This window comes from Fredinandcohnia onubensis (assembly GCF_002734215.1).
GTDB lineage: Bacteria > Bacillota > Bacilli > Bacillales > Bacillaceae_L > Ferdinandcohnia > Ferdinandcohnia onubensis.
Map to the genome: position 1 here is coordinate 230,687 of NZ_NSEB01000006.1, position 115,343 is coordinate 346,029.

A 115,343-nucleotide genomic window follows, 5' to 3' on the forward strand; every position below is an offset into this window, starting at 1 on the left:
AGTCGATGACTTTTATCATGTCCTTCTTTTGCAAATCACTTCACCTTCCCTTATTTATCGCTTGCGGCCAATTTTTTCTCAAGCATGCCAACTAAAATAGTAAATATCAAGACGAGAATTAAATAATAAATCGCAACGATAAGTAAATATGTCATATAATCAAAATTGTTAGAGCCCAATGTTGTTGATACATTAAAGAGTTCGTTTAAACCAATAAATGCGGCTAGTGATGAGTCCTTTAATCCAATAATAAATTGATTTCCAAGGGGTGGTATTGCTCTTCGGAACGCTTGAGGAAGGATAATTCTTCGCATCGTTAAAATTCTGCTCATTCCTAATGATTGTCCCGCTTCCATTTGACCATTATCAATGGATTGAATGGCTCCTCTAAAAATTTCTGCAATATATGCTCCATTATGGAATGCCAATCCTAGCGTTACGGACCAAAACATCGATATATCTAAAGCAGACAAACCAAAATAAAAGACAAAGATCTGAACGATTAAAGGGGTTCCTCTTACCAAATAAATATACAAATCTGCAATCTTGACGAGGATGGTTTTCCCTGAAATTTTAAAAAATGCAAAAAGCAAACCAATAAATACAGCGATGAAAATAGCAACGATTGTTACTTGTAATGTAAGAAACATCCCTTTCAAAAACACAGGATACGAATCAATCAACTGGTCTATGATATGACTAAATTCAGGCAATTACCTTCAACTCCTTATTCAAAAGTACTTATTAGAAAAAGAAACGAATGCGTAAGAAAGTCACATTCGTTTCTAAGATATTACCTATTCTTCTGGATTCGTTGTGATATCTTCTTTAAAGTATTTTTCACTAATTTTCTTTAGGGTTCCGTCTTCTCTTAATTTATCAAGTGCTTCATTTATTTTCTTCAATAGCTCTTCATTGTCCTTCGCCACTGCTACGGCCTGCTCACTTAAACCAAGAATATCTTTTCCTTCAATTTCAATACCGTTCCCAATTGCTTCTTTTCCCGTTAAAAAGTCAGTAATAACCGCATCATGCTTTCCGATTGCTAAAGCTTCCAATGCTGTAACATCACTGTCGTATTGAACGACGTTGTCAGTTACTTCTTGAGCTGTTTTTGCATAAGTAGAACCTTTTGAAACAGCAATTTCCAAGCCTTTCAGATCATCTAGGCTCACTACATCACTATCAGGTCTTACGAAGATCTGAGGTCCTGAATAGTAATAAGGTGTTGAAAAATTCACATGCTCTGCACGTTCATCTGTAATCGTGTGACTTGCAACAGCAGCATCAAAACGTCCTGTTTTCACACCCTCGACAATACTGTTAAATTTAAATCTTTTTTGATCGGGTTCTAAACCTAGCTCTTTTGCAATCGCCTCTGCTACTTCAATATCGAACCCAGTCATAACACCATCTCCATCTGTTACACTAAATGGATTGTATTCTCCAGATGAAGCAAACGTAAATTTTCCGTCCTCAACTAATTTCATCCCAGTTGAAGATGACTTTTCACTTCCACAAGCACTCAAAACACCAACAGTCAACATCAGAACTAAAAAAGAAACGAGTCTCCTTTTCACTTTTGTTTCCCCCTTTTTTTATTTCCACTAAAAATGGCTAACAAATTTCGCCTAGTAAAGTGTACCTAACATTTCTTCTATCTTATTAGGCCAATCCCTTGCTTATAACCGAATCGGTAAAATCGCCTTTATATCTCCCCAATTCTTCATAATTTCCTTCGTTTCGCCAAGCTTGGTTTTTACTCAGAAAAAAACAGCTAAGGCATATGCTTTAGCTGTTTTCATCGTTCATATATGATTGTAGGACGGTCCAGGCCTGTTCTTTTCCTAAACCTGTTTCTGATGAGAACTTGATGATTTGGTCACCAGGCTCAAGTTCTAATGTTTCGCGTACGACCTTTAGATGTTTATCCCATTTTCCTTTTGGAATTTTATCTGCCTTTGTTGCAATGACGACAACAGGGATTTCGTAATGTTTCGCAAAATTATACATTAGCACATCATCGTTGGTTGGAGGGTGACGTAAATCAACAATTAAAACAACTGCTTTAAGCTGTTCACGTGTTGTTAAATACTTCTCAATCATTTTCCCCCATGCCGCTCTTTCTGTTTTTGAAACCTTTGCATACCCGTATCCTGGAACATCAACAAAGTGTAATAATTCATTAATCAGGTAAAAGTTTAAGGTTTGCGTCTTTCCAGGCTTTGATGATGTACGTGCCAACGCTTTACGATTAATCATTTTATTAATAAACGAAGATTTTCCAACATTCGAACGTCCGGCCAGCGCAAATTCAGGAAGATCTCCTTCTGGGTATTGTTCTGGCTTTACAGCACTTATAACGATTTCTGCACTTGTAACTTTCATTTTTTCTCCTCTAATAACGCATGTTTTAATACTTCATCTAAATGTGAGACCGGAATAAATTCGACATCATCTCTTACACTGTCAGGAATGTCTTCAAGGTCTTTTTCATTTTCCTTTGGAAATAAAATCTTCGTTAATCCTGCACGATGTGCACTTAATGATTTTTCTTTTAAACCACCTATCGGGAGAACACGGCCTCTTAAGGTAATTTCACCTGTCATTCCAACTTCCTTACGAACAGCTCTGCCAGTTAAAGCAGATATAAGTGCCGTTGCGATCGTAATCCCAGCTGAAGGTCCATCCTTTGGAACGGCACCTTCTGGAACGTGAATATGGATATCATTTTTTTCATTAAAATCCGGATCAATTTTTAATTCTTGTGCTTTTGATCGAATATAACTAAAAGCAGCTTGAGCAGACTCCTTCATTACATCCCCTAGCTTACCAGTGAGGACAAGCTTTCCTTTACCAGGTGCTAGCGAAACTTCGATTGAAAGGGTGTCTCCGCCGAAAGCTGTATACGCTAGTCCAGTAGCAACTCCAACCTGGTCTTCAAGTTCTGCTTGGCCATAACGGAATATCGGCTTCCCTAAGAATTCAACTACATTTTTTTCAGTAATGACAACGCGTTTCTTTTCACCAGAAACAATAATCTTAGCCACCTTACGACAAATTTTCGCAATTTGACGCTCAAGACTACGGACTCCCGCTTCTCTTGTGTAATGACGAATTATATTTAAAAGAGCATCTTCTCTTATTTGCAATTTACCCTTTGTTAAACCATGCTCTTCAAGTTGTTTTGGCAATAAATGATCTTTGGCGATATGAACTTTTTCAAGCTCTGTATAACCAGCGATTGTAATAATTTCCATTCGGTCCCGGAGTGGTCCCGGAATGGTTGCCAAGTTATTAGCAGTAGCAATGAACATAACTTTCGATAAATCATAAGGCTCTTCAATAAAATGATCACTGAAGTTGAAGTTCTGCTCAGGGTCCAATACTTCAAGCATCGCTGCAGAAGGATCACCTCTAAAATCATTTGACATTTTATCAATTTCATCTAATAAAAAGACTGGATTGATTGTGCCGGCCTTTTTCATTCCTTGGATAATACGTCCTGGCATTGCACCTACATATGTTCTACGGTGCCCCCTGATTTCTGATTCATCACGAACACCACCAAGTGAAATTCGCACAAAATTTCTACCAAGAGATTTTGCCACTGATTTTGCTAACGAGGTTTTACCAACTCCCGGAGGTCCCGCTAAACATAGAATCGGCCCTTTTAAAGAGTTTGTTAATTGTTGAACAGCTAAATATTCAAGTACTCTTTCTTTTACCTTATCGAGCCCAAAATGGTCTTTTTCAAGGATTTCCTCTGCATGGTGAATATCTAGTCGATCTTCCGTTGCATTTGTCCACGGTAACGACAACAGCCATTCAATATAGTTCCGTATCACAGCGCTTTCTGCCGAAGTTTGTGGGATTTTTTCGTAACGGTCAAGTTCTTTCAAGGCGACTTTCTTGAAATGTTCAGGCATTCCTGCTGCTTCAATCTTATCCTTGAGTGTAGTGACCTCACCTGTTTTTCCCTCTTTATCTCCTAATTCCTTTTGAATGGCTTTCATTTGTTCACGAAGATAGTATTCCTTCTGAGTTCTTTCCATGGAACGCTTAACACGTTGACCAATTTTCTTTTCAAGGCTTAAGACTTCTTTTTCATTATTGATGATGGTAATGACCTTGTTCATTCGTGCACGAACATCAATCGTTTCAAGAATTTCTTGTTTTTCTTTTAGTTTGAGAGGGATATGGGAGGCAATGATATCTGCCATTCGACCTGGTTCCTCAATATCTGTAACAGACGTATATGTTTCAGTCGATATCTTTTTAGAAAGCTTTATGTACTGTTCGAAATACTCAAGCATCATTCGCATGAGTGCTTCTGATTCAACATCCTTTGTTTCGTCTTCCTCAAAGGTTTTTACTTTAACCGAATAATACGTATCGTTGTCATGGATTTCTTTTATTTCCGCGCGATGAAGTCCTTCAACCAATACACGTATTGTTCCATTTGGTAATTTAAGCATTTGTTTTACTTGCGTTAATGTTCCTATGTTATAAATATCATCCTCTGTAGGATCGTCAATAGCCACATCTTTTTGGGTTGTTAAAAAAATGATATGGTCTTCTACCATTGCTTTTTCCAATGCTTGCACTGATTTTTCACGGCCAACATCTAGATGCAAAACCATAGTTGGATAGACAAGCAATCCGCGAAGTGGTAAAAGAGGAACAATGATTTCTTTTTTTCTTGTCATTGCATACACCTCAAAATTGAATATAGTTCTTAAATGTAAATTTTATCTTATTTGATAGCTAGTGTCTATTTTGGAGGTTTTTTCATTTTATATTAAAGATGAAAAACATAAAAAGACTTCGACGTTCTTTTTATAGTATGTCGAAGTCTTTCTATTTTAAACTGTATTACATTTAGACAGATTCTGTTTTTGAAAAGTTAGTTGAAGCTGGAATGATTGATTGCTTGGATTGCTTTTGCCGTTCAGGAGTTTCAATCGCAATCTCAAAGACTTCCTCCAAATTGGTAACTGGAATAATTTCAATCCCCTCAATTTCCTTCAAGATCGATTGCATATTTTCTTGAGGAATGATGACCCTTTTCGCTCCAGCTTGTTTTGCTGCTTTAATTTTTGGTACGACTCCACCAATTGGTTTTACATTCCCATGAATGCTGATTTCACCTGTCATGGCAACTTTATGATCGACCGGGAACTTATGAATGGCTGAAAAGATACCAGTGGCCATCGCAATCCCTGCAGAAGGTCCATCAATCGGAATCCCCCCAGGGAAATTAACATGGATGTCGTAATCATGTGCAGGAACGCCCATTGAGCGAAGCACGGTAATGACATTTTCAATTGAGCCCTTCGCCATACTTTTTCTTCGAACTGACTTTCCACGGTCCCCAATGCTTTCTTCTTCAACAATACCAGTTATATTAATCGTGCCTTTATCTTTAGCAGGAATAACAGTAACCTCGATTTCTAATAACGCTCCGGTGTTTGGTCCATATACAGCTAAGCCATTAACAAGCCCCACCCTTGCACTTGGATATATCTTCTTATCATAGCGCGGTGTTAACTGACTTGAATGAAGCACCCACTCTATATCTTCATCCTTAATAAAATCGCGGTCCTCTGAAATTGCGATTCCAGCGGCGATTTGAACCATATTCACTACCTCACGTCCATTTCTAGCATAAGAGGCAAGTGTAGCAATTCCTTTTTCAGTCGCCTGCATTTTTACTTTATCAAGTGCTTTTCTTGTTACAATCGCTAATTCATCCTGATCTAAATCTCGGAAAAATACCTCTAAGCAACGCGAACGAATCGCTGGCGGTATTTCATTAGGGGTACGTGTTGTAGCACCAATCATTCGAAAATCAGCTGGTAACCCATTCTTAAAAATATCATGAATATGTGTAGGGATTTGTGTATTTTCTTCACTATAATAAGCACTTTCAAGAAATACTTTACGATCCTCTAAAACCTTTAACATTTTATTCATTTGAATGGGATGAAGCTCTCCAATTTCATCAATGAATAACACGCCTCCATGTGCATGTGTCACAGCCCCTGGTTTTGGCTGAGGAATACCCGCTTGACCCATTGCACCTGCTCCTTGATAAATCGGATCATGAACAGAGCCAATTAAAGGATCGGCTATTCCACGTTCATCAAATCGTGCAGTTGTCGCGTCTAATTCTACAAATACAGCTGATTGCTTAAAAGGAGATTTTGCATTCCGTTTTGCTTCCTCCATTACAAGACGTGCTGCCGCTGTTTTACCTACTCCAGGTGGTCCATAAATAATGACGTGCTGAGGATTTGGTCCACAAAGTGCTGCTTTTAAGGATTTGATTCCATCCTCTTGTCCAACAATATCTGAAAAACTAGTTGGTCTTACTCGCTCAGCTAGAGGTTCTGTTAAAGAAATGGACCTCATTTTACGGAGTTGTTCCATTTCTTTTCTAGACTCTTTATCTATAGATACCTTTTGAGTTCGCTGGTTTTTAAGGAGATTCCAAAAGTAAAGCCCGATGATCACTCCAAAAAATAGCTGTACGAATAAAACAATACCTGTCCAACTCATATTATTCCTCCTGCTCGCAAAGATAGACTACTATCTGCTATTATCTCCTGAGTAAAGGTGGAATAAACCAAATTTGACGGATTTTTGACTAGCCAATTCGTTATATTCATTACGTAACGTTTAAAAAGTCTTGTTAGATAATACCAATTTCATACAAATTATACAATTTCATCTAGTTATTTAGGACTATTTAAAAAAAGCTGATTATCTGTAAGATATATATTATGTATGGAAGGAGTGAAAATATGAAGAAAAGGTGGTTACTGGCTCTTATATCAGCATCTATTCTTATTTTCGGAGGATGTTCAGCAGAAAAAGAAAAGCAGCCAGTAGAAGAATCAAAAGAACAGAAAGTTAATAAAATGGAAAACGAAACAGCTCCAAACAAAAGTACTGAAACAAGTGCTCAGCTTGAAGAAATGGACTCGAAAAGTCTAAATATTGAAATGGATATTAAAGAAATAGAGAATATTCTCATCCCAGACACACTAGAAGGGTTTCAAGAGCAACCTCCGGGAATGTTCACATCTGATATTCCTTTTGAAGAAGAAACCAAGCAGGTTTGGGGAAATTTTGGACTTGGTAATTATGAGGAAGAGTTAACGAATAAACTTGCTGCATTTACTTCAAAATCAAAGGACCCCACAGATATTTTTAAAGCCCTACATTATTATCTAGGTAGCAATGCGTTTAATCGTTCAATATCTGAAATTAAAGACTACGGTGTTACATGGTATGAACCCTATCTTCCAGAGCCTGAGGAAATGCAAGGTGAATCAAAAGCAACGGATTCGGTTCCAAGCGAAGTTTATATATTACTTGATGCAAGTGGTAGTATGTATGGAAAAGTGGAGGGTGTACAAAAAATGTCTATTGCAAAGAAAGCGGCGAGTCGTTTTGCCGCAACAGTAGGACATGAAAAAGATATTTCACTGGTTGTCTATGGACACGCTGGGTCTAATAAAGAAAAAGATAAACAACTTTCTTGTTCAAAAATCGAGGATGTATATCCACTAAACACGTTTAATCCAGAGGCCTTTTCAAAAGCTGTAAATGCAGTCCAAGCAAGGGGCTGGACACCACTAGCAAGCGCAATAGATTTTGTACATAAAAAGACCGAAAACTCGGCCAATAATGTTACATTATACATCATTAGTGATGGCATCGAAACATGTGAAGGAGACCCCGTTGCAACAGCAAAAGCCTTTGCTAATCAGCACTCAAATGGAGCTGTAAATATTATCGGGTTCGATGTAGATGCCGAGGGTGAAAATCAACTTAAAGCAGTTGCATCTGCTGGCAATGGAGAATATATTTCCGCTAATACAATTGAAGAACTTGATCAATCTATTACTAAGAAATGGGTTCCTTCATTTCAAGAAATAATGAGTAAATCCAATTCTTTGCTAAAGCATTGGGGTCAAATGAATGAAGCCATGAGGGACCGAGAAAAATTAGCAAGCAATTTTTACTATGCTGCAACCAACGAAAGAAGTAGATTCATCTCCGCTATGCAAATCATGCTTTCTGAAAATATGATTTCACAAGATACTTATGATACTTTAATGAAAGCCGTGGATACAAAGTGGAATTTGAGCGCAGAACTGAAAAATGAATTAAGTACCGAAAATCGCGAACAAGCTGAAGCTGAACGTCAGCAAATTATCGAAAAAGTAAATAGTTGGACACAACGTATGAATGAATTACGAAATTCTCAATAAAAAAATCCCGAGCTACCTCGGGATTTTTTCTTATGCGGAGATTTCTGTGTTTTCAACAACCGTTCCATCATCCAATAGAAGCTTTGGTGATGTATTTTTTGATACAGTTTCCGCTGTGATGATACATTTCTTAATATCGTCTCTTGATGGAAGATCAAACATCACATCAAGCATAATACTTTCGATAATGGAGCGTAAACCACGTGCTCCTGTTTTACGTTCAATTGCCTTTTTCGCAATTTCCTTAAGAGCATCTTCTTCGAAATCCAACTCGACTTCATCTAGCTCAAGCATTTTTTGATATTGCTTAACTAAAGCATTTTTTGGTTTCGTTAGAATTTCTACCAACGCGTCCTCATCTAATGGTTCAAGGCTCGCAATAACTGGGAGACGGCCAATAAACTCAGGAATTAAGCCAAACTTTAGTAAGTCTTCTGGTAATGATCTAGAAAGTAGTGATTTTTGGTCTAATTCTTCTTCAACAACGTTAGATCCAAATCCAATTACTTTTTTACCAAGACGGCGCTTGATGATTTGTTCAATTCCATCAAAAGCTCCACCACAAATAAATAGGATATTTGAAGTGTCAATTTGAATAAATTCTTGATGAGGGTGCTTTCTTCCACCTTGTGGAGGTACACTTGCCACTGTTCCTTCAAGAATTTTTAATAGTGCTTGCTGTACACCTTCACCTGATACATCACGTGTAATTGACGGATTTTCAGATTTACGTGCAACTTTATCAATTTCATCGATATAAATAATACCTTTTTCAGCTTTCTCCACATCATAATCAGCCGCTTGAATAAGTTTTAGTAGAATATTTTCTACGTCTTCCCCAACATATCCAGCTTCTGTCAATGAAGTAGCATCCGCAATCGCAAATGGTACATTTAGAATACGAGCCAAAGTTTGCGCTAACAATGTCTTACCACTACCTGTTGGCCCAATCATACAAATATTACTTTTTGATAATTCAACATCGTCAATTTTGCTGTTTGAATTAATACGCTTATAGTGGTTATAAACAGCGACAGCTAATGACTTTTTCGCTGCATCTTGACCAATTACATATTCATCTAGGATTTCTCTTATTTCTTTTGGTTTAGGTACATCTTTAAATTCAACTTCTTCCTCTGTACCTAACTCCTCTTCTACGATCTCAGTACATAATTCAATACATTCATCGCATATATAAACGCCAGGACCTGCAACTAACTTTCGAACTTGATCTTGCGTTTTTCCGCAAAAAGAACACTTAAGTTGCCCTTTTTCATCATTAAATTTAAACATCATGTCACCCCTTATTTGTTTCTTTCTCTCTACAATAAGCCCCGTATCTATTGACATAGGCAATCTTGTTTGAACTTCGGCCTCTTTACCGTCAGTTCCATTATCTAATTATGTAATGCACATTGTACCATATTTCTTCCTCAGAATGGTAATAATAACTCTCGCGCTCATTATGTAAGTATGTGTGGTCTTAAAAAACAACTAGTGGAATATGTGCTGACTTCGCCCCTCCTTTTTCAGTGTTCCCATATTCTTTAGAATAAAACTACTACCAAATGCTTATTGTAAGGTAGTTCAAAAAGTGCGGTGAATATGACGCATCGATTTTCTGCGTTGGCTTGCTTCTCCGTTCCTCTCGTATTAACTGCATACGCTCCGGTACTCAAAGCTGCACCGCCTTGAAAATCTCGGTCCTCTTCATCCTCCTTTTTGAACAAGCATTCATATGTACAACTTTTTAGTTTTGGGTATAAAACAAGGCACGATCATATCGCGCCTTGATATTCCCTTATTTATTATTATGCAACACTTTTGCTATTTTCTACAAGAAAATCGATTGCTTTTCTAATTTTTAAATCTTCTGTAATTCCATCTAAGCCACCAAGCATTGACTTAATCTCATCAGTAGAAACACCGTACATTGTTGCCATATTTTCTAATTCTGCACTGATTTCCTCTTCTGACACTTCGATGTTTTCAGCTTTTGCGATTGCTTCTAATGTTAAGTTAACACGAACGCGCTTGCCAGCATCTTCTTTCATTTGTTCACGTAAAGCATTTTCATCTTGACCAGAGAATTGGAAGTATAGGTCAAGGTTCATGCCTTGCATTTGTAAACGTTGTTCAAATTCACGTAGCATGCGGTCTAATTCAGTATTAACCATTGCCTCTGGAATATCGATTTCAGCATTCTCTGATGCTTTTTCGATTAATGTATCTTTAAGGCTATTTTCAGCGTCACGCTTCTTAGTCTCTTCTAAACGAGTTCTAGTTTTAGCTTTTAATTCATCTAATGTTTCAACTTCATCGTCTACATCTTTTGCAAACTCATCATCAAGCTCAGGAAGTTCTTTTGCTTTGATTTCGTGAACTTTTACTTTGAAAGTTGCTGGCTTACCTGCTAGGTTTTCAGCATGGTATTCTTCAGGGAAATTAACTTCAACGTCTTTTTCTTCACCTGTAGCAATACCTACTAATTGTTCTTCAAATCCAGGAATGAATGAGCCTGAACCAATTTCTAATGAATAGTTCTCAGCCTTTCCACCTTCGAATGCTTCTCCATCAACGAAACCTTCGAAATCAATTACAACAGTGTCGCCATTTTCTACAGTACCTTCTTCTTTAACAACAAGTTCTGCATTGCGCTCTTGTAATTGTTTGATTTCTGCATCAACTTCTTCGTCAGTAACAGTATCTTCAAGTTTTTCAACTTCTAGACCTTTGTAGTCACCAAGTTTAACTTCTGGCTTAACAGTTACTTTTGCAGTGAAGATAAGGTTTTTACCTTTTTCGATTTGTTCAACGTCAACTTCTGGACGATCAACTGGCTCAATACCAGTTTCTTTAATTGCATTTTCATATGCATCTGGAAGAAGAATATCTAATGCATCTTGGTATAGTGATTCAACACCAAAACGCTTTTCGAACATTCCACGAGGCATTTTACCTTTACGGAATCCTGGTACGTTAACTTGCTTTACTACCTTTTTAAAAGCTTCGTCAAGTCCTTGGTTAAATGTTTCTGCGTCAACCTCTACAGTTAAGACACCTTGGTTTCCTTCTAATTTTTCAAACTTTGCGGACATAATTCTTTCCCTCCAACTATCTATTTACTAACTATTTTTTCCGATATGTAAATTTCATAACTATTACCATATGTCGGTAAACTAGCATTTTACAACCATTACATTATAACATAGAATAGGCACCTTTCAACATATAGAATATTTTTATATTGTTAGAAAGTTTAACCAACTAATCGAAATTATAATATCTTCTTTTACCATTTTTTTATTCTATATACGAAAAACTCTCTACCTTTTCTAGCTTATCTAGAGCATGTTTTAGTTCAAATAAACTTATCCCGTAGATTTGCTCTAGTGTTCGATTCTCAATCTCCATTCCGTGAAGTTCAGCACTATATAAATGGAGAGCGGCAGCATACGTCGATGGGTTCTCATCATCCAATGTAAAAGGATAAAGTACAAAAAGATGCTGAAGCCAAATCTCTTTTGCTGTTTCATATAGAGTCGGATTCTCATTTTGCAATTGTTCCTCTAAGATCGATAGAACCTCAATTGTAAATGAAGACATTGACGGGTCTATTAACTTTGAAGGGATAACTTTAATTGTTTCCCCAAGCTTCTCAACCTCTATCTCACGATCCACCTGATTCATTGCAAGCAACTGCAATATCATCGTTTTTACAACTGGATGTTTTTTAGGATTAGCTAAAAATGGAGCCAGCATATCAAGGTATTTCCGTATATTGAGTTCCTTCATGGATTGTATGGCCGCTATTTGATTCCCGATCATTTCCTCATTATATAAAACATGTTGAAGATGTTCCATAACATCCTGATTCGTGTTCTCAGCTTCTATTTCCACCTTATCATCTGAATAATGCATTCTTTTACTCAGTTCTAAGAGCTGAGTCAGATTGTCTAAATACTCAGGAGGAACTGAATCTTCATCAAGCACAGCCTCTATTGTTGTTTTTACTTCATTATATTGTCCGAGTTGGATGAGAACTGTTAAATAGATTTGAAGGACATGAAAATAGTCCCCAACATCTTCCTTCATCATAACTAAACAATTTTCTTTTGCTTGCTCTAATTCTCCTAGTTCAAAAAGACAGATGACAATCCCAAGCTCAATTTCATGATTGCCCTCTTCAAGTTCCTGTGCTTGTGATAATAATGTTAGAGCTTCTTTAAATTTTTTATTGGTTAATGCCTCAAGACCTTTGTCCATTAATCTTTCCTTTAGATGAGGAAAGGGAACAACTTTATCATGCTTCTTACCTTTAAACTTATTTTCCATAGAGTTTTTCCAACCCCAAACTCATTTTTCTACTTGAGTTATAAGTGTACCAATGAAAAAAAGAGAAAACAATAGTGGTACCATGGTAGGTTACAAAAAAAGAGACAAAGTCTGATGGACTTTGTCTACAATTATTAGTTCGCAGTTTTAACTTCGTACTCTTTAATTTGTTGTTCATAGGAAAGAGTCTTGTCAATCTCATCCCAACCATTGATCAACATTTCCTTCCAATAAGCATCAATTGTAAATTCCGTTTTGAAGCCTTTTGAATCGACGATTGTTTGTTCCTCTAATGAAATTGTGCATTGATAATCAGCGGAACTCGCTTCTTTTAAAAGGTACTCGATCACGCTTTTTTCTAATACGATTGGTAGAATACCGTTCTTCAAGCAGTTATTATAGAAAATATCTGCAAACGAAGGAGCTAGGATTGACTTAAATCCAAAGTCTTGTAATGCCCATGGAGCATGCTCACGAGAAGAGCCGCAACCAAAGTTTTCATTTACAACAAGAATAGTTGCACCTTCATTTTCTTTTCGATTTAATTCAAAATCTGGGTTTGGGCTTCCGTCAGCTTCAAAGCGCCAATCGAAAAAGGCATATTTTCCAAACCCGGTTCTTTCAATACTTTTTAAAAATTGTTTCGGAATGATTTGGTCTGTGTCCACATTGTTTCGATCCATTCCTGCAACTTTACCTTGATGTGTGATAAATGGTTCCATGATTATGCCTCCTCCCCAGCTGTTACCTTTTGAATTTTACGAACATCTACGAATTTACCATAAATAGCGGCAGCAGCTGCCATTGCCGGACTCACTAAGTGTGTACGAGCACCCTTACCTTGACGTCCTTCGAAGTTACGGTTTGATGTAGAAGCACATCTTTCACCAGCAGGAACTACGTCCGGGTTCATACTTAAACACATGCTGCATCCAGCATCACGCCATTCAAAGCCAGCGTCACGGAATACATCAGCAAGACCTTCTTTTTCCGCTTGAAGCTTCACTTGTTGAGAGCCTGGAACAACTAAAGCCCGTACATTAGGAGATACCTTTTGGCCACGGATAATTTCAGCCGCTTCACGTAAGTCACCAATTCGTGAATTTGTACATGATCCGATAAATACATGTTGAATTTCAACTTCATTAATCGGGGTTCCAGGAGCAAGCTCCATATATTCATAGGCACGTTGAGCAGACTTCTTATCAACTTCTTTCTCAAAATCCTCTGGATATGGAACTGTATCCTCAATCGTTATACTCATAGATGGGTTAGTACCCCATGTAACAGTAGGTAAGATTTCATCTGCATGAATTTCTAAAATTTTATCGAAAGAAGCTCCCTCATCAGTTGCAAGAGCTCTCCATCTTTCAACAGCTGCATCAAATTCAGCACCTGAAGGGCTATGCTTTCTTCCTTTAAGATAGGAGAATGTTGTTTCATCTGGACTAATTAAGCCAGCTTTCGCTCCGCCTTCAATTGACATATTACAAATGGTCATTCTCTCTTCCATTGACATGTCTCGAATTGCTTCACCTGTATATTCGATTACATGTCCTGTTCCAAAATCAATTCCAAACTTACGGATAATGGATAAAATAACGTCCTTTGCATATACACCAGGTGATAATGTTCCAACTACATTTACCTGCATGGTTTTAGGTTTTTGTTGCCATAATGTTTGAGTAGCAAGTACATGTTCTACCTCACTTGTCCCAATTCCAAACGCTAAAGCTCCAAATGCTCCATGTGTAGATGTATGGCTATCCCCACATACAATTGTTTTTCCTGGTTGTGTTAATCCAAGCTCAGGTCCAATAACGTGAACAATTCCTTGTTCAGGGCTATATAGATCTGCTAAAGGTACATTAAATTCCTTACAGTTTTTCTCCAATGCACTCATCTGTTTAGCGGCGATCTCATCCTTTGTTTGGAAGCGATCACTTGTAGTAGGTACGTTGTGATCCATTGTCGCAAATGTTAAATCAGGTCTTCTGACTTTTCTATTTTTTATACGTAAACCTTCAAAGGCTTGCGGAGAAGTTACTTCATGGACAAGATGTAGGTCAATGTATAGTAGGTTTGGTTTCCCCTCTTCATGATTGATAACGTGCTGATCCCATATTTTTTCAATAATCGTTTTAGGTGCCATTAGTATCTTCATCCTCCTTTTTCACTTTTTTTGAAAAGATAAGCTCGGTATATACCGAGCTATCAGTGGGTCTAGCTTTGCAATGGATAAATTTTATCTATGCATAGCAAGACATAATATTTGAAATCGCCCCGTCCTCAACTAAGGCCTCTTTAATCTTTTCCACCATTTCAGTTGTTGAAATTGCTTTTCCTTGTGGTTGAACGACATCTGCAGTGCGGTAACCAGCAGCTAAAACATCATCCACAGCTTTTTCTACTGCTTTAGCCTCTTCTTCTAATCCAAAAGATAAGCGTAAAAGCATAGCAGCGGATAATATGGTCGCAATTGGATTTGCAATGTCCTTACCAGCGATATCTGGTGCAGAACCATGAATTGGTTCAAAAAGACTCGGTCCATCCGTCGATAAACTTGCTGAAGGTAGCATGCCAAGTGATCCTGTTAACATGGATGCTTCATCACTTAAAATATCTCCAAACATATTCTCAGTAACGACTACATCAAATTGTCTAGGGTTTCGGATTAGCTGCATTGCTGCGTTATCCACTAGCATATGCTCTAATGTAACCTCTGGATAAGAAGCAGCAACTTCTTCAGCAACCTCACGCCACATTCTGCTAGATTCTAAGACATTCGCTTTGTCTACAGAAGTCACTTTCTTCTTTCTGGTCATAGCCATTTCAAATGCTTTTTCAATGATTCTCTTCATTTCAGAGCGTTTGTAGGAAAGAGTATCAACAGCTGCTTCTTCGCCATCTTCAATCTTTCTTCCACTTGGCTTTCCAAAGTAAAGTCCACCAGTTAGCTCTCTGACGATTACAAAATCAGCATTTTCAATCACTTCTTGTTTGAGTGGAGAAGCATCTAGTAAGCTATTAAAACAAGTTACCGGTCTTACATTAGCATACAAGTTTAAGGCTTTTCGAATTTGTAATAATCCTTTTTCAGGACGTAAATGTGGAGGGTTTGAATCCCACTTCGGACCCCCTACAGCCCCTAGCAATACAGCATCACTTTGTTTACATACTTCCAGTGTTTCCGCCGGAAGAGGAGTGCCTTCAGCGTCTATAGCTGAACCACCTATTAAAGCGTGTTGAAATGTAAACTCATGATTGTATTGTCCGGCGACTGCCTTCAACACTTCGATTGCCCCTTTAGTCACTTCTTTGCCAACGCCATCTCCACGAAGTACGGCAATACTCTTCTTCATATTGACTCCTCCTCTTATTTCTTATCTACACTGAAAATAGTAAATTTAAAAGTTTAAACTCCTACCTTTTCAAGTAGCTTCTTGTTCTTTTCAACTGTTAAAAGTCTGTTTACTGCATTCACATATGCTCGTGCAGAAGCTTCTAACACGTCTTGTGCAGAACCTCTTCCACTGCTTTCAACATTCTCATGTTTTACTTTTACAAATACCTCTGCAAGTGCGTCACGCCCTGCGCCGACAGATTGGATTCGGTAATCATCTAAGGTAATTGAAATACCGAAGCAACGTTCGAGTGTATTATAAAGTGCTTCAACACTTCCTGATCCTGTCGCAGCCTCTTGGATTTGGTTACCTTCACGATCTGTTAAGGTAATTGTTGCAGTAGGAATTTGGTTTGTACCGTATTGAACCTGCAAAGAAGTTAATTGATACATATCCTCTACATTTGCAACCTTCTCATCTACTAATAATGTGATTAAATCATCATCAGTAATTTCTTTCTTTTTATCTGCTAAATCTTTAAATAGCTTAAATACACGGTTAACTTCTTGGTCATCCAATGTGTAACCCAATTCTAAAATACGGTTGCGGAATGCGTGTCTACCTGAATGCTTTCCTAGTACCATTGAATTTGATTTCACCCCTACTAACTCTGGAGTGATAATTTCATAAGTCGTTTTTTCCTTTAACACACCATCTTGGTGAATACCTGATTCGTGTGCAAAAGCATTTCTCCCAATTACAGCTTTGTTCGGAGGAATAATCATACCTGTTAATTTACTTACTAAATCACTTGTACGCTTGATTTCATCCAACTTTAATCGAGTGTGTGCTTTGTAGAAGTCCTGACGAATATGGAGTGCAACTGCAACCTCTTCTAATGAAGCGTTACCGGCCCTTTCGCCAATTCCATTGATGGTTCCTTCTACTTGTAAAGCACCATGTTCAATTGCTGATAATGAATTTGAAACAGCCATTCCAAGGTCATCATGACAATGAGTAGATAGAATAACTTTATCAATATTCGGTACGTTCTCTAGTAAATAGGTAAACATTTTTCCGTATTCTTCTGGTGCTCCATATCCAACTGTATCTGGCAGGTTAATTACATTCGCTCCTGCATCAATGACTTCTTTTACGATTTTAGCTAAGAAATCTAATTCAGTGCGGCTTGCATCCTCTGCAGACCATTGGATGATTGGGAAGAATTTTGATGCATATTTTACACTCTCTACTGCTGATTGAATCACTTGATCCGGTGTCTGTTTAAGCTTATATTTTCTATGAATTGGGGATGTAGCAATAAAGGTGTGGAGACGAGGCTCCGCTCCACCCTTTAAAGCTTCCCAAGCACTATCGATATCACTTTTTACAGCTCTTGCTAAGCCCGTAACAGAAACATTTTTGATGGTTTCAGCAATTTGTTTAACTGACTGAAAATCACCTTCAGAGGCAGCTGGGAATCCGGCCTCCATGACATCCACATTGAGTCGTTCCAGTTGCTTAGCAATTTCAAGTTTTTCGTGTAAGTTTAAGTTTACTCCAGCAGACTGTTCTCCATCTCTTAATGTAGTGTCAAAAATATTAATTTTCCGCACTGGCACCCACCACTTCTTTCACTTGTCTTTGTTTTACGAAAGGCATCATTGCACGAAGTTTCTTACCTACTACTTCAATTTGGTGTTCAGCTTCAATTTTGTTAATAGCATTGAATTCTGGACGATTTGCTTGGTTTTCAAGGATCCAGCCTTTAGCAAACTTACCTGTTTGGATATCTTTTAGTACTTCTTTCATTTCTGCTTTTACACTGTCAGTTACGATACGTGGTCCAGTTACGAAATCTCCCCACTGAGCTGTGTCAGAAATTGAATATCTCATTCCAGCTAAACCTTCTTCATACATTAAATCAACGATCAGTTTTAATTCATGTAAACATTCGAAGTATGCAACTTCTGGTTGGTATCCAGCTTCCACTAATGTTTCGAATCCTGCTTTAACTAATGCAGAAGTTCCACCACATAATACTGCTTGCTCACCGAATAGGTCTGTTTCAGTTTCTTCTTTGAATGTAGTTTCTAGAACGCCCGCTCTAGCTGCTCCAATTCCTTTTGCATACGCAAGTGCAATTTCTTTTGCATTTCCAGATACGTCTTGCTCGATCGCGATTAGTGCCGGTACTCCAGCTCCTTCAGTAAATGTACGGCGTACTAGATGTCCTGGGCCTTTTGGAGCTACTAAGAAAACATCTACGAAGTTTGGTGGTACGATTTGGCTAAAGTGAATGTTAAAACCATGAGCAAATACTAATGCATTTCCTGGCTCTAATCCTGGTTCGATTTCTTCTTTATATACCTTTGGTTGATTTTCATCTGGAAGTAATACCATAATTACGTCCGCTTGCTCTGCAGCTTCTTTAACAGAATAAACTTGTAGTCCATCATTTTTTGCTTGCTCAAAAGATTTTCCTTGACGAAGACCAACAATTACATCAACGCCACTTTCTCGTAAGTTCAATGCATGTGCGTGTCCTTGTGAACCGTAACCAATGATCGCAACCTTTTTATTTTGTAAAACTGAATCATTTACATCTCCGTTATAATATACCTTTGTCATTTTAAAATCTCTCCCTTATTAGAATTAAGTTATATATGGTAATGTGATTAAACCCTTAAACAATAGAAATATTCTTTGGACTTGAAGCTGTTTTTTGGTTACCTCTTGTGAAAGCAGTTGTGCCTGTACGGGCAACTTCTTTAATACCGTATGGCTTTAAGAGGTCAATTAAAGCTTCAACTTTTTCTGATTCTCCTGTAACTTGGATAACCAGGCTTTCCTTACTTACATCTATAATGGATGCTCGGAAAGGATCTATTAAGCTATAAATCTCATTTCTATTTGATGGACTGGATGCTACTTTAATGAGAGCGAGCTCCCTAGCCACAATGGCTTGATTCGTAATATCCACGACCTTTATAACATCAATTTGTTTGTTTAGCTGTTTTGTAATTTGTTCGACAACCGTTTCTTCATCGAGATGAATCACAAATGTCATTCGTGAGAGTCCCTCTGTTTCGGAATGTCCCACTGTGATGCTTTCAATATTGTAGTGACGTTTTGTTAACAGGCCAGTGATTCGGTTAAGTACACCAGCGCGGTTATTTACTAGTAATGTGATGATTCTTTTCACAGCTTAACACCTACCATTTCATGATGACCCTTTCCTGAAGCTACCATTGGGTATACATTTTCGAAAGGCGTCACATTAAAGTCCATAAGAACTGGTCCCTCGTATTCAAGTGCTTCTTTTAACACTTGCTCTGCTTCTTGTTCATTTGTAGCTCTTAAACCTTTAATTCCATAAGCATCAGCTAGTTTCATAAAATCTGGCTGATTAGGAATCAAGGAATGTGAGTATCTCTCTTTATAGAAGAGTTGTTGCCATTGTCTAACCATTCCTAAAGCTTTGTTGTTAAGAATGATGATTTTGATTGGTAGATTTAATTCATGAATGACTGAAAGTTCTTGAGAAGTCATTTGGAATCCACCATCTCCTAATATAGCAACCACAGTTGAAGACTTTTCAGCTAACTGTGCACCAATACTTGATGGTAAGCCAAAGCCCATTGTTCCAAGTCCGCCTGATGTTACCCAACGATTTGGTTTTGTAAACTGATAGTATTGTGCAGCCCACATTTGATGCTGACCAACGTCAGTTGTAACAATTGCTTCCCCATCCGTATATTTATAAATAAGTTCTATCAATTTTTGTGGTTTTAGTTCATCTTCTGATGGTTTATAAACAAGTGGATACTCTTCTTTCCATCCAGCTAGTTTTTCTCTCCATTCTCCGGAATCACCAGGTTTACCATCTTGGTGAACTAGAGCTTTAAGAACCTCTTTTGCATCCCCTACCACAGGAATCTTAGTAGGTACGTTTTTCCCGATTTCAGCAGGATCAATATCAATATGTGCGACTATCGCATTTGGAGCAAAGTGTTCTAGGTTTCCAGTTACCCGGTCATCGAATCTGGCTCCAATACTGATTAATAGATCACATTCATGTAAAGCCATATTCGCTGAGTATGTTCCATGCATTCCTGCCATGCCTAGATATAAAGAATGATTAGCAGGGAATCCACCTAAACCTAAAAGGGTATGTGCTAATGGGATATTTTGTTGTTCAACATATTCTCTTAATTCGTCTGCTGCTTTTGCATGTATAACCCCAGCACCAGCAAGAACGACCGGTTTTTTCGCTTGACTAACTGCTTCAACTAGCTTACGAATTTGCAGATGATTTGGATGAATTGTCGGCTGATAACCTGGCAACTGAATTTCTTGATCATAATCAAATTCCGCTTCATTTGCTGTCATGTCTTTTGGAATATCAATTAATACAGGTCCTGGTCTTCCAGAAGTAGCAATATAAAATGCTTCTTTAATTATTTTTGGTAGGTCTTTAACATCCCTTACCTGGTAACTATGTTTTGTAATCGGCATTGTGATTCCAAGAACATCCGCTTCCTGGAAAGCATCTGATCCAATTACTGATGAAGCAACCTGACCTGTAAATACAACAAGTGGAATTGAATCAATCATCGCGTCTGCTAATCCCGTCACAATATTTGTTGCACCCGGTCCTGAAGTTGCAATGACGACACCTGGTTTTCCTGAAATTCTCGCATACCCTTCAGCTGCATGTATACCACCTTGTTCATGTCTAGTTAATACATGAAAAATTCCTGAGTCATATAAACTATCATAAATATTAAGTACAGCACCGCCAGGATATCCAAAAATGACTTCTACGTTTTCCCTTTTCAATGCTTCGATTAGCATTCGGGAACCATTCATTTTTGTAGAAGCTTTAGTTTGATCTTCCACTTTTGCATTTACGCCCATTTTTTCTTACATCCCTTCCTTATAGTAAATAAATTTCTCTAAAAAAAATAAAATGCCAATCCACCCACTAGACCAATTTCTTGGTCGAAGGGGTGAAAAGGCATTTATCACTTTCCACGGTACCACCCTTGTTCGCGATCTAAAAGACCACCTCAGGAACAACTTTTGTTGTTCATTTTGATAACGGGTGAGCTGTTACCAAACACCCGGTTAGCTCTACTACAAATGTTTCAAGCTAACACTCTGAGGTGAGTTCATCCAACGGGATAACACCGGCTTCCAGCATTACCGGCTCTCTGTTGATATCTTTACGTTAGACTACTTATCCTCTTCAACGTTTATGAATATTCAATATTTTCAAGTTACATTTCTATTAGCATTATGCCCAAGGTACCACTTTAATACCTAAAAACATAAACGCTTTACATGATTGAAAACTTAGGTTCAAAAAATAATCCAAATCCATGACCTTCCACCTTTTTAGTAAAAGGATGGGTTAGTTATGATAGGACTTTTCTAAGTTGCCAATTCACTTATTCATTTTCTTTTTTGGTAGAAAATATTTGATATTAGAGCCTATATTACGCCCATTTTTTATCGGAGTCAACACCATTTTAAAGAATTGTTAGATTATTTTGATTTGAAAAACTATCTGAATCCGCTTACAACTTAGAAATGACGCGGTTTTTAGAATTGAAAGAATTCGTTGAAATTTTTGTGACTGAAAATTATTGATTCAGATGTAGTATAGGTAGGAATCTTTCAAGATCAACCTTCAACAGCTGATCGGAGGATTACTAAAGTTTTTGTTCGTATTTGAGTCCATTGAACAAATAAAAAACACTTCAATTCATTTACATGAAAAGAAGTGTTTGTGTTTGATTATGTAAAATGACAATGCGACGGAATTAGCCTACGGGAGGTTACGAAAATCCTTAACAAAATGAACATTCTTTAGCTGATTATTCTTTGGATGATTTACTCTCAAGGTTAGCGATTTATTGAGGAACTTTGGGTCGAAATAGTAACACTCATCGGTGTTGGGACAATATACACAATAAACATCAATTTCTTGTTTGTTTGTTTCCTTGGTTACTATTCCCTTGCTATTACAGTATGATGATCGAAACCTAACTTCCAACACACCATTTTGATTCAATTCTCTATACTTTACTTGCACTCTTTTAAATTGATGGTTTTTATAAACAACCAAATCAAAAGGAGCATGTTCTGTATGTAGTGTTAAAATCATATATCCTTTTTCATACAAATCAACCTGAGCCTTTAAAACTCCTAAATCCCCTTTTTGTTTAGTATGGTGTTCCAAGTTATCACCCCCTTGGAGACGTACGTATGCTTCCCTTCGAAAAAATATCGAACATATATTCCCATCTCTACAGACAACTATACCATGTACTATTTTATTTAGCTATGCAAAAAACCTCTTATATCGAGAGTGTGAAGTCCTAATTCGGACTGTTTCTCTAACGATATAAGAGGTTGATATGACGTTAATTACGATTATGTAAAATGGCGTCCCAGGAGAGATTCGAACTCCCGACCGACGGCTTAGCTTACCACTATGACTTTCGCCACCAACAATTGTTGTTTGTAGTCTGGACTATATCTTCACCATTTCAGGTGCGACACGTGTAGTCTCTACGGAACCTCATGATAATCATTTGAAGATTATTTCTTTGGAGTTTCTACCATCAATTTACTTGATCATTCGAATCTCCTCAATCTCATACGAGACATAAGTTTCCTCGGTATTACCATCAGCTAAAAAACTGTTAAGGCTTCACCGATATAGTGTCGTCCACTCTATAAGTTCTTCTTTCCTTATAGAGGCTCCTATTTTCTTGAAGGCCGTTGCTCTATCCTGCTGAGCTACTGGGACATTTTAAATTTTTCCGCTAAGTTATTAGCGACATTTTTTATTATAGTCAGATAGGAATCAAATGTCAACACATTTTGAAGAAAAAATTTTAAAAGGGAGTATTTTTTACTCCCTACGCTATTGTATCATAAGTTTACCTTGGTTGATAACTCCTCAACAACATTTCCTTCACTATCGTAAAAAACAACATCAGCTTGATTATTATCAACCTCTACTATTACATAGGTTCTTTCCTTGCGCATTCTTGGCAAACGGAAACTACCTGGATTAATAAATAAAACATCATCAATTAATTCAGCCCCCGCAATATGTGAATGTCCGAAAAAAACAATAGATGCTCCGACTTCTCTAGCGCGATAGGATAGATTCATTAATGACATTTTTACATTATATAAATGACCATGTGTCATATATACCTTTAGCCCATTTAAAAGAACAATCATATCATTCGGGTAGTTAGAGTCAAAATCACAATTTCCTCTGACTACTGAAAATCCACTCATTTCTTCTGATTGAGATGACAACTCAGAATCCCCGAGATGCAGCATAAATTCAACATCATTCTTATGCCTCTCCTTAATGTCGAGTAATTCCTTTGTTAATCCATGACTGTCACTCAGAATTAATACCTTCATCTTTGAAACTCCTCACGATCTTTTAAAAGCTCGTCTAGCTTTCTAAGTGCATTCCCACGATGGCTAATAAGATTTTTCTCATCTTTTGATAATTCAGCCATTGTTTTACCCTTAACAGGCACAAAAAAGATTGGGTCATAGCCGAATCCATTTTCCCCAACAGGCATATCCGTAATAACACCCTCACAGGTTCCCTCTACAATTTCCGTTTTTTCTCCAGGAATTGCCAAAGCTAGTGCGCAATGGAATCTAGCCGTTCTTTTTTCATCGGGAACTCCTTTTAATTCTTCTAATACTTTATTAAGGTTATCCACATCATTTTTATGCTCACCAGCATATCTAGCTGAATAGACGCCAGGTCTGCCCTCTAGATAGTCAATTGCAAGTCCAGAATCATCTGCTATAACAGGTATGTGGAGCTTTTTAGCAATAGCTTCTGCTTTTATTTGGGCATTTTCTGCAAATGTTATGCCTGTTTCTTCAATATCCTCTATATTGGGATAGTCAACCAATGATTTTACGTCTATACCTTTGCTTGCAAATAAATCTCTAAATTCCTTTACTTTCCCTTTATTTTTAGTAGCAATCATGATTTCCTTCACGTTAAGAGTCCTTCTTTCCAATTAAGTCTACTAAATCTCCTAATGCAGCTCTCTGTGCCTGTATCAGCTCGGTAATCCCTTTTTCGGCTAATTCTAATAATGCTTGCAACTGCTGTCGTGAAAAGGTCGATTCTTCCCCTGTTCCTTGAAGCTCAACAAACTCTCCCGCTCCGGTCATCACAACATTCATATCAACATTTGCAGCCGAATCCTCTATGTAATTTAAATCAAGGATTTCCCCTTTTTCAGGATCAATTCCCACTGAAGTAGCCGCTAAAAAATCTGTGATGGGAAATGAACTCATCTTTTTACCTTGATAGATTTTATGTATTGCAAGGACCATCGCTACAAAAGCACCCGTTATCGAGGCTGTCCTTGTTCCACCGTCCGCCTGAATGACGTCACAATCAATCCAAATTGTTTTTTCACCAAGCTGCTCAAGATTAACCACCGATCGAAGAGCACGCCCAATTAAACGCTGAATTTCCATCGTTCTTCCGGAGATTTTACCTTTAGTCGATTCTCTTATATTCCGCTGTTCAGTCGCTCTCGGGAGCATTGAGTATTCCGCTGTAATCCAGCCCTTACCAGAACCCCTCATAAAAGGAGGTACCCTATCATCAATACTCGCATTACAAATGACCTTTGTATCTCCAATCGTAATTAAAACCGACCCCTCAGGATGTTTGATATAGTTCACTTCAAACTGTATCGGCCGTAACTGATTATGTACTCGTCCATCAACTCTCAAAAACTAAAAACCCCCTGTCTGTCCTTTAAAAAGTAGGCTACATACTGCCTACCATCCTTTATATAGTATAGCAAAATTTTGTTTTTCTATCGTCTTCCATAAGAAAAAGGTGTGAACAAAGTCCACACCTCTACTCTTTTTAGAAACTACCTGTATTCACATTTGCTGGACGTGTTACTGGTTCAGTTAGGGATTTCCCATCCTCAGTAACAACATCTTCACTTCCATTTACCGTGATAGCAACACTTTTCACTTCAGGCTGCTCCGTTAAAGATAATACTAACGAGTTAATAACATGCTTAGAGATCATTTTCTCGTTAAAGCTACCAAAGATAGCTTCATTAAAATCTAGAGTAACATTGCCATCTTCCACTTTCGCACCTAGTAGTTTTACATCTTGGTGAATTTCACTTATTAAATTGGATGACATTTTAGGTCCATCAATTAGCGCATTAACCACTGCAGAAACTCTGTCATCTCCAGTATTTTCAATACGCTTCGTTACAGGTACATAGTACTCGGCGTCTTCATTTTGCACATAGAAATAGAGTGTCACAGGGCGGCTATTTGTAATATCGACTACACCGCTGTTATCAATGTTAATCCCATCCGCTCTACTTAAATCCGTTGGAATTGGAGTACTATTAACAGGCATTTCATCTAATTTATAACCATTTACGCTAATTACAACGTTATTTACATTATCAAATTGGGTTAATGTCCAAGTAATGGCTTGTAAGATTTTTGCTTCATCCTCAGGATTATATGTGCCAAATTCCTTCGAGAAGTCAGCTGTAATCGTGCCATCCTCCAATTTTACATCCACAACCGTATCCTGTGGAATAACCGCTCTAAATCCATCTGGTAGAATTTCATTTAACGGGCCACCCGCTACTAGGTATTCAAGGACTTGTCTTGCCGCAGAATCTGTCTTTGGAAGATCTACAGTATATGGTACTACTAGACCACTATTATCAATTAGATACAGGTCTCGTTTTACTGTTTCAGTTGTAGCTTCCTCTTGGTCAGTAGCCTCAGTCGCTTCAGTTTCTGAGTTATCCCCCTTCGCTACTGTCTCATCCACCGCTTCGTTTTTAGGTGGATCCATTTGTTTAACTTCTTCCTCTCCACCAAATAAGCCACATCCTGAAAGTAGAACTGTAGATGTAACAACTGTTGCAGCTATTGCAGATTTAGTTATTTTACGCATTCTTTTCCCTCCTAAGGCAGTTTGTACTACTATGTATACGAGCCCTCTTTTCAAATTAGACCGCTTTTTCATGAAAAAAATGGACAAAATGTTTTGATTTTAGAAGGAAATAGATTGTAAAATAAAGGAGTAAGTTTTAAATATTTTGAAAGGAAGTGTTGTGTTTGATTATTAAAAAACGTACTGAACCTCTTGAATTACAGCTCCTAAAGTCTAACCGAGCGCGAAAGAAAGTCCCTGAAAAAATCGAGAATCAAATCATTACGCTCGAAAAAGGTTTCATTGGAGAAACAATGTTTGACCAGCGTATGGAAAGTCTTTCACTTGATTCCCTCACCATCAACGACTTGCTTCTAGAAACGAACAGCACTCATTATCAGATTGATTCACTACTAATTTCCCCACCCAAGATTCACATTTTCGAAATAAAGAACTTTGAAGGTGATTACATAGTAAAGGGGGACCAATGGAAAAGCTTATCAACTGGGAAAGAGATCAGGAATCCCCTTATACAGATATCTCGAAGTACCTCTCTGCTTAGACAATTACTCCAACAACTAAGTTCCAACCTCACCGTCGAAGGCCACCTCATTTTTATTAATCCCGAATTCTACCTCTACGAAGTTCCACCAAATCTACCAATTGTATTTCAGCCTCAACTTAATCGTTTTATACGCACCTTGAATGCACAGCCATCAAAAATTTCTAATACACATCAAATGTTAGCAAAAAAGTTGCTTTCGTTACATATTAAAAAGTCTCCTTTCTCATTGCTACCAAAGTATAGTTTTGAAGAGTTGAAAAAAGGGATATTGTGTGGAGAGTGTTGGAATGGGTTTATGGAGGTTGGGAATCAGCATAAATTAAAATGTCCTAATTGCAAAAAATGGGAAGATAAGGAAACTGCTATTATTAGAAGTATTGAGGAATTCGGGCATCTTTTTCCTGATATGAAGATTACGGTTAGTACAATATTTGAGTGGTGTCAGGTAATTAAAAGCAAAAAGACAATCAGAAATATACTTTCAAAAAGGTACAAACTAATCCTGTTTGGAAGATCATCTTTTTATGAGAAGCGTTAGTAAATTTCTATTTTTAATAATTTTGTTGGATGGGGATTTACTTTGGACTTTCTTATCTTATGCTTATTTGTTTTTTGACTATACTAAAGGTATTTAAGATTCTACTTACCCTCACTTGGACGAGGGCCTTTGCGTGAGAGTACGATTAGCATCTTCTCTTACCCTCACTTGGACGAGGATCCTCGCCTGAGGGTACGAGTAACCTCTTTCCTTACCCTCACTTGGACGTGGACCTTTACGTGAGGGTACGATCAACTTCCTTCCTTACCCTCACTTGGACGCAGGCCTTTACGTGAGGGTACGATTAACCTTTTTTCTTACCCTCACTTGGACGTGGACCTTCGCCTGAGGGTACGAGTAACCTCTTTCCTTACCCTCACTCGGTAGCAGACCTTCGCGTGAGGGTACGATTAACCTTTTTTCGTACCCTCACTTGGACTTTGCCCTTTGCGTGAGGGTACAATTAGCATCACACGCGGACCTTCGCGTGAGGGTACGATTAACTTCCTCTCTTACCCTCACTTGCACGCGGACCTTCCCGTGAGGGTACGATTAACCTTTTCTCTTACCCTCACTTGGACGAAGACCTTCCCGTGAGGGTACGATTAACCTTTTTGCTTACCATCACTTGGACGTGGACCTTCGCCTGAGGGTACGAGTAACCTCTTTCCTTACCTTCACTTGCACGTGGATCTTCGCGTGAGGGTACGATTGACCTCTTACAATTGTAAAATTCCAAACTACCTTCAATATTTTTCCATCAATATATAATCCAATACAAAATATCCATTTATTTATGCAACAAAAAAAGCCCCACCCGGGACTTTTTTTCTCTACTCCTACAATTTCACCGATTTCACATTATACACTGGTTCTTCAAACCAGTTGCTCGCGATTTGTTGGAAGATTTCTTTTTCGCCTGTTGTGAGGAACAGGTGGCCTTTTTTTGACGTTTTTTTATTCAATAGTCCACTATAGAATAGCACTGTACTCACTTCACGGGCTGTCTCGGCGCCGGAGTCAATTAGTTTGATTCCATCTCCAAGATAATTCCGAATGGTATTATGAAGTAATGGATAATGGGTACAACCAAGAATCAAGGTGTCGATTTCTTTACCCCGTAAGGCCTCTAAAGATTCGGCCACAATTTGTTCGGCATGGGGACCGGTGAACTCTCCTGCCTCGACGATTGGAACAAATCGAGGGCATGCAAGACTTTCGACATTGATTTGATTGTTGATTGATTTTAGAGCATCTACATAGGCACCACTTTCGATCGTGTTGACTGTACCGATAACTCCGACATAATTATTTTTTGTAACCTTTAGGGCGGTTCTTGCTCCTGGGTAGACGACACCGATTACGGGAATTGAAAGTTCAGCTTGTATTTCGTCCAACACTAGGGCAGTCGCCGTATTGCATGCAATGACAAGCATTTTTATTTTATGTGACAATAAATAGTTCGTCAGCTCCCATGTAAACTGACGAACTTCCTCTATAGGTCTAGGTCCATACGGACACCTAGCGTTATCACCTAAATATATGATTTCTTCATTTGGTAATTGTCTAATTATTTCCCGAGCAACGGTTAAACCGCCAACCCCTGAATCGATAACTCCGATTGGTCTGTTCAAATGATTCGCCTCATTCTACTCGCATTTCTTGATGTAATTTTCTAAGACTCTTTTCGAGTTGGGTAACTTCTTCACCAGAGAAGTTTTCCATGATTTCCTGTAGATAATCTTGTCTTTTCTTGATGACCTCTTCGATAATACGTTCTCCTTCTTCAAGTAAATGAATTCGAACGACGCGACGATCTTTTGGGTCTTTTACGCGCATTACAAGCGAATTTTTTTCCATGCGGTCTACAAGATCTGTTGTCGTGCTGCAAGCCAAGTACATTTTATTTGATAATTCACCAATTGTCATGTCTCCAAGTTCAAGTAACCATTGAAGAGCTATAAATTGGGGTGTTGTGATTGTAAAGTTACTAAGGATTTCTCGGCCTTTTTGTTTAAGTAAGCCCGAGATAAAACGAAGTGATTTTTCGATATCTGCGATTACTTGGTAGTCTTTTGTTTCATTGCTCTCTTTAACAGTCATTACATCCTCTCCTAGTAAATTGTTAGTGGTAAAATCCAACTGATTTCTCTGGTATTACAGTTGCTTCATTGTATGCAAAATGTAAAGACGCATCGTTTAAGAAAAAAAACTATATTATTCTTATTTTCTACTTTTTTCGCGCAAAAAGCAAGTTGAAGTTATTTAGGAAATATGTAAAATGCCCTAAATAAGTAACCGGCTACCTTACATAAGTAAAGGGTAGCCGGTAATACTTAAAGTTCAAGTTCTCCCATACGAAGGAGCTCTACAACTGCTTGAGAACGCCCCTTTACTCCCAGCTTCTGCATCGCATTCGATATGTGGTTACGAACTGTTTTTTCGCTTATGAATAGCTCACTTGCGATATCTTTCGTTGTTTTGTCTTGAACTAGTAATTCAAAAACTTCTCTTTCTCTCTTTGTTAGTAGCGGTTTTGGTTGAAACTCTTTCTCCTTCAAGTATTGTAACCCTCCTTGCTAAGGTTCAAGCTGAACTACTGGATGGGTATATATTTAGTCACCATATAATATGAGAAGGAGAGTGTTGCTGTGACTGTTAAAAGGTTGATATGTAGACTTTTTTGCGTCCATTTTTAGATGTATTGGTATTTTTGTTTTATTTGACTCATATATTATTGGTTAGGTGATTTTTTAACATTTGCTTCATCTCTTCAGACCATGGCTCACCTTTTCCTGTTCGCTTTGACATTTGAACAAGTGTACTCCTACCGACAAAACAAACAGATCCTTCTTTATCTTTAGCCATATAATGAATATCCATTGAGGAATTGCCAAGCTGATTTATTTTTACATACAGTTTAAGTTGTTCACCGAAATAGACTTGTTTCAAATAATCACATTGCTGGTTTGCAACCACTGGGATTGTTTCGCTTGATTTGTCAGTCCATCTTTGCATAAACCCTACATGATTAAAATATTGAATTCTTGCTTCCTCAAAGTAAGCAAAGGGGACTGTATTGTTTAAATGTCCAAACATATCTGTTTCGGAAAAGCGTACCTGAATTGGTTGATAAAATTCAAATGTATTCTCCCATGTCTCAAATTCATCGATATACGTAATATGCTTCATTCCAATAGCTCCCTTACATAAGATTATTCAAATTGCAGTTAAGTGGTGCGTTATTCTAATGGGGAATTTTAATGCCTTATAAGAGGTATATTTTTAAAATCTCTTCGTAAAAAAAGCACTCCTCCATATGACATGAAGGAGTGCTTTCAATGTTTCTATCAGACTTGGTCACTACCAAACATATTTCTGAATGCTTGGATAGATGTATCTCTGTTTAGTGCTGCAATTGAAGTAGTGAGCGGAATACCTTTTGGACAAGACTGTACACAGTTTTGTGAGTTACCACAGTTTGCAAGGCCTCCATCTCCCATAATTGTTTCTAAACGTTCAGCTTTATTCATAGCACCAGTTGGATGTGCGTTGAATAAACGTACTTGTGATAAAGGTGCTGGACCAATGAAATCAGATTGGCTGTTAACATTTGGACATGCTTCAAGACAAACACCACATGTCATACATTTTGATAATTCATATGCCCATTGACGCTTTTTCTCAGGCATACGAGGTCCAGGACCCAAGTCGTATGTTCCATCGATTGGGATCCAAGCTTTTACTTTTTTCAATGAATCAAACATTCTACTACGGTCAATTTGTAGGTCACGAACGATAGGGAATGTCTTCATTGGTTCAAGTTTAATTGGTTGTTCAAGTTGGTCAATAAGTGCTGAACATGATTGGCGAGGTTTACCATTGATAACCATTGAACATGCACCGCAAACCTCTTCTAAACAGTTCATATCCCAAGTAATTGGGGCAACTTGATTTCCATTAATATCTACCGGATTACGACGGAATTCCATTAATGCAGAAATTACGTTCATATTTTTACGGTAAGGCACCTTGAATTTGATTACATATGGTTCAGAATCTGGAGTATCCTGACGAGTTACATGAAATTCAACTGTTTTTTCACTCATCTTACTTTGCCTCCTTATTCTTAGTATAGTCACGTTTACGTGGTGTGATTAATGAAGTATCTACGTCTTCATAATGGAATGCAGGCGCAGTTTCCTTCCCAGTAAATTTAGCCATAGTAGTTTTTAAGAAGTCCTCATCATTACGATCAGGGAAATCAGGCTTATAGTGTGCTCCTCGGCTTTCGTTACGGTTATATGCACCAATTGTAATTACACGTGCTAGTTGAAGCATGTTTTGTAATTGACGAGTAAATGTAGCACCTTGGTTGCTCCATTTAGAAGTGTCATTGATATTAATATTTTTGTAACGCTCCATAAGCTCTTGAATCTTTTCATCAGTCTTTAATAGCTTGTCATTGTAACGAACCACTGTTACGTTATCTGTCATCCACTCACCAAGTTCTTTGTGAAGGATGTATGCATTTTCAGTACCATCCATTGCCATGATGTTATCCCATTTCTCTTGCTCTTGTTTTACATGGCTATCGAAAACAGTTGAAGAAATGGAATCTGTACCTTTTTTAAGTCCTTTGATGTAATTTACTGCGTTTGGACCAGCAACCATACCACCGTAGATAGCTGATAATAGAGAGTTAGCACCTAAGCGGTTTGCTCCGTGCTGAGAAAAATCACACTCTCCTGCAGCAAATAATCCAGGGATATTTGTTTGTTGATGATCGTCAACCCATAATCCACCCATTGAGTAGTGAACTGCAGGGAAGATTTTCATTGGAACTTTACGTGGATCATCACCCATGAATTTTTCATAGATTTCAATAATTCCACCTAATTTGATATCAAGTTCTTTTGGATCTTTATGAGAAAGATCTAGATAAACCATGTTTTCACCATTGATACCAAGCTTCATATCCACACACACATGGAAAATTTCACGTGTTGCAATATCACGAGGAACTAAGTTTCCGTATGCAGGATATTTTTCTTCTAAGAAGTACCAAGGTTTTCCATCTTTATATGTCCATACTCGTCCACCTTCACCACGAGCGGATTCACTCATGAGGCGAAGTTTGTCATCTCCAGGAATCGCTGTTGGGTGGATTTGGATAAATTCACCGTTTGCATAATATGCACCTTGTTGGTACACGATTGATGCAGCAGATCCAGTGTTGATAACTGAGTTTGTCGTTTTACCAAAAATAATTCCAGGGCCTCCAGATGCCATGATAACAGCATCAGCAGGAAATGATTTAATTTCCATTGATTGAAGGTTTTGTGCTACGACACCACGACAAATTCCTTCATCATCTTGGATTATTCCTAGGAATTCCCAACCTTCATACTTTGTAACTAAACCTGCTACTTCGTGACGGCGAACTTGCTCATCTAATGCATAAAGCAATTGTTGACCAGTTGTTGCACCAGCGAATGCCGTACGGTGGTGTTGAGTTCCCCCGAAACGACGGAAGTCAAGTAAACCTTCTGGTGTACGGTTAAACATTACACCCATACGGTCCATTAAGTGAATAATTCCTGGTGCAGCTTCACACATAGCCTTTACAGGCTTTTGGTTAGCTAAGAAGTCTCCACCATATACTGTATCATCAAAGTGGATCCATGGAGAATCCCCTTCACCTTTTGTATTAACTGCACCGTTTATCCCACCTTGTGCACAAACAGAGTGAGATCGTTTTACAGGTACGAGTGAAAATAAATCAACTTGTGTTCCTTCTTCAGCAGCTTTGATGGTAGCCATTAATCCAGCTAGTCCACCACCAACTACGATAACTTTTCCTTGACTCAAAGTAACTCACTCCCCAATAAAGAGATCGTTCATCTTGTGTAAAAAAATGTGAACGTTCTAATTTTCATATTCTTAAACGAAAGCAAAAAGTGTTGTAACACCTACTATTGATAAAGCAATAAAAATAATGATTGTTACATATGTTGCAATTTGTTGTGAACGTGGAGTTATTGTTAGCCCCCAGCTTACAGCAAATGACCATAGACCATTTGAGAAATGGAAAATTGTAGAGATTACACCAACAAGATAGAAAATAAGCATTGCAGGTGAATCCAGGATATTCTCCATCATTTGGAAGTTAACTTCTGCTCTCCCTAAAGCGTAAGCAATTCGCGTTTCCCATACATGCCATGCCACAAAAATAAGAGTAATAATACCAGATATACGTTGTAAGAAGAACATCCAGTTACGGAAGAAACCGTATCTACTCACATTATTCTTTGCAGTAAAGGCAATATACAGGCCGTAGATTGCGTGAAATAATAATGGTAGATAAATAATAACTACCTCTAGAAGGATTCTAAACGGAAGATTCCCCATAAAACCAGCAGCATTGTTAAATGCCTCTTCCCCTCTTGTCGCAAAGTTATTCGCCATTAAGTGTACGATTAAAAACACCCCAACAGGAATTACACCTAATAATGAATGAAGTCTGCGATTAAAAAATTCACGATTACCAGCCATACTTTAACCCCCCTTAGTAATAAAACGTGCCCACACGGCACTCCCTTGTAATGTTTCATCCTGTATAAATATGTAAAAGGACGATATAAAAACTGATAACTGAAAACCTTTGCAGGAATCTACAAAATTAATTATTGTAGATAAATAGACAAATGCTGCATGCAATTTTCTTTTATCAGTATAATGTAACAAATTCATTTTACTCCCATAAAGCAAGAGCGTCAAGGAAACAAGTCCACAAATTATTCATAAAAATGATAATAATTGTACACATATGGTTGTAATAATACTAAATAAAAATTAATTCTCACTGACAATAAGAAACAAAAAAATTCATGTTTTTCTTATACCCTCATGTTATATAATAAAGAATGGAGAAAGAGGGGAATGCAGTGAAGAACGTTAACATCAACGAACAAAACGTAAATACAAGTGAACAGTCTGTTTCCGTATTTGGGTACGAACTTTTACGAGAAGTTTTAATTCCTGATATTCTCGGGAAAGAAACGCCACAGATTCTATATTGGGCTGGAAAAAATCTTGCCCGAAAATTCCCCTTACCTACGACGGAAGAAATCATTTCATTCTTTCATGATGCTGGATGGGGAGACCTTAAGGTAGAACGTTTGGATAAAAACTCCATTGAATTTCATTTGGAGGGTTCGATCGTATCTACTCGCTTTAAACGAAGAGATATTTGTACATTCCAGCTTGAATCTGGCTTTCTTGCCCAACAAATTCAACAACAGAAAAATCGAATCACTGAAAGCTTTGAACAACAAAAAAGAAGAGCTCAAAAAATTATATTTACGGTAAAATGGGACCCAAAAGATATCACCGAAGAATAAAAGCCTGCACATTTCGTGCAGTTTTTTTATTATAAAAAAAGGGTGTCCAAATTCCTTTGAACCACCCATAAATTTCAAATTATAGTTTTACCTTCGCTTTTTCTTCTTCAACAGCAGCTAAATTAAATGAATCATGCAAAGCTTCAACTGCACGAACCATATTGCCTTGTTCAAGAACTGTAGAAACTTTAATTTCAGATGTACTTACCATTTTTACTTCAATATTTTCCTTTGCAAGCACTTGGAACATATCAGCTGCTACACCTGGGTTTGAAACCATTCCAGAACCAACAATTGAAACCTTTGCTAACCCATCCTCATGTTCGATACTTTCATATTTCAATAAATCCTTGTTGTTTTCTAAAACAGCAAGTGTGTCACGTAAATCAGGTGTTTTTACAGAGAATGAAATATTTGTATGATTTTGATCTGTCATGTTTTGAATAATGATATCTACGTTTAAACCATTCTTTGCAAGTGTGCCAAAAATAGTGGATAGTGTATGCAATTCATTTGGTAAACCAGATACTGTTACCCTTGTAATTTGGTCTTCAAAAGCAATTCCCCTAACAACAAGATTCTTTTCCATTGAAACTTCCTCCTCAATAATGGTTCCATTTTCTAGCTCTAAGCTTGAACGAACTTCAAGCGGCATTTCGAAGTTTTTCGCAAATTCCACTGCACGTGGGTGAAGGACTCCAGCACCAAGATTTGCAAGCTCCAGCATTTCATCATAAGAAATGGAATGAAGTTTACGTGCAGTTGGAACTACGCGAGGATCTGTTGTGTATACACCTGTTACATCTGTGTAGATATCACATTTATCTGCGTTTAATGCCGCTGCGAGTGCGACTGCAGTTGTATCGGAACCTCCGCGACCAAGAGTAGTAATGTCTCCTGAACTACTGACTCCTTGGAATCCAGCAACGACAACAATTTTTCCTTCTTTTAAGCTTTTATACACTCTTGAAACCTCAATGTTTTCAATACGGGCATTGCTATGTATAGCCTCTGTTTCAATACCCGCCTGCCAGCCTGTATATGATACGGATTCAAAGCCTTTTTCTTGTAATGCCATAGATAATAATGCAATTGTGATTTGTTCACCTGTACTTAACAACATATCCATCTCACGCTTACTTGGCGCGCTTGTAATTTCATTAGCTAAGCTTACAAGCTGATCGGTTGTCTTCCCCATTGCAGAAACAACAACGACAACTTGATTCCCCGCTTGCACTTCTTGAATAACTCGACTTGCAACATTCTTAATTCTATCTGGTGACCCAACAGAGGTGCCTCCAAACTTTTGTACGATGATCCCCATGCCCTCAACCCTCTCTTAGAATAATAAAAAACAGCAATGAGAAATTATCTCATTGCTGTGATATACGTAAACATACTACGTGTCACTTCGTGAGATAGCCCTCCAAGATGATTCATCTTGACAATCCTATGTCTCTTAAACATAAGACCAGCACAAAAAGGTATGAGCCTTTTTACACTTCGGCGAACTTTCCTTTCTGCAATGATCGTAAGGGCTCATACCCCTCCAATTGCATACTGATAAAGATCGCACCTCTATCTTCACTTCAACGTGTTGAAGTGGAATATTATATTATTAAGGATTATATCAGACTATTTTTTAAATAGCAACGACTATTCTTTTAATTTTTCGTAAATAGCTTCAGCTGTCAGTTTAGGTATATTGGCTTTTTGAATCTCTTCAATACTTGCTTCCTTTAACTTCTTGATAGAACCAAAATGCTTCAGTAGTGCTTTTTTACGTTTTTCCCCAACTCCAGGAATATCATCGAGTACAGATTGAAATGCGTTTTTTCCACGGACTTGACGATGGAAGGTAATCGCAAAACGGTGTACCTCATCTTGAATTCGTTGAAGAAGATAGAATTCCTGACTATTTCTAGGTAGTTCCACAATTTCAGGCGGGTCTCCGATTAAGAGTTCAGACGTTCGGTGTTTATCATCCTTTGCAAGTCCTGCTAGAGGAATTTCTAGGCCTAATTCATTTTCAAGAATATCCCTTACCGCAGCAAGATGACCTTTACCTCCATCAATAATGATTAAATCTGGTAATGGAAGGTTTTCTTTTAATGCACGGCTGTATCTTCTCCGAACAACCTCCCTCATCGATTCATAATCATCAGGACCTTTAACTGATTTAATTTTATACTTTCTATATTCTTTTTTATCAGATTTTCCATCAGTAAACACAATCATGGCAGAAACAGGATCTGTTCCTTGGATATTGGAATTATCAAACGCTTCGATCCGATGAGGTGTATAAATCCCTAACTTCTGTCCTAAATTTTCAACAGCCTTAATCGTACGTTCTTCATCTCGTTCAATTAAAGCAAACTTTTCCTTTAGCGCAATTTTTGCATTTTTTGTAGCGAGGTCAATTAGTTGTTTTTTCTTCCCTCTACTAGGCTGTTGAACGGTTACTTCTAGTAATTGCTCAACAATGTCACGGTCTATCGAACTAGGAAGCAAAACTTCCTTTGGTTTAAAATGATTATCTTTTAAGTAAAATTGGCCAAGGTAGGTTAAGAAGTCTTGTTCAGGCTCGTTGTAAAAAGGAAATAGAGAAACATCCCGCTCTATTAATTTTCCTTGACGAATAAAAAAGACTTGAACACACATCCAGCCCTTATCATAGGAATAGCCAAATACATCACGGTCAATAAAGTCTGTCATTGTCATCTTTTGCTTTTCCATCGTCGTTTCAATATTTGCGATTTGGTCACGGTATTCTTTTGCTCTCTCAAAGTCGAGTTCTTCAGAGGCCTTTAACATTTTTTCAGTCAACTCGTCTTTGATTTCTTTATATCCACCATTTAAAAAACGAATAATATCGTCTACCATTTTTTTATTGGTTTCATCAGATACTTCATTGACACAAGGGGCAAGACATTGACCGATATGATAATATAGACAAACCTTATCTGGTAATGTTGAACATTTTCTTAAAGGATAGATGCGGTCTAATAGTTTTTTTGTTTCATTTGCTGCTTGCACATTAGGGTATGGTCCAAAATATTTGCCCTTATCTTTTTTTACTTTTCGTGTGATCAATAATCGCGGATGTTTTTCAGAAGTAATTTTGATAAAAGGATACGTCTTGTCATCTTTTAGCATGATATTGTATTTTGGATCATATTTTTTAATAAGATTAATTTCGAGAAGAAGTGCTTCAATATTTGAAGAAGTTACAATATATTCAAAGTCTTCGATCTCATTGACAAGCCTTAATGTTTTACCATCGTGTGATCCTGTAAAATAAGATCGAACACGGTTCTTCAGCACTTTCGCTTTACCTACATATATGACGGTACCTTGCCTGTCCTTCATTAAGTAACAACCAGGCTGGTCCGGTAAAATCGCTAATTTTTCCTTAAGATGATCGTGCATAGTAACCACTCCATCTACTATAAAATCAATTGCGTCTTAGTGAACTTATTCTTAAGTTGACGTATCTTATATTGTAACATTTTTACGAAGAAGTTGTACGAGTAAAAATAGGAAGTCCCCCAAAAATGAGATTAAGCAAAAAAAAACAGCCCATGAAGGCTGTTTTTTTTTGAATTAATAGTGGCTTTCAAGTCTGCCAGCTAGAGCTTCTTTTGGTTGGTAACCGACTACTTTATCTACAACTTCACCGTTTTTAATAACAAGTAAAGTTGGGATGCTCATTACGCCAAACTTCGCTGCAGTTTCTTGGTTTTCATCTACATCGAGTTTCACGATTTTCACTTTGTCACCAATTTCAGTGTCTAATTCTTCTAAAACTGGAGCAATCATTTTACATGGTCCACACCAAGGTGCCCAGAAGTCTGCAAGTACTAATCCATCTTTTGTTTCTGCATCAAAATTTTGGTCTGTTACGTTTGTAATAGCCATTTAAACCCCTCCTAATAAGTAATAACATTGAAATTCTACCAAGAGTATACCATCTGGAATATCATTTTACGAATGTTTTGCTTCAAAATGAACAGTAAACTAAATTAGAAATGATAAGTTTAGTCACTATACTTCATACATAGTCATCTTCCCCCACTTTTTAAGCTGTTATGTATGTAAATAAGAGAGGATATATATAGATCCGTTTTGTGTGTAGCCTATAAAAAAAGACGTCCAGAAGGACGTCTTTTTGCGTATTGCGGCGAGGACAGCACTCCACATAGTGCCTTGCCAAAAAGGCATGTCAACTCGACTTATGCAATTCAGCTCATCGCTTGATTAGTATACCATAAATTTTATAAAGGTAAAATGGAAAATTTCTCTATAAATAAGAAAGCTTCAGTTCATTTCACCACATATTATGCATTTACTTTTAGTTTCTTGAACTCTTCCGTAAGCATTGGTACTACATCAAATAAGTCACCAACAATTCCATAGTCTGCAACCTTGAAGATGTTTGCTTCAGGGTCTTTGTTGATGGCTACAATTACTTTAGAGTTGGACATTCCTGCTAAGTGCTGGATTGCTCCTGAGATACCACAAGCAATATATAGGTCTGGTGTGACAACCTTTCCTGTTTGACCAATTTGAAGAGAGTAGTCACAATAATCAGCATCACATGCTCCACGAGATGCACCTACAGCGCCACCAAGAACATTTGCTAATTCTTTTAATGGTTCAAAGCCTTCTGCACTCTTTACCCCACGTCCACCTGCGATTACTACTTTCGCTTCGGATAAATCTACACCTTCAGTTGCCTTACGCACAACTTCTTTTACGATTGTTCGTAAATCTTTAATTTCAACAGACAGAGATGAAACTTCACCCGTACGTGACTCGTCTTTTTCAAGTGGTGTAATATTGTTAGGTCGTACGGACGCAAAGATTAAACCGTCAGTCACAATTTTCTTTTCAAATGCCTTGCCTGAATAGATTGGGCGAGTAAAGACAATGTTGCCACCTGCAGATTCAATTGCTGTTACGTCTGAAATTAGACCAGAATTCAATTTACTAGCAATTTTGGGTGAAAGGTCTTTACCTAATGATGTGTGACCAAAAACTAAAGCTTCTGGTGACTCAGCATCAATAACTGCGAGAACAGCTTGTGAGAAGCCGTCTGGTGTATATGAAGCTAATTTTGCATCTTCAACCGTAACGACTCGGTCTGCTCCGTAATGAATTAAATCATTTGTTAAAGCGCCTACAGATTCACCAACTAACACGGCAACTACTTCGCCGCCTTCTGCTACAGTTTTACCAGCTGCAATTGCTTCAAAAGATACGTTTCGTAACGCACCATCACGTGTTTCTCCTAGAACTACTACTTTTCTTGACATTATGCGTAACCCCCTAGATTCGCCTTAGTAAAATTTTGAAATCGCATACAAAGATTGACCGAAAACTTATACCACCTTAGCTTCGCTATGAAGGAGTGAAACTAACTCTTTTACTTGATCTTCTAAATCGCCTTCAAGTACACGGCCAGCTTCTTTTTTCGGTGGAAGATAAATTTCAATTGTTTTTGTTTTTGCTTCTACATCATCTTCATCCAAATCTAGATCATCTAACTCAAGCTCATCAAGCGGCTTTTTCTTCGCTTTCATAATTCCAGGTAAAGATGGATAGCGTGGTTCATTCAACCCCTGTTGACATGTAACAAGTAATGGTAAAGTCGTTTCGATAACTTCAGAGTCACCTTCAACGTCTCTTACTACTGTTACTGTTGAACCATCGATATCAAGTTTTGTAATTGTCGTTACATAAGGAATATCTAGAATTTCCGCTACACGTGGACCAACTTGACCTGAACCGCCGTCAATTGCAACGTTTCCACCTAAAATAATATCGGCATCTTTATCTTTTAGGTATTCAGCCAAAATTTTTGCAGTTGTGAACTGGTCTCCTTCTTCTAGATCATCTTCTGTATTAATCAAAACGGCTTTATCAGCACCCATTGCTAAAGCTGTGCGTAATTCTTTATCAGCTTCGTCAGTTGTGGCAACTGTGACAACAGTTACTTCGCCACCATGCGCATCACGAAGTTGGATTGCTTCTTCAACCGCATATTCATCATAAGGGTTAATAATAAATTCAGCTCCATCTTCACTGATTTGTCCATTGCTTACTACGATTTTTTCTTCAGTATCAAATGTTCTTTTCAAAATAACAAAGATGTTCATGAGTTTCCCTCCTAAAGGTATTGTGCAATTTCTTGTAATCTATTGATTTTCTTCAATTCTAGAATTACTTGCCTTTAAATGTCGGCGGACGTTTTTCGATGAAGGCCGATATTCCTTCTTGTCCATCCTCTGAAATGAACATTTCTCCAAATAATACTGCTTCTCTTTTGACAGTTTCTTCATATTGTTCATTCTTCACTGAATTTAATAATTCAATGGTCGCTTTTATAGAAACAGGGCTTTTTTTAGCGATCTTCCTAGCAATTGCCATTGTTTCTTCGTGAAGATTTTCTTCTGGGAAAGCTTGATTTGCTAATCCGTACTTTACAGCCTCATCACCGCTAATTGGGTCACTTGTCCAAAGCATTTGAGCAGCTTTAGCAACACCAACATAGCGAGGCAAGCGTGCTGTCCCAGCAAAACCAGGGATAAGTCCAAGCTGCAGCTCCGGTAATCCAAGTTTTGCCTTATTGCTAACTAGGCGGAAATGGCAAGCCATTGCCAGTTCAAGACCACCACCTAAGGCAGCTCCGTGAATACTAGCAATAATAGGTTTTGGGAATCGTTCCATTCTTTCGAATAGAGATTGACCTTGTCTTGCAAGATTTGAAAATTCTTCGCCAGAGTTTATGGTTGTAAACTCTTTTATATCCGCCCCTGCAGAGAAAAAGCGACCTTCGCCATGGATTACTAGAACTCTTACATTGTCATCCTTCTCAATGTCATCTAGTAGACTTGTAAGCTCTTTCAAAACAGCGGTTGATAATGCGTTCGCTGGAGGTCGATTAATGCTAATAGTGGCAATGTACTCGGCTATCTTCACTTTAAAAAACTCCATCTGCATCCCTCCTAATTAAGTATATGTATGTAACACACCTCTAATTAATAACTAGAGGTGTGTCAATCCACAACCATTTACTAATAGTGCATGGACTTCTTTTGCCAAGGATGGCAAATCATATTTCTGTTCGTTCATGACCCAAGTGGTTGCAGTTTCATCAATCGAGCCGAATATCATCTGTCTTGCTAAACGGACATCCAAGTTTGGATTAAACTCACCATTTTCTTTCCCAAATTGAATGATGGAATCGATGGTTCCTAAATACCCTTTAAGTACTTCATTAATCCGGTGACGTAATTCCTTATTTGATTGTCTTAATTCAAGCTGAGTTACGGTTGCAAGATGATGATCGGCTGCTAAAAGTTCGAAATGTTTTTCAACCAATGTTAATAACTTCTCTGCCGCACTCGATTTTCCTGCTATTTCAGCTTCAATTTTTTCAATAAATTCGCCCATTTTTTCATGGAATAAAGATACGAGAATATCTTCTTTGTTTTTAAAATATAAATATATTGTACCGTCTGCCACGCCTGCTTGCTTCGCAATTCTTGAGACTTGAGATTGATGATACCCATTCTCCGCGATAACAACTACCGCTGCGTCTATGATTTGCTTATATTTTGGTTTTGTATTTTTCAAGTTCTTACGTCCTTTCAGAAAAATGAATGAATAGTCATTCATATTCCTATAATAAAACCAAATCAAGATACTGTCAAGAATATCTTCTCAATTCACATTTGCACCTTTAAAGTAAAGAAAAAGAGCCACAGGCTCATATCATGGCTCCTCACTGATGTTTACACGAATGATGTATTTAGAGCTGATGATCCTACTTTTCTTAATTAATTTTTGTTAGTTTTTCCTTTTCCTCTTCAACTAATACCCGGCGCAGAACTTTGCCTACAATGGTCTTCGGTAATTCTTTCCTAAATTCATATACTCTTGGAACTTTATATGCTGCTAAATGTTTGCGACAATGTTGATCAAGCTCTTCCTCTGTGAGTTGTTGGCCTTCTTTTAAAACGACGTATGCCTTCACTGTTTCTCCACGATACGGATCCGGGATACCTGCGACGACAGCTTCTTGTACTTTTTCATGTTCAAACAGTACTTCCTCAATTTCTCTTGGATAAACATTAAATCCGCCAGCGATAATCATATCTTTTTTGCGGTCCACTACATAGAAATATCCATCTTCATCCATGTAGCCTAAGTCACCTGTTAATAACCAACCATCACGAAATGTATTTTCAGTTTCTTCAGGCTTATTCCAATATCCTTTCATAACCTGAGGACCTTTTACGACTATCTCGCCAATTTCCCCTCTATCAGCAGGTTCACCTGTTTCCATTGAAAGGACGGCAGCATCTGTATCCGGCCATGGTAATCCAATGCTTCCATTCACGCGATGTCCCCAAATTAAATTCGCATGTGTTACAGGGGAGGCTTCCGATAAACCATATCCTTCTACAAGCTTTCCACCAGTTACTTTTTCAAATTGTTCTTGAACTTCAAGTGGCAAAGCGGCAGAACCGCTTATACAAGACTCAATCGAAGATAAATCATATTTCATTAGATCTGGATGATTCAACAGACCAATATACATCGTTGGTGCTCCAGGAAAAAGAGTTGGCTTCTGTTTATGAATCGTTTTTAGCGTGTCTCCTGCATTGAATTTCGGCATAAGGATCATTTTTGCAGCCATCATAATGGATAGGTTTAATACAGTTGTCATTCCATACACATGGAAAAATGGTAGGATGGCTAAGATGGATTCTTCTCCTTTGTTACATTTATACATCCATTTTGAACACATTATCGTATTAGCAACTAAATTCCGATGTGTTAACATAACTCCTTTTGGAAAACCTGTTGTTCCACCTGTATATTGTAACAAGGCAAGGTCTTCTACTGGGTCAATATCGATATCGACTTCTTTTGCATCAGATGTTTTTAAAATTTCCCTTAGTAAATGATTTGTTCCTTCATGTTCCACTTTGACTACAATACCATACTGTTTCTTTTGAATAAAAGGATAAATCATATTTTTTGGGAATGGGAGATAGTCTTTAATTTCGGTCACAATAACATGTTCAAGTTCTGTTAGCGCTTTCACTTTTGAGACGCGTGGAAATAAAATATCTAATGTAATGATTGCTTTTGAACCTGAATCCTTTAAATGATATTCAAGCTCTCTTTCTGTGTACAATGGATTTGTTTGGACGACGATTGCACCAGAAAACAAGACACCATAATAAGCAATTACACCCTGTGGGCAGTTCGGCAACATAATGGCAATTCGGTCACCTTTTTTGATGCCTTGAGACACTAAATAGTTTGCAAGTTTTAAAGATTCCTCATACACTTGTAAAAAAGTTAATTCTTTTCCTTGAAAATGAACAGCTACTTTTTGAGGAAATTCACTTGCGGTTCTTTTCAAATACGCTTGAATTGGAATGTTTTCATACTCGAGTCGATGCGGAATTTCCTCAGGATAATTTGCTAACCACGGCCTTTCAAACTCCATCTAATAACCTCCCTTTAAGTATTTATTTAGAGAATACGAAGACGTATTCAAAGCCTAGTTTGAATTTTCAAACCATTTATACCCATTATATTATATAGAATATTCGGTGACAATTAGATTCATGAATTGTTGCTGAAGTTTATGTCGTTTTACGACATAAATAGATTGAACTAATCAATCGATTCATAAAAATAGGGCTGTTGGTTAATTCCCAATCAGCCCATTACCTTATAACACTAAATAAAGAATCCCAACAATAACAAATACTCCACTTACAACTAACAAAATCTTAGCTAGCTTTTCCATTTTAAAAACCACCATTTCCTATCCCTGCGCCGATTACATAAGAAAGGCCCACCGATATAATCATGGATATAAGTCCTACAGCACGATTATCTTGTTGTATCTCAACATCAATGTCGAATTTCGGGGTTAAGAATTCAAAAATAAAATAGCCAATTAGAAGCAGGAAGAACCCAAATACTCCCCAGCCAATCATGACAAATAATGAATCATGGTTTTGAATGGAGAAGCGGAATATATTTGCGATCCCGAAAATTTTTCCTCCGGTTGCCATTGCGACTGAGAGGTTTCCTTTTTGGATTTCTTCCCAATTTTTGTATTTGGTGACCAATTCAAATATGGCCATAAACAGAACTAAACACAGTATAACAACACTGTAATTAGCAGCCGTTAACACAAATTCATTATCCCAAAATTGATCCATTATCTTCTCTCCCTATTAGAGATTACATTTCTTTGCAAATCTATTTTAATTCTACTACTGTGACGCCTGTTCCACCTTCTCCGGCTTCCCCAAATCTTGTAGATTTTACGGAGCGGTGATTTTTCAAGTATTCTTGAACACCTTGGCGCAAAGCACCTGTTCCTTTTCCATGGATAATAGATACACGTGGATAACCTGCAAGTAAAGCATCATCGATGTATTTTTCCACTCGTAACAAAGCGTTTTCGTATCGTTCACCTCGTAAGTCTAATTCTAGACTTACGTGATAATCTCTACCCCTTACTGTTGCTAGTGGCTTAGACTCCACTGGTTTCGGACTGCTAACAAACTCGAGGTCTTTTTCTTTCACCTTCATTTTTAAAATCCCAATTTGAACCTGCCATTCGTTATTTCCTGCCTTATCGATTAAATGGCCCTTTTGGTTTAAGCTAATTACCTTTACTTCATCACCAGGTACGAGCTTTCTTTTTGCTTTGGTTGCAACAGATTGTTTATTCGTCTTGTTCGAAGTTTGCGGTACCGCATTTTCCAAACGCTTTTTCGCATCAATCAATTGATGTTCCTTAACAAGCGATTGTTGCTCAAGCTTCATTTTACGTAAATCACGAATGACTTCTTCAGCTTCGCTTGTTGCATTTTTGATTGTTTCAGCTGCTTTTTGTTCTGCCTTTTCATATAATCTGTCTCGTTGTTCATTAAAATCGATGATTTGCTCTTGAAGCTGCCTATGAAGTATCTCTGCCTGCTTTCGGATATCTTCTGCTTCCTCGAGCTCTTGCTCTGCATCCTTTTTACTTTTTTCCAAGGAGGCGATCATATTTTCGACCGTATTCGTTTCAGAACTAATATGATTTTTGGCAGTGTGAATAATGCTATCTGATAACCCTAATCGTTTTGAAATTTCAAATGCATTACTCCGACCAGGAACTCCGATTAAAAGCTTATATGTTGGACTTAAGGTTTCAATATCAAATTCAACACTTGCATTAATTACTCCTTCTCGGTTGTACCCATACGCTTTTAGCTCTGGGTAATGGGTTGTAGCGATAACTCTTGCACCTCGACTATATACTTCATCAAGGATTGAGATCGCAAGGGCAGCCCCTTCTTGAGGGTCAGTTCCCGCCCCAAGTTCATCAAAAAGAACTAAGCTGTTTGCGTCGACTTGTTTTAAAATATCTACAATGTTAACCATGTGAGAAGAAAACGTACTTAAACTTTGTTCAATCGATTGCTCATCACCAATATCAGCGTATACCGATTCAAATACAGCTATCTCTGACTCTTCCTGTGCTGGTATTTGAAGGCCTGATTGAGCCATAATCGTTAATAACCCGATTGTTTTTAAAGTGACTGTTTTTCCCCCTGTATTTGGACCCGTAATCACAATAGAAGTGTAGTCTTTTCCAAGCTCAATATCATTTGGCACTACTTCTTGTGGGTCAATTAGAGGATGACGACCTTTTTTAATGAACACATAGCCATTCCCATTGATTCTCGGCTTTGAACCCTTTACCTTTTTGCTGTAGCTCGCTTTTGTAAACATAAAATCAAGTTCCCCAAGCGTGTCCACATTTTGATAGAGTGACTCATTTTCCTCTGCTACTGCATTTGAGAGTTCTAGTAAAATCCGGTCAATTTCTAGTTTCTCCCTAACCCTGGCTTCCTGCAATACATTGTTAAGGTCGACCACTGATTGTGGTTCTATAAACAATGTTGCCCCCGAAGAGGATTGGTCATGAACGATTCCGCCGTAAGTCCCACGATATTCCTGTTTAACGGGAATTACATAGCGATCATTACGTATCGTAATGATTGCATCTGAAAGTGTTTTTTGAGCCGAAGAAGAACGAATAATATGCTCTAACTTCTCCCTGATTCTTGCTTCACTGCTACGAAGTTGGGTGCGAATTCCACGCAATTTGTCACTTGCTCCATCCATAACAACTCCATTATCATCGATACAGTTTTTTATTTTTTGCTCTAGTTCAAATAAGGGGGTAATCCGTTCAACTAATTCACCGAGTATCGGGACTTCAATCTCGTCCTCAATCATACCTTCAACAAACTTTTTCATTTGTCTACCAGCATAGATAGTACCTGCAATATCTAAGAGCTCCATTGTATTTAAGCCACCGCCAATACTTGCGCGCTTAACTGCAGCTCGGATATCCGTTAATCCCCCAAGAGGAACATTTCCTTTTAACCGTAATACCTTCGATGCTTCGTCCGTTTGCTCTTGTAGAAAAACAACCTCCTCTACATTCGTCGAAGGAATCATTTGTTCAACTTTTTCTCTTCCTAATGAGGATGAGACGTGCTGTTTTAGCTGTTCCTTTACTTTATCAAATTCTAAAACCTTTAAAACTCGTGGCTGCATGCTGTTACTCCCTTCTTGCTACCCACAACTTTAATATGGACGTTTCTCCTGAGTAGGAGGCGTATAAATAGAATTATAAATTTCTTTTTAGATAAGCCAATAGTTCATCCTTATCCCAGGTGTTAATTACACTTTCTTTTTTAATCCAACCTTTTGTTGCCGCAGAAATGCCATAACCCATATCCTCTAGCATGTCTATATTATGTGCATCTGTGTTAATCACTAGTTTTACACCTGCATCTTGTGCCTTTCTAATATAATCTGAAGAAAGGTCCAATCTATTCAAATTCGCATTTAATTCCAAGGCTGTATTCGTTTCTTTGGCTAGCTCAATTAGCATATCAACGTCCACGTCATATCCTTTTCTGCGCCCAAGTATTCTTCCAGTAGGGTGTGCGATAATATCAACATGAAGATTTTCTAATGCTGTTTTTAAGCGTTGCATGATTTTCTCCCTTGGTTGTGTAAAGCTTGAATGAATGGATGCAATCACAACATCTACATCTCGAATAATTTCATCATCATAATCTAGTCTTCCATCAGGGAGGATGTCCATCTCAACACCCGTGAAAATCGTAAAATCATCATATTTTTCATTTAATCTTTTAATTTCTTTGTGTTGTTCTAGTAAACGATCGGGGGTAAGCCCGTTTGCAACACGAAGATATTGCGAATGGTCTGTAATAGCCATGTAGCGGTAACCTTTTTTCCTACAGGCTTCAACCATTTCTTCAATGGTATATGCTCCGTCACTCCATGATGTATGCATATGGAGGTCACCTTTAATATCTTCAAGTCGGATGTGTTCAACTTTCTGTTGAAAGGCTTCTACCTCTGATCCATCTTCTCTTAGCTCTGGCGGGATAAAGGTGAGTCCGAAATATTGATAAAATTCTTCTTCCGTTTCAAAGGTTTTTAATTCACCTGTTTCACTATTTTCAACACCATATTCACTTATTTTTTCACCACGTTCTTTTGCTAACTGCCTCATCCTCACATTATGGTCTTTACTGCCTGTAAAATGATGAAGAGTAGTTGCAAATTCATGTGGTTTCACAAGTCGGAAATCAACCGAAATATCATAGCTATATGAAATTTGAACGGAAACCTTTGTATCACCGCTAGCGATAACACCATTTATGCCATTAAGACTTAATAGCTGTTCCCGTACTTTTCCAGGTTCATTTGTTGCAATAATGAAATCAAGGTCCTTTATCGTTTCTCTCATTCTGCGTAGACTGCCTGCACGAGAGAATGTTTTAATTCCTTGCATCTTGCTTAATTGTTCCTCTATTTCTTCAGCGAGCGCTAGCATGAGAGCAATTGGCAAGCGGTCTGGTCGTTTGCCATATTCCTCGATGGAAGCGAGTATTTTTTCTTCTGTTTTCTTACCAAAGCCTGCGAGATTTTGAATTTTTTCGTTTAGGCATGCTTGTTTTAACATTTCCATATCTTCAATGCCAAGTTCTTGATAAAGCTTAGCTATTTTTTTACCGCCAAGTCCTGGCAGGTTTAACAAAGGGATGAGTCCTTCCGGCACTTTTTCTTTTAATTCAATTAGTACGTTTGAACTGCCCGTTTCTATGTACTCTGTAATCACAGCTGCGGTTCCTTTTCCTATACCTGGTAGTGCTGTGAAGTCTTCAATTGTGGATAAACTTCGATCATCATTTTCCAGTGCAGCTGCTGCCTTACGAAAAGCTGATATTTTAAATGGATTGTCCCCTTTAAGTTCCATATAAATTGCAATTGTCTCTAGTAGACGGATTACATCTTTTTTATTAATTGTCACTTTTAGCACCTACCTATCATTCCATACGATTAACTATCCAAAATGATACAGATTTTTTGCGAAAAAGTCACTTAATGTATCAGCTTTTTCATTTTTGACAAAAAAAACTCCTCTAACTTAATAGAGGAGTCAGTTACTAAATACTTGTCAAATCCACATGTCCTTAATTTTCCCAGTGAAGAATGGTGTGTGTTGTACAATCATTTTCGCCATAAATGAATCATTTAGATTAGACTGAACCATTTCAACTGGTAGTAAAGCTCCGATATAAAGCACAATAAAAACAATTAGGTATACTTCAACAAATCCTAGTAGGCCTCCAGCCCACCCATTAATTTGTTTTAAAATTGGTAGATTTGCAAGGAAATCTAACATCGATCCTATGATCTGCCATAGGAACTTTGTAGCAAAGAAGATAATTGCAAAAGCTATAGCACGGTAATAAGACGTTTCTAAATTTGTACTTTCAAATAAAAACTTCATTGTTTCGGCGTCGCCGAATGTTGGATATGGAATCCATAATACTAATTTTGGCATAAGTTCATCATAATAGAGATACGCGACGATAAATGCAACAATAAAACCAGTAAGATGAACGATTTGAAGGATAAAACCTCTTCTTAAACCAACTAAGAATCCCATTAAGAGGATGATAATCAAAACTAAATCGAACATATCACTTCAATCCTTTTCATTTTTTGCTTGTTCTAAAAGTTTTTCAAGGTTTTCATAGTCTTCTTTTAGCTTTAGATGATCATGAACAATATTAACTGCTGTTAATACTGCTAGTTTATTAATATCAAGTGTCGGGTTTTTTCCGCTAATTTCTCTCATTTTATCATCGACAATTGAGGCCACAAGGCGAATATGACTTGTGCTCTCAGACCCGATAATTGAGTATTGCTGTCCATATATATCTACAGTGGTTCTTGTTTTTTGTGGCTGTGACAAGTATTTGGCCTCCATTCTAGTCAATCCTACAGATAATAATACCATGAACGTGATATTTATGGAAAGAAATCTCAACAAACGTTATGATAGAATATGTAGAATTTTATCCATAAATAGTAGGAGATGTTATTTTTGTCTAATACTGTATTAAAATGTACCCTCGAAACAATAGAAAAAATGAAGACGCATTATAAAAGTCAATTGCAAGATAAGGTTCCACAGGGTGGATTATTTGTCGCCAAACTCCCTAGCTGTACAATTACGGCTTATAAATCTGGGAAAGTATTGTTTCAAGGAAATAGCGCTGGAAGCGAAGCCGCAAAATGGGGTAGCTCTGTTTCGTCCACTAAAACGACTACAACTAAGAAGCCAGTGGCAAAAAACAGTGGATTGCCTGCCAATATTAGAACATTATCAATGGTTGGTTCAGATGAAGTTGGGACGGGTGACTACTTTGGACCAATGACAGTCGTTGCTGCATATGTTTCCAATGATAAGTTCGAGCTATTGAAGGAACTTGGGGTTAAAGATTCAAAGGATTTAAACGACAAACAAATATGTGAGATTGCCGAATCTATTATCCATGTCATCCCATATAGTCTGTTAATTTTACATAATGAAAAATACAATGAACTCCAAGCAAAAGGGATGACTCAAGGAAAGATGAAGGCCTTATTACATAACCAAGCAATCGGTCATGTCTTGAAAAAAATTGCACCCTCCACTCCGGATGGTATTTTAATCGATCAGTTCGCTGTTCCTGACGTGTATTTTAGACATCTTTCTGGTCAAAAGGAAATAATTAAGGATAAGGTTTATTTCAGCACAAAAGCTGAGGGCGTCCATCTATCAGTCGCTGCTGCTTCAATTATCGCTCGTTATTCATTCATTAAAGAATTTGACAAATTGAGTGAGAAGTGCGGTTTGGAGTTAAAAAAAGGGGCCGGTGCTCAGGTTGATGTGGTTGCAGCTAAGCTAATAAAAAAGCAAGGTATAGGTGCACTGCGCACGTATACCAAACTACACTTTGCAAACACAGGAAAAGCAAAGAAAATAGCTGGGATATAAAAAAGAAAAGCACAAGGCGCTCAGCTTTAGGTGACAAGCATAAGACAAGCGCTGACAGAAGGTGTCTTTTACCTTCCGAAGCGATTGGCTTAGACCAGAGAGCCGATGGGGCCTGAAGCTGGACAATAAAAAAAATGGAGTGGGATAAAATACCCACTCCATTTTTTTATGAACGCAATGTTGCATCAAATTTCTCTGCAACTGCCTTTAGTACTTTTTCATGTGCTTTTGTTACTTCTTCCTCTGTTAGAGTACGTTCTGGATCGAAGTATTTGATCGAGTATGCAACTGATTTTTTACCAGGCTCCATACGCTCTCCTTCATATAGGTCAAAGATCGTTACATCACGGAGTAACTTTCCACCCGCTTCAATAATGACCTGCTTCATATCACCTGCAGCCACTGATTGATCTACAACAAGCGCGATGTCACGAGTCATTGAAGGGAATCTTGGAATTGGCTGATACAGTATTTCTTCCACATCTGCTTCTAAGACATCCTTTAATGATAATTCAACCACATAAGTCGGTGTTAAATCTAAGTCTTTTTGGACATTTGGATGAATTTGACCAATAAATCCAATTTCTTTGTTATCTACTAACACAGAAGCAGTCCGACCAGGATGCATATCTTCAACTCTTGCTTGAAGGAATGAAGTTCTATTTCCAAGACCAAGCTTTTCAAACAGACCTTCTACAATACCTTTAACCACATAGAAGTCTACTGCTTTTTTCTCACCCTGCCATGTTGGTGATAACCATGAACCTGTAAGAGCAATCGCAAGATGTTCTTTTTCTTCAGGTAGTTCTTGACCCTGTCTAGTAATGAAGACTGCACCTGTTTCATACGTAGCAACACTGTCAATTTGGCGAGCTAGGTTATGAGAAACAACTTCTAATAAATGCGGAAGAAGGCTTAGTCTTAACAGACTTCTTTCTTCACTCATAGGCATAGCCAAACGAATTGGTTCACTTTGTTCAAGTGCGTATTTAGTCACTTTTTCAGCACTTGTAAGTGAATATGTGGTGCTTTGATATAATCCCACACCTTCTAAATATCTTCTAACTAAACGACGTTTTGCTTGGTAATCCGTTAATCTACCAGGATTTGATTCGCCAATTGGAAGTGTTGTTGGTAGTTCATCATAACCGTATAGTCGTGCTACTTCTTCAATTAAATCCTCTTCAATTGTAATGTCAGGTCTGCGAGTAGGTACAGTGACATGGAACGTATTATTATCCACGGTAAATGAAAATTGTAGGTTTGTGAATATCGATTCTACTTTTTCTTTTGTTATTTCAGTTCCTAACACTTTATTAATTCTCTCAAGTGAAACAGATACATTTACAGGTTGAATATCAAGAGTATCAACTGCTACAACACCATCAAGAACCACACCACCGGCAAGCTCAGCCATTAGCTCAGCAGCACGGTCAGCTGCTTCACGAGTACGATTTGGATCTATTCCTTTTTCATAGCGAGCACTTGCCTCACTACGTAATCCGTGATCCTTTGAAGACTTACGGATTGTACTTCCTGTAAAATAAGCAGACTCAATTAATACTGTTGTTGTGTCATTTTTAACTTCAGAATTTGCTCCACCCATTACACCTGCAAGGGCAACTGGCACCGTACCATTTGTAATGACAAGGTGTTCGTTAGTTAATGTACGCTCTGCATCGTCTAATGTTGTAATTTTTTCACCGTTATTCGCACGTCTTACAAGGATTTCCTTAGAACCAAGACGGTCATAATCAAACGCGTGTAAAGGTTGACCATATTCTAATAAAATATAATTTGTAATATCCACTACATTATTGTGTGGTCGAATTCCTTCTGCCATCAAGCGTGTTTGAAGCCACAATGGTGATGGACCGATTTTAACGTTCTTTACCACTCGCGCTACATATAATGGATTATCTTCCTTTGCTTCAACTGATATTGAAATATAGTCTTCCGCTTTTTCCTCTGAAGTTGTTACTTTTGGTTGTGGAAGTTTAACTTCTTTTCCAAGAATAGCTGCAACCTCATAAGCAACCCCCATCATGCTCATCGCATCAGCACGATTAGGTGTTAGTCCTAATTCAAGAACTTTGTCATCAAGATTTAGTTGGGCAATCGCGTCCGCTCCTGGCTCAACATCATGTGGGAATACAAAGATGCCTTCTGCATATTCCTTTGAAACAAGTTTTGATTCAATTCCAAGCTCTTGTAGGGAACAAATCATGCCATTTGATTCTTCACCACGAAGCTTTGCCTTTTTGATTTTGAAATTACCTGGAAGTACAGCTCCTACCTTTGCCACGACCACCTTTTGGCCTTTGGCAACGTTTGGTGCACCACAAATAATTTGAACAGGTTCACCTTCACCTAAATCGACTTGACATTTATTTAATTTATCAGCATTTGGATGCTGCTCACAGTCTAATACATGACCGACAACAATTCCACTAATGCCTTCCCCTAAATGATCGACACCTTCAACTTCAATTCCACTTCTAGTGATTTTCTCTGCTAATTCTTCAGCAGTTACACCTGATAAATCAACGTATTCTTGTAACCATTTATATGAAACAAACATGTTTTTCTCCCTCCTTAAGCCCGATTAAATTGTTTGATGAAACGATTATCATTTGTATATAAATGACGAATATCATCAATTCCATACTTTAACATCGCAATACGCTCTGGGCCCATTCCGAACGCAAAGCCTGTATATTTCTTTGAATCAAATCCAGACATTTCAAGTACATTTGGATGAACCATACCTGCACCTAAAATTTCAATCCAGCCTGTTTTCTTACAAACATTACAGCCATCTCCACCACATTTAAAGCATGAGATGTCCATCTCTACTGAAGGCTCAGTGAATGGGAAGAAGCTTGGACGCAGACGGATTTCACGATCTTCTCCAAACATTTTCTTAGCAAACGTATTTAAAGTACCTTTAAGGTCACTCATACGAATGTTTTCATCAACAACCAATCCTTCAATTTGTGTGAATTGATGGGAATGTGTCGCATCATCATTGTCACGACGATATACTTTACCAGGACAGATGATTTTTACAGGACCTTTTCCTTCATGATTTTCCATTGTTCTTGCTTGAACAGGAGACGTTTGAGTACGAAGAAGAATATCCTCAGTGATATAAAATGAATCCTGCATGTCCCTTGCTGGGTGGTCCTTCGGTAAATTTAAAGCCTCAAAATTGTAATAATCTTTCTCAACTTCTGGGCCCTCCGCAATTGAATAACCCATACCGAGGAAAAGATCTTCAATTTCTTCAATTACCTTTGTTAGTGGATGAGGTCCGCCTACCTTAATGGGTCTTCCTGGTAGTGTGACATCGATTGTTTCAGAAGCGAGTCTTTTTTCAACTTCTTCTTTTTCAAGTAATTCCTGTTTTGCAGTTAATTTTTCAGTGATTTGCTCTCTTACTTCATTCACAAGCGCACCCATTTTTGGACGCTCTTCAGCAGAAAGCTTGCCCATCCCTCTTAGTACTTCAGTGATAGGTCCTTTTTTCCCTAAATACGCAACACGAATATCGTTTAATTCTTTAAGGTTCGTTGAAGCTTCTACTTTTGCCAGAGCTTCTTCTTTCAGCTCAAGTAATCTTTCTTGCATTAATAATTCCTCCTTTATTAGACAAAATAAAAAACCTCAATCCCAAAAAAGGGACGAGGTTTAGATTCGCGGTACCACCCTTGTTAACAATTATCAAACAATAATTGTTCACTTCGTTTCGATAACGGCAAATGCCGGTACACCTTTACGTTTTGAATGACAAAACGGTCCGAGTGCCAACTCAAGAGGTGAATTCACTTTCTTCTTCTATAAAAATGCTTTCAGTCTCGGCATTTTCTCCCTGAATAGTGAGTGGAAAGATACTAGTCTCAATCATTGTTTTTAGCTATATGTAAAGCATATAGATTATATTATACGTATCTTAGAGGTGCAAATCAAACCCATTTTAATTCTTTTTTCGTATAAATGGGAGATAGAGAATAAAAAACATGAACAATGCGACTATTTCCAAAGATAAAATATACCAAGGGTATGGACCCAGAAAATCGATTAGGCTTGGGTTTATTGGTTTTCGCGCGAGAAACATATAGTTTCCACCTGTTGCTTTGTTAATGAAAAAGACAACTATTGCAATAACATTTAAAGCAGCAAAGGCCTTCCAAATAGATTTAATTGTAGGTCTACAATTCTCAAACCATATCATATACAAGCTTGCTAGTATAATCGCGATATGTGCTAGAAAAAAATGAAAATAGCGATAATGTGGAAAATCATAGGCAAGTTCTGGTGTAAGCATTGCTTGCATAGCACCGCCAATACCTAAGAAATACGTAATCTCAAATAAAAAAAGCTTTCGAGTTAGTAACATGATGATACTTAATAACAATGAAATTGAGCATAGCTGAAATGGCAATGAATCTACCGGATCCCATACTCCCGTTTTCAAATACCAAATATAAAGCGATAGTTCGCTAGCTAATAAAAAGAAAGAAAGGGAATAACGGATTGCTGATTTTCTCTTTGTGAGTTTTGTTCGAAACATAAATAATAATATCCCTGATGCAAACAATAAGCCTAACATCACAACATGTGAAAGAGATAACCACTGAAACGGGTCTCCAATAACGGCCCTTCCGAAAAAGTCGTTTATTATACTCCCCCCTCTTTACCGTAAATGATAAAGTAATATCCCCGCTGCTACTGCAACGTTTAATGATTCACTCCTACCGAAGATTGGGATATAAAGATTTTGATCGGTTTTCTCTAATAGGTCAGGTTCTACTCCATTCCCTTCATTGCCAACAATCAATGCAAATGAATTTCCAACAGACGCTTGTTTATAATCAACTGCATTTTTTAAAGATGTTCCATATACTTTTATCTCATTCTGTTTAAGCTTTAAAATAGTGTCGTGAAGATTTTCTTTAATAATAGGTATATGAAATATGGAGCCTTGTGTAGAACGAATGACCTTTGAGTTATAGACATCAACGCTTCCTTCACCAATAATGACAGCATCAATTCCTGCTGCATCTGCAGTTCGAATCATCGTCCCTAGGTTACCAGGATCCTGTACAGCATCTATTAATAAGAGCCTAGAGAACTTTCCACCTTCATTTACCGAGTATTGCTCACAAACGGCAGCAACTCCTTGAGAAGTATCTGTATCACTTATTTCCTGCATGATTTTTTCCGTTACAATCGTGATTGATAAATCATCTACATTCCATCCTGAAGGGATGTCAGTTGATTCACTTATAATCAATTCTTGGATGACTACATCACTTTTTAATGCTTCTTCCACTAAATGGAATCCTTCAATCATAAATGTCCTTGATTTATCACGTTCTTTTTTCGTATGTAGTTTTTTCCATTGTTTTATTTGAGGGTTTTTATTTGATTCGATTCGTTTCAACTTTTCAATTGCTCCTTTATGCTGATTCTTTTTCCATTATATCCTAACAAAGATACATAATAAAACGGTATAACGTAAATCATAGTAAAGAAAAAGTTACATAGGAAAGGTGTGCATGTAAATGAACTTAAACTTAAGACATGCTGTAAAGCACAATGTCACAGGAAATTCTCAGGCTGAATTAGAAGATACAATTGTAGATGCTATCCAGAGTGGCGAAGAAAAAATGCTTCCTGGTTTAGGCGTTTTGTTTGAAGTCATTTGGCAAAATGCAAGCCAGGAGGATAAGCAAGAAATGCTTACAACATTAGAGCAAGGATTAAAGCAGTAGTTGGAAAAAGCCGATGATAAACTCATCGGCTTTACTTATTCTTATTCGTATTTAATTTTGTTGATCGCCTCTTGATCAAGACGCTTGATTACTTCAGCAATTAACTTAACAGCATTTTCATAATCATCACGGTGAAGAATTCCCGCATGTGAATGAATGTAACGAGTTGCAATTGTAATGGCTAATGATGGAACGCCTTCTAATGTAATGTGGATTGCTCCAGCATCTGTTCCACCACCTGCAATCGCATCAAATTGGTATGGGATACTTAGCTCATCAGCCACTCCAACAACAAAATCACGCAATCCTTTGTGAGAAACCATAGAAGCATCATATAAAATGATTTGTGGACCTTCTCCCATTTTACTCATTGCTTCTTTTTCGGAAATACCAGGAGTATCACCTGCAATACCTACATCAACTGCAATTGCAATGTCAGGTTTGATCATCGTTGCAGCCGTTTTTGCGCCACGAAGACCTACTTCCTCTTGTACACACCCAACTCCATAAACAACGTTTGGATGTTCTTCATTCTTCAAATATTTTAAAACGTCAATTGCAATTGCACAGCCGATTCGGTTATCCCAAGCTTTTGCAAGTAGCATTTTTTCATTATTCATAACTGTGAATTCAAAATATGGCACTACTTGATCACCAGGTTTCACACCAAATTCAAGTGCTTGCTCCCGACTTGATGCACCAATATCAATAAACATATCTTTAATTTCAACAGGCTTTTTACGTGCTTCAGCAGATAAGATATGTGGTGGTTTTGAGCCAATCACGCCCGTAATATCTCCTTTACTCGTGACAACGGTTACACGTTGTGCAAGCATAACCTGTGACCACCAGCCTCCAACAGTTTGGAAACGTAAAAATCCTTTATCATCAATTTGCGTAACCATGAACCCTACTTCATCTAAATGTCCTGCAATCATCACTTTTGGACCTTCTGCATGACCCGCCTTTTTTGCGATGATGCTTCCAATTCCATCGTATGAAATTTCATCAGAATATGGTGTTATGTATTTTTTCATGACTTCACGTGGCTCTCGTTCATTACCAGGAATTCCTTTTGCATCGGTAAGATCTTTGAGCATCGTTAATGTTTCATCAAGCTTTGTCATTAATAAATCACCTAACTTTCCTAAGTTTAATCGACCATTTCATTATACAGAAAATGGTGGCAGTTGAGCAATTAGGGACTTTTTATTTCGTCCCACTAGACCCAAATCCACCTTCACCTCTTGCAGATGCCGCTACTTCCTCAACCTGTTGTAAATGAACCCGAGCGACTTGGGCTATGACCATCTGCGCAATGCGCATTTGCTTTTCAACCACAAAGTCCTTCTTGCCATGATTAATTAGAATAACAGCAACTTCCCCACGGTACCCTTCATCAATTGTTCCTGGGCTATTTAAGACAGTAACCGAATGTTTGAGTGCTAATCCACTTCTTGGTCTTACTTGTGCTTCGGTTCCCGGCGGAAGCTCTATTTTGATTCCCGTTTTGATTAATTCAGCCTCACCAGGTTTAATTACTTTTTCTTCGGCAGAAAACAAATCCAACCCTGCATCACCGGGGTTTGCTTGTAACGGGAGCCTTGCATTCTCATTTAACAGCATTACTTTTAAGTTATATGTCATTGTTAGACCTCCTCAATAAAAAACAAACTAAAAAAATTATAGCAAATTTATCAAAACTTGAAACCTTTTATCCGTTTCAATCGTATATGTTGGCAGATTGAGAATGGAGGGAGTCCTCTTATGTTTGTCCTACTTATTCGTTTTGTACTATTACTTCTAATTATTTTCTTATTATATCGGATTTTCAAGTATGTCCTTAACCCAAAGAGGAAGCTCGAACTTGCTCAAGAAAAACGAGAATTCTACTGGCTTGACGATCTTGCAAATGTCCATAAAAACTTTTTATTAACATATAAGGGAGTTTTATTTGAGGGAGAAAAATATTTAGGAACTACGAAGAAATCGTTTGAAGTTGTCTCGATTTTTGTTTGGGCCAAAGACGACAATCTAAAGGGATTAACCTATACAGATTTTCAATACGTTGAACGTAGGATTAGTGAAGTATACCCACATGCTAAAATTGATTGGAAAAGTCCGATAAGAGAACTTATTAAAGAAAACAGTCGTGAGCGTTAACTCACGACTGTTTTTCATTGATAGGATCTACCTGCTTTAGGTTTAAAAAATTCATGCCATTTGATTATAACTTGTTTTTCTCTAAGTAAATAGAACAATAGAGTTAGTGCAAGGAGAATAGCTAGAATAACTGTCGTGGAGAATTCACGGATAAATTGACCGAAAACCGTGTAAAGAAGAGCTACTGGGATATTTGTGTAAAAGGAGCCTTTGGCATATTCTCGGAAATTTCTAGTCACATCTTTGATGCACAATGATAAAAGATGAAAATTAATAAAAGGAATAAGACGTAAGATTGCAATTTGCCCAATCGTAAAATTCACTCGTTCGCCAAGCCATTTTTGCTTGAGATTATTAATTTTTTTAGCCAATTTAGGAACTTGACTATATAAAAAATAGAATAGAATACTAAGCAAGGTTAAGCCTAGAATGGAGTAGAGTGTTCCAGATACGGACCCAAATAATATCCCCCCGACAATACATATAACAGGTACTGGAATGAAAAAGAAGGGACGAATCAGATGCATCCCAATAAATATGATGGGGGCAAGCAGTCCAGTGGATTCAATAAAAACAAACAGAAGTGTCATTGTTTCATCCAAATACACAACTCACCTCTCTTTCGTTAGGCTACTTCGGTGCTATTTAAGCATATACAAACGTACAAGTTGTTATGACAGGTTAACTAAAATATATGCATAAAGGGCTATCGTAACGACTGTAAGAACGGGAAGCAGGATGACAAATTGCTTATGCTTTGTTTTATGGCGAAATTGTTTCATCCCTAAGGTTGCCCCAAGTGCACCGCCTACAATGGCGACAATCCAAATATGCTTTTCAGAAATGCGCCATTTGTTGTTTCTTGCCCTATTTTTATCAATATACATAAGTAAGAATCCATATATATTTAGAATTATATAGATGAAAAAGATATAGCTCATTATTATTCCTCCCATATTGACTAAAACAAAAAAGGTTACTCTCATTTTACAATGGGAGTAACCTTTTTACCTAGACTTATTTGTTTAGGTTGTTTTTAGCTACAGTTGCTAATTCTGCGAATGCTTTTTCATCGCTAACAGCTAGGTCAGCAAGCATTTTACGGTTTACTTCGATACCAGCTACTTTTAATCCGTGCATTAAACGGCTGTAAGAAAGACCGTTGATACGAGCAGCTGCGTTGATACGAGTAATCCATAGCTTACGGAAGTCGCGTTTCTTTTGACGACGGTCACGGTAAGCATACATTAATGATTTCATTACTTGTTGGTTTGCAACTTTATATAAAGTGTGTTTTGAACCGAAATAACCTTTAGCTAATTTTAATACCTTTTTACGACGTTTGCGTGTAACAGTTCCGCCTTTTACTCTTGGCATTTTGTTTCCCTCCTAAGATCAATAACCGATTATTTAATGTTGTCTAACATGTGGCGAATACGTTTGAAATCGCCTTTGCTAACTAATGTAGCTTTACGAAGCTTACGCTTTTGCTTTTGAGATTTATTTCCGAATAAGTGGCTTGTGTATGCATGTGAACGTTTAAGTTTACCAGATCCTGTTTTCTTAAAACGCTTTGCAGTACCACGGTGTGTTTTCATTTTTGGCATAGGGAGTTCCTCCTCAATTCATTACTTTTCGATTTTAGGTGCTAGTACTAAAAACATACTTCTTCCATCCATTTTTGGGTGGGATTCAATAGTAGCTACTTCAGCACAAGCTTTAGAAAAACGATCTAAAACACGTTGACCGATTTCTTTATGTGTAATCGCACGACCTTTAAAGCGAATAGACGCTTTAACTTTGTCGCCCTTTTCAAGGAATTTAATTGCGTTACGAAGCTTTGTATTAAAATCATGCTCATCAATTGTCGGACTAAGTCTAACTTCCTTAATATTGATAACCTTTTGGTTTTTACGAGCTTCTTTATCTTTCTTCTGTTGCTCAAAACGGAATTTACCGTAGTCCATAATACGACATACAGGTGGTTTCGCGTTAGGTGCAACCAATACAAGATCAAGATTTGCTCTTGCAGCAATTTCTAATGCTTCAGTTTTGGATTTAATTCCAAGTTGATCACCGTTTTGACCAATCAAACGAACTTCGCGGGCACGAATGCCTTCGTTTACCATCATGTCTTTGCTAATAATTAGCCACCTCCAAGGTTTTTTAAAGAATGCCTCGTTTGAAATCTTGCGCATTTTACAGATTTGAGACAAACAAAAAAGTGTGAATGTATACACACCCACACTATTACAATTCATTTACACATTAATGATTAATGAACGTAAGACCTACCAACTGCAATTTGCGTCAATCAGGTGAGAAGCGGGTGCCTCTACTTTCTCAAACAAGTATTCAATTACCTACAAAAGTATAACATCTATGATGATAACTGTCAAACGGTGCAACTAGAATAGTGCAACGAAATTCATTCTAGCATGCACCTTAATGTTTGACAAGCCTTTTTTATTTTTTTACTTCCTGCAGGATCGCTGAAAGGAATGTATCAAAGGACAGAGTCTCTGATTTCTGCTCTCCGTATTTACGGACATTTACTGCTTTTTCTCTCATTTCATTGTCTCCTACAACAAGCATAAATGGAATTTTTTGCATTTGAGCTTCACGGATTTTATAGCCAATCTTTTCATCACGATCGTCAATTTCTACACGTAATCCTTCTGCCTGAAGTTTCTCTTGAACACTCTTCGCATAATCAAGATGTACATCAGGAGAAACTGGAATGACTTGAACTTGAACAGGTGCTAACCAAGTTGGAAATGCCCCTTTGTATTCTTCAATTAAGTAAGCAACAAAGCGTTCCATTGTTGATACAACACCGCGGTGAATAACAACTGGACGGTGTTGCTTTCCATCTTCACCGATATAAGTCAAATCAAAACGTTCTGGTAATAAGAAGTCAAGCTGAACAGTTGAAAGTGTTTCATCTTTTCCAAGTGCTGTACGGACCTGAACATCAAGTTTAGGACCATAGAATGCTGCTTCTCCTTCTGCCTCGAAGTAATCCAAACCAAGGTCATCCATCGCTGCCTTTAACATAGATTGAGCTTTTTCCCACATTGCGTCATCATCGAAATATTTTTCAGTGTCTGCAGGATCGCGGTAAGAAAGTCGGAAGCTAAAGTCTTGAATATCAAAGTCTTTATAAACTTCTAAAATAAGATTAACAACGCGTTTGAACTCTTCCTGAATTTGGTCAGGTCGAACGAAGATATGTGCATCATTAAGAGTCATTCCTCTAACACGTTGAAGACCAGATAGTGCTCCACTCATTTCGTAGCGGTGCATTGTTCCTAATTCAGCAATCCGAATTGGAAGCTTACGATAGCTATGAATACCATTTTTATAAATCATCATGTGATGCGGACAGTTCATTGGACGCAACACAAGCTCTTCATTATCCATTTCCATTACTGGGAACATGTCTTCTTGATAATGATCCCAGTGACCAGAAGTTTTATATAAATCAACGTTTGCAAGTACTGGTGTATACACATGGTCATAGCCTAGTCTTACTTCTTTATCTACAATATAGCGTTCGATGACGCGGCGGATAGTTGCGCCTTTTGGAAGCCATAATGGCAAACCTTGACCTACTTTTTGTGAATTTGTAAACAGGCTTAGTTCCTTACCTAATTTACGATGGTCACGTTCTTTAGCCTCTTCTAGTAAACGAAGGTATTCGTCAAGGTCTGCTTTCTTAAAGAATGCAGTTCCATAAATACGTTGAAGCATTTTATTGTCGCTATCTCCACGCCAGTATGCACCCGCAATGCTTAATAGCTTAAATTCTTTAATTTTTCCTGTTGAAGGAACATGGACACCACGGCAAAGGTCAAAAAATTCACCTTGTTCGTAAATTGATAAAGGTTCTCCCTCCGGAATATCCTGAATCAATTCCAGTTTAAGCTCATCACCAATTTCCTCGTATCTTCTTAATGCCTCATCACGTGAAACCTCCACACGATGGATTTCGAGATTCTCATTTATGATCTTTTTCATTTCTTTTTCGATTTCAGGTAGATCTTCAGGTGTTAATGATTTTTCCATATCAATGTCATAGTAGAAGCCATTTTCAATAACTGGCCCTACACCAAGCTTAACATCCTTATATAGGCGTTTAATTGCTTGTGCCATAAGGTGAGCTGTACTGTGTCGCATGATTTCTAATGCTGCATCAGTATCTTGGGTAATGATTGCTATTTCACCATCTTCATGGATTTCAGTTCGTAAATCAATCTCTTTTCCATTAAACTTACCTGCGATTGACTTTTTCTTTAGGCCTGGACTGATTGATCCTGCAATATCTTCTGTTGTTGTTCCTTTAGGAAACTCCTTCACTGCTCCGTCTGGGAATGTAATTTTTACTACATCTGACATCAGTTTTCAACTCCTTTTTCTTGTTAAAAAACAAAATAAAAAATACTCGTCCCTAAAAAAAGGGACGAGTATATGTATCGTGGTTCCACCCTTGTTTCCACTCGAGAAATATCGAATGGCTCAAGAAATAAATAACGGTAATCCCGTCAGTAATTACAACTTTGATAAGCAAAGGTTCACTACTGAAGTTTAGAGGTGGTAAAAGTATCATTCGTGTTAGGAAGCTTCCAGCCTAGTCTTCCCTCTCTGAAAACCGTAATTATACGATCGTGTCCTCATCATAACTTTTAAATTATAGAGTACTCATGTCATGAGTATTTGTAATATGTAGGTATTATAGTCTTATTTAAAAGTTAAATCAAGGGCAGTTCGTCTATTTTATACTTTTTTTGCTTTCAAACGTGTGTTTTCAAAGGATTTCTTCGTGTAAATTGTGACATTCTCCAAAAAAATATTATGAATGGTCTGAACCATCCCATTATCAATCTGGTCCGTATAAATGGATATCGACTTCGGCGCAATTGACACTAAAGGTGCCAAAACAGCAGAGTCAATATACAAGGGCTGGTGTAGGATTAGTTTTCGGTCAATATATTTAAACAATTCATCTCGCTTTATTTCAGTAAACTCATGATTATAAAAATAAAATTGCTCATCATGTAAAATATGTAATTGCTCAAGCTTCGGTTCCCGCTTTTCTCTAAATTCTCTCAGTCCTTGAATAAATGTTTGATACTCCTGCTCAAGCTTGTATTCATCAATTGCAGACTCGATGATTTGCAATAATGCCTCATTGTAAGACCGCATACGAAACTTTAAAAATGATTCAAACGAGAAAGAAATTGGAATTTCCATAAAATCATGAAGCGCTTCCACTATCAGTTGTTCCCTCGGCACGACATCTTGAACCCCTGGGATATCAGGGTTATTCCCATCCATTAATCCTTTGGCAATTTCTAAGATTTGTTTCTTCTCTTCGTAATCGGTAAAGTAAAATAAATTTTCGATGTAATCGAGAATCCAATTGTCCTCTTTGTTATGAATGATAAACTCAGCCATTACTGGAATGACCACAACTTGTACTGCATATTGTACTTTTTCTGAAATGAAAACAGACACCACATTCTCCTCATCATTGACAACCTCTATGTAATCTATAGAAAGAGCTTTTGCCTTCGCAACTAAGCCCTTAAACATTTTTTGTGCATCTGTTGTTTCTTGGAAATGCATTTCAATCAAGCTAGTCCCCCCATTTCACCAATACCATTACCCTGTTACATGTATATGGAGAATGGGACAACTTTAGAATAGAAAAAAATTGGCTATCTCTATTTCGAGATAGCCAATTCGATTAATAACGTCTGTTTTTTCCTTTAAGTTCAACTGGTTTTGCTAAATATTTGATTCGTTCCATGATTCGAGCAGCTTTGACCTTTTCTTCTTCACCACGTTGCGTATACGATAAATGGTGTTCGAGTCCTTTAAAATCGAAATTAGATGTGAAGAAGGTTGGTAAATTTTCAAGCATACGGTATTGCAGAATACTACCAAGTATATCGTCACGCATCCAGCTGGACATCGATTCAGCACCAATGTCATCTAGCATTAAAACTGGTACTTTCTTAACAGCATCAATTTTTGAATTGATTGATTGGTCCTGTAAGGAACCCTTCAACTCCCTCATGAATTCAGGTACATACACAAGCATCGATGAGACCTTTTTCTGAGCTAGTCCATTTGCAAGGGCACCTAAAAAGTAAGTTTTCCCAATTCCAAACGAACCGTATAAATATAATCCCTGCATCCGTTTGCCAGGTTCATACTGATTAAGAAATTCCTGAATTAAAAGAATTGCATCTGAACGTCCTTCATCAAATTCAAGGGATTCAAGGGATGCATCAAGAATATCTTTTGGCACATACATACTCTTGATTAAAGATTTATATTTTAACTGTTCATCATGCATTACCTTTTTCGGACATCTTTCATAGCTTAAATCAATTGCGTTACCTTTAAGTTCAAGATGAGGATGAAAGCCCTGTAGCATATTTTTACACGTATTAAGGCTTTCACATTTATTACATTCCTTGCTTTGATTAATATATTCGTACAGCTTTACAAGACTCCTATTAATCGTATCATTCGTAATTTGATCCTGATGTGCGTTAATAAACTCTCTTACCTCAGAATGGTTTAATACCTCATGTTTGATTTGTTCATATCGCTGCTGAAAGCCAGCATGATTAGATAGTTTTTTTAAAGAATCCTGAATCGGTTTCATATCCTCACCCCCATCTTATTGGTTATTCCTTTTTAATCTTTCTTCAAATAAACGCTTCTTCTCTTCAAAGGAAGGACTGGAAGGACTAGAAGCTTTTTCCTTTGATTTTTCCTTTTTTGGAGTTTCTTCTTTTATACCTTCATCTTCTTGCTTTAACCAGTCAGGTAATAACTCTTTACGTATCGGTTGTCGTTTATATTTATTTGTCTTTTTATCTGCGGTCCAATTATGCTTTTTGGCTGTCTCCATTGCATCCTTTACTGTCTTTATATCTAATCTTGCCCAGTTACTGGCAATGGTTTCAATATAAGACTTTGTTAATCTCATATCCGATTTTAACATGACATAATATAACAGTACATTCACAACACCTGGAAGTAAGTTTTGACGGAACATCACATCTTCTATAATTTTCAATTCAGAAACAGAAGGCTGTGATCCTCCAGACACATCGATTAGAAACTCTTTTGGAGAGATTCTTTCCAGTTTCTGAATCAATTCTTCTTCCTTTGTCTGTGGAACTTTGTTTACCATTGTCTGATTTGGTAATGGTTGTACCCTTTCTGTTAAATTAGGTAATTCATTACCTGTTTCAAATTGATACCAATCTCTTGAAGCCTTTCTTAACTTTTCGATATCTATTTTTTCGTTTGGATCTAGAGCGCTCATAACAATACCCTGCATCTCAACCGGATCAATTCCGTAAAGGAAGGAAAGCTTAGTGATTGCTTCTTTTACTCTAGGTGTAATTGCTTTTCTTGGGATCATTACATCTGAAAGACCAGCAAAAAACAAATCGAAATTAAAGCTGTCGTTCTCTATTACAAGCTTTTTCTCTTGACTTCGATCCATGTATTCTGTATTTTCATCACGTTCAAGATTGCTTTTCATTTCATCACTAATCGTGGAAATCATTTTCGAGACTTGAGCAGATGCAAATACTTCATTAAATGCTTTCGTAACCGGTTTATAAGAATCTAGATCAGGTGCATGGTCTGAAAAGAACTGCTTGAGTTTAAAAAATTTACCTTTTCCTAATCTGTTATACAAATAAACATTAAGAACACCATCCGTAAAAAAAGCTCTTGGTGAGAGTGGTGCCTGCAACTCATAGATAAAACTTCTAGAATGCTCATCAGATTTTACAAATGTTTTTAATAAGCCGATTCCTTCAAGCTTTAATCGTTCTTGATAAATATCCTGTAGATTCGTTTGTAGCAGTGCCATTAAGGTATAATGGGTACTTTCTTCACCCCATAGTCGGTTTTGCTCCAACTCACTCCACAAAGTCATATATAGACTGAAGGCTTTCATTCCAATAAGAGGTTGGTAAAGCAATGATACAATTTTCCGGTCATAATCATGCAAAAGGTCTGCTGCATGCACAATATAACGATCGACTGGTACTAGTTCTTTCCAATGCTCCATTTCATCAAAGCCTTCCATTTCTAGTAGTTAAAAAAAGAGCTTAACACGTATCTTAAGCCCTTTACCGTTCTCTTTTTATTAATTCCTTTAATTCATCGATAAAAACATTTATATCTTTAAATTGGCGGTAAACTGATGCAAAGCGAACATATGCTACTTCATCTACTTTTGCCAAATGGTTCATCACATACTCACCAATAATATCGCTTTTGACCTCTGCAATCCCTTGACTTCGTAGTTCCTTTTCAACGTCATGGGTGATATCCTCTAATTGCTTCAAGGAAACTGGACGTTTTTCACAAGCTTTAATTAGCCCGCGCAGCATCTTTTCCCTGCTGAACTCCTCGCGAGTACCTTCTTTTTTTACCACAATCAAAGGAATTTCTTCCACTTTTTCAAATGTCGTAAACCGATATTGGCATTTTTCGCATTCTCGTCTTCTACGGATTGAACGACTATCATCAACTGGGCGTGAATCCAAGACTCTCGTTCCATTATGTTGACAAGTAGGGCATCTCATTCGTAACAACTCCCTTCTTAGGAGATCTCTATAGGATGTTCAAAAATTCGGTCAAAAATGGCACATCGAATTTCTGCGTACATTGCTCCGAGAACATGGTGAATAACTAGGTTATGCGCTTGCGTCTACTAGTTAATTCACGAAGTCAATTCCTCAGCGCAAGGCTGCAAGGGAGTTAACTCAAGCAGTTGCCTCGCTCCGGTACTCAAAGCTGCACCGCCTTGAAATTCTTGGTCCTTTTCACCCTCTTTTTTGAACACAGACTCTATGTATTCATATTATAAGAAAGATTTTCTTTGGACAAGGGTTTCTCATCATAAATCCGACTTAAGATTCTTTTTTACCGATGAGAGGAAGTTCTTTATCTAAGCGCTGATATAAATTCATAATGACTTTTTTACTGTAGCCAAAGTCAATTGGTAATAAAAGTGTTTCTGTTGTAACCGCGAAGTCAATCGCTGTTTCAAACGGTCTTACAGAGACGATAGTGGCAACAACAAAGGCTTTTCTTCCTTTTTTTATTGAAATGCTCATTTCGCCGCGTTCTTCTGATATAGAGTTAATATGGTATCCATCTAAATTATTAATGATTTTTGTTACAGCATCAATTGCCTTTTTATTTGTTGTTTTATAATAATGACTTCTTAACTGCTCGTCCGAATGTTTGTCTCTCGTTTCACTGTGATTCGAAAAAAACGTTTGCAATCCCATTAGTTCCACTCCCTATTTTTATCTATTCTATATTAAAATTATTGTTCTAAATGTAAAAAAAGAGGTGTAATATATACACCTCTTTCTATTTTAGTTGATTCTTATTTATTTTTAAAGTACTTTTACTTGTGCTGGCTTTACTTGTACTGGTCCCATACCACGTGGAAGCTCAATGTTCTCGCGTGTTTGTGCACCAAGTGCCTCAGCAATATAGTCTGCAGCAATATTCGGATCTAAATCTCCACATGTGTAAACATCAATACTTGCGTATCCATGTTCAGGAAAACTGTGAATCGTTAAATGTGATTCAGAGATGATAACAACACCACTAACTCCCTGTGGAGCAAATTTGTGAAAAGCTACCTCACGAATTTCTGCACCTGACTTTAATGCTGCTTGAACAAAAGTTTCTTCAATACCTTGCATGTCGTTTAATTTTTCGAAATTGCAACCCCATAATTCAGAGATTACATGACGTCCCATAGTTTCCATGTTTAATTGTTCCCCCTCTTACCATAATTTCGATGAGTTCTTCGCGTAAAGCATGAGCATAACTACCACGGGGGAAAGTTAGTCCAGAGAGGTCCTAACCCTTTAAGTAGCTACAAAAGCATAAGCTTTTAAGAAGTTCACGAAAACTAGTATACTAAGTTTATATACATTTAGCAATACGTTTTATTAAACTAAATAATAAAACCTTCCCGCAATTGGGAAGGTTTTTGATTTAGCCTACTTTTGCTTCAGTTTTTTGGATGATTTTTTCGCCAACATATTTGACTAAATCTACTACTCTACAAGAATATCCCCATTCATTATCGTACCAAGCTAATACCTTTACCTTACGATCTCCTATGACCATTGTTGATAACCCATCGACTATAGACGAATGTGGATTTGTATTAAAGTCAATGGAAACTAATGGTTCAGTCGTAAAATCTAAAACTCCTTTTAAAGCCCCAACAGATGCTGTTATAAAAGCTTCATTAATTTCTTCAATCGTTACATCTCGTTCAACATCTACAACTAAATCAACTAAAGAAACATTAGGTGTTGGAACACGTAGTGCCATTCCATGTAATTTTCCTTTTAGCTCTGGCAATACAAGTGATAATGCTTTGGCAGCTCCAGTCGATGTAGGAATGATGGATTGTGCGCAGGCTCTTGCTCTTCTTAAATCTTTATGTGGATTATCGATATTTTTTTGGTCATTTGTATAAGCATGAACCGTTGTCATTAAACCGTTCACAATTCCAAACTGCTCATTTAAAACTTTCGCTACGGGTGCTAAGCAATTTGTTGTACAAGAAGCGTTTGAAATGATGGCATGATTTTCATGGTCATATTTGTCTTCATTTACACCCATTACAATGGTAATATCCTCATCCTTACCAGGTGCAGTTAAGATAACTTTTTTGGCACCAGCCTGTAAATGTAGGCTTGCTTTTTCCTTTGAATTAAATTTTCCTGTTGCCTCAATCACAATATCTATATTCAATCTTTTCCAAGGAAGCTCTAAAGGATCACGGGAGCTAAGAAGCTGAATACGCTTACCATTCACCAATAATGAGTCGTCCTGTGGGATGATTTCCGCATCGAACTTACCATGGTTTGTATCATATTTTATTAGATGTGCTAGTGTGTCAGCAGGGTAGCTTGCATTGATAGCGATTATTTCTAATGAATCATCCATAATTGCTTTTCTAAATACCATTCTTCCAATACGGCCAAATCCATTGATTGCGATTCTTGGCTTCATCAAAACCCCTCCACGATATATGTTATACTTTTTATTGTTAATTTCTACGATTAGTATAACACATTAAAATAGATATGTAACACTTTAATTCATTTTTTTATAAAAATGGTCATTTATACGTCTTTTTGGTTATTTTTCAATGGTTATTTGACCTACTTAACATATAAAAAAGGTATCTCGTATTAGAGATACCTTTGTATTATCTTATCGTTTTATACCCCACTGTGTACAAACTTCGTGTAGCTGATCCTTTGTAGCCTCAATTGTACCATTGTTATCAATCACAGCATCTGCTAGTTGAATTTTATCCTTAAGCGGCATTTGTGATTGGATCCTCGCTTCTGCTTCACCCTTGCTGAGATTATTACGATTCATTAGGCGTGCTAATTGTGTCTCATAATCAACATAAATAAGTAGGGTGCGATCAACTAATGCAGTTAACTTACTTTCAAATAACAATGGAATATCCAATATAACGGTTTCTTCCCCATTGTTAAGGTGTTCTTCTTTTTCTATAAGCATTTGTTTTCGAACAGCAGGATGAACAATTGAATTTAATAACAATCGTTTCTCTTCATTGAAAAAGACGACCGATCCTAATTTTTGCCTGTCAATCGTCTCGTCAGGTAATAGAATATCCTTGCCAAAGGATTGAACAATTTGTTCATATGCTTCTTCTCCAGGCTCAACCACTTTACGTGCAATAACGTCTGCATCTACGACAACAATTCCTGCTTCTTTGAACATCTGTGATACTGTACTTTTTCCACTTGCAATTCCACCTGTTAATCCGATTGTTAATGCCACGTATCCAATCTCCCTATTGCGTTTTATTTTAGAATTTCCATATACCAATTAAAATCAGTAAGATTCCAGGTAAAAATGAAAATTTTTGAACCCAGCTTTTCTTTGAAAAAACAGCACCGCTTTTTATACCCGTATAAACAAAAAGCGAGCTCATCACGGCAACCAATAAAGCCATGACCAATGGAGAAAAGCCTAATAAAGCTGCACCGATTCCGGCCCCAAAAGCATCTAAAGAAAGCGCAAGCCCTAACAAAAATGCTTCAAATCCGGTAATCGTTCCTGATTTATCAAGGTCAGCAACCATTGGCTTCTTCAAAATATTGATAACAAGTCCAAGTGATTTTATTTCAACTTTCACTAATAGTTTTTCTTCATATTGTTCAGATGCTTGGGAGGTTGGTCGAAAAAACTGAAACAATACCCAGACACCAATTAACATGAGTACAATACCACCCAGTCGATCAGCGATTGCAGGCGATAGTAATAACGCAATAGTCTTTCCTAATCCCATGGCGGCTGCCATCGTTACTGCTGAACAACATGCGATTGTAATGATTGATTTAAAAGGTATTTTCATTTTCCTCATACCATATGTGAATCCAACACTAAAACTATCCAAGCTTACTGCAAATGCTAATAAAACAAGTGATGCCAATTGGGACATCTCACAGAGTCTCCTTCCTATCGATTGCTAAGATAGTATATGGAGAGAGCCCATTACATGTGAAATGTCCCGTGGCAGTCAAAAGTCGAAAGAAAATGATGCATCGAATTTCAATGAAGGCTTACTATACATTATTTTGTTTTCATTTTGCTCTTCTGGCATTTTGGGCAGAAATGGGTGCCTCTGCCACCGACAACTGTTTTTTCAATTTCTGTACCACATGTTTGACATGCTTTACCGTTTTGACCATATACAAAGAGTTGCAATTGGAACATCCCAATTTCACCTTGCGTATTAACGTAAGAGCGTATCGTACTTCCACCTTTTTCGACAGCTTCATTCAGTGTTTGAATGATCTCATGGTGTAGTATTTTCAATTCCTTTTTGGTTAGGGAATTGGCTGCACGTTCTGGGTAAATGCCCGCTCTAAACAGTGCCTCATCAACATATATATTCCCAAGCCCTACGACCTTTGTTTGATCAAGCAGCGCGACCTTAATTTTACGGTTGGTCTTAGATAGCTTTTCTTCTAAATATTTTAATGAAAATTCTTCCGAAAATGGCTCTGGTCCTAATTGAGATAAAGGTAGGCTATTCTCTTCTTCGCCTTTTTTAAATAAATGCATCGTTCCAAATTTCCGAACGTCTCGATAGCGCAGCTCGGTTCCATCAGTAAAAGTGAACAATACATGTGTGTGTTTGTCATAAAGTTCTTCTTTATCGTAAAGGCCGTACCTTCCTTCCATACGTAAATGAGAAACCATAACATAATCATCTAAAATAAACTTTAAAAATTTACCTCTTCTGTCCACATCATGGATTGTCTGTCCACGAAGTGCATCACAAAACTGCTCTGGTTCTTCCGGTTTTTTGATAATTTTTGACCATAAAACCGTTACCTTTTCAATTGTTTTGCCATTTACAAGCTGGGTTAACGTGCGCCGAACGGTCTCGACCTCTGGTAACTCTGGCATATGATCACATCCTTTTTCGACTTACTTGGCATCATACCAAGTCTTACCGTATTCATAATCAACCTTTAAAGGTACTTTCAAGGAAATGGCATTTTCCATTACATCAGGTACGATCTTCTTTAAGGTTTCAATTTCTTCTTCTGGCGCTTCAAAAATCAATTCATCATGTACCTGTAATAGTAACTTCGCTTGAAGCTTTTCTGTTTTTAACCTGTCCGCCATTTCAATCATTGCTTTCTTGATGATATCAGCTGCACTTCCTTGGATTGGAGTATTCATTGCTGTTCTTTCAGCAAAGCTACGAACATTAAAGTTACGAGCTGTAATTTCAGGAATGTATCTTCTTCTATGAAGAAGCGTAGATACGTATCCTTTCTGTCTTACGTCCTCAACAATTTCCTCCATATATTCCTTAACACCAGGAAAGCTTGCAAAATAACGTTCAATAAAGTGTCCTGCTTCCTTCCGGGTGATTCCAAGGTTCTGAGACAATCCGAAATCACTAATTCCGTACACAATCCCAAAGTTTACAGCCTTTGCCTGACGACGCATATTGGAGGTTACTTCCTCTTCAGTTACATGGAACACATCCATGGCAGTCTTTGTATGAATGTCCAGATCATTCGTAAAGGCACTAATCAGATTTTCATCATTGGCAATATGGGCTAATACCCTTAGTTCAATCTGGGAATAGTCAGCCGCAAATATAAACCAATCCTTTTGTGAAGGGACGAAAGCTTGTCTGATCTTTCTTCCTTCTTCCAAGCGAATTGGAATGTTTTGCAGGTTCGGGTCTGTCGAACTTAGTCTTCCAGTTTGCGTCAAAGCTTGCTGGAATCGAGTATGAACCTTACAAGTATCTTCATGCACAACCTTTAATAAGCCTTCAATATAGGTTGATTGAAGCTTACCAATTTGACGATAATGCAAGATATATTCAATAATTTCATGTTCTTTAGCTAGTTTCTCAAGGATATCGGCAGAAGTGGAATAACCCGTTTTTGTTTTCTTGTACACAGTTAGTTGAAGCTTTTCAAAAAGAATAACACCTAGCTGCTTGGGTGAATTAATATTAAACTCTTCTCCAGCCAGTTCATAAATTTTTTGTTCAAGCTCCTGAAGGTGTTCCTTTAACTCTTCGCCCATTCCTTTTAAACGTTCAACATCGACCTTTACCCCTATCGATTCCATGTCTGCAAGGATTAGGGATAACGGCATTTCCAAATCAGTAAAAAGTTCATACTGTTCATTTTCTTGAAGTTCATGCAAGAACAAATCTTTTAATTTTGTTAGGCTAATTGCTTTTCTCACTAAGTGTTCAGAAAGAATTTCTTCGTTAGGAATGCTTTGTTTGGCTCCTTTTCCGTACACTGCTTCATCAGAATGTACATCTGTTATTCCCTTTAATTTTGCCACTGCGGCAACATCTTCAGTCGAGTCAGACGGATTTAAAATATAAGATGCAATTAGACAATCAAAGTCGATTCCTTGTAGATTGATACCCTTCCATCTCAATGCCACTATCGATTTCTTTGCATCAAAAACGATCTTCTTTTTCTCATTATCGTTTGCCCACTGTTGAAAAGCCTCTGATTCGAGAGCTAACTTTGTTGGTATATAATAATTTCCATTTTCGTTTGAAATTGAAAATCCTTGGATGTCTGCCTTATGATAACTTTCATCAAGCACTTCCACAATTAAAGAAGATTCAGTTGTTAATACATCTTCAGTCATTTCATCGACGATTTTATAGGAAATCTTTTCTAAAGGCTTGTCCTCATTCGACTCGCTACCCTCAACCTTATCGAGTAAGGAATTAAATCCGAGCTCTTTGAATAGTTTTGTGACTTTATCACCATCATAGCCGTTATATTCCAGCTCAGAAATTCCAATTTCAATTGGGGCTTCACGATAGATAGTCGCAAGCTGCTTACTCATGATCGCCTGGTCTTTATTTTCCTCAAGTTTTTCTTTTAGCTTTTTTCCACTCACCTTATCGATTGAGTCTAATAGTTCTTCTAATGTATTGAACTCCTGCAATAATTTCAGTGCTGTTTTTTCTCCGACACCGGGGACACCTGGAATGTTATCAGAGTTATCTCCCATTAGCCCTTTCATGTCAATTATTCGTTCAGGTGTAATCCCATACTTCTCTTTAATAAACTCAGGAGTGTAAGAATCGACATCTGTGATCCCTTTTTTCGTTATATCTACTGTTATCTGTTCTGAGGCTAGCTGTGTTAAGTCTTTATCACCTGTGATAACTTTAACCTCAAAGCCATCTTTTTCAGCTTGAAGAGATAAAGTTCCGATGATGTCATCGGCTTCATAGTTTTCTAACTCATATCTGGCAATCTTGTATGCATCAAGCAATTCGCGTAAAAATGGAAACTGCTCCGAAAGCTCAGGTGGTGTTTTTTGTCTGCCGCCTTTATATTCGCTAAAAGTACTATGTCTAAATGTTGTTTTGCCTGCATCAAAGGCTACTAATATATGTGTCGGTTTCTCCTGTTCAAGAATTCGATTTAAAATCATGGTAAAGCCATAAATGGCATTGGTATGTACACCTTTATCATTATTAAGAAGTGGTAGGGCAAAAAATGCACGGTATGCGATACTATTTCCATCCACTAAAACAATCTTTTTATCCAAGAAAAATCCTTCCCTTCTATTACGGCATTCGGACCTTCCATGCTACATATCCCTTAAATCATCAAAAAAATAGCCGTTATTTCCTACTGTTCATTTTATCATGTCATGAACAGAATGAAAAATAACGGCTACCTAATTGATTGTTATTCAGTATACCCCATTAACAATCTTGCATATGGAGAGTCAGCTGGTAAAATGATTACTGTTTCTCCATCAATTGTAGTCTTATAGGATTCTAGTGTACGGAATAGGTTATAGAATTCTGGGTCCTTTGAGAAAGCCTCGTTGTATATACGAGCCGCTTCTCCTTCCCCTTGGCTTCGAATAACTTCCGCGTCCGCTTGTGCTTTAGCAATAATTTCTTTTACTTCCCTGTCAGTTTCAGCTTCGATTTTGTTTTTCTCAGCGTCTCCTTCAGAGAGATAGTTTTGTGCTGTTGACTCACGCTCGGAAATCATTCTTGTATATACGGATTGTTCGTTTTCAGCTGGTAGATCTGTACGCTTCATCCGAATATCTGTTACAACGATTCCATATTTATCTTCCTCAAGGTTTTTATTTACAATTTCTGTAATGCGGTCATTAAGGCTACCGCGTTCTGATTTCTCATCATTAATTATTTCATCATAATTCAATTGACCAAGCTCTGTTCGAATGGCAGAATAAACGAATTCATCGAGTTTTGCTTCTGCATTTATAACCGTTCTTGTTGTAGAAATCATTTGTTTTGGATCTTCAATACGCCAAATAGCGTAATTGTCGATCATCATTCGCTTTTTATCTTTCGTATTGATTTCAGCCTCTTCAACATCATAAATCATTTGATATTTTGGTAATGTTTCAACAGACTGGATAAATGGAATTTTATAGGAAAGCCCTGGTGTTTCTACAATTCGGACAACTTCACCAAATTGGCGAACCACTTTGTATTCTCCTTCTCTTACAATGAAAATATTTATTATAACAATTCCAATTAAGATGATAGCTATTAGGATGCCAATTCCACCCTTTGTATATTTGCTAAAATTATTGGAACCCTTTTTTTCGTTTAAATCCACAACGTTTTCACTCATTGGTTACCACTCCCTTCTGTTTCTACAGGAGGAACCTGCGTTTGGCTTCCAGCTTGACGAATTGGCAAGTACTTCATTGTATTGCCATCATCCTTCATAATGTAAATTTCCGTATGTGGTAATACTTGATCTAATGTTTCTAGAACTAGACGTTTTCTAGTAATCTCTGGATTCTTCACATATTCGTTATATAAAGCATTAAATGTGGCAACATCCCCTCGAGCAATTTCGATACGGGCTGCTTTATCCCCATTCGCTCGAGAAATAAGAGCTTTTTCCTCACCTTTTGCTTCATTCATTTTTTGATTACGGTATTTATTTGCTTCGTTTACTTTTGTATTTCTTGTTTCACGAGCGTCTGTTACATTCGTAAATGCCTTACGAACTTCATCATTTGGTAATTCAACATCCTGTAATTTAACAGCTGTTACTGAAATTCCAATATCATATTTCACTAAAAGATCTGCTAATAAATCTCTTACTTCAGCTTCGATTTCCGCCTTACCTGATGTTAACGCATCATCAATTTTCGAACTTCCGATAATACTTCTTAAAGAAGCAGAAGTAGAATTATATAGGATTTGCTCAGGATCCTCAGAATTAAATAAGAATTTTGATGGATCGGTAATTTGCCATTGAACAACCATATCTGCTAAAACAATATTTTCATCACCGGTGATCATTTTTGTATCCTTCGGCACGTCGGTAATTTCGCCATTCTTTTGATCATAGCCAAACTGTAAACTAAATGTTGTTTTAGGCAGTTTCTCTACATCTTGTATTGGCCATGGCATTTTAAAATGTAGGCCAGGCTCTGTAATTCCTTCATCCGCTTTCCCAAAGGTTAATATAATGGCTTGCTCTGATTCGTCAACGGTGTACCAGGATGTAAAACCTACGACACCTAAAATCAAAACGAGCACACTTAGTCCAACAATCGTATATATTCGTTTTAAACTAACCATGCTTTCCCCCCTCAATTTATTGCTATATTGTTTTATACGAATATCTTGTAAAAAGGTTTCAAAATTTATCAAAATACGCCTTGGCGTATTTGCGCCCAGATTTTTTCGAGCATGCTCGAAAAGTTACCTTTGAAAATCTGTGGCATCCGCCGGAGGCTTTTTTACTTTATTCAGTCATTTACTGAATAAAGCAAAAAAAAATGACAAGGATATTACGTCCTTGTCAAAAAAGTTTGGCCTTCTGAATGAAGGGGTTCTCATATACATCATACGGTTTGTATATTAAGAGAATATTTTTCCAATGTAAACATTTTGTAAATTAGGACTGCTTATGGATTATATTCTCTTTTTTAAACGAAACGTAAAAGTCGTTCCTTCCCCTACTCTGCTGTTTACTTCAACAGCCCCTTCATGTGCCTCAATAATATGCTTTACAATGGCAAGACCCAAACCTGTACCTCCAGAATTGCGGCTCCTTGCTTTATCTACGCGATAAAACCTTTCAAAGATACGAGGAAGTTCTTTTTCTTCTATTCCAATCCCTGTATCAATAATTTGAATTTGAACATAATCATCATAGTTTGATGCTTTTACCTCAACCTTAGCTCCATCTGGAGAGTAGGATAAACCATTATTGATCACATTGATAAATACCTGCTTCAACCTATCCATATCTCCATCGATTACGGTTGTTTCATCATCTACAGTAAGCTCTAAGTGAATCTCTCGTTCGACTGCTTTGGATTTAAGCATCTGTATACTATTTTCTAAGAGCTCTTTCACATTAACCTGTGAAAGATTAAGTGAAAAACCTTTGTTCTCCATTTTCGATAAATCCAATAAATCTTGAATGAGCAATTGGAGACGATGACTTTCATCAAGAATAATGGTTAAAAATTGTTTTAAGACGTCCCTATCATTCATAGCACCGTCTAATAAAGTTTCCGAAAACCCTTTAATAGATGTAATCGGTGTGCGAAGCTCATGGGAAACATTTGCAACAAAATCCTTCCGCATCTGTTCAAGCCTTTTCAGGTTTGAAATATCGTGAAAGACAAGAACAACTCCCTTCCATTCTACCTTCGCCCCTAATACAGGTGCAGCGTACACTTCAAAGTCCTTCTGTTCATTTCCAATCATCAGATTGATTTGTCTTCGTAGTTTTTGTTCGGTCATAAAAATCTCTTCGACTAGCTTTACAATTTCCTTTTGGGTAAAAGCTTCATAATAAAGTTGACCTAATAAATCATCTTGATCAACTTTGAAGATCTCATTGGTTGAACGATTAACAATGCTTATATATCCTTTACTATCGATAAATAATAGGCCGCTCCCCATATTTTCAATCAGGGTATGTAATCGGTCATGCTGCATTTCATAAGATTTGGTCATTTCTTCAATATTTCTAGCTACGATATTGATGGACTGGCCTAGTAACCCAGCTGTACTTATATCGTCTTCATAAGTTCTTGCACGATAATCTCCCTTAGCCAGTTCTTTGACCGCTTTTGTTGCTGAATCAATCGGTTTTGTATAAGTAGTCGTGATTCTTACAATGAGTGAGAGAATAATAATTAATGCGATACCCAAGCATATTGAAAGAGCAATCCAGACCTGCTGGACTGTTTCTTCGATTGAGGTTCCATGCATTGCACTATTCGTGATCAGACTACTAATAAATTGCCCCAGCATAAAACCCATACATAGAAAAACAATAATGATTAAAAAGATAATCGCAGATAGTAGTCTCGAGTGAAACTTATTCATAAATTTTAGGCTCCTCGAGCTTATAGCCTAATCCCCTAACTGTTTTAATAATATTTGGCTTTTTTGATTCTTTTTCAATTTTTTCACGCAAATGACTAATATGCACATCCACAATTCTTGTGTCACCAGCAAAATCATAGTTCCAAACCGCACTTAGGAGTTGGTCTCGTGTTAATACTCGCCCCTTATTCTTTGCCAAATAGGCAAGAAGTTCAAATTCCTTAGGTGTTAAATCGAGCGCTTCTTCGTTAAAATAAGCCTCAAAATTTTCTGGTAAAATACGTAGTGGTCCGATTGTGATTTGCGGTGCTGATGTATCATCTTCGGTGTTGACAATATTTTTACTTGTTCTTCTTAGTATTGCTTTGACACGTGCCACAACTTCTCTTGGACTAAATGGTTTTGTCATATAGTCATCTGCTCCAAGCTCTAAACCTAATACCTTATCAAATTCGTCGTCCTTCGCGGTTAGCATTAAGATTGGGATATCTACTTTATTTAAACGAAGCTGCTTGCATACTTCGATCCCATCTAACTTAGGCAACATTAAGTCAAGGACGATAATTTGCGGTTGTTCTGCTAAGGCTTTTTCTAATCCTTCTTCTCCGTCCATTGCAGTAATAACCTCGTAGCCTGCCTGTTGTAGGTTATACTGAAGTAATGTAATGATTGACTGTTCATCTTCCACAACCAATACTTTATTCTTCATTGTCTTCCTCCATCAAAAAAGTTAAACCCCATCATTTTTCTATCTCTATATAAGATTATTATAGATTAACATTTCGTTACTTACCATGAAAACAAAAAAAAGAGAGGCTAAGCTCTCTAAAAGTTCTCCAATATTTTACCTTCCATTGGCGTAATTCGGTGTGGAGGGCAGACTAAAAGTCTTCCTTCGATTGCTAATGATTCATCTTCATCAAATGCCGTTACTGCAATTTCAACAGTATGGTCGTGAATATTAATTTTGGATACTTCAAATAGAAATTGAATAGTGGCATAGTGATAAAGAGGCTGAAAAAATTCAATTTCCTGTTTGAGAATATGACTTCCTGGCCCTGGTAAATACTTCGAAATGGCCGCTGTGATAATTCCAGTAAGCATTACAGTTGGAACTATAGGTTTCTTAAATGGAGTTTGAGATGCATAATCATGTTGAATATAAAGTGGATTCGCATCATTCGTCAAACCTAAGTATAAAAGTAGATCTTTATCTTCAATTTTTTCAGTCAGTGATAGCTTTTCACCAACCGTCATTTCTTCAATCTTTCTACCTAGTTTTCGCTTTTTCCCTAATAGCATGAAAAAGGTTGCACCTCCATAGAATTAAAACAGTTTATGTACAAAAAATTCGGGGGATAACCCCGAATTTTTTCGTTAACTTATTATTAGACTAGGATATTCATTACATTTTTAACAGAATCAGCAGATTGAGCAAGTTCTGCTTTTTCTTGTTCTGTAAGGTCTAGTTCAATGATTTTCTCAATGCCATTTGCACCTAAGATGGTAGGGACTCCTAGGTAAATTCCGCTGAATCCATATTCACCTTCTAGATATGCAATGGCTGGAAGGACACGTCGTTGGTCTTTTAAGATGGCTTCAACCATTTCCACCAAGGAAGCTGCCGGTGCATAATAAGCACTTCCGTTTCCAAGGAGATTGACAATTTCACCGCCACCTTTACGTGTACGTTCAACGATAGCATCTAAACGATCTTTTGAAATTAAAGTTTCTAGTGGGATTCCTCCAGCATAGGAGTAACGAACAAGTGGAACCATGTCGTCACCATGACCACCAAGGACAAAACCAGTGATATCTTTCACTGATAAATTTAGTTCTTGGGCAATGAATGTACGGAATCGTGCAGTGTCAAGTACGCCTGATTGCCCAATGACACGATTTTTTGGAAATCCTGATTCCTTAAACACAGTATAAGTCATAGCGTCAACAGGGTTTGTTAAGACAATGATATAGCTATTTGGAGAATGTTGTGCAATTTCCTGAGCGACACTTTTCATGATTTTTTGATTTGTTTGAACTAGGTCATCACGGCTCATACCAGGTTTACGGGCAATTCCTGCTGTAATCACTACGATATCTGAATCTGCTGTATCCTCGTAATTTGCAGTGCCAGTAATATTTGCATCAAACCCTTGGACAGGACTAGCTTCCAACATATCGAGAGCTTTCCCTTTTGTGGGATTTTCCATTTGTGGGATATCAACTAAAACGACATCTCCTAATTCCTTTTGCGCAAGTAAGAAAGCGGTTGTTGCACCAGTAAAACCACTACCAATTACAGAGACTTTTTTTCGTTTGAATTGACTCATTTTATATCCTCCCTATTCACATATGAAAGTAACTACCCTATTAGGGTAGTTACTTGTTCTATGATTAGCCTAAGTTTTTGATTAGTTCATTAGCAAACTCTGAACATTTTACTTCTGTAGCGCCTTCCATTAGACGTGCGAAGTCATATGTTACAACCTTAGATTCAATTGTTTTTTCCATTGAATTCATAATTAGAGTTGCTGCTTCATTCCAACCAAGGTGTTCAAGCATTAATACACCTGATAATAGTACAGAAGAAGGGTTAACTTTATCTAAACCAGCATATTTAGGTGCAGTTCCATGTGTTGCTTCGAAAATCGCATGGCCAGTTTCATAGTTAATATTCGCTCCTGGTGCGATTCCGATACCACCAACTTGTGCAGCTAGAGCATCAGAAATGTAATCACCATTTAAGTTCATTGTAGCAACAACGTCGAACTCACGCGGACGAGTTAAGATTTGTTGTAAGAAGATATCAGCGATTGAATCTTTTACAATGATCTTACCTGCAGCTTCAGCATCAGCTTGTGCTTTATTTGCAGCATCCTTACCTTCTTCTTCAACGATGCGGTCATATTGAGCCCAAGTGAATACTTTATCGCCAAACTCTTGTTCAGCAAGCTCATATCCCCAATTTTTGAAAGCTCCTTCTGTAAACTTCATGATATTACCTTTATGAACAAGTGTTAAAGATTTACGGCCTTGTTCAATAGCATAGTTGATAGCAGCACGTACTAAACGCTTTGTTCCTTCTTCAGAAACTGGCTTGATTCCTATACCAGAAGTTTCTGGGAAGCGGATTTTATTTACACCTAGTTCATTTTGTAGGAAGTTGATAAGCTTTTGAACGCCTTCAGAACCTTGTGCATATTCGATACCAGCGTAAATATCTTCAGTGTTTTCACGGAAGATAACCATATCTGTATCTTCTGGACGCTTAACTGGTGAAGGTACACCTGTAAAATAACGTACTGGGCGAAGACAAGTGAATAGGTCTAGTTCTTGACGTAATGCAACGTTTAATGAACGAATACCACCACCAACTGGTGTAGTAAGAGGTCCTTTGATCGCAATTATGTACTCTCGAATAACATCTAATGTTTCTTCTGGTAACCATTCACCAGTTTGGTTAAAAGCTTTTTCCCCTGCTAATACTTCTTTCCAAACAATTGATTTTTCGCCGTTGTATGCTTTTTCAACAGCTGCTTCTAATACACGTGACGCTGCTGCCCAAATATCTGGACCAGTTCCATCACCTTCAATAAAAGGAATAATTGGATTGTTTGGTACGTTTAGTACACCATTTGATACTGTAATTTTTTCTCCTGCCACTAGTATTACCTCCTAAAGTTCTTAAGAAGTATTTCAAGAAAATATTTTCCTGAAATACTTCATCCTATTAATATATATATTGTAGATTTATTAACCTCTTTGTTCCATCGGAACGTATGTCTGCATTCCTGGACCAGTATATTCAGCACGTGGACGGATTAAACGGTTGTTATCATATTGCTCTAGAATATGAGCTAACCATCCAGAAACACGGCTTACTGCAAAGATTGGGGTAAATAAATCATGATCAATACCTAAGCTATGGTATACAGATGCTGAATAGAAGTCAACATTTGGTGGTAATGGTTTTGAACTCGTAACAATTTCTTCAATTTTGGTTGACATCTCATACCATTTTGGTTCGCCAGTAATCGCTGTTAACTTTTGAGACATTGCCTTTAAGTGCTTTGCACGTGGGTCACCTTTACGGTAAACTCTATGACCAAACCCCATGATTTTTTCTTTATTAGCTAATTTAGTATTTATATAATTCTCAACGTTTTCAACTTCACCAATTTCAGTAAGCATCTTCATAACAGCTTCATTAGCTCCACCGTGAAGCGGGCCCTTTAAAGCTCCAATTGCAGCAGTAATACCTGAATAAACATCAGACAGAGTTGCAACACAAACACGTGCTGTAAATGTAGATGCATTAAGTTCATGGTCAGCATGAAGTACTAACGCTTTATTGAATGCTTCTTCTGCAATTTCGCTAGGTTCTTGCCCGCTAAGCATATATAAGAAGTTTGCTGCGAAGCTAAGATCAGTGCGAGGAGCAACTGGCTCTAAACCTTTACGAACACGTGAAAAAGCGGTAACAATTGTAGGTAATTTTGCTTGTAGGCGAATTGCCTTTTGATAATTAGCTTCTGGATCCATTACATCTGCTTCATCATCATATAGTCCTAATAGTGAAACAGCTGAGCGAAGTGCCCCCATCGGATGAACCTTGTCAATTGGGTAAGTATTGAAATGGTTTAATAATTCTTGAGGTAAACTTGCATTATCAGCAAGTTGCTGTTTTAATTCAGCTAACTCCTCTTTATTTGGAAGTTTGCGATGCCATAATAGGTAGATAACTTCTTCAAAACTAGCATTTTCCGCTAAATCGTCAATATTGAATCCTGCATACGTTAAAGTGTCATCAATAATTGAACTGACAGAAGATGTTGTAGCTACAATTCCTTCAAGCCCCTTTGTTGCTGTCATATGACCCTCTCCTTTTTTCATATTCCCCTACCTCATTTTATAGAGGTAAATCGAGCGCACGCTCAAAAACAAAACACATTATCACATCGTTATTTATGCTTTAAACATTGTAATCTAGTGAAGTAAATGCTTTCATTTTTGAAAAAACGCTCATGGTCACAAATATCAGTATAATATTGTGACAATAAAAGTTGTTTATGCAAGCGAAAGCGATAAATATGTAGGAAATAAATAACCCTGACTCTATTATAATAAATAATCAGACTTTTGTGAATCAAAAGAGACAAATTTCCCCTAATAAATTATTATTACACAAAAACATTTTTACGAATAGGTTTTCATTTTTCTAGTTAACAGAGCCGTTTACTAGACTTAATGCCAATTAAATATGGCATATGTTGTATTTTGCTCTTGAAATTTTTTCACTTGCTCATAACGTATGATATCATAAATAAAACTTTTTCTCCATAATTGGAAACTTTATATTTCATTTCTTCGTAATACTTTTAAAGTAATCAAAGAGATTGTAAAATAAAAATATGCAAGAAATTCCTAGGGAGGAAAAAGTTTGAATATTAACTATGTGTATGGTTTTCTTCGGTTTTTATTGGTTATTGCATTAATTGTCATAGGTTTCATCTTGTTTTATTTTCTTTTTAGACTTACATATCCGTTTATTTTTGCTTTATTAATTGCATTCCTTATTAATCCACTTGTGAATTTTTTGGAGCGTAAAGTCAGAATACCACGTGGCTTATCGGTATTTATAGGGATTTTGCTTGTATTTGGCATTGTAACAGGTTTACTTACATTATTAATAGCTGAGATTATCTCAGGTGCAAACTATTTAGCAAAAGAAGTACCACAGCATTTTCAAACCCTAGTAGTTTATTTGGAAAATTTAATAGTTGGCCAGATTATCCCTTTTTACGAAAGAATAACGAGTATGTTTGATAATTTGGATCAAGGCCAACAGCAAACAATTATGGATAATGTCAGCAATGTTGGTACAACTATTGCGACAAATGTTGGAGAATTTATTAAAGCGTTTTTAGAAAATATTCCAAAGTTCCTGGGCTGGCTACCAAATGCAGCGACTGTGATTGTATTCTCACTGTTAGCCACATTTTTTATTAGCAAAGACTGGAATAAGTTTGTGATTATGGGACGAAAATTTATTCCAATAAAAGCTCGAACAAGTGGAAAGTCCGTATTTGTGGAATTAAAAAAAGCATTATTTGGATTTGTTAAAGCTCAAGCAACGCTGATTTCAATTACAGCGGGGATTGTATTAGTTGGCCTGTTAATTTTACGAGTCGATTATGCAATCACAATTGCGTTATTAATTGGGATCGTTGACCTACTTCCATATTTGGGAACTGGACTTGTGTTCGTACCATGGATCATTTATTCGGCTTTTAGTGGGAATCTAGCATTTGCAATAGGGCTTGGTATACTATACCTTGTTGTCATTGTACAACGCCAAGTCATGGAGCCTAAGATTATCTCTTCTAGTATTGGATTAGATCCATTGGCAACATTGATATCACTGTTCGTTGGGTTTCAATTATTTGGATTCGTTGGGTTAATTATTGGCCCCGTTACGTTAGTAATCATTAGAACTCTATATACAACAGGTGTATTTCGGGATGTATGGGGATTTATTAGTGGAAAAGAAACATAAAGAAAGCCATTGCGACCGCAATGGCTTTCTTTTTTTACCAACGACGAATAACTGTGAAATTACCTCTATCCATTCTTCGTCTAATCCAGTTGGCAATAATCGGTTTAATCAGATTTCTAGTTGCTGGAATGAGCAAGAAAAAACCAGTTAGATCTGTAATGTAACCAGGGCTTAAAAGCAATACCCCACCGATCAGGATGCAAATTCCATCCATAATGGCTTCACCAGGGACCTGTCCATAATTCATTTGTTGTTGAGCGCGGTGAAGTGTATCAAGCCCTTGTTTTTTCGCTAACCACGCCCCAATTACACCAGTAAGAACAATCAACAGCAAAGTAATTGGAATTCCAAGCGTCTTACCTGAGAAAATAAGGACACTAATTTCTAATGCAGGTACGATAATAATCAATGCTAGTAAAATTCTCATATTGTCCTCCTTAGATGAAGGCTTTTCTTATATTATACGTTTCTAGTCCAAAAATGAGTAGTAAAACTCCAAAAAAAAGAGAAGGTTTCCCTTCTCCTTTTTATAGAACATTTGCATGTCCTTCGTATATCACTCCACGGGATGAATCAACCGTAATATCTTGTCCATCTTTTAAAATTGTTGTTGCATTTTCTACACCAACAATCACAGGAATTCCGATACTTAATCCTACTACAGCTGCATGGCTAGTAAGACCGCCTTCTTCCGTGATTAAAGCAGATGCCTGCTCCACGTATTTCACCATATCACGATCAGTAGCAGTTGTTACTAGAATTGCACCGTCATACATTTTCGCCTCTGCTTCCTCAGTAGTGTTTGCTACAACTACTTTACCAAAAGCCGATTTTCTCCCAATACCTTGTCCATTTGCAAGGGTATTACCAACAACATGAATCTTCATAATGTTTGTAGTTCCACACTCGCCAACTGGTACACCTGCAGTAATCACAACTAAATCGCCTGGTTTAATAATTCCAGTATTTAATGCAACTTCAACTGAGTTGTCAAGCATTTCATCTGTTGATTTAGCTACATTACCTGTTTGCGGGTACACACCCCAAACAAGAGAAAGCTTTCTTGTTGTTGATTCGTTCGCAGTAACGGCAATGATTGGAGCCTTCGGACGATATTTTGAAATCATTCTTGCAGTATGACCACTTTCAGTAGGTGTCACAATTGCAGATACATCTAAATTAAGCGCAGTATGGGCAACTGATTGTCCAATTGCATCTGTAATTGTGATTCCTGAGATTTTACTGCGTTGTGATAAAATTTCACGATGTACTAAAGCACTTTCTGCACGAGACGCAATATTATGCATTGTTTGTACTGCTTCAACTGGGTATGTACCAGCAGCAGTTTCACCTGAAAGCATAATCGCATCTGTACCATCAAAGATAGCATTCGCAACGTCACTTGCTTCCGCACGAGTTGGTCTTGGATTTCGTTGCATAGAGTCTAACATTTGTGTCGCTGTAATAACTGGTTTTCCAAGAGCATTACATTTCTTAATTAAATCTTTTTGCACGAGTGGTACTTCTTCAGCAGGAATTTCAACACCTAAGTCACCACGAGCAACCATTAATCCATCAGATACTTCAAGTATCTCATCGATGTTATCTACACCCTCTTGGTTTTCAATTTTAGGGATAATTTGAATAGCTTCCCCATTATTTTCTTCGAGCAATTCTCTGATTTCTAGTACGTCTGAAGCACGACGAACGAAGGAAGCTGCAATATAATCGACATCTTGCTGGATACCGAATACGATATCTTTTGCATCTTTTTCAGTGATACCAGGTAAATTCACTCGAACGCCAGGTACGTTAACACCTTTTTTATTTTTTAATGTTCCACTATTTAATACTTTTGTTAGGATTTCACGCTTTTGTTGATTAATTTCTACTACTTCTAATCCGATTAATCCATCATCTAATAAAATTCTGGAACCTGGATGAACATCTTCAATTAAGCCCGGATATGTAATTGAGAATTTTTCCGGTGTACCAATAACTTCTTCCATTGAAAGAGTGACTGTTGAACCTTCAACTAATTCAATAGCACCATTTTCCATTGTATTTGTGCGAATTTCCGGTCCTTTAGTATCTAGTAGGATCGCAATGTTTTTGCCAGTGATTTTAGCAGCCTCACGAATGTTTTTAATACGTGCACCATGCTCCTCAAAGTCACCATGCGAAAAATTAAGTCTAGCTACATTCATTCCTGCGTTTGCTAAAGCAACCAGTTTTTCAATACTTTCACTAGCAGGTCCTATCGTACAAACTATTTTTGTTTTTCTCATTACATTTTCCTCCTCTATAATCGCTTTAAATCAGCGATTAGCAACACTTCTAAAAGAATTTTACTCAAATATATTTTAAATGGATAGCTCTTGGGATAGGTCATACATCTTCTTATCAACTGTATGTTTACGATCTAGAATTTCCATAATATCATGGTCAACTAGATTGTTTTGTTGAATACCAACAGCACGTCCACCTTTTCCTTCTAACAACAATTCAACAGCCTTTGAACCTAGACGACTTGCCAATACTCTGTCTGATGCAGTTGGAGAACCACCACGTTGAATATGTCCAAGGACACTCACTCTTGTTTCAAAATTTGTAGCTTCTTGAATCTTATTACCGATTTCAACACCACTACCTACACCCTCAGCTACGACAATAATACTATGCTTCTTCCCACGGTCATGGCCACGGTTAAGCTTAGCTATAACTTCATCCATGTCGTGTTCTGCTTCCGGAATAATGATTGTTTCAGCACCACCAGCTAATCCCGCCCATAATGCAAGGTCACCAGCATGCCTACCCATAACTTCAATTACATATGTACGCTCATGTGAAGTTGCTGTATCTCTTATTTTATCAATAGCATCAATAACTGTATTTAGTGCAGTATCAAAACCAATCGTAAAATCAGTACCCGGGATATCATTGTCGATAGTACCTGGAACACCAACGCAAGGGAAGCCAAGTTCAGTTAGTTTTTGGGCACCACGGTAAGAGCCGTCACCACCGATAACAACTAAGCCTTCTATTCCAAGCTTTTTTAATTGTTCAATACCTTTTTTACGACCTTCTTCTGTTTTGAATTCTTCACATCGAGCAGTATAAAGCATTGTACCACCGCGATGAATTATATCACCAACAGATCCAATCTCTAATTGTTTTATCTGTCCACTTATTAGTCCAGCATATCCTTGATAAACTCCATATACTTCTACATCGTGAAAGATTGCTTTTCGTACAACAGCACGAATCGCAGCGTTCATCCCTGGTGAATCCCCACCGCTAGTTAAAACACCTATTCTTTTCATTTTTCCACCTCTATGTAAAAATAATCTAAAAATAATCATGAATCACGAATTGTGATTATTCGCTTTTACTATTTTGTGCAATATGTATAAAATAACACTAATATATAAGTAAAACAACTAAGATAACGTAATAAAAACAGAAAAAATTGTGAAATTGTGTAGAAAAATCGAGAATTAAAAAGAATACTATGCGAGGGGATTTCGTATATTACATAGATATTTATAATCCGTTGAATATCACATTCTAATTTCCGAGAATTTCGATTTATTCAACAGTCTTCTGATTATGTGGAAACAAAGTAAAACGTGCCCTAAACATTTTGTTAGATGCACGTCCACTTTTTGTTACTGAACTCCGATAAACTCTTCTTCAGCTATTGTAAATTGGCCTATCTTTTTATATTTTTGATAGCGTTGTTGAACTAACTCATCTTTGTTTAATTTACGTAATTCTTTTAATGATTGTAAGAGAACGGTATCGATGGAAGCTGCTTGTTCTGCAACATCCTTATGAGCTCCACCTCTTACTTCTGGGATGATTTCATCTACAACCCCTAGCTCTTTTAAGTCTGGCGCTGTTATTTTCATAGACTCTGCAGCCTTTTTGGCAAGTCCTGCATCTTTCCAAAGTAATGCAGCAGCACCCTCAGGAGAAATAACAGAATAGGTTGAGTTTTCAAGCATATGAATTTGATTTCCTACACCTAAAGCAAGTGCTCCCCCACTTCCACCTTCACCAATTACAATACAGATAACAGGAACAGTCAAGCCTGCCATTTCAAAAAGGTTCTTTGCAATAGCTTCACTTTGACCACGTTCTTCGGCTGCTTTACCTGGATATGCGCCTTTCGTATCAATGAAACATATGATTGGACGGCTAAATTTTTCAGCCTGTTTCATTAAACGAAGTGCCTTGCGATATCCTTCTGGATGTGGCATTCCAAAATTCCTTCTAATATTTTCCTTTGTATCTTTACCTCGCTGGTGTCCAATTACAGTGACAGGTAAACCGTGGTACTTAGCAATACCACCAACTATGGCAGCATCATCCCCATAGTAACGGTCACCATGACACTCGAAAAAATTAGTAAAGATACGTTCAATATAATCAAGGGTAGTCGGTCTTTCGGGATGACGGGCAATTTGCACACGGTCCCATGGTTTTAAATGACTATAAATTTCATTCTCCAGTTTTTGAAGTCTTGATTCAAGCTTTGAGATTTCATCTGATAAATCCATATTGGAATCACTTGTAAACTCTTTTAACTCGGTAATCTTTTTCTTTAATTCTACGACTGGTTTCTCAAACTCTAGTTCACCTACCAATTAACCGCACCCCCGTTCGTATGAATATCAACTATATTTGCTAATGTATCTTTTAAATCCTGACGATGAATAACAGCATCCAGTTGACCATGTTTTAATAAAAACTCGGCTGTTTGGAAGTCTTCTGGGAGATCTTCGCGAATCGTTTGTTCAATGATTCTTCTACCTGCAAATCCAATTAATGCACCTGGTTCTGCGAAATTAAAATCACCTAATGATGCAAAGCTTGCAGATACTCCCCCCGTTGTTGGGTGTGTCATTATCGAAATAATGAGTCCACCTTGATCACTAAATAGCTTTAATGCAGAACTTGTTTTGGCCATTTGCATTAGGCTTAGAACACCTTCTTGCATTCTTGCTCCGCCTGAAGCTGTAAAGATAAGAAATGGGACCTTCAATTCCATTGCCTTTTCAATTGCCCTAGTAATCTTCTCACCAACAACAGAACCCATACTTCCCATGCGGAAGCTTGAATCCATAATTGCCAAAACGATGCGATTTCCTTCAATTGTTCCTTCACCGGTTACAACAGCTTCATTAATACCTGTTTTATCTTGGTCCTTCTTTAGCTTTCCAAGATAATCAGGAAAGCCTAGTGGGTTTTCAGAGACCATTTCTTTATCAAGCTCGATAAAAGAACCTTCATCAAGTAAGCTATCGATTCTTTCATATGCAGTCATTTGATAGTGATAATCACAGTTCATGCAAATTTTATCGTTTTTCATTAATTCTTTTGTGTACATTATTTTTTTACAATTTGGACATTTGCTCATAATGCCCTCTGGAACATCTTGTCTAGCTTGTTCCGAAGGGATTGAAGCATATTTTTTCTTTTTTACAAAAAAGTCTTTTAGCAAAAAGGAACCTCCTCACACTTTCAATGGAATAGCTTTTTCGACTTAGTTTATCTGCTTGTATTAAGACAAAAAGTTGTGAAACGAAAAAAAGGAAAATCTTATATCTTCCTTCGTTGCCAAAAAAGCATGTACTTATACTTTACTGAATGTCTTCCTTATTTTTTGTAGGAATATGTCAACAAAAACACGACAAATTCCTACAATGTTATTTTTTCATAGGCAGATAAAGCTCTTGCCACATCTTTTTCACGTAGTCCGGCTACTAACTCTTCAAAGCCTTCTTTGTTTATTACATGAGTCTGTTCCTCATAAATAAACTTGACATATTCATATATGACGACCCATATTCGTAGTAATAATCGATTATCCGTCGCTTCTACAATTGATTTAAAAAGGAATTCCTCAGGGTCCGCAGTATCCCAAAGCTTTTCTTCCAACTCTGTAAGCACCTCTTCGTTCATCTTAGGACAAGCTATTTCGATACAGGATTTTTCGAGAGTGTGTTTTGTTTCAAGGAGATCACCCTTTGTTTTATCTCCTTGAATAATGAAGGTACCTAATAAATGAATCAGTTGATGATCACCGAAATCTTTTAAAAAAGTACCTTCCCCTCTTCTTGTCTCAATGAGGCCCAATAATTCCAATGACCTTAGTGCTTCCCGAACAGAGGAACGCCCTACATTTAGACGCTCGGAAAGTTCCCGCTCAGACGGAATTTTATCACCAGCGGAAAGTCCATCATCTTGAATGATGGACCTAATTTGCTTCACAATTTCAATGTAAACCTTAGAGTTAGGAGATGTCACATTAACCTCTTCCAATCCATTATTCAATGATTGCTAAACGACGTGTCTTCTCAGCAACTTCCTCTGGATTTACAGTGATTCTAGCTACACCTGTCTCCATAGCCGCCTTTGCCACACTTGCTGCAACAGCAGGAGCAACACGTGGGTCAAATGGTGCAGGGATTACATAATCTGAACGTAGTTCTTCAGTGCTTACCAATGATGCAATTGCTTCTACTGCCGCAACCTTCATTTGTTCATTTATATGAGTCGCTCTAGCATCTAAAGCTCCTCTAAAAATTCCTGGAAATGCCAGAACATTGTTTACTTGGTTTGGAAAATCTGATCTTCCAGTACCAACAACCATAGCACCCGCTTCTAATGCTTCATCAGGCATAATTTCAGGATTAGGATTTGCCATAGCAAATATAATTGGGTCCTGATTCATCGTTTTTACCATGTCAGCTGTTAGAGCTCCTGCAACAGACACTCCAATAAAGACATCAGCATCCTGAAGGACATCTGCAAGAGATCCTTCTAGACGGTTACGATTTGTATACTTTGCAACCTCTGCTTTTACATCATTCATTCCAAAGGTGCGCCCTTCATAAATAGCACCTCTAGAGTCACACATGATGATATCGCGGACTCCATAGCGGTATAAAAGCTTAATGATTGCAATACCTGCAGCACCTGCTCCATTTGCAACAACTTTTATTTCTGACATTTTCTTGCCTACTAGCTTTAATGCATTCACTAATCCTGCTACTGTCACAATTGCGGTACCATGTTGATCATCATGAAAAACTGGAATATTGGCTTCTTTCTTAAGACGCTCTTCTATCACAAAGCAATTTGGAGCTGCAATATCCTCTAGGTTGACTCCACCAAAAGTAGGCTCTAAAAGTTTGACTGTTTCCACAATCTTGTCAACATCTGTTGTGTTTAAGCAAATTGGAAATGCATCTACTCCTGCAAAGCTCTTAAATAGCACAGCCTTTCCTTCCATGACAGGAAGAGACGCTTCTGGACCTATGTTTCCTAATCCAAGTACGGCAGTCCCATCAGATACAACTGCTACCATATTCCCCTTCATTGTGTATTCATACACTTTAGACTTATCGTCGTAAATAGCTTTACACGGTTCAGCTACTCCCGGTGAGTATGCTAAACTTAAATCCTTTGCATTTCTAACTGGAACTTTTGACTTTGATTCAAGCTTACCCTTATGAATTTGATGAATATGTAGAGCTTCTTCTCTTAGAGTCATTTCCCTATTTCACTCCTTGTTATAAAGACAACTTGGTGGCAGCAATTTTTCCACCAATTGTTTGTCATACTATTTAAGTAGTTAAAAACTTGTCCAACATATTATGAATAAAGCTAGTAAAATAGAATTTTCTAATTAATCAAAAATAAGTGGTATGGCCACTTCGCTTTTCTATTACAATATAACATAATTGCTGTTCATGTAAAGTGGTTTATTAGTGAATCACCACATTTTGAGGTCCCATCAATTCTCTTATTTCGGATAAAAATTCTTGATTAGGACTAACCCACAGTTCTTGTTGGAGCTGCATTGTTTTTTGTGTTTCTTCATAATACAGGACCACCGGGGTATCCCCAGGATATTGCTTTAATAATTCTTTTAAGTTTACAAGCACTTGAGCTGCTTGATCCTTTCTTTCCATTCTAACAAAAAGTTTCTTCTCATCTTCCGGCATCTCCACTTTATCGGGTAAGGCCTCAGCTTGGTTAATGATCAGCTGTAGTTGATTATTTCGACTCTCAAGCTTACCCTTCAGTAAAACTAAAGCATCATTTTTTAAAAGCTTTGCTGACTGTGTATAGGTTCTTGGAAATGCAACGCCTTCTAATTCCCCGCTTTCATCACTAATTGTCAAAAAGGCCATTACCTCACCTTTTTTTGTACGAATCGTTCTTTCTTTTGTGATGAATCCACCTATAACAACATTTTGATGTAGATAATGTGAAGCCTCCGAAATCGAGATTGCTCCGTGCTTCTTTAGATAAGCCGAATAACTAGTAATTGGATGACTTGATAAGTAAAAGCCTAGTGCATCCTTTTCAAAGCGAAGTTTTTCCATTTCCTTAAATGGTTCAACCTCAACATATTTTGGTTTAAGTCCAAAATCATCCTCAAAAAACATCTCGACTTGATTTTCATCATTTTTTGGTCGGACGAGTTCGGCATGTTCAATCGCAACATCTAAAGTTGCTAATAGAGTCGCTCGGTGTTCCCCAAATTCATCAAAGGCTCCTGAACAAATTAAGGCCTCTATTGTACGACGATTAATACTCCTCATCGATGTTCTAACACAAAAATCAAAGAGGTCTGAATAAGGCTTAACTTTTCTCGTCTCAATAATTTCTTTTAAGGCTGCAACCCCTACACTCTTAATTCCCGCCAAACTAAAACGGATTGCTTTTTTCTCTACAATAAAAGGATAGTAGCTTTTATTAATAGATGGGGGCAAAATGGAAATCCCCATTTGTTTGGATTCGCGTATATATTGCCCAAGCTTATCATCATTGCCAACTACACTTGTCAGTAATGAAGCCATAAAATAAAGTGGATAGTTAGCTTTTAAATAGGCAAGCTGATACGCAATCATACTGTAAGCAACAGCATGGCTTCGGTTAAACCCATAATTGGCAAACCGGACGATTAAGTCATAAATTTCATTTGCTGTTTGTTCAGTGTAGCCTTTTTTTAAGCTACCTTGCACAAAATGTTGTCTTTCTTTATCTAGTACCTCTTTTTTCTTTTTACTTACGGCTCTTCTTAATAAATCAGCCTCTCCAAGGCTAAAACCAGCCATTTTAGAAGCAATCTGCATAATTTGCTCTTGATACACAATCACACCATATGTCTTCTCAAGTATAGGTTCAAGGTCTGGATGCGGATATTGAACCGGTTCTTTTTTATGTTTCCTAGCAATATAGAGTGGAATATTTTCCATTGGGCCTGGCCTATATAGCGCGTTTACAGCAACAATATCCTCTAAATCACTTGGCTGTAGCCTTACGAGAACACTTCGCATTCCACTTGACTCCAGTTGGAATACCCCCGTTGTATCTCCTTTACCTAGCAATGCAAATGTTTTTTGATCATTCATTGATATTCTAGAAAGATCCAATTTCTTTCCAGTTCCCCGTTGGATCAAGGAGTGGATATTATCAATCAGCGTCAAATTTCGTAGTCCAAGGAAGTCCATTTTTAAGAGACCAATTTCTTCGAGCACTTCCATCGGAAATTGTGTTAGATAGATTTCATTATGTCCTTCCTGAATGGCAATTAAATCGGTTAGTGGCTGTTCACTTATCACAACACCAGCCGCATGTGTAGAAGTATGTCTAGGAAGACCTTCAATTTTTTTGGCTGTTTCAAAGATTTTCCGTCCAATTTCGATATTTTGAATATAGTCCCTTAACCCTTGCGATTCCTCATATGCTTGCTGAAGTGTAATTCCGAGTTTGCTAGGAACCTGTTTGGCAAGAAAATCGGCCTCCTTGGGAGAGATACCCATTACTCTGCCAACATCACGTAATGCAGCTCTTGCAGCTAGTGTTCCAAACGTAATAATTTGAGCAACGTGGAGTCTGCCGTATTTTTCTGAAACATATTCAATCATTTCATCACGTCGATTATCAGGGAAATCAATATCAATATCAGGCATAGAAATTCGTTCTGGGTTTAAAAATCGTTCAAATAATAATTGATGTTCGAGTGGGTCAACATCTGTGATATGTAAAACATAGGCCACCAAAGAACCGGCAGCAGAACCCCTTCCTGGACCAGTCACTATTCCATTCTCATGAGCATACTTCATAAAATCCCAAACAATTAAGAAGTAATCACTAAAATTCATTTTTTTGATTACTTGAAGCTCATATTGAAGTCGTTCAAACTGTTCATCGGTAGGATTTTGATACCTTTCATGCAATCCTTTTAAACATATTCGTGATAAATAATCCTCTGCAGATTCTTCATTTGGAACTGGATATTTAGGTAATGCAAATTTCCCTAATTCAATTTCCACATTACATTGCTTAGCAATGCGTAATGTATTTTCAAGAACCTCTGGTGTATCTGAAAAAAGTTCACTCATCTGTGATGGACTCTTTAAATAATATTCCTTGCTTGGAAAAACAACTCGATTTTCATCTGATAGTTTTGTATTGTTTTTAATTGACAGTAAGCATTCATGAGCAAATGAATCACCTTGCTCGATGTATTGAACTTGGTTTGTAGCAACCAATGGGACGTTTAACTCTGCTCCAATTTGGAATAGTTTATGATTGACGTCTACATTCTCTCGCAAGTTATGATTTTGAACCGCTAAGTAAAAACTATCCTGTTCAAAGATTTGTTTATAAGAATTTGCTCGTCGAATGGCTTCCTCATATTGTCCATCTTTAATACTTCGTTCAATATCTCCTTCACGACCAGGAGAAATCCCAATTATTCCCTCGCGATATTGGGATAACCATCTTCTTGGGATTCCAACCTTTGATCTTGTCTGAATCGCACTACTTATTTTTAATAGATTTTGATAGCCTTTATTATTTTTTGCAAGTAATACTACAGGATAAGCCACATCATGACCTTGTTCCTCTTCAGCTAACACCGAAGCCGTCATGCCAATAATCGGTTTAATACCATGTTTCCTGCATTGCTTATAAAAGGCTATCGCCCCATACATTATGTTTTCATCGGTTAATGCCAATGCTTTAAACCCTAAACTGCTCGCTTTTTCAACCAAAGCTTCAACTTTTGCAGCACTTGATAAGAGGCTATAAGCACTTTGAACCTGAAGATGAACAAAAGGCAATCAAATCACACCTTTTTCATTTAATTAATTTCGTCCTTACCTATCTGATACTTCAATTATAGACCTATTTATGAAACAAGCAAAACAAAACTCATAGAATGGATTGTTTGTCCATATACATGTAGTAAAAGCTTCCGCAACTAACAATTATTTAAAAGAAGGTGTCCACATGGAAGTAAAAGAGGCGTTTATGCCTGCATTTATTCATAGTTTTTTTATTGCGCTTGGGGTACTTTTGGGAGGTTCCCTTATCGGAGGTCTCGGTGCCTTCATTTCGGGTCAAGCGCCTTTATCTGAAATCTATTCGGTTGCCAGCAAGTTAAAGATTTGGGCACTTGTTGCTGCAATTGGTGGAACATTTGATGCTTTTTATAGTTTTGAAAGAGGTATATTTTTAGGTCAAACGAAAGATGTTTTTAAACAATTTCTGCTGATTGTTTCTGCAATGGGTGGAGCACAGTTCGGATGGAGAATTATTGAATGGTTCACCCAGGAGCATATCTCATAATGAGAGTCCCCCCTTATCATGAAAAACCAGGCTGGCAACGATTTTTCGCAGGTGTTGTTATCGGTGCCTTGATTAGTTGGTTTGTCTTTTTATTTCAGTTTGGGGTACTGCAAGATAAACAAATACAAAAAATTTCGGAACAAGAGCTTGAAATTTCCGATCTAAAAAAAAGCAAAGAAATTTTAATTGAGGATGCAAAAAAGCTAAATGAAGAAAATAAAAGCAAGCTAAAAATCCAAGATTTTGAGATCGTGTTCGCAAACAGAAAAAAAGTAGAACTCAGTTCACTGGATCTCCACCATATGAAAACCGCAGTGTTGGAGGACCTTAACTCATTAATCGGACAGGATATTCAATCATTATCGAAAAACAAAGACCTTCTGTTTAGAACAATTGAAAATAGGCTTTACGAAATGGACGATAAAACATACAAACTCAAAATTCACACGGTTTTTGTCGATACAACACTTGAAATTTCATTAAATATAGAACTAGTCAACTAACATAGCTTCCTTCCGGAGGCTTTTTGTTTTTTGGAAAAATGAAGATTTTGTTACGAATTTGTATTAATTTTTAGAAAATTTAAAAATAATGTAGCATTTTTAGACGAAATTGCAATAAAATAAAAGAAAACACATAAGGAGGGAATTTATGTATATTAACCGGAGAAAAGTATTAAATGAAAAAATGGCGAGAATCAAAAATGGGTACTCCGCTTATGCAGAATCCCCAGAAGTTGTAAATGCGTTAAAAAAAGAAATTCAAGCCTTAGATCTCAATGTTCTTGAAGAAGTAACCGATCTAGGTTCATGGTTTATCCCAGTTAAGGTAGATGGCTAATAAAGTCGCACGCAAAAGGAGCGACTTTATTTTTTTAGGTTACCTGATTGCAAACCTTACGTAAATCAGAGATAACGTTTTCGACCTCTTGCCACGAGTAAATGGTGGCCCCTGATGCAAGTGGGTGCCCACCGCCGTTATATTTTTTTGCTATCCCGTTTATCACAGGTCCCTTAGAACGCAAGCGAACACGGATTTGATCTTTTTCCTCCACGAAAAACACCCATGCTTTGATATTTTCAATATTCCCTAAGTTACTTACCAATTGAGATGCTTCTGTAGGCGTTACATTGTATTCTTTCAGAATCTCATCTGAAATCACCATAGATCCTACACCATCTTCGGTAACTTTGTAATTTTGAAGGACATAACCACTAAGGCGTGCTACATTTTCCTTCGTTTTATATAAATTCTCGTAAACATCAGGAAAATGAAAACCAAATTCAATTAATTCTCCGACATATGTAAATGTCTTTGGATTTGTACTAGGAAACAAGAATCTACCTGTGTCTCCAACAATTCCAGCAAAAAGAAGTCTCGCTGCTTCCTTTGAAAGAGTTAAACCCTGATTCTTCCCTTGGAGGTAAAGCTCGTAGATCAATTCACTGCAAGAGCTGGCACTTGTATCGACCCATAAAAGGTCTCCATATGGATCTTCATTCGGATGATGATCAATTTTAATTAATTTTTTCCCACGATTATAACGCACGTCTGAAATTCTCCCCTGGTTTGCAGTATCACAGACAATCACTAATGCTTCTTCATACATCTCATCCGGAATTTGGTCCATTTCCTTTAGAAAAAGTAAGGAGGGCTCATCCTCACCAACTACAAATATTTTTTTAGTAGGGTAGGATGCTTTTAGAATTTCTGCTAGACCACACTGTGAGCCATAGGCATCAGGGTCTGGTCGTACGTGGCGATGAATGATGATCGTCTCAAAATCACTTATTTTTTTAAGAATAGATTGAATCATAAGAGTTCTCCTTTTTCAGTTCATTTCGTCACCAAGTTTCCACATTCTATTCACTAGCAATTTGAATTGGTTCTGGTTACAATAGGTATAGTAATCTAGAATTGGAGGAAACTTCTCATGCAAATTCTCGTTTTTCTAATCATATTTGCACTTGTATTTTATTTTTATTATAAAACAAAATACTTCCGCACAAGACGTCCAATTGAAAAACAATGGCTCTCAGCGAAATCTAGTATTGCCTTAGGACTTTTTGTTACGCTATTTGGTTTAAATACGTATTTCGTTCATCCATCTACGATTTCATATGTAATTGGGACAGTCCTAATACTAGTTGGTGGTGGAAGTATTTGGGCAGGATTCCGTGCTTATAAACATTATCTTCCATATGTACTAAAAGAAGCTGAACAACAAAGTTAATTAGACCTAGAAAAAGACGCGTAATAGCGTCTTTTTTTGTTCGTGCTTATCCTTATCTTTCAATTAGCTGTGCCATCATCATTGCTTTTCCAACAACGACTCCGCCATGGAAAACTTCAACATCAACCTTACCGAACCTTCTCCCAACCTCTAGAACCCTTGGATGAATTTCCATTAGACTATCAATTTGAACGGGTCTCATAAAGTAAACCGTCATATTCTCGATAACCAAATCTCCTTTTTTAAAGGATTTTAGTACCCTACTCGCTGCCTCTGTGACAATGGTTGTAAATACTCCGTAGGAAATAGTGCCCAAGTGATTTGTCATTTGTGGGGTTACTTCACATTGGTAAATCGCTTCACCATCAGCAGAAATATCCACAAATTGATTTGTCACGATATCATCAATCGTTTCTCCTACTTGAGGTTGACGACCAATATTTTGCATAGCCTTTAGTACGTCCTGACGACTAATAATCCCTTGCAAACGATTCGATTGATCCACAACCGGCAGCATTTCAATACCTTCCCACACCATCATATGTGATACAGATGCAACCGATGTTTTTCCATTAACGGTCATTGGTTGTTTAGTCATCACCTTTTCAATGAGCGTATTTGGATCCTGTCCCATAATGTCCTTTGCTGTTACCATCCCAACAACCTTTGATTGATGATCAACGACAGGATAGCGACCATGACCTGTTTCGGTATTATGTTCGTACCATTTCTCTACTTTATCTGAGGTATGAAGGCTTACGGTCTCGGTTTTAGGCGTTAAGATATCCTCAACTAAGACAATTTCTTTTTTTATGAGCTGGTCATAGATAGCACGGTTGATCATCGTTGCAACCGTAAAAGTATCGTAACTACACGAAATAATTGGAAGTTGCAACTCATCTGCAAGCTTTTTCACTTCATCTTCTGTGTCAAAACCACCGGTCACTAAAACGGCAGCTCCTGCATTTAAAGCATACTCATGTGCTTTTGTCCGGTTACCAACAATTAATAGGTTTCCAGCACCTGTATAACGCATCATTGCCTCTAGCTTCATAGCACCGATAACAAATTTATTGAGTGTTTTATGCAGCCCTGCTTTTCCCCCAAGCACTTGTCCATCAACAATATTGACAACCTCAGCAAAGGTTAGCTTTTCAAAGTTTTCTTTCTTTTTTCGTTCAATACGAATGGTTCCGACACGTTCAATAGTACTCACATATCCTTTATTTTCCGCATCTTTTATGGCACGATAAGCCGTTCCTTCGCTCACTTTCATATCCTTTGCAATTTGTCGAACTGAAATTTTCTCACCAATCGGAAGTGTGTCAATATACTGTAAAATTTGCTCATGCTTTGTCGCCAAGCTCTTCACCCTCTAATAATCATTCTTTGTCTAGTTCCATTATGTCTTATCTCTTATTATAAGGGTGAAGCAAGGTTTATTCAATTTTATTAGATATGACTATACTAGTAATTCCGCATTCTTTGTCGACGTTTTGCAGTGACTGCTTGTGGACTTGTCGTTTTCTGAGCAGACTTCGGGTTATATAATAACCCAATAAGGTTTCCACTCACTACAATCAAGGCAAAAACTAGCCATGAAAGAGCGAATACTCCTTCTAAACCTTCCGCTCCGATTGATAGTCTAGGAACACCGTAATAAAGTAAGACACCACAAAGCAATAAACATAGTAACAATCTATTATGCATCCTTTTACCTCCTTACATATGCTTGTATCATTCTATGAAGCAAGCAGAAAAAAAAGACGTGATTCCTCACGCCTTTGTTCGTTTTACAATTCAATTGCGTCACCTGCTGATAAAACCTTGCCCTCAGCCGATGTAAGTCTTGAGACAAAATCGGTAGCATCCTGCTTAATCACTGGGAACGTATTATAGTGAATCGGCACGACAGTTTTGGCTTTTAACCACTCTGCTGCAATGAGTGCATCATCTGGTCCCATCGTGAAATTATCCCCAATTGGCAGAAAGGCAACATCGATCTCATTAAGCTCACCAATCAATTTCATATCGTAAAATAATGCGGTATCTCCTGCATGGTAGATTGTTTTTCCTTCAGCACTAAACAAGATGCCACCTGGCATACCTGTGTAAACAAATTCCTGTTTTTCAGGAATTTCGACACTTGAACCATGGAAAGCTAAAGTAAACTTTACCTTCCCAAAATCAAACTGATGGGCACCACCAATATGCATCGGATGTACATTCAAGCCTTGCCAGCCTAAATAGACCGCAAGTTCATTTGGAGCTACCACAAGACTCGAGTTGCGCTTAGCAAGGTCTACAGTGTCTCCAACATGATCTCCGTGACCATGTGTAAGTAAAATGACATCCACTTTTTCTTCAGATGCTTTTAAATCTGTAATAGGATTTCCTGTGATAAATGGATCAATGATGATCGTTTTTCCACCTGTTTCAATTTTTACAACAGAATGACCATGATAGGATACTTTCATATGTATCTCCCCTTCCATAATTGTATATAGAAACCTTAATATAGTACTTCTTTTTAAATGCTTACTTTCCTTCTTTTTTATACCCTTTTCCTACGTAAATCAAACCCTACTCCAAAATGAATACTATTATCGGAAAAGGCTCACACCTTCCGCTTCAAACCACAAAGTGCTAAAATAAACAGTGTCCCTTATTATTAAAAAGGAAGTGTTATGAATGAATCAACGATTACAACAACTTTCTAGTTGGTTAACAGAAAAGGACATTACATGTAGTTTTATTACGTCTACTCCAAACGTATTTTATTTAACAAACTTTTATACCGAACCACACGAAAGACTTCTTGGTTTATTCGTTTTTCAACATGAAGAGCCCATCTTGATTTGTCCAAATATGGAGCTTGCCCAGGCACGTAATGCTGGCTGGGAGTATGAAATTATTGGATATAGTGATACCGATAATCCTTGGGAACTCATCCAACATTCACTCTCAAAACGAAACATTACTATCTCATCATTAGCTCTTGAAAAAGAACATTTAACTGTTGATCGTTTTGAACAAATTCAAAAATTATTCCCATCCACATCTTTCGTTTCAGCTGAGGAAAAATTACATACTCTACGGATGATTAAAGAAGAGAAAGAGATTTCTATTCTAGAAGACGCAGCAAAGCTTGCCGATTATGGAGTAGAAGTGGGTGTACAGGCAATTGCCCAAGGAAAGTCAGAATTAGATGTACTTGCCACCATTGAATTTGAATTAAAGAAAAAAGGAATCCGCCAAATGTCCTTTGATACAATGGTATTAACAGGTTTAAAAACTGCTGCTCCACATGGAAAACCAGGACTTGAAACCATTCAAAAAGGAGATTTTGTACTTTTCGATTTAGGTGTTGTTCTTGACGGTTATTGCTCTGATATCACTAGAACAGTCGCATTTGGAGAGGTTTCCGACCAACAACGTGAGGTTTATGATACTGTGTTAAAGGCCCAATTAGCAGCTGTTGATACTTGTAAGCCAGGAACAAGAATTGGCGATATCGACCGTGCAGCACGTACCATTATATCCAATGCTGGCTATGGTGAATATTTTACCCACCGAATTGGACATGGACTTGGAATTGATGTTCATGAATTTCCTTCTATGAATGAAACAAATGATATGCTCCTACAAAAGGGTATGGTATTTACAATTGAACCAGGAATCTATGCTCCAGAAATTGGCGGAGTTCGAATTGAAGATGATATGATTATCACCGCTGATGGAGCCCAAACACTTACAAAATTCCCTAAGGAACTACTCATAAAATAAATGCAAAAAGGACCCTGAGCGGTCCTTTTTGAACTTTAGAAGCCTTCACATTTCTTAATTCACTGCATTTTTTTCCTCTTCAAATTTTGAGCAGAGGTATTCAAACAGCTTATGGTTAAAATTATCCTGATTACGTACATAATCAAATAAAATATCGTATTGCTCTTTATTATCCTGTAAACCATTTAGTACCTTGAAAAATAATTCCTTTTGCTCTATGATGGTGGCAGCAATTTCTTGGTCTTTTTCGTCATTTTCCTCAAAGTGTTTCGCAATGGTCTCATTTTTCAATTCATGATTTTTTAGAGAAGCTATAATTTGGTCAAATTGCTTTTTCACTAGGTTCATATTTTCAGAAACTTTATTGTTAAAGATTTCTTGATTTTGAACAATTTTTTGGAGAATTTCAAGCTGTTCTTTATGTTCTACTTGTTGCTTCGCCGCTGTCTCATTATATTTTTCTTGTTTCTTCATAAAGCTCACAAATACCTCCAATAAGTTTTTCTGTTCCGTCATTTTTTTAGAGAACTTTTCATTCTTCTCCATTTGATTTTGTTCAGATTTAAAAAACTGGCGTTGCAGTCCTTTTTGTTCTTCTGCTAATTGCTTGATTAGCCCTTCATTGCTTTTGATGTACTCTTTAACGAGCTCATTATATTTCTCCTGCTGTTTAATATGTTCAGAAACAAAATTAGAATAATAAGTTTGTTGATTTGGATTATCTGGCGAAGAAGTAGCTGGTCGATGAACAAATCGGCCTAACGATTCATTATAAAAAACTGATGAACCCATTTTTCAGCACTCCCTTACGAGTTAGTTAGACGTTTGTCTTCATTCAGACTTTCTTTATCTTATTTTTATGCATAAAAAATGGTGACAATGATTCGAGGACATAAAAGGGATACCTAAGGAAAGGTATCCCCAAAAATTCATCTGTTTTCTAAGAGTGTATTGGCATCTGAATAGGAAGTTCCGTGTGCTTCTGCAACTGCCTTGTAGGTAACATATCCATCTAAAGTATTAATCCCTTTAAACAACGCATCATTCTCGATGCAAGCTTGTTTAAATCCCTTATTAGCAATTAACAATGCATATGGAACAGTTACATTTGTCAGTGCAAAAGTTGATGTACGTGGTACAGCTCCAGGCATGTTCGCAACAGCATAGTGAACGACCCCATGTTTGACATACGTTGGATTATCATGGGTTGTAATTCGGTCAGTCGTTTCAAAAATTCCGCCTTGATCAATCGCGATATCTACGACTACAGAACCTGGTGCCATTAATCTAATCATTTCTTCCGTTACAAGTTTTGGCGCTCTTGCCCCAGGTATGAGGACTGCACCGATTACAAGATCTGATTCCTCCACCGCTTCCGCTATATTAAGCGGGTTTGACATTAGTGTAGTTACATCCGCTCCGAAAATATCATCAAGCTGGCGAAGTCGCTCCGGATTTAAATCAATCATTGTTACTTGAGCACCTAGACCAATTGCCATTTTAGCTGCATTCGTCCCTGCAACTCCTCCACCAATAACCGTTACTTTACCACGATGAACGCCTGGCACACCAGCTAGTAAAATCCCTTTTCCACCATGTGGCTTTTCTAAAAATTGCGCGCCAATCTGAGTCGCCATTCTTCCTGCAACTTCACTCATTGGGGTTAGCAATGGTAATGAACGGTTTTGGAGCTGTACAGTTTCATATGCCAGCCCAATCACTTTATTCTCAACTAAAGCTTTCGTTAATTCAGGCTCTGCAGCTAAATGTAAATATGTAAATAAGAGTAAGCCTTCACGGAAATATTGATATTCCTCTGGAAGTGGCTCTTTTACTTTCATAACCATGTCCACCTGCCATGCCTCACTTGCAGTACTAACAATGGTAGCACCTGCACTAGCATATTGTTCATCCGTAAAACCTGATCCGTCCCCCGCATTGGTCTCAATATACACTTCATGACCGAAGCCTACAAGATTCACAACACCCGCCGGAGTCATTGCAACACGGTTTTCGTTATTTTTTATCTCCCGAGGTACCCCAATTCGCATGAAAAACACTCCTCATCTCATTTTCAATAGATTACTTACTTGAACTTAAAATACGATACTAACAACCATGAAAACACTTACATAATAGTATTTTTCTTCCTAATAATCAAGAAAAAGTTCAAATTTTATACAATTATGTATGATATTCATGTGTTTTGCCAGTGCTATAATAATAGTAGAAAGATAATTTCATATTTTAGGGGGCTAAAAAAATGCTAGTTACCTATAAAAAAGTTCTTGTAGCTGTTGATGGTTCAAAGGAAGCGGAATGGGCTTTTAAGAAAGCAATCGATGTTTGTAAGCGTTATCACGCAACACTTAGTATTACTCACGTGATTGACTTAAAGCAGTTTGCGACGATTGGAGCTTATCAATACAATTTAACAGAACAATCAGAGCAATACGGAAAAGAATTACTTAACCAATATAAGGAAGTGGCAAGTGAAGCTGGTATTGATGAGATCGAAACAATATTAGAATTCGGTTCACCAAAAATAAAAATCGCAAAAGAAATTGCACCAAAACATGATATTGATTTAATCATATGTGGCGCAACTGGTTTAAATGCTGTCGAGCGTTTCCTATTAGGCAGTGTATCTGAAAATATTACACGTTATGCAAAATGTGATGTTATGGTTGTACGAACAGAGAAAGATCTTTAATATATAAAACAAAAAAATCGTGAATCGATCACGATTTTTTTGTTTGTTTAATTTTCGCTAAAACCTTACGTACTTCATCAAAGCCAGTACCGCCTGCACTCTTGCGGCGAGCAACAGCGGTTTCAGGCTTCAAAACTTCATAAATATCGTCCTCAAATAGTGAAGATGCCTCTTTCAGCACTTCAAGCGGTAAATCGCTTAAGAAAACACCTCGTTTAATACAAATTAACACAAGCTTTCCTACCACTTCATGTGCTTCCCTAAATGGTAGTCCCTTTGAAGCTAAATAATCAGCTAACTCTGTCGCATTGGAGAAATCCTTTTTAACAGCAGTTGCCATTACTTCCTTTTTCACCTTCATTGTTGAAACCATTCCAGCAAAAATCTTCAAAGATCCTTTTACCGTCTTCACAGTATCAAACATGCCCTCTTTGTCCTCTTGCATATCTTTGTTATACGCAAGTGGTGTTCCTTTAAGAACCGTTAATAAACCAAACAGATTTCCATAAACTCTTCCTGTTTTACCACGGATGAGTTCAGCCATATCAGGATTCTTCTTCTGAGGCATAATACTACTTCCCGTAGCAAAAGTATCATCCATCTCAATAAAATTAAACTCCTGTGAGGACCATAAAATCAACTCTTCACAAAAACGTGATAGATGCATCATAACCATTGAACTATTGCTTAAAAATTCAATGATAAAATCACGATCACTTACAGCATCAATACTATTCTCATAGATTTTTTCAAAACCTAGAAGCTCTGCACTGTAGTATCGGTCAATGGGAAACGTGGTACCCGCTAGAGCACCAGCCCCTAATGGCGATATATTGATTCGCTTTAGCGAGTCTGTTAAACGTTCCTTATCACGCTCAAGCATCCAATAATAGGCCAACAGATGATGGGCAAATGAAATAGGCTGTGCTCTTTGTAAATGGGTATAACCAGGAGCAATTGTTTCAACATGTTGCTCCGCTTGTTCCACGATTGCGTCTTGAAGCTCCTCAACAAGATTAATAATTTCGTCTACCTGTTGTCGCAAATATAAGTGCATATCTGTTGCAACCTGGTCATTTCTGCTTCGTCCCGTATGAAGCTTTCCACCGACCTGTCCGATTTCATCAATTAGCATCTTTTCGATATTTAAATGAATATCTTCATTTGCAACAGAGAATTCCAATTCATCATTTTTTGCTTTTTCTAATAAGGTAAGTAGCCCTGACTTAATGGTATTTGCTTCTTCACTAGAAACGATTCCGCATTTACCTAGCATTGTCACATGGGCAATACTTCCTTCGATGTCTTCCTTCACCAATTCCTGATCAAAGGAGATCGATGCACCGAATTCATCTACCCATGCTTCGGCACTTTTGGTGAATCTTCCTCCCCAAAGCTTTTTCATACTTCAACCTTCTTACTGTTATTTACAATACTATTAACCTTTGTTGGTAAACCCCATAATGAAATGAATCCAACTGCTGCATTATGATCAAACTCATCATCTGAAGTATAAGTTGCAAGTTTCTCATCGTACAATGAATTTTCTGATTTACGTCCTTCAACAATTGCATGACCTTTGAATAGTTTTACACGAACAGTTCCATTTACATTTTTTTGTGTTTCTTTTAAGAAACCAAGTAATGCATCCTTCAGTGGTGAGAACCAAAGTCCATTGTAAATTAATTCAGTAAGCTTTTGTTCGATAACTGGTTTGAAATGTGCAACTTCTTTTACTAGTGTAAGGTCTTCAAGTTCCTTATGTGCCGTAATTAAAGTCATCGCACCAGGACACTCATAAACTTCACGAGATTTAATACCTACAAGACGGTTTTCCACATGATCAATACGACCTACACCATGTTTTCCAGCGATTTGGTTTAATTCAAGAATTAATTCAGATAATGGGTACTGCTGACCATTAATCGTCGTTGGAACACCTTGTTCAAAATCGATTTCGATAATGTCAGGTGTATTTGGTGTTTCTTCAAGAGCTGCTGTTAATTCATATGCATCCGCTGGTGGAGCAGCCCATGGATCTTCTAAAATACCACACTCATTACTACGTCCCCATAGGTTTTGGTCAATAGAAAATGGGCTATCTAAATTGATTGGAATTGGAATATTATGCTTCTTCGCATACTCGATTTCTTCTTCACGAGACCAGCTCCACTCACGAACAGGTGCTAATACTTCAAGATCAGGATTTAATGCCTTAATTGAAACTTCAAATCGAACTTGGTCATTACCTTTCCCAGTACAACCGTGTGCAACGGCTACAGCATTTTCTTGTTCAGCTACTTCAACGAGTTTTTTCGCGATTAGCGGACGAGATAATGCAGAAACTAATGGATATTTTCCTTCATAAAGGGTATGTGCTTGTAATGCGGCAAGTGCAAATTCATTTGCAAATTCTTCCTTCGCATCGATTACGTATGAAGATACAGCTCCAACTGTAATAGCTTTCTCTTTAATAAACGCAAGGTCTTTTCCTTCGCCTACATCTAAACAGCAAGCAACGACTTCATAACCTTGCTCCTGTAACCATTTAACTGCAACACTTGTATCTAGACCACCTGAATATGCTAAAACAACTTTCTTTTTGCTCATGTTGTATCTCCCCTTCGAATATTAATTCATATGTTTTTATATTTATACATTTATAATGTATTACTTTAACAACTCTTCCTACTTTTTTCAATAGTAAACTGAGAAAAATAAAAATTTCTTTTAAGATAGAATATAAATTAGTAGTATTGTAAAATGATAGCAAGACCTACGAGGGGTGGTAATAATGGATTTTTTTCATTTTGATGACCGACTTGGGATTCTTCTCCCGGATTTAGAAAAAGAGTGGGAAGAATATACAGTGGAAACACAACAGCATATCTTGTTCCATTGGGAAAAAATTAGAGGACATATTCCTGATCGCATTGCAGAAATTGAAACCATTATTAACGAAAAACAAGAACAACTTGGCAATGAACTTGATTTCGTGCGTTCATGTGAGCTTAACAACGAAATCTCCGATTGTGCGTCCATCATTAATGATTTATGGATATGGTATAGAATGAATCAAGGAATTTCTAATAAAATACACCATTAAAAAAAGGTCTAATCCTGATGATTAGACCTTTTTGATATCCTTTTTTATTTCACTGACAACATGGCCAAGTTCTGGTAGGATCAATTTATTCATAGCAAGTTTTACAGCTCCAGAAGAACCTGGTGTTGAAAATATTGCTGTATCATTGCTAACACCTGCAATTGCTCTTGAAAGAATGGCCGCTGAGCCTATGTCCTCTGTATAACTTAACATCCGAAACAGTTCACCAAACCCGACGATTTCTTTATCTAATAATTTTGTGACCGTTTCGATTGTGACATCACGTTTAGCGATTCCAGTGCCCCCATTTGTTAAAATAACATCAATATCTTCATGTTCGCAGCCTTCACGTATCGCTTTTTCGATAAAAGATTCCTCATCCTTAACAACTTCATATTTTAAAACGTTGAAATCATTTTCCTCTAGTAGCGAAATCATAAGTTTTCCACTTTTGTCCGTTTCTTTTGTTCTTGTATCACTTATTGTAATAACTTTACATCTGATTGTGGAGGGTAAAGCTTTTTTATGCTCTTGAACGCTCATTTCTTAATACTCCTTTTCCTTCAAAAAACGTAAACGATAATAATTATGGGCATAATCACTAACCTGTCTTGTTAGTTGATAATTCATTCCTGCCCCAATCGCCATGCTAACAAGAGGAATTCCTTGAATCATCCGCTTACGTAAAACTGAAATAGCCACCGCTTTCACAATATGTTTTAGTGGGAGCTCAAGCCAAGTTTCGTCGGTTAAATCTTCTGATCCATTATAAAAATATTGGTTCTGGGTAGACCTATCGGCACCCTGGGTCAGTTCCTCCCAGCCCTGGAAACGCATGCGTTTTGGCAGTGTAGCTGCATGAAACACTTTTAATGATGTCATCATTTCATATGGTGTATTTACTTCATACCCATATGTCATGGCAATTAATTGGACAATACGAAGATTAAGGACCGTTATCCCAGGTATATCCGTTCCAAGTAAGAGTAATCCCCCTGTACCAGATAAGCCCCCTTGTGCAAAAGAATAAAGCCGATGCTTCGCAATCTGGTTTTCGGTTAAATATATAAGCTGATCTATGGTTAATTCTTTTAAATCAGAGATATCTTCAATGTCCTGATTAAAAACACGTGCCGAACGAATAAGACGTTCCCTTGCATCCACTTGAATTTGTGTTCCTTGAAGTATGGCATGTAAATGGAATAGCCAATTATCTAGCTTTGAAAAGAACTCAGTCCGTACATTCTCAGGGATAAGGCTTAACGAGTTTTCCAGCCATTTGTCATACGTCATTTCAAAATCCGTCTGTTCATGTTGCATTTGTTCCGACCATTTATCAATTTCGGTTAGTATTTGTATTTCTCGTTCAGTAAGACCCATAATCATCCTCCGTTTCCAGCATTCACTATGTATATTATACCACCACAAAGAAAAAACCGAAAACCACTAGGATACGAAACAATCCTTATAAAAAGTAAAAAAAGACAAACCCACTAAGAGTTTGTCCTTCAAATCCGTTATTTGGTTAAACGCATAACATCACGTGCGATCATGACTTCTTCATTCGTAGGAATGACGATAACCTTTACTGGTGAGTGTGGGTAGCTAATGAAAGTCTCCTTACCTCTTACTTTATTTAAAACTGGATCCCAATATACACCCATGAATTCTAGTCCTGTTAATACCCTTGCACGGATAGTATCACTGTTTTCACCGATACCCGCTGTAAAGATAATAGCATCAACACCATGCATACGCGCTGCATATGAACCGATGTATTTGTGGATTCTGCTTGCAAATACTTCAAGTGCTAATTCAGCACGGCTATTTCCTTCATTAGCTTCTAGCTCAATATCACGTAAGTCACTTGAAAATCCAGAAACGCCTAGCATTCCACTTTCTTTATTTAACACATCTAAAACTTCATCTGCAGTTTTACCTGTTTTCTCCATGATAAATGGGATTAATGCCGGGTCAATATTTCCAGAACGTGTCCCCATAGTTACACCAGCAAGCGGTGTAAAGCCCATAGACGTATCAATGGATTTTCCACCTTCAATTGCGGCAATACTTGCACCATTACCAAGGTGGCAAGACAAGATTCGAAGCTGTTCTACAGGTCTTTCTAAAATTTCAGCTGCACGTTGTGAAACATATTTATGGGATGTTCCGTGGAAACCATATTTTCGAATACCATAGTCTTTATAATAATCATAAGGAAGACTATATAAAAATGATTTCTCAGGCATTGTTTGATGGAATGCTGTATCAAACACGGCTACCGCTGGCACATTAGGTAATACTTCATGGAATGCTTTAATTCCGGTTAGGTTGGCTGGGTTATGCAATGGAGCTAATTCTGATAGCTTGTCTATTTCATCAATAACTTCATTCGTAATCACAGCAGAATCTGCAAAGGTTTCTCCTCCGTGTACAACCCGATGACCGATTCCTTCAATTTCATCCAACGATTGAATAATTTGTAATTCTGTCAATTTATCAAGGAGTATTTGTACAGCGACAGCATGGTCAGGAATTTCTGTTTCAGTTGTTTGTTTTTCATCGTTAACTGAGATTGTGAAAATTCCCTTCTCAAGGCCGATCCGTTCGAAGATCCCCTTTGTAATTACCTCTTCACTTGGCATTTCAAAAAGTTGAAATTTAAGTGACGAGCTTCCTGCATTTATGGCAATGATTTTCGACATTATGTCCGCTCCTTTTGATTAAAATCTTTATTTGTATGTAAATTTTCACTCTACATTATTCTATGCAAAACGACACTGTTTCATAGATGCCATTCTCATTTAAACATCGGTACCAAAACATTTCAAGAAGAGTGCTGAATTGGTACCGTTTTCGCCATAAAGTTCTTTAATTCAGATAATAGAAAACGCTACAATTCAAAAAAAGAGACCCCATTCGTGAGGTCTCCATACTTAAACATTTATAATTTAATTTCGTGCTTCTCTTGTTTAAACCAATCATCAATTTGCTTAATGATACCTGCCATTGCCGTTTGATTTGAAAACTTTGGTAAATTGGCTAGGAGGGCCTGCTTTGGTGCCTTTACTTCTGGCCCCTTTTTCTGAATGACAAAAATGCTTTTAGCGGCTTTTTCATTTTTAAATAAGGATAAAGGTAACTGAATCATCCCTTGGATAACAGATTTCTCTTTGAGGAATGCATTTAATTCCTTAGCATATTCACTTGTAAACAAATGATTAGGTACTAAGAAAAATAAATAGCCACCCTCCTTGGTATATTTAATACTTTGCTCGATGAATAGATGATGGGCATACGAATGACCTTCTTTTGCATGAAGCTCAAAGTTAGCAGCTCCAATATCATTCGGATAATAACCGACAGGTAAATCACAAACAATCACGTCTACCGGGTCTATGTATAATGGCTGTAGACTATCTTGATTGTAAAATTGAATGGAGTGCTGCTGCAGGTTTGCACTTACATATGCCACTTTAACCAAGAGATCATCAACATCGATAGCTGAGGCTTCAATTTCTTTTGATTGATTTTGATTGAGAACGGTTGTAAGTAAGTTTCCTGTACCTACTGCCGGATCAAAAATACTGAAAGCTTTCCAACCCTCTGTAAATTTTGAAACGAGGTAGCCCACAAAAATAGAAACAGCATCTGGAGTCATTTCATGGTTAGGTTGGGTTGCCTCTTTCATCCCTTTTAATGCGGCAAGCTGATAGGCTTTGCGAATTTCTTCAACAGAATATTGTTTTAGGTTTACCTGGCTGTACTCTTTCTCGATGCGCTTTTTTGATAGTTCACTAAGCTCATCCTGAAGTATCGTGTTTTGGAAGAGATTTTCGCCTGTTTCTGCAACTGCCTCAAGGTATGTACATGATAATTCTTCCATCAAGATCATTGCTGTGTTATCGATAACGGTAAATAGTTTTTCAACTGAAGATATTTGTGCCATTGTTTTTCTCCTTTTCGAACTCTTGACATATCCCTTTATTTTAAAAGAAATCGTGTTGTAGTTCAACAAAGCTAAAAGAATCCCAATTATGATTGGGATTCTCTTTTTTTCAATCTATTAGTTAGCTGCTTTTGCTGCTTCTAGGGCTGCTTCGTAGTTTGGATGGTTTGTTGCTTCACTAACGTATTCTACATAAGTTACAGTATCGTTGCTATCTACAACAAATACTGCACGAGCCAATAAGCGTAGTTCTTTAATGCCTACACCATAAGCTTCTCCGAAAGAAAGATCACGGTGGTCGGATAGAGTTTGAACATTTTCAATACCGTTTGCACCACACCAACGTTTTTGTGCAAATGGCAAATCAACACTGACTGTTAAGATTTTAACATTATCTAGACCCGCTGCTTCTTCGTTAAAACGACGAGTTTGTGCATCACATACACCTGTATCAAGTGATGGTACAACACTAATTAAACGAACAGATCCTTTTGAGTCTGCAAGTGAGACTGGTGATAAATCATTTGCTAATACAGTAAAATCAGGAGCCTTGTCCCCAACTTTTACTTCATTCCCCAATAAAGTGACTGGATTGTTTTTAAATGTGATATTTGCCATTTTACCAAAATCCTCCTTAAATTTATATGTACAGTGTAAATCATATCTTTTATCTGCCACAATTGCAATTATTTGCATTTATATATTGGTAAGTAAGCCCTTGTGTTTAGTCGGGTTTTAAAATTGGTATCTGGCTCTATGTGGGTATAGTGATTTTGTGGCTATTAGGTACAGATGGTGGATTTATAAGTGTGGGGTCTTGGGGTCTCATACGTGAGAAAGGGGGCAAAGTTTGAATTGCTCTTAATTAGCATGGAGGAAGGGGAAAGGCATTCAGAATTTTGGTCGGAATCCTCTTCATAAGCTGGATGAAGGGGAAAGGCGTTCAGATTCTTGGACGAAATCCCCTTCATAAGCGGGATGAAGGGGAAAGGTATTCAGATTCTTGGTTGGAATCCTCTTCATAGTCGGATGAAGGGGAAATGCTTTCAGATTCTTGGTCGGAACCCTCTTCATAAGCGGGATGAAGTGGAAATGCGTTCAGCTTCTTGGTCGGAATCCTCTTCATAAGCGGGATGAAGGGGAAAGGTATTCAGATTCTTGGTTGGAATCCTCTTCATAAGCACTATGAAGGATGCTGCGATTCTACGGACACAACCTAAAGTCCTTCATAACCTCGATGAAGGACCGAACGACTCAACGCACCCAATATAAAGTCCTTCATACACCGGATGAAGGACCAACGAATCGAAGAACCCCTAAAGTCCTTCATCGCACTCATAACCTATATCCCTACAAAAAAGGAGTCAACTGTTGTGTCCAGTTAACTCTCGAAAGTTCTTATATGTCAAAATCAGATTTTTTGTCTTGATTTTGTTGGTCTTGGTTATTCTTTTTTAACATTTGTTGGATTTTATCAACGGCCTGTGGTGCTAGTTCAAGTAGTTTTTCATATAAATGAGTGCTTTCATCTAGATGAAGCATTTTCACACCATTTGCACTAACAATTAAGAAAGCGATTGGTGTAATTGAAACCCCACCACCACTTCCTCCACCGAATGGAAGTTTGGAGCCCTGTTGTTGTTGCTGTTGGTCTCCACCTCCACCACCGTTATCCTTTCCACCCTCACCTTGTCCTTTGAACTCACTACCTCCTGCAGCAAATCCAAAGCCAACCTTTGAGACCGTTAAAATCACGCTCCCATCTGGTGTTTCAACAGGATCACCAATAATTGTATTTACATCAATCATTTGCTTTAAGTTTTCCATTGCTGTCTTCATTAAACCCTGTATTGGATGATCAGACATACTAAATTCCTCCTGACATTCTAAACTGATTTTTTATCCGAATCGGTTTCGTTGAGCTTTGAAAGGGTCGGGGATTTAAATTTCGGTATTCCTCCTCGCCACCTTTTAATCACTCTGATTCCTGCTACCATAGCATGCCCGATGCGGAAATGAATCATGCATCTTAAACTTGTTTCAGATATAGCAAACTGAAATGAAGGAGTAATCGAATATTCAGGATGAGCTTTGAGATTGAGATGGTGGCTAATCAAACCCACAATCGTTCCTTTAATAGACCAACCAAGCCCAGTAAGTACCCCTGTATGAGCTGCATCACCAACACCTATATGGGAATGCCATTCAAATTTTGTCACCGATATTTTCTTTAAAAAACTTTTAACGATTGGTACCATATCAACAACCCTGCTTAAAACTGCTTTGGAGTCATGAAAAGCTGCTTTCAAATTTTCCACAGAAAATTTTTGTTTTTTCTTTTTTTCATCAGTGGATACGCTCGCTTTTTGTTCTTTTTTAAAAACAATGCTCGGGGACTCCTTGTCAACAGCTACCATCGGAACATTAATCGTATATCTAATCAGCCCAAACCAAATGCTGAATCTTATTTTAATATGGTC

At 37.5% G+C, this 115,343-nt stretch carries 109 protein-coding genes, 1 riboswitch and 4 other annotated features (2 of these 114 running past the window's edge); of the genes, 14 read left to right on the forward strand and 95 right to left on the reverse strand.

All coding sequences use genetic code 11. The features are described 5' to 3' along the window. The 6 genes from CKK03_RS08020 to lonB form a co-directional block, all read right to left on the reverse strand. On the reverse strand, positions 1 to 19 hold the 5' portion of the coding sequence (locus tag CKK03_RS08020; RefSeq protein ID WP_180271205.1) for an amino acid ABC transporter ATP-binding protein. Its footprint begins 704 nt before the window's first position; 19 of the gene's 723 nt are visible here — the first part of the coding sequence; it begins with the start codon at positions 17 to 19; the stop codon falls past the left edge of the window. Between the two features lie 31 nt (positions 20 to 50). Further along, positions 51 to 713 (reverse strand): amino acid ABC transporter permease, encoded by a 663-nt coding sequence (locus tag CKK03_RS08025; protein ID WP_099362088.1) that lies wholly within the window; start codon positions 711 to 713, stop codon positions 51 to 53. 84 nt (positions 714 to 797) lie between these two features. Continuing rightward, the gene (locus CKK03_RS08030; protein WP_099362279.1) at positions 798 to 1,547 is read right to left on the reverse strand and encodes a transporter substrate-binding domain-containing protein; all 750 of its coding nucleotides are present in this window, start codon (positions 1,545 to 1,547) and stop codon (positions 798 to 800) included. 244 nt (positions 1,548 to 1,791) lie between these two features. Next, on the reverse strand, positions 1,792 to 2,388 hold the full coding sequence (gene yihA / locus CKK03_RS08035) for a ribosome biogenesis GTP-binding protein YihA/YsxC (RefSeq protein ID WP_099362089.1): 597 nt from the start codon (positions 2,386 to 2,388) through the stop codon (positions 1,792 to 1,794). Then, entirely contained in the window at positions 2,385 to 4,709 is a 2,325-nt protein-coding gene (lon, locus tag CKK03_RS08040) for an endopeptidase La (RefSeq protein WP_099362090.1), read from the reverse strand. Before lon ends, yihA begins: the two co-directional genes overlap by 4 nt. A 172-nt stretch (positions 4,710 to 4,881) precedes the next feature. Then, positions 4,882 to 6,561: an ATP-dependent protease LonB gene (gene lonB, locus CKK03_RS08045; protein ID WP_099362091.1), complete on the reverse strand. Its 1,680-nt coding sequence runs from the start codon at positions 6,559 to 6,561 to the stop codon at positions 4,882 to 4,884. 245 nt (positions 6,562 to 6,806) lie between these two features. Between lonB and CKK03_RS08050 the strand changes: the two genes are divergently transcribed. Then, positions 6,807 to 8,282 (forward strand): VWA domain-containing protein, encoded by a 1,476-nt coding sequence (locus CKK03_RS08050; RefSeq protein WP_180271199.1) that lies wholly within the window; start codon positions 6,807 to 6,809, stop codon positions 8,280 to 8,282. A 30-nt stretch (positions 8,283 to 8,312) separates the two neighbouring features. On the opposite strand, the gene clpX is transcribed toward CKK03_RS08050, so the two are convergent. The 15 genes from clpX to CKK03_RS08125 all read right to left on the reverse strand — a co-directional run bounded on the left by clpX (position 8,313) and on the right by CKK03_RS08125 (position 25,979). After that, complete coding sequence (gene clpX / locus CKK03_RS08055; RefSeq protein ID WP_099362093.1) at positions 8,313 to 9,575, reverse strand: ATP-dependent protease ATP-binding subunit ClpX; 1,263 nt, start codon at positions 9,573 to 9,575, stop codon at positions 8,313 to 8,315. Between the two features lie 518 nt (positions 9,576 to 10,093). Next, positions 10,094 to 11,380, reverse strand: coding sequence for a trigger factor (tig, locus tag CKK03_RS08060; protein ID WP_099362094.1), 1,287 nt, complete (start codon positions 11,378 to 11,380; stop codon positions 10,094 to 10,096). 205 nt (positions 11,381 to 11,585) lie between these two features. Beyond that, a complete protein-coding gene (locus CKK03_RS08065) occupies positions 11,586 to 12,617 on the reverse strand; it encodes a tetratricopeptide repeat protein (RefSeq protein WP_099362095.1) in 1,032 nt (343 codons plus the stop codon). A 134-nt stretch (positions 12,618 to 12,751) separates the two neighbouring features. Next, a complete protein-coding gene (gene leuD / locus CKK03_RS08070; RefSeq protein ID WP_099362096.1) occupies positions 12,752 to 13,339 on the reverse strand; it encodes a 3-isopropylmalate dehydratase small subunit in 588 nt (195 codons plus the stop codon). A 2-nt stretch (positions 13,340 to 13,341) separates the two neighbouring features. Beyond that, positions 13,342 to 14,769 (reverse strand): 3-isopropylmalate dehydratase large subunit, encoded by a 1,428-nt coding sequence (leuC, locus tag CKK03_RS08075; protein ID WP_099362097.1) that lies wholly within the window; start codon positions 14,767 to 14,769, stop codon positions 13,342 to 13,344. 97 nt (positions 14,770 to 14,866) lie between these two features. After that, positions 14,867 to 15,979 (reverse strand): 3-isopropylmalate dehydrogenase, encoded by a 1,113-nt coding sequence (gene leuB, locus CKK03_RS08080; protein WP_099362098.1) that lies wholly within the window; start codon positions 15,977 to 15,979, stop codon positions 14,867 to 14,869. A 53-nt stretch (positions 15,980 to 16,032) separates the two neighbouring features. After that, the gene (locus CKK03_RS08085; RefSeq protein WP_099362099.1) at positions 16,033 to 17,577 is read right to left on the reverse strand and encodes a 2-isopropylmalate synthase; all 1,545 of its coding nucleotides are present in this window, start codon (positions 17,575 to 17,577) and stop codon (positions 16,033 to 16,035) included. Further along, entirely contained in the window at positions 17,564 to 18,592 is a 1,029-nt protein-coding gene (ilvC, locus tag CKK03_RS08090) for a ketol-acid reductoisomerase (protein ID WP_099362100.1), read from the reverse strand. Before ilvC ends, CKK03_RS08085 begins: the two co-directional genes overlap by 14 nt. 55 nt (positions 18,593 to 18,647) lie before the next feature. Further along, a complete protein-coding gene (ilvN, locus tag CKK03_RS08095) occupies positions 18,648 to 19,166 on the reverse strand; it encodes an acetolactate synthase small subunit (protein ID WP_099362101.1) in 519 nt (172 codons plus the stop codon). Then, a complete protein-coding gene (ilvB, locus tag CKK03_RS08100; RefSeq protein WP_099362102.1) occupies positions 19,163 to 20,881 on the reverse strand; it encodes an acetolactate synthase large subunit in 1,719 nt (572 codons plus the stop codon). Before ilvB ends, ilvN begins: the two co-directional genes overlap by 4 nt. A gap of 85 nt (positions 20,882 to 20,966) precedes the next feature. Continuing rightward, positions 20,967 to 21,225: a binding site (T-box leader), on the reverse strand. A gap of 569 nt (positions 21,226 to 21,794) precedes the next feature. After that, a complete protein-coding gene (locus tag CKK03_RS08105; RefSeq protein ID WP_099362103.1) occupies positions 21,795 to 22,208 on the reverse strand; it encodes a group I intron-associated PD-(D/E)XK endonuclease in 414 nt (137 codons plus the stop codon). Between the two features lie 698 nt (positions 22,209 to 22,906). Further along, positions 22,907 to 23,416 (reverse strand): metallophosphoesterase, encoded by a 510-nt coding sequence (locus tag CKK03_RS08110; protein WP_099362104.1) that lies wholly within the window; start codon positions 23,414 to 23,416, stop codon positions 22,907 to 22,909. Next, positions 23,413 to 24,018: an XTP/dITP diphosphatase gene (locus tag CKK03_RS08115; protein ID WP_099362105.1), complete on the reverse strand. Its 606-nt coding sequence runs from the start codon at positions 24,016 to 24,018 to the stop codon at positions 23,413 to 23,415. The genes CKK03_RS08110 and CKK03_RS08115 overlap by 4 nt, the downstream gene beginning before the upstream one ends. Position 24,019: 1 nt before the next feature. Continuing rightward, positions 24,020 to 24,769, reverse strand: a complete 750-nt coding sequence (rph, locus tag CKK03_RS08120; RefSeq protein ID WP_099362106.1) for a ribonuclease PH — start codon at positions 24,767 to 24,769, stop codon at positions 24,020 to 24,022. Between the two features lie 139 nt (positions 24,770 to 24,908). After that, entirely contained in the window at positions 24,909 to 25,979 is a 1,071-nt protein-coding gene (locus tag CKK03_RS08125) for a GerMN domain-containing protein (protein WP_099362107.1), read from the reverse strand. Positions 25,980 to 26,143: 164 nt separating this feature from the next. Here CKK03_RS08125 and CKK03_RS08130 point away from each other — a divergent pair, with 164 nt between their 5' ends. Beyond that, positions 26,144 to 27,061, forward strand: a complete 918-nt coding sequence (locus CKK03_RS08130; protein WP_099362108.1) for a nuclease-related domain-containing protein — start codon at positions 26,144 to 26,146, stop codon at positions 27,059 to 27,061. Positions 27,062 to 27,900: 839 nt separating this feature from the next. Here CKK03_RS08130 and racE read toward each other — a convergent pair. The 7 genes from racE to CKK03_RS08165 all read right to left on the reverse strand — a co-directional run bounded on the left by racE (position 27,901) and on the right by CKK03_RS08165 (position 33,616). Next, positions 27,901 to 28,695 carry a glutamate racemase gene (gene racE, locus CKK03_RS08135; protein ID WP_099362109.1) on the reverse strand — a complete coding sequence of 265 codons (795 nt, stop codon included), beginning with the start codon at positions 28,693 to 28,695 and terminating at the stop codon, positions 27,901 to 27,903. A gap of 10 nt (positions 28,696 to 28,705) precedes the next feature. Further along, positions 28,706 to 29,164, reverse strand: a complete 459-nt coding sequence (locus CKK03_RS08140; RefSeq protein ID WP_099352066.1) for a MarR family winged helix-turn-helix transcriptional regulator — start codon at positions 29,162 to 29,164, stop codon at positions 28,706 to 28,708. 233 nt (positions 29,165 to 29,397) lie between these two features. Beyond that, positions 29,398 to 29,622, reverse strand: coding sequence for a spore germination transcription factor GerE (gene gerE / locus CKK03_RS08145; protein WP_010678342.1), 225 nt, complete (start codon positions 29,620 to 29,622; stop codon positions 29,398 to 29,400). Positions 29,623 to 29,788: 166 nt separating this feature from the next. After that, positions 29,789 to 30,253, reverse strand: coding sequence for an acyl-CoA thioesterase (locus tag CKK03_RS08150; RefSeq protein ID WP_099362110.1), 465 nt, complete (start codon positions 30,251 to 30,253; stop codon positions 29,789 to 29,791). Positions 30,254 to 30,411: 158 nt separating this feature from the next. After that, on the reverse strand, positions 30,412 to 31,170 hold the full coding sequence (sdhB, locus tag CKK03_RS08155; RefSeq protein ID WP_099352064.1) for a succinate dehydrogenase iron-sulfur subunit: 759 nt from the start codon (positions 31,168 to 31,170) through the stop codon (positions 30,412 to 30,414). Position 31,171: 1 nt separating this feature from the next. Beyond that, entirely contained in the window at positions 31,172 to 32,932 is a 1,761-nt protein-coding gene (gene sdhA / locus CKK03_RS08160) for a succinate dehydrogenase flavoprotein subunit (RefSeq protein WP_099362111.1), read from the reverse strand. 72 nt (positions 32,933 to 33,004) lie between these two features. Then, complete coding sequence (locus CKK03_RS08165) at positions 33,005 to 33,616, reverse strand: succinate dehydrogenase cytochrome b558 subunit (protein ID WP_099362112.1); 612 nt, start codon at positions 33,614 to 33,616, stop codon at positions 33,005 to 33,007. A 392-nt stretch (positions 33,617 to 34,008) separates the two neighbouring features. Between CKK03_RS08165 and CKK03_RS08170 the strand changes: the two genes are divergently transcribed. Next, a complete protein-coding gene (locus CKK03_RS08170; RefSeq protein WP_099362113.1) occupies positions 34,009 to 34,464 on the forward strand; it encodes a YslB family protein in 456 nt (151 codons plus the stop codon). A 79-nt stretch (positions 34,465 to 34,543) separates the two neighbouring features. On the opposite strand, the gene CKK03_RS08175 is transcribed toward CKK03_RS08170, so the two are convergent. The 13 genes from CKK03_RS08175 to zapA form a co-directional block, all read right to left on the reverse strand. Then, positions 34,544 to 35,788: an aspartate kinase gene (locus CKK03_RS08175; RefSeq protein WP_099362114.1), complete on the reverse strand. Its 1,245-nt coding sequence runs from the start codon at positions 35,786 to 35,788 to the stop codon at positions 34,544 to 34,546. A gap of 87 nt (positions 35,789 to 35,875) precedes the next feature. After that, positions 35,876 to 36,053: riboswitch (Lysine riboswitch) on the reverse strand. A 67-nt stretch (positions 36,054 to 36,120) separates the two neighbouring features. Then, a complete protein-coding gene (gene uvrC / locus CKK03_RS08180) occupies positions 36,121 to 37,893 on the reverse strand; it encodes an excinuclease ABC subunit UvrC (protein WP_099362115.1) in 1,773 nt (590 codons plus the stop codon). A gap of 174 nt (positions 37,894 to 38,067) precedes the next feature. Beyond that, a complete protein-coding gene (gene trxA, locus CKK03_RS08185; protein ID WP_099352058.1) occupies positions 38,068 to 38,382 on the reverse strand; it encodes a thioredoxin in 315 nt (104 codons plus the stop codon). A 419-nt stretch (positions 38,383 to 38,801) separates the two neighbouring features. Beyond that, positions 38,802 to 39,779: an electron transfer flavoprotein subunit alpha/FixB family protein gene (locus CKK03_RS08190; RefSeq protein ID WP_099362116.1), complete on the reverse strand. Its 978-nt coding sequence runs from the start codon at positions 39,777 to 39,779 to the stop codon at positions 38,802 to 38,804. 66 nt (positions 39,780 to 39,845) lie between these two features. Continuing rightward, positions 39,846 to 40,622, reverse strand: a complete 777-nt coding sequence (locus tag CKK03_RS08195; RefSeq protein ID WP_099352055.1) for an electron transfer flavoprotein subunit beta/FixA family protein — start codon at positions 40,620 to 40,622, stop codon at positions 39,846 to 39,848. 64 nt (positions 40,623 to 40,686) lie between these two features. Next, positions 40,687 to 41,460, reverse strand: coding sequence for an enoyl-CoA hydratase (locus CKK03_RS08200; protein WP_099362117.1), 774 nt, complete (start codon positions 41,458 to 41,460; stop codon positions 40,687 to 40,689). Positions 41,461 to 41,511: 51 nt separating this feature from the next. Then, entirely contained in the window at positions 41,512 to 42,102 is a 591-nt protein-coding gene (gene fadR, locus CKK03_RS08205) for a fatty acid metabolism transcriptional regulator FadR (protein ID WP_099362118.1), read from the reverse strand. A 199-nt stretch (positions 42,103 to 42,301) separates the two neighbouring features. Further along, positions 42,302 to 43,990, reverse strand: coding sequence for a long-chain-fatty-acid--CoA ligase (locus CKK03_RS08210; RefSeq protein WP_099362119.1), 1,689 nt, complete (start codon positions 43,988 to 43,990; stop codon positions 42,302 to 42,304). Between the two features lie 307 nt (positions 43,991 to 44,297). Beyond that, entirely contained in the window at positions 44,298 to 44,717 is a 420-nt protein-coding gene (locus CKK03_RS08220) for a DUF350 domain-containing protein (protein ID WP_099352051.1), read from the reverse strand. Positions 44,718 to 44,757: 40 nt separating this feature from the next. Beyond that, on the reverse strand, positions 44,758 to 47,118 hold the full coding sequence (locus tag CKK03_RS08225) for an endonuclease MutS2 (RefSeq protein WP_099362120.1): 2,361 nt from the start codon (positions 47,116 to 47,118) through the stop codon (positions 44,758 to 44,760). A gap of 73 nt (positions 47,119 to 47,191) precedes the next feature. Beyond that, positions 47,192 to 48,910, reverse strand: coding sequence for a DNA polymerase/3'-5' exonuclease PolX (polX, locus tag CKK03_RS08230; RefSeq protein WP_099362121.1), 1,719 nt, complete (start codon positions 48,908 to 48,910; stop codon positions 47,192 to 47,194). Between the two features lie 147 nt (positions 48,911 to 49,057). Beyond that, on the reverse strand, positions 49,058 to 49,585 hold the full coding sequence (locus CKK03_RS08235) for a CvpA family protein (RefSeq protein ID WP_099362122.1): 528 nt from the start codon (positions 49,583 to 49,585) through the stop codon (positions 49,058 to 49,060). Between the two features lie 6 nt (positions 49,586 to 49,591). Continuing rightward, positions 49,592 to 49,861, reverse strand: coding sequence for a cell division protein ZapA (zapA, locus tag CKK03_RS08240; protein WP_099352047.1), 270 nt, complete (start codon positions 49,859 to 49,861; stop codon positions 49,592 to 49,594). Positions 49,862 to 49,993: 132 nt separating this feature from the next. Between zapA and rnhC the strand changes: the two genes are divergently transcribed. Next, entirely contained in the window at positions 49,994 to 50,929 is a 936-nt protein-coding gene (gene rnhC / locus CKK03_RS08245; protein ID WP_099362123.1) for a ribonuclease HIII, read from the forward strand. Positions 50,930 to 51,095: 166 nt separating this feature from the next. On the opposite strand, the gene pheT is transcribed toward rnhC, so the two are convergent. From pheT to CKK03_RS08265, 4 genes are all read right to left on the reverse strand, one after another. Further along, positions 51,096 to 53,510 (reverse strand): phenylalanine--tRNA ligase subunit beta, encoded by a 2,415-nt coding sequence (pheT, locus tag CKK03_RS08250; protein ID WP_099362124.1) that lies wholly within the window; start codon positions 53,508 to 53,510, stop codon positions 51,096 to 51,098. A gap of 14 nt (positions 53,511 to 53,524) precedes the next feature. Continuing rightward, positions 53,525 to 54,559, reverse strand: a complete 1,035-nt coding sequence (gene pheS / locus CKK03_RS08255) for a phenylalanine--tRNA ligase subunit alpha (RefSeq protein ID WP_099362125.1) — start codon at positions 54,557 to 54,559, stop codon at positions 53,525 to 53,527. A 46-nt stretch (positions 54,560 to 54,605) separates the two neighbouring features. After that, positions 54,606 to 54,845 (reverse strand) — a binding site (T-box leader). Between the two features lie 60 nt (positions 54,846 to 54,905). After that, positions 54,906 to 55,613: a YwaF family protein gene (locus CKK03_RS08260; protein WP_342744903.1), complete on the reverse strand. Its 708-nt coding sequence runs from the start codon at positions 55,611 to 55,613 to the stop codon at positions 54,906 to 54,908. Between the two features lie 12 nt (positions 55,614 to 55,625). After that, a complete protein-coding gene (locus CKK03_RS08265; protein WP_099362127.1) occupies positions 55,626 to 56,375 on the reverse strand; it encodes a TrmH family RNA methyltransferase in 750 nt (249 codons plus the stop codon). 121 nt (positions 56,376 to 56,496) lie between these two features. On the opposite strand from CKK03_RS08265, the gene sspI reads away from it, so the two are divergent. Further along, entirely contained in the window at positions 56,497 to 56,706 is a 210-nt protein-coding gene (sspI, locus tag CKK03_RS08270) for a small acid-soluble spore protein SspI (protein WP_099362128.1), read from the forward strand. Between the two features lie 41 nt (positions 56,707 to 56,747). Here the strand turns inward: sspI and CKK03_RS08275 are convergent, their stop codons facing one another. Next, positions 56,748 to 57,833 carry a M42 family metallopeptidase gene (locus tag CKK03_RS08275; RefSeq protein WP_099362129.1) on the reverse strand — a complete coding sequence of 362 codons (1,086 nt, stop codon included), beginning with the start codon at positions 57,831 to 57,833 and terminating at the stop codon, positions 56,748 to 56,750. Between the two features lie 82 nt (positions 57,834 to 57,915). Next, entirely contained in the window at positions 57,916 to 58,353 is a 438-nt protein-coding gene (gene dut / locus CKK03_RS08280) for a dUTP diphosphatase (protein ID WP_099362130.1), read from the reverse strand. 120 nt (positions 58,354 to 58,473) lie between these two features. Here dut and CKK03_RS08285 point away from each other — a divergent pair, with 120 nt between their 5' ends. After that, the gene (locus CKK03_RS08285; RefSeq protein WP_099362131.1) at positions 58,474 to 58,869 is read left to right on the forward strand and encodes a sigma-w pathway protein ysdB; all 396 of its coding nucleotides are present in this window, start codon (positions 58,474 to 58,476) and stop codon (positions 58,867 to 58,869) included. Positions 58,870 to 58,883: 14 nt separating this feature from the next. Here CKK03_RS08285 and CKK03_RS08290 read toward each other — a convergent pair whose 3' ends face one another. From CKK03_RS08290 to citZ, 25 genes are all read right to left on the reverse strand, one after another. After that, complete coding sequence (locus CKK03_RS08290; RefSeq protein WP_099362132.1) at positions 58,884 to 59,471, reverse strand: TVP38/TMEM64 family protein; 588 nt, start codon at positions 59,469 to 59,471, stop codon at positions 58,884 to 58,886. Positions 59,472 to 59,540: 69 nt separating this feature from the next. After that, positions 59,541 to 59,810, reverse strand: a complete 270-nt coding sequence (locus CKK03_RS08295) for a DUF1294 domain-containing protein (protein ID WP_099362133.1) — start codon at positions 59,808 to 59,810, stop codon at positions 59,541 to 59,543. Positions 59,811 to 59,886: 76 nt separating this feature from the next. Then, positions 59,887 to 60,246, reverse strand: a complete 360-nt coding sequence (rplT, locus tag CKK03_RS08300; protein WP_099362134.1) for a 50S ribosomal protein L20 — start codon at positions 60,244 to 60,246, stop codon at positions 59,887 to 59,889. A gap of 29 nt (positions 60,247 to 60,275) precedes the next feature. Continuing rightward, entirely contained in the window at positions 60,276 to 60,476 is a 201-nt protein-coding gene (gene rpmI, locus CKK03_RS08305) for a 50S ribosomal protein L35 (RefSeq protein WP_057999468.1), read from the reverse strand. A 21-nt stretch (positions 60,477 to 60,497) separates the two neighbouring features. Continuing rightward, positions 60,498 to 61,016 carry a translation initiation factor IF-3 gene (infC, locus tag CKK03_RS08310; protein WP_142354013.1) on the reverse strand — a complete coding sequence of 173 codons (519 nt, stop codon included), beginning with the start codon at positions 61,014 to 61,016 and terminating at the stop codon, positions 60,498 to 60,500. A gap of 65 nt (positions 61,017 to 61,081) precedes the next feature. Further along, positions 61,082 to 61,216 (reverse strand) — a sequence feature (ribosomal protein L20 leader region). Between the two features lie 119 nt (positions 61,217 to 61,335). After that, positions 61,336 to 63,267, reverse strand: a complete 1,932-nt coding sequence (gene thrS / locus CKK03_RS08315) for a threonine--tRNA ligase (RefSeq protein ID WP_099362135.1) — start codon at positions 63,265 to 63,267, stop codon at positions 61,336 to 61,338. 57 nt (positions 63,268 to 63,324) lie between these two features. Further along, positions 63,325 to 63,558, reverse strand: a binding site (T-box leader). An 87-nt stretch (positions 63,559 to 63,645) separates the two neighbouring features. Further along, positions 63,646 to 64,497 (reverse strand): putative sporulation protein YtxC, encoded by an 852-nt coding sequence (gene ytxC, locus CKK03_RS08320; protein WP_245864071.1) that lies wholly within the window; start codon positions 64,495 to 64,497, stop codon positions 63,646 to 63,648. A 121-nt stretch (positions 64,498 to 64,618) separates the two neighbouring features. Next, a complete protein-coding gene (gene dnaI, locus CKK03_RS08325) occupies positions 64,619 to 65,548 on the reverse strand; it encodes a primosomal protein DnaI (protein WP_099362137.1) in 930 nt (309 codons plus the stop codon). 15 nt (positions 65,549 to 65,563) lie between these two features. Continuing rightward, a complete protein-coding gene (locus tag CKK03_RS08330) occupies positions 65,564 to 66,976 on the reverse strand; it encodes a replication initiation and membrane attachment family protein (protein WP_099362138.1) in 1,413 nt (470 codons plus the stop codon). 61 nt (positions 66,977 to 67,037) lie between these two features. Further along, positions 67,038 to 67,496 (reverse strand): transcriptional regulator NrdR, encoded by a 459-nt coding sequence (gene nrdR / locus CKK03_RS08335; protein WP_099352030.1) that lies wholly within the window; start codon positions 67,494 to 67,496, stop codon positions 67,038 to 67,040. A gap of 327 nt (positions 67,497 to 67,823) precedes the next feature. Next, positions 67,824 to 68,207, reverse strand: a complete 384-nt coding sequence (locus tag CKK03_RS08340) for a cytosolic protein (RefSeq protein WP_099362139.1) — start codon at positions 68,205 to 68,207, stop codon at positions 67,824 to 67,826. 111 nt (positions 68,208 to 68,318) lie between these two features. Continuing rightward, a complete protein-coding gene (gene speD / locus CKK03_RS08345; protein ID WP_099362140.1) occupies positions 68,319 to 68,699 on the reverse strand; it encodes an adenosylmethionine decarboxylase in 381 nt (126 codons plus the stop codon). A gap of 232 nt (positions 68,700 to 68,931) precedes the next feature. Beyond that, positions 68,932 to 69,963, reverse strand: a complete 1,032-nt coding sequence (locus CKK03_RS08350) for a glyceraldehyde-3-phosphate dehydrogenase (RefSeq protein WP_099362141.1) — start codon at positions 69,961 to 69,963, stop codon at positions 68,932 to 68,934. Positions 69,964 to 70,167: 204 nt separating this feature from the next. Beyond that, positions 70,168 to 70,770 carry a dephospho-CoA kinase gene (gene coaE, locus CKK03_RS08355; RefSeq protein ID WP_099362142.1) on the reverse strand — a complete coding sequence of 201 codons (603 nt, stop codon included), beginning with the start codon at positions 70,768 to 70,770 and terminating at the stop codon, positions 70,168 to 70,170. A gap of 28 nt (positions 70,771 to 70,798) precedes the next feature. Further along, positions 70,799 to 71,434 (reverse strand): sporulation membrane protein YtaF, encoded by a 636-nt coding sequence (gene ytaF / locus CKK03_RS08360; RefSeq protein ID WP_099362143.1) that lies wholly within the window; start codon positions 71,432 to 71,434, stop codon positions 70,799 to 70,801. Positions 71,435 to 71,565: 131 nt separating this feature from the next. Then, the gene (gene mutM / locus CKK03_RS08365; RefSeq protein ID WP_099362144.1) at positions 71,566 to 72,408 is read right to left on the reverse strand and encodes a DNA-formamidopyrimidine glycosylase; all 843 of its coding nucleotides are present in this window, start codon (positions 72,406 to 72,408) and stop codon (positions 71,566 to 71,568) included. 21 nt (positions 72,409 to 72,429) lie between these two features. Next, entirely contained in the window at positions 72,430 to 75,060 is a 2,631-nt protein-coding gene (gene polA / locus CKK03_RS08370) for a DNA polymerase I (RefSeq protein ID WP_099362145.1), read from the reverse strand. Positions 75,061 to 75,203: 143 nt separating this feature from the next. Beyond that, positions 75,204 to 76,133, reverse strand: coding sequence for a protease modulator HflC (gene hflC, locus CKK03_RS08375; protein ID WP_099362146.1), 930 nt, complete (start codon positions 76,131 to 76,133; stop codon positions 75,204 to 75,206). Continuing rightward, a complete protein-coding gene (gene hflK, locus CKK03_RS08380) occupies positions 76,130 to 77,098 on the reverse strand; it encodes an FtsH protease activity modulator HflK (RefSeq protein ID WP_099362147.1) in 969 nt (322 codons plus the stop codon). Before hflK ends, hflC begins: the two co-directional genes overlap by 4 nt. Positions 77,099 to 77,434: 336 nt before the next feature. Beyond that, positions 77,435 to 78,865 carry a two-component system histidine kinase PnpS gene (gene pnpS / locus CKK03_RS08385; protein ID WP_099362148.1) on the reverse strand — a complete coding sequence of 477 codons (1,431 nt, stop codon included), beginning with the start codon at positions 78,863 to 78,865 and terminating at the stop codon, positions 77,435 to 77,437. Then, positions 78,858 to 79,574: a response regulator transcription factor gene (locus CKK03_RS08390; protein ID WP_099362149.1), complete on the reverse strand. Its 717-nt coding sequence runs from the start codon at positions 79,572 to 79,574 to the stop codon at positions 78,858 to 78,860. Before CKK03_RS08390 ends, pnpS begins: the two co-directional genes overlap by 8 nt. A gap of 116 nt (positions 79,575 to 79,690) precedes the next feature. Next, positions 79,691 to 80,167: a MaoC family dehydratase gene (locus CKK03_RS08395; protein ID WP_099362150.1), complete on the reverse strand. Its 477-nt coding sequence runs from the start codon at positions 80,165 to 80,167 to the stop codon at positions 79,691 to 79,693. 86 nt (positions 80,168 to 80,253) lie between these two features. Then, on the reverse strand, positions 80,254 to 81,195 hold the full coding sequence (mdh, locus tag CKK03_RS08400; protein WP_099362151.1) for a malate dehydrogenase: 942 nt from the start codon (positions 81,193 to 81,195) through the stop codon (positions 80,254 to 80,256). A 64-nt stretch (positions 81,196 to 81,259) separates the two neighbouring features. Next, positions 81,260 to 82,534, reverse strand: coding sequence for an NADP-dependent isocitrate dehydrogenase (gene icd / locus CKK03_RS08405; protein ID WP_180271206.1), 1,275 nt, complete (start codon positions 82,532 to 82,534; stop codon positions 81,260 to 81,262). Positions 82,535 to 82,618: 84 nt separating this feature from the next. Further along, positions 82,619 to 83,737 (reverse strand): citrate synthase, encoded by a 1,119-nt coding sequence (gene citZ / locus CKK03_RS08410; RefSeq protein WP_099362281.1) that lies wholly within the window; start codon positions 83,735 to 83,737, stop codon positions 82,619 to 82,621. A 568-nt stretch (positions 83,738 to 84,305) separates the two neighbouring features. Here citZ and ytvI point away from each other — a divergent pair. After that, entirely contained in the window at positions 84,306 to 85,421 is a 1,116-nt protein-coding gene (ytvI, locus tag CKK03_RS08415; protein ID WP_099362152.1) for a sporulation integral membrane protein YtvI, read from the forward strand. Positions 85,422 to 85,455: 34 nt separating this feature from the next. On the opposite strand, the gene CKK03_RS08420 is transcribed toward ytvI, so the two are convergent. The 8 genes from CKK03_RS08420 to dnaE all read right to left on the reverse strand — a co-directional run bounded on the left by CKK03_RS08420 (position 85,456) and on the right by dnaE (position 96,568). Further along, entirely contained in the window at positions 85,456 to 85,848 is a 393-nt protein-coding gene (locus CKK03_RS08420; protein WP_099362153.1) for an FxsA family protein, read from the reverse strand. 100 nt (positions 85,849 to 85,948) lie between these two features. After that, on the reverse strand, positions 85,949 to 87,709 hold the full coding sequence (gene pyk / locus CKK03_RS08425) for a pyruvate kinase (protein ID WP_099362154.1): 1,761 nt from the start codon (positions 87,707 to 87,709) through the stop codon (positions 85,949 to 85,951). A 75-nt stretch (positions 87,710 to 87,784) separates the two neighbouring features. Further along, positions 87,785 to 88,744: a 6-phosphofructokinase gene (gene pfkA / locus CKK03_RS08430; RefSeq protein WP_099362155.1), complete on the reverse strand. Its 960-nt coding sequence runs from the start codon at positions 88,742 to 88,744 to the stop codon at positions 87,785 to 87,787. Positions 88,745 to 89,089: 345 nt separating this feature from the next. Then, positions 89,090 to 90,070, reverse strand: a complete 981-nt coding sequence (gene accA, locus CKK03_RS08435) for an acetyl-CoA carboxylase carboxyl transferase subunit alpha (RefSeq protein WP_099362156.1) — start codon at positions 90,068 to 90,070, stop codon at positions 89,090 to 89,092. Next, a complete protein-coding gene (gene accD, locus CKK03_RS08440; RefSeq protein ID WP_099362157.1) occupies positions 90,064 to 90,927 on the reverse strand; it encodes an acetyl-CoA carboxylase, carboxyltransferase subunit beta in 864 nt (287 codons plus the stop codon). Before accD ends, accA begins: the two co-directional genes overlap by 7 nt. Positions 90,928 to 91,124: 197 nt before the next feature. Then, complete coding sequence (locus CKK03_RS08445; protein ID WP_099362282.1) at positions 91,125 to 91,733, reverse strand: FadR/GntR family transcriptional regulator; 609 nt, start codon at positions 91,731 to 91,733, stop codon at positions 91,125 to 91,127. Positions 91,734 to 91,752: 19 nt separating this feature from the next. Next, entirely contained in the window at positions 91,753 to 92,982 is a 1,230-nt protein-coding gene (gene ystJ, locus CKK03_RS08450) for an NADP-dependent malic enzyme (protein WP_099362158.1), read from the reverse strand. Positions 92,983 to 93,196: 214 nt separating this feature from the next. After that, positions 93,197 to 96,568, reverse strand: coding sequence for a DNA polymerase III subunit alpha (dnaE, locus tag CKK03_RS08455; protein WP_099362159.1), 3,372 nt, complete (start codon positions 96,566 to 96,568; stop codon positions 93,197 to 93,199). Positions 96,569 to 96,737: 169 nt separating this feature from the next. Here dnaE and ytrH point away from each other — a divergent pair, with 169 nt between their 5' ends. The 3 genes from ytrH (at position 96,738) to CKK03_RS08470 (ending at position 97,916) form a co-directional block, all read left to right on the forward strand. Next, complete coding sequence (ytrH, locus tag CKK03_RS08460; protein WP_099362160.1) at positions 96,738 to 97,076, forward strand: sporulation membrane protein YtrH; 339 nt, start codon at positions 96,738 to 96,740, stop codon at positions 97,074 to 97,076. Next, positions 97,049 to 97,579, forward strand: coding sequence for a sporulation membrane protein YtrI (gene ytrI / locus CKK03_RS08465; protein WP_142354011.1), 531 nt, complete (start codon positions 97,049 to 97,051; stop codon positions 97,577 to 97,579). Before ytrH ends, ytrI begins: the two co-directional genes overlap by 28 nt. Before the next feature lie 148 nt (positions 97,580 to 97,727). Next, on the forward strand, positions 97,728 to 97,916 hold the full coding sequence (locus CKK03_RS08470) for a YtzJ family protein (protein ID WP_099362162.1): 189 nt from the start codon (positions 97,728 to 97,730) through the stop codon (positions 97,914 to 97,916). Between the two features lie 34 nt (positions 97,917 to 97,950). On the opposite strand, the gene CKK03_RS08475 is transcribed toward CKK03_RS08470, so the two are convergent. Continuing rightward, entirely contained in the window at positions 97,951 to 98,892 is a 942-nt protein-coding gene (locus CKK03_RS08475) for a DHH family phosphoesterase (protein WP_099362163.1), read from the reverse strand. A gap of 117 nt (positions 98,893 to 99,009) precedes the next feature. Between CKK03_RS08475 and CKK03_RS08480 the strand changes: the two genes are divergently transcribed. Further along, positions 99,010 to 99,309: a YtpI family protein gene (locus CKK03_RS08480; RefSeq protein WP_099362164.1), complete on the forward strand. Its 300-nt coding sequence runs from the start codon at positions 99,010 to 99,012 to the stop codon at positions 99,307 to 99,309. 52 nt (positions 99,310 to 99,361) lie between these two features. Here the strand turns inward: CKK03_RS08480 and CKK03_RS08485 are convergent, their stop codons facing one another. The 3 genes from CKK03_RS08485 to CKK03_RS08495 form a co-directional block, all read right to left on the reverse strand. Beyond that, positions 99,362 to 100,672 (reverse strand): CBS domain-containing protein, encoded by a 1,311-nt coding sequence (locus CKK03_RS08485; protein ID WP_099362165.1) that lies wholly within the window; start codon positions 100,670 to 100,672, stop codon positions 99,362 to 99,364. Between the two features lie 104 nt (positions 100,673 to 100,776). Further along, a complete protein-coding gene (locus tag CKK03_RS08490) occupies positions 100,777 to 101,019 on the reverse strand; it encodes a hypothetical protein (protein ID WP_099362166.1) in 243 nt (80 codons plus the stop codon). An 83-nt stretch (positions 101,020 to 101,102) separates the two neighbouring features. Beyond that, positions 101,103 to 101,786, reverse strand: coding sequence for a metal-dependent hydrolase (locus CKK03_RS08495; RefSeq protein ID WP_099362167.1), 684 nt, complete (start codon positions 101,784 to 101,786; stop codon positions 101,103 to 101,105). A 214-nt stretch (positions 101,787 to 102,000) separates the two neighbouring features. Here CKK03_RS08495 and CKK03_RS08500 point away from each other — a divergent pair, with 214 nt between their 5' ends. After that, positions 102,001 to 103,095 carry a M24 family metallopeptidase gene (locus tag CKK03_RS08500; RefSeq protein WP_099362168.1) on the forward strand — a complete coding sequence of 365 codons (1,095 nt, stop codon included), beginning with the start codon at positions 102,001 to 102,003 and terminating at the stop codon, positions 103,093 to 103,095. Between the two features lie 54 nt (positions 103,096 to 103,149). Here the strand turns inward: CKK03_RS08500 and CKK03_RS08505 are convergent, their stop codons facing one another. Both CKK03_RS08505 and ald read right to left on the reverse strand, forming a co-directional pair. Beyond that, positions 103,150 to 103,887 carry a hypothetical protein gene (locus CKK03_RS08505; protein ID WP_099362169.1) on the reverse strand — a complete coding sequence of 246 codons (738 nt, stop codon included), beginning with the start codon at positions 103,885 to 103,887 and terminating at the stop codon, positions 103,150 to 103,152. A 137-nt stretch (positions 103,888 to 104,024) separates the two neighbouring features. Continuing rightward, entirely contained in the window at positions 104,025 to 105,146 is a 1,122-nt protein-coding gene (ald, locus tag CKK03_RS08510) for an alanine dehydrogenase (protein WP_099362170.1), read from the reverse strand. A gap of 212 nt (positions 105,147 to 105,358) precedes the next feature. On the opposite strand from ald, the gene CKK03_RS08515 reads away from it, so the two are divergent. After that, positions 105,359 to 105,808 (forward strand): universal stress protein, encoded by a 450-nt coding sequence (locus CKK03_RS08515; protein ID WP_099362171.1) that lies wholly within the window; start codon positions 105,359 to 105,361, stop codon positions 105,806 to 105,808. A gap of 28 nt (positions 105,809 to 105,836) precedes the next feature. Here CKK03_RS08515 and argH read toward each other — a convergent pair whose 3' ends face one another. Further along, a complete protein-coding gene (gene argH / locus CKK03_RS08520; protein WP_099362172.1) occupies positions 105,837 to 107,213 on the reverse strand; it encodes an argininosuccinate lyase in 1,377 nt (458 codons plus the stop codon). Next, entirely contained in the window at positions 107,210 to 108,418 is a 1,209-nt protein-coding gene (locus tag CKK03_RS08525) for an argininosuccinate synthase (RefSeq protein ID WP_099362173.1), read from the reverse strand. Before CKK03_RS08525 ends, argH begins: the two co-directional genes overlap by 4 nt. Before the next feature lie 184 nt (positions 108,419 to 108,602). Between CKK03_RS08525 and CKK03_RS08530 the strand changes: the two genes are divergently transcribed. Further along, entirely contained in the window at positions 108,603 to 108,914 is a 312-nt protein-coding gene (locus CKK03_RS08530) for a hypothetical protein (RefSeq protein ID WP_425432849.1), read from the forward strand. Positions 108,915 to 108,935: 21 nt separating this feature from the next. Here the strand turns inward: CKK03_RS08530 and CKK03_RS08535 are convergent, their stop codons facing one another. The 7 genes from CKK03_RS08535 to CKK03_RS23975 form a co-directional block, all read right to left on the reverse strand. Further along, entirely contained in the window at positions 108,936 to 109,457 is a 522-nt protein-coding gene (locus CKK03_RS08535) for a MogA/MoaB family molybdenum cofactor biosynthesis protein (protein WP_099362174.1), read from the reverse strand. Positions 109,458 to 109,460: 3 nt separating this feature from the next. Beyond that, positions 109,461 to 110,294 (reverse strand): EcsC family protein, encoded by an 834-nt coding sequence (locus CKK03_RS08540; RefSeq protein WP_099362175.1) that lies wholly within the window; start codon positions 110,292 to 110,294, stop codon positions 109,461 to 109,463. Positions 110,295 to 110,431: 137 nt separating this feature from the next. Further along, on the reverse strand, positions 110,432 to 111,619 hold the full coding sequence (locus tag CKK03_RS08545) for an acetate kinase (protein WP_099362176.1): 1,188 nt from the start codon (positions 111,617 to 111,619) through the stop codon (positions 110,432 to 110,434). Positions 111,620 to 111,858: 239 nt separating this feature from the next. Next, positions 111,859 to 112,863: a class I SAM-dependent methyltransferase gene (locus tag CKK03_RS08550; RefSeq protein ID WP_099362177.1), complete on the reverse strand. Its 1,005-nt coding sequence runs from the start codon at positions 112,861 to 112,863 to the stop codon at positions 111,859 to 111,861. Between the two features lie 117 nt (positions 112,864 to 112,980). Next, a complete protein-coding gene (gene tpx, locus CKK03_RS08555; RefSeq protein ID WP_099362178.1) occupies positions 112,981 to 113,481 on the reverse strand; it encodes a thiol peroxidase in 501 nt (166 codons plus the stop codon). Positions 113,482 to 114,261: 780 nt separating this feature from the next. After that, complete coding sequence (gene ytfJ, locus CKK03_RS08560) at positions 114,262 to 114,729, reverse strand: GerW family sporulation protein (protein WP_099362179.1); 468 nt, start codon at positions 114,727 to 114,729, stop codon at positions 114,262 to 114,264. A 20-nt stretch (positions 114,730 to 114,749) separates the two neighbouring features. Then, positions 114,750 to 115,343, reverse strand: the 3' portion of a protein-coding gene (locus tag CKK03_RS23975) for a DUF2953 domain-containing protein (RefSeq protein ID WP_245864064.1). It continues 12 nt past the right edge of the window; 594 of the gene's 606 nt are visible here — the last part of the coding sequence; its start codon lies off the right edge, out of view; it ends in the stop codon at positions 114,750 to 114,752.

Bases quoted from the DNA above. Each gene is read 5' to 3' on its own strand.
- nrdR (WP_099352030.1), bottom strand. From the start codon at position 67,496: ATGAGATGCCCTACTTGTCAACATAATGGAACGAGAGTCTTGGATTCA.
- CKK03_RS08530 (WP_425432849.1), top strand. From the start codon at position 108,603: ATGGATTTTTTTCATTTTGATGACCGACTTGGGATTCTTCTCCCGGAT.
- lonB (WP_099362091.1), bottom strand. From the start codon at position 6,561: ATGAGTTGGACAGGTATTGTTTTATTCGTACAGCTATTTTTTGGAGTG.
- lon (WP_099362090.1), bottom strand. From the start codon at position 4,709: ATGACAAGAAAAAAAGAAATCATTGTTCCTCTTTTACCACTTCGCGGA.
- rpmI (WP_057999468.1), bottom strand. From the start codon at position 60,476: ATGCCAAAAATGAAAACACACCGTGGTACTGCAAAGCGTTTTAAGAAA.
- ilvC (WP_099362100.1), bottom strand. From the start codon at position 18,592: ATGACAAAGGTATATTATAACGGAGATGTAAATGATTCAGTTTTACAA.
- CKK03_RS08140 (WP_099352066.1), bottom strand. From the start codon at position 29,164: ATGACTGTTAAAGAGAGCAATGAAACAAAAGACTACCAAGTAATCGCA.
- CKK03_RS08125 (WP_099362107.1), bottom strand. From the start codon at position 25,979: ATGCGTAAAATAACTAAATCTGCAATAGCTGCAACAGTTGTTACATCT.
- CKK03_RS08535 (WP_099362174.1), bottom strand. From the start codon at position 109,457: ATGAGCGTTCAAGAGCATAAAAAAGCTTTACCCTCCACAATCAGATGT.
- CKK03_RS08505 (WP_099362169.1), bottom strand. From the start codon at position 103,887: ATGGGTTCATCAGTTTTTTATAATGAATCGTTAGGCCGATTTGTTCAT.
- CKK03_RS08545 (WP_099362176.1), bottom strand. From the start codon at position 111,619: ATGTCGAAAATCATTGCCATAAATGCAGGAAGCTCGTCACTTAAATTT.
- sdhB (WP_099352064.1), bottom strand. From the start codon at position 31,170: ATGAGTGAAAAAACAGTTGAATTTCATGTAACTCGTCAGGATACTCCA.
- CKK03_RS08225 (WP_099362120.1), bottom strand. From the start codon at position 47,118: ATGCAGCCACGAGTTTTAAAGGTTTTAGAATTTGATAAAGTAAAGGAA.
- CKK03_RS08395 (WP_099362150.1), bottom strand. From the start codon at position 80,167: ATGCTATTAGGGAAAAAGCGAAAACTAGGTAGAAAGATTGAAGAAATG.
- CKK03_RS08285 (WP_099362131.1), top strand. From the start codon at position 58,474: ATGTTTGTCCTACTTATTCGTTTTGTACTATTACTTCTAATTATTTTC.
- CKK03_RS08515 (WP_099362171.1), top strand. From the start codon at position 105,359: ATGCTAGTTACCTATAAAAAAGTTCTTGTAGCTGTTGATGGTTCAAAG.
- yihA (WP_099362089.1), bottom strand. From the start codon at position 2,388: ATGAAAGTTACAAGTGCAGAAATCGTTATAAGTGCTGTAAAGCCAGAA.
- CKK03_RS08030 (WP_099362279.1), bottom strand. From the start codon at position 1,547: ATGTTGACTGTTGGTGTTTTGAGTGCTTGTGGAAGTGAAAAGTCATCT.
- CKK03_RS08275 (WP_099362129.1), bottom strand. From the start codon at position 57,833: ATGACAAAGCTTGATGAAACATTAACGATGCTCAAAGATCTTACCGAT.
- trxA (WP_099352058.1), bottom strand. From the start codon at position 38,382: ATGGCTATTACAAACGTAACAGACCAAAATTTTGATGCAGAAACAAAA.
- ytfJ (WP_099362179.1), bottom strand. From the start codon at position 114,729: ATGTCTGATCATCCAATACAGGGTTTAATGAAGACAGCAATGGAAAAC.
- mutM (WP_099362144.1), bottom strand. From the start codon at position 72,408: ATGCCAGAGTTACCAGAGGTCGAGACCGTTCGGCGCACGTTAACCCAG.
- CKK03_RS08190 (WP_099362116.1), bottom strand. From the start codon at position 39,779: ATGTCAAGAAAAGTAGTAGTTCTAGGAGAAACACGTGATGGTGCGTTA.
- uvrC (WP_099362115.1), bottom strand. From the start codon at position 37,893: ATGCACGATCATCTTAAGGAAAAATTAGCGATTTTACCGGACCAGCCT.
- hflC (WP_099362146.1), bottom strand. From the start codon at position 76,133: ATGAGTGAAAACGTTGTGGATTTAAACGAAAAAAAGGGTTCCAATAAT.
- CKK03_RS08525 (WP_099362173.1), bottom strand. From the start codon at position 108,418: ATGAGCAAAAAGAAAGTTGTTTTAGCATATTCAGGTGGTCTAGATACA.
- ytxC (WP_245864071.1), bottom strand. From the start codon at position 64,497: ATGCATTTCCAAGAAACAACAGATGCACAAAAAATGTTTAAGGGCTTA.
- leuB (WP_099362098.1), bottom strand. From the start codon at position 15,979: ATGAAGAAGAGTATTGCCGTACTTCGTGGAGATGGCGTTGGCAAAGAA.
- hflK (WP_099362147.1), bottom strand. From the start codon at position 77,098: ATGGTTAGTTTAAAACGAATATATACGATTGTTGGACTAAGTGTGCTC.
- ilvB (WP_099362102.1), bottom strand. From the start codon at position 20,881: ATGGGCGTAAATGCAAAAGTGGAAGATCAAACTAAAGCTTCTACAAAA.
- dut (WP_099362130.1), bottom strand. From the start codon at position 58,353: ATGACATATAACTTAAAAGTAATGCTGTTAAATGAGAATGCAAGGCTC.
- CKK03_RS08195 (WP_099352055.1), bottom strand. From the start codon at position 40,622: ATGAACATCTTTGTTATTTTGAAAAGAACATTTGATACTGAAGAAAAA.
- CKK03_RS08110 (WP_099362104.1), bottom strand. From the start codon at position 23,416: ATGAAGGTATTAATTCTGAGTGACAGTCATGGATTAACAAAGGAATTA.
- CKK03_RS08475 (WP_099362163.1), bottom strand. From the start codon at position 98,892: ATGATTCAATCTATTCTTAAAAAAATAAGTGATTTTGAGACGATCATC.
- CKK03_RS08480 (WP_099362164.1), top strand. From the start codon at position 99,010: ATGCAAATTCTCGTTTTTCTAATCATATTTGCACTTGTATTTTATTTT.
- sspI (WP_099362128.1), top strand. From the start codon at position 56,497: ATGAACTTAAACTTAAGACATGCTGTAAAGCACAATGTCACAGGAAAT.
- leuD (WP_099362096.1), bottom strand. From the start codon at position 13,339: ATGGAACCATTTATCACACATCAAGGTAAAGTTGCAGGAATGGATCGA.
- rplT (WP_099362134.1), bottom strand. From the start codon at position 60,246: ATGCCAAGAGTAAAAGGCGGAACTGTTACACGCAAACGTCGTAAAAAG.
- CKK03_RS08235 (WP_099362122.1), bottom strand. From the start codon at position 49,585: ATGTTCGATTTAGTTTTGATTATCATCCTCTTAATGGGATTCTTAGTT.
- clpX (WP_099362093.1), bottom strand. From the start codon at position 9,575: ATGTTTAAATTTAATGATGAAAAAGGGCAACTTAAGTGTTCTTTTTGC.
- CKK03_RS08200 (WP_099362117.1), bottom strand. From the start codon at position 41,460: ATGGAGTTTTTTAAAGTGAAGATAGCCGAGTACATTGCCACTATTAGC.
- CKK03_RS08470 (WP_099362162.1), top strand. From the start codon at position 97,728: ATGTATATTAACCGGAGAAAAGTATTAAATGAAAAAATGGCGAGAATC.
- CKK03_RS08340 (WP_099362139.1), bottom strand. From the start codon at position 68,207: ATGGGATTGCAAACGTTTTTTTCGAATCACAGTGAAACGAGAGACAAA.
- CKK03_RS08490 (WP_099362166.1), bottom strand. From the start codon at position 101,019: ATGCATAATAGATTGTTACTATGTTTATTGCTTTGTGGTGTCTTACTT.
- speD (WP_099362140.1), bottom strand. From the start codon at position 68,699: ATGGAAACTATGGGACGTCATGTAATCTCTGAATTATGGGGTTGCAAT.
- CKK03_RS08500 (WP_099362168.1), top strand. From the start codon at position 102,001: ATGAATCAACGATTACAACAACTTTCTAGTTGGTTAACAGAAAAGGAC.
- CKK03_RS08210 (WP_099362119.1), bottom strand. From the start codon at position 43,990: ATGGAGTTTGAAAGGCCGTGGTTAGCAAATTATCCTGAGGAAATTCCG.
- CKK03_RS08050 (WP_180271199.1), top strand. From the start codon at position 6,807: ATGAAGAAAAGGTGGTTACTGGCTCTTATATCAGCATCTATTCTTATT.
- CKK03_RS08175 (WP_099362114.1), bottom strand. From the start codon at position 35,788: ATGGGGATCATCGTACAAAAGTTTGGAGGCACCTCTGTTGGGTCACCA.
- thrS (WP_099362135.1), bottom strand. From the start codon at position 63,267: ATGTCAGATGTAGTAAAAATTACATTCCCAGACGGAGCAGTGAAGGAG.
- pnpS (WP_099362148.1), bottom strand. From the start codon at position 78,865: ATGAATAAGTTTCACTCGAGACTACTATCTGCGATTATCTTTTTAATC.
- CKK03_RS08065 (WP_099362095.1), bottom strand. From the start codon at position 12,617: ATGGAAAATAAGTTTAAAGGTAAGAAGCATGATAAAGTTGTTCCCTTT.
- CKK03_RS08220 (WP_099352051.1), bottom strand. From the start codon at position 44,717: ATGGATCAATTTTGGGATAATGAATTTGTGTTAACGGCTGCTAATTAC.
- pheS (WP_099362125.1), bottom strand. From the start codon at position 54,559: ATGCAAGAAAGATTACTTGAGCTGAAAGAAGAAGCTCTGGCAAAAGTA.
- pyk (WP_099362154.1), bottom strand. From the start codon at position 87,709: ATGAGAAAAACAAAAATAGTTTGTACGATAGGACCTGCTAGTGAAAGT.
- CKK03_RS08350 (WP_099362141.1), bottom strand. From the start codon at position 69,963: ATGAAGCCAAGAATCGCAATCAATGGATTTGGCCGTATTGGAAGAATG.
- ytrI (WP_142354011.1), top strand. From the start codon at position 97,049: ATGGTTCACCCAGGAGCATATCTCATAATGAGAGTCCCCCCTTATCAT.
- mdh (WP_099362151.1), bottom strand. From the start codon at position 81,195: ATGAGTCAATTCAAACGAAAAAAAGTCTCTGTAATTGGTAGTGGTTTT.
- CKK03_RS08330 (WP_099362138.1), bottom strand. From the start codon at position 66,976: ATGGAGCATTGGAAAGAACTAGTACCAGTCGATCGTTATATTGTGCAT.
- citZ (WP_099362281.1), bottom strand. From the start codon at position 83,737: ATGACAGCAACAAAGGGGCTTGAAGGAATTGTAGCTACAACATCTTCT.
- pfkA (WP_099362155.1), bottom strand. From the start codon at position 88,744: ATGAAAAGAATAGGTGTTTTAACTAGCGGTGGGGATTCACCAGGGATG.
- argH (WP_099362172.1), bottom strand. From the start codon at position 107,213: ATGAAAAAGCTTTGGGGAGGAAGATTCACCAAAAGTGCCGAAGCATGG.
- tig (WP_099362094.1), bottom strand. From the start codon at position 11,380: ATGTCCGCAAAGTTTGAAAAATTAGAAGGAAACCAAGGTGTCTTAACT.
- leuC (WP_099362097.1), bottom strand. From the start codon at position 14,769: ATGGCACCTAAAACGATTATTGAAAAAATATGGGATCAGCACGTTATC.
- tpx (WP_099362178.1), bottom strand. From the start codon at position 113,481: ATGGCAAATATCACATTTAAAAACAATCCAGTCACTTTATTGGGGAAT.
- ytaF (WP_099362143.1), bottom strand. From the start codon at position 71,434: ATGTCCCAATTGGCATCACTTGTTTTATTAGCATTTGCAGTAAGCTTG.
- CKK03_RS08420 (WP_099362153.1), bottom strand. From the start codon at position 85,848: ATGAGAATTTTACTAGCATTGATTATTATCGTACCTGCATTAGAAATT.
- CKK03_RS08495 (WP_099362167.1), bottom strand. From the start codon at position 101,786: ATGAAAGTATCCTATCATGGTCATTCTGTTGTAAAAATTGAAACAGGT.
- CKK03_RS08390 (WP_099362149.1), bottom strand. From the start codon at position 79,574: ATGAAGAATAAAGTATTGGTTGTGGAAGATGAACAGTCAATCATTACA.
- CKK03_RS08165 (WP_099362112.1), bottom strand. From the start codon at position 33,616: ATGGCTGGTAATCGTGAATTTTTTAATCGCAGACTTCATTCATTATTA.
- CKK03_RS08540 (WP_099362175.1), bottom strand. From the start codon at position 110,294: ATGGGTCTTACTGAACGAGAAATACAAATACTAACCGAAATTGATAAA.
- CKK03_RS08150 (WP_099362110.1), bottom strand. From the start codon at position 30,253: ATGAAGCATATTACGTATATCGATGAATTTGAGACATGGGAGAATACA.
- CKK03_RS08550 (WP_099362177.1), bottom strand. From the start codon at position 112,863: ATGGCACAAATATCTTCAGTTGAAAAACTATTTACCGTTATCGATAAC.
- ytrH (WP_099362160.1), top strand. From the start codon at position 96,738: ATGGAAGTAAAAGAGGCGTTTATGCCTGCATTTATTCATAGTTTTTTT.
- pheT (WP_099362124.1), bottom strand. From the start codon at position 53,510: ATGTTTGTTTCATATAAATGGTTACAAGAATACGTTGATTTATCAGGT.
- CKK03_RS08295 (WP_099362133.1), bottom strand. From the start codon at position 59,810: ATGAGCTATATCTTTTTCATCTATATAATTCTAAATATATATGGATTC.
- ystJ (WP_099362158.1), bottom strand. From the start codon at position 92,982: ATGACTCTAAGAGAAGAAGCTCTACATATTCATCAAATTCATAAGGGT.
- ald (WP_099362170.1), bottom strand. From the start codon at position 105,146: ATGCGAATTGGGGTACCTCGGGAGATAAAAAATAACGAAAACCGTGTT.
- dnaI (WP_099362137.1), bottom strand. From the start codon at position 65,548: ATGAAACCGATTCAGGATTCTTTAAAAAAACTATCTAATCATGCTGGC.